We start from the raw sequence: 100,151 nt of genomic DNA on the forward strand, positions 1-100,151 counted from the left end.
TCTTTTGATTTTTCACATCATAAATCACCTGATCAGCTCCATTAAAACTGATAAAGGGACTATCCAATGATACGTCTTTAGTAAATGTTGTTATTTGTGAAATTTTATTAGTCACTATATTCTCACTTTTGAATTTTAGAAGATCATCAGTCTTTTGATTGCTACTTATCTGAGCGAGTAAAATGTGGGAGAATAAAGAAAATCCCAATATTATAGGGAATTTAAGTAGTTTTTTCATATTTATGCTTTTGATAAGATAAATATACAATAAAATTCAATGTCAAAATATACCCATTATAATCATACTCTATGAATATATATACTAGAGAATGCTGAAAAATTGACCACTTGAACCTTGATTAAAGTGAATAATAATACATGTGTAATGGGCTATATCCTTTTATTCAACTTGCTTGAATTCATTAATCTTTTATGCAACGAACACTTGCTCCATCGGTACGAGTATTAGCGGATGCATATGCAGCAGAGTTATTGAAAGACAAGGAATGAGCGTAATCATTACCACCAGGTATACTACTCCAATAATAGCCAGCATAACTACGATTATAAGGAGCTCCAATGTTACTAGACCGTTTGCCTCCAGCGGGAAGAAATAAGGATTTACCAAACCACTTACCTGCTCCATAATTATTGAAATCTTCAGCTTTAAATGAAAAAGTTCCTCCATTGTATTGAGGGTTAAGGTCCTTATTAGCAACTCCAGCCCATTCATTAGGAGTTGGAACTCTCCAATTTACCCCAAGTTCTAATTTGCATGGATCAGAAGAAGTCCAAGATCCATCTGGTTTAACATTATAGTGAGGAGGATTATTCATTTCAAAAAGAGCCCACCCTACAAAAGAATTAGAATAGAATTGGTCATTAACTTGATTTATATAACGTATATTAGGTGATGTTATTTCTGTATTAAATGCTCCCCATTGGTATTTTGCGCCATGTATTCCTGCATCAGGAGTGAAAGGATCTTTATTTGTGTCTGCTCCAAGATTATGACAAGCAAATTCTTTCCATACTCCAGCTGCTATATAAGCCCCACATTTCTCAATAACGTTGGGTCCCTTGATAGTACATGATTGTTTACTTATATTAATAACCATTGAAATTTCTGCACCAGAGGGTTTACCTGTTACATTATATACTATTTCTCCATTATCAATATCTAATACTCCTTCATTTCTACTAAAAGTTAGTCCTCCATTATTAAATATTTCAGCTGGATATTTTTTACCATTACCACCCGTATACGGTATTATCAAGACGCCATTATATACTGACCCATGCATTACACTTAAAGGAGAAAACATGGCATTATTGCAATTAAGTTTTAAAGTATTTATAGATTCTTGGTTTATTGAATCATTACTATTACATGATAATAATAATGAAATTGTTATTACATCTATTATTTTAGTTCTCATCATTAAAATTATTTCCTATTCTAACTCTCAACAAGCTTAGCAAAGCTATATACACCAGTCTTCTGAAAGGTCTAACATCTCCCGTATGATAAAATAATAGGCTTTGTTGTATGTTTCACTTGATAAAGCTTGCATTAACAGATCTCATTTCTTGATTTTTTATAAATACGACGTTTTTTGATGTTACTTTAGCTAATATACAGTCATTTTATGAATCCTACAATAAGGAGATTTCCAAGTTATAAATCATAAGCTCAAGTTACTAGTGCAATACTTTTATATGGTCACTTTTAACAAGATTATACAGTACACTTTAATTAATTAAATAGTAATAGAGTAGCTATTTTTTCCGTTATACTGTATACCTAGTGTAGTGTTAATATAATATATACTATCACAGAAATATTATATACAAAGCTAATTGGTTCTAAGATTTGTTTTCAGTTCGATTAAACTTTTCTTATAAGTTACTAAAAATCCCCAATAAAGAGACCAGAAGAAATAAGATAGAAAGAAGTTCCTCCAGCTCCACAAGAAAAGAGAATCACAATGATTCTCTTTTTTTCTTTTGTACCTGAGGTTGTACTGTGTTTTTCAGATACATTTTTGTTAATTTCTAATTCTGAGCAAATTTTAATAATCATCCGAATCTTAGAACTTATAAGCTACCATTATCCCGCCACGATAAGGTATCCATTCACCGCTTTTATTCCAGTTGTCAGCATCGTCATATCGTTCACGTGGAGATTTGGAACCATCCCAGCCATGATAAAAGCCTTGTGAATTTCCACCGCCCAGATACATATCAAGATTCCAATGGTCATTTATCTTTAACTGATATCCGACACTGGCACCAAGCATAACATTAAATCCTTTTTGATACAGACTGGTATTCCAGTAATTCCACTTCTGCATATCATAGACAGCCATACCCATATTAGCTCCGACATACCATTTTTCCATTGCTTTCGAGAAATAATAGCGGGTTTCCAGGTGCCCCATATAAATTTGTAAATGCCTTCCTGCAAAAGATTTCCATGGAGAAACGAACAAATCTGCTTGTCCTGTCCAATGCTGACTAAAAGCGTGCTCATAACCTATATTAATCATTCCTATAGGAGCAAAAAGTGCATTTCCCTTGATCTGATTTTTATATTCCTGGGCATATGCTGTATTGGCTATAGCTGCTAATATAAAAATGCTAAGTATTTTTTTCAATTTTAAATTTTTATGCAAAGGAGTGAAATTCCAATCTTTCTGACAATGGTGCAGGCTATTTCTAATGTAATTCTAATATGGTGCTTTATAAAAGAAAAGACTCAGGTTCCGAACCCGAGTCTTAATATTAAAATATAATCTGATTTTGTTCAAAAGATTCTATAAACCAAAATTTATAAAAATGCTGAAACGTGATTTTGCTTCAATATCTCCACCGGCAAGGCGGGTATAAGCAGGTAACATAAGCTCTGAACCCAGGCTCCATTTCTGATAAGAAACCTCAAAGCCGAGTTTCCCATATAATGCACTTCCGGCAGTATTGGGCATGTTTTCCCCAAATTGTTTGTTCCGGTCATAAACCTCACCCTGTAATCCTAGTTTACCTGATAGAATACTATTTTCATTGCGCCATAATCTGTAAAATCCGGTTACCGCATAATTCCACTGATTGCCAAACTGATAATGTTTTTTATTTTCAGTTTTAATGGTATAGTCCGTATTGATAAGCAGGGCAAACAGGCTTTTTTGATATTTGTAACTCAGTGCCATCTGATAATCCCAACTTCCGGTACCTAGCTGGAAACTAGGATTGACTCCGGTAATTCCCTTTTCATCGAATTTACCCAGAGGAATCTTTATTCCGATTCCCCCGTTCAGCTGGTGGTAAGAATCTTTTGACATCAGTATCTGGTATATTCCCATTACATTCGCATCACCTATTCCGCTGATTCTGACATCTCCCTGCATTGTTTTTTTGTTGTGGAAATGATAGGGAACACTTCCGTAAATACTGAGTTTTTGCGTTACAGGTATTTTTCCCCATAACTGAATTGTATTGAAATACTGATCCTGTGTTAGCTTATCTGTAAACAGGTTTTCTTTTGCGAGGTAATGCTGAGAAAAATATTTTATACCAACAAACTGAGGATTCAGTAGGGATTCAAAACCTGAAGAGCCATTTCCTGCAGCACATCCACAGGCATCACAATCATCATCCATCAATACAAAATGTTCATATCGGGGATTGGCAACCATAGCAATGCTGTCTTTGCCTGATTCAGCATAGACATTGGTAATACTTACCAACCCGATAAATATTAAAATTATCTTATTCATTTTGAGAGTTTATTTTATTCCGAAAACTTCGGATTTGTTATAAAGTTTTTATCGCTTAAAGTCTTTAAAAATGCAATAATGTATTGCTTTTCATCATTTGCCATAGGAATCCCGATGTGCCCGTTCTGTTTCAGAAGCGGGTCCAGATTAGGTTGATCTTCTACGTTATCCGAGTAAAAGTTCAATACTGCTTCCAGTGAATAAAACCTACCGTCGTGCATATAAGGTGCTGTGTATTCTATATTCCTGAGACTGGGAACCCGAAACTTCATATAATCGGCAATGTTAAGTGTTACTCTGTATCTTCCTTTATCATCGAACTGAGCATTGTAGTACATTCCTGTATTTCTGTAGCTTTCATCCGTAAACAATTCTCCTGAGTGACAAGAAGCACATTTCTGCTGAAATAATGAGAAGCCTTTTGATTCTTGCTGCGTAAAAGACACTTGCCCTTTTCGATACTGATCGTATTTGGAATCAGCAGAAATCATTGTTGCCATAAATTGGGACAAGGCTTTCAATACTCTTTCCCCTGTGATATTATCATCTCCGAATGCAGCTCTGAACATTTTTTTGTAATTAGAATCCGCACTTAGTTTTCCTGTTACTTCAGGCATAGAACTGTCCATCTCGAAATCTGTTGTTATAGGGACTAATGATCTTTCGTCCAGATTATGGCTTACACCATCCCAGGTATAATTCCTGAGAAAAGCCATATTCTGAATAGGTGGTGCATTTCTTATTCCCAATCTGTCGTCGATACCGTGACTAACGGTATGCCCGTGATGGGTAAAGGCATATTCCTGTATATGACAGAATCCGCAGGAGATTGTATTATTCCGGGAGAGTTTTCCTTCGTAGAAAAGCTTTTTGCCCAGTGCGACTCCGTTTACTGTAATAGGGTTTCCAAGAACATCAAAGGTCATTTTGGGAAATCCTTCCGGAACATTCAGTTGATATGCTTCGTCCTTATTGACAGAGAAGCCTTCATACTCATTTTTACAGGACATAAATGTCCATAAAACAAGAAACAAAAGAATCCGGAGAGGGGGAAATGACCCTCTTCCGAATTGTTGTAAAAGATTAATCATTATGAACATGGTCTACCCTGAACATTTTGGTTAGATTATTGGTAACGTTTACCAGATGCTGGTTAGATCCCATAGCCATCTCATTATCTTTATTCAGGTTTAAGCTGGCTTGTCCGCTCAGATACTGATTAAGATCTGCCAGAATATGTATGGAAGGTTTGATGTTTTTGGTAACCCTTGCTGTCATAGGCAGGTCCAAAGTAATTTCTCGATATAAATCAGCAGTGTTATTGGCAGAAGTATTTCCCATATTTCCGCAATGGTTCATAAACTTGGTATCCGGAGTTGCTGATCCGTAATTGCCTTCAAGTTTCGTGAAAATATATCCGGCAGCCCATGACCATGCCATTCCTGCGGTTTTTGCTTTTTGCCAGAAAATACCTTGCCCGTCCTGTCCCAGAAGGTAAGCCGACTGACTGATACCAAGTCCGAATCTGATTTTTTTATAGTTATTCCGTGGAATATCTGCCAGATCAATATAGACAATTCCTGCCTTGGCTTCAGCCTGATCTACGATAAAAGCGCCTTTATCGGGATTATTGTAATTGTATTTAAATTCTTTTCCACTTTCATCTATCAGCACAATATTGCTCACAATGTATTTCAGGGTAGTGAAATTATGCTTCTGTCCGCCAGATGAAGTCTGGGCTGTTTGGCCCAATACAATGTCTCCCAGATTATTAAAGCCGTTTTCAAATTTTATCTGCAGATTTCCGGGAGCGGTATCTTCCGTTTCTGTGCTGTCACTGTTTCTGCAGGAGGAGAGGATGAATAAGGTGATACCAATAAATAATAGTGATAAAAGTTTATAAATTTTCATTTGTTTTCGATTTTTAAAGTTTTCAGTTAATGCTATATAAAGCCATATGAGATGTATTCCGGCCTTTTATCCGGAATATATTGGAGAACCTTCGGGTGAAATTTCTCTTTAATATTTAAAAGCAAACATTAAAAAACGGGAGGTCTGAAAATGTGTTTCAGGAAGAGATAATGGTAATTCTCTTTGTAAATGTTTTTATCTCTAATCGTAAGTATATAATATCCTGTCTGAATTTCTGAGATTTCAACAGGAAGGCAGAGATCGGTTATTTTCTGACCCTGACTTTTTGTTTTTGAAGACTGAGCGTCATCCTGTGCATTTTTTGCCAGTTCTTTTTCCAAGTAACATTTACCATTGCAATGCAATTTTGGATTGTCTTTGTTTATACAAAGCTCTTCCGAAATATAATTATAGTTCACAGCATAGTCCAGTACCGGCATTAAGGGCTTAAAGACGAGATAAAAAATGAAAAATATGTTGAGAATAAGCTTCATCTATTCTATAATACGATTTTCTGTTCCGTTCAGGCAGAACAGTTTTTTTAGAAGATTTGAATAATAGATTCTAAGATTGTATATAACTATCCAGCAGAGAACGGTGTCCCTGAGGTTTCCATATCTGTTGTGTTATAAATACAAAGTGAGATACACTCTCTTCTTAAGAGAAAGAATAAAAATATGGGTGAATCAGATTAAAGGAGGATGAAAGACATCCGAGCAGGCTAAAAAATGATAAAATGAGCTATAGAATGAGCTAGGCTCAACTTGTTCTGTGAAGTATTTTGTGGGAAAGTTAAATGTAAAGATCTGATCTGTTAGAAAAACATCTGTAAAGCCAGAACTAATCTTTAGATTATTTTGTTTAGGTGCACTTTCAGAAGTCTTAGCCAATTCTTTTACCAGATAACATTTCCCGTTACAAAGCAGTTGAGGTTTGTTCTTGTTTTCACAAAGCTTTTCCGAAATATAGTCATAGTTTACTGCATAGTCTATCAATGGCAATACCGGACGTATTGTAAGCATCAATATTATAAATGTAGGCAGTATAAACTTCAATGAAACTATTTTGCTGCAAAAATAGGCAAATAACATTTATCAATACACAAACTGTGAAATGTCATATTTTTTAGGAAAGCTGAAGTTTACCCCTGTAGGAGGTGTTTGTATAAAAAATCAAAAATTATTTTCAGATAAATTTTAATGCGTCAAGTTTTGACGCCACGCCCATTTACATTTGCCTCATCAACATAACACAAGGGTTGATAAAATAAAAACACAAAAAAAATTAAATGAAAATATAATGCGACGAGTTTTGGCGCCACGGGCGCTGATCTTTGTCGGAGAATAGAAAACCACCAATTACAAATTATGAAACCAGAACCATTAACTACAAAAGAAGAGTTATCTCAGAATATTTCTCAGATACTCAATGAGCAGGAAAAAGCCGAACTGGATTTCGAATTTTACCTGAACGAATTGGAAGAATTCTTTATGAATGATTTCAAAGAAACAGAGATTCCCGAAGATGATCATCCAATATATTAAAACATGTATAACCCCTAAAAACACAAATTATGAAAGACCCGCCAATGATGATGTACTACCAAAAAAAATACAGTACAGAAATACAAAAAAAACAAAAGAACATTAACAATCCAATTTAAAAATTCACAATTATGACATCAAAAACAGAATTAAAAAGTTATTTCGAAAACGGGGATATCCCTAATCAGGAACAGTTTTGGGCATGGATGGACAGTTACTGGCATAAAGACGAAGCCATAGATCCAAATGCTGTGCAGTATACCAATTCACAACCCACAGTATATAAAGTAGGCGGAGTTCCAACAGGTACAACCTTTGAGAACATGCCAATTAAGCAAGTCTTAGACTATATTTTCTATGGTAAAGTAGATTTAACAAGTACCGAGATTAAATTTAAAATCAGAACAACTCAGGCTAATGAGAGAGTACCGGTTGCTATGCTAAGAACTGCTGCAGAGGTTGCACAGGCAAAAGTGAACTATGGCGACGGAAAAGAAGAAATGGTAGTAGTTCCAACTTATAATGGCTCAGAATCCTGGACAGATGGAGACGGAAATACCCATTATGTTGACACCGGAAATACATTCTATCATGTATATGAAACCGCGGGTGATTATGAAATTACGATCAACGCAGAGGCCAATGTAAGTTATGCAAGATTCTGTGAAGGACTTACCAGAAATTCTCAGGGTTATTTTGAACCCACAACCAATAATTATATTGTTGAACTATCCAAGTTCAAATCGAACTCTTTAACCAATCTGGATTATACCTTTGCAGGTCTATCGCAAGCTAATGTAACGGCAGACTTTAAGGTGGAAACCCCGGAAGTAACTACTATGTATTCTTCGTTCTATGGCTTTGGAGAAGGCCGAGAGTTTGAATCTTTCCCAGCGGATATGCTATCACAGATTACCAAACCAACAGGATTAGTAGGAACATTCTTTAGAGCAGGTCTTAAAAAGCTATTACCGGGATTCTTAGACAGTTTCTTCAATCTGGAAACAGTATTCGAATGTTTTAAAAATTCTAAACTGGGGAAAGGATATTATCAGGATGTTTATCCTTGGGATTACAGAGACAAGCATTCCATAGATCCTGCATATGACTTTATTCCGGTATCATTATTCTGGAAAAATCCTAAGCTGAAAGATGTATCTCACTGCTTCAACTATATTGGTGAAGGCTGGTTTGGAAACCTTACTTCAGGATACTTAGCTTATAATGTGGTAAGAAGAGAATTATTCTGGAATGGAAAATCCTTAGGCAATACCAAAGGAACTATTGAGAATGCATTCTATATGTTTGCGAAAAATAACAGAATCCTTTGTGAAGCCAATATCCTGAAATATGCTCCTGAGATGAAACATATCGGTGGTATGCTTACGCAGACCAACCAGGTTTCTCATGCAATCAGCTGGGGCGGAATGATCCCTATTGCGAAGAATGAAACGATTTCTATTCGCTCTTATGATGGTGGACAGCCTGTTGAAGTAGAAGGAAATGGCTTAACATACGATCTGAATGTGATGTTCCCGGAAGCAAGTTATCCGAAGATTCTTACGCTGAATGGTGCATTTACAGTAGCAGCAACTGCTGACACTTACGGCTTTAACCATCAGATAGATTATAATGGAAGTGCCAATCCCGTAGTCATAGATCAGAGTTTCAACGCAGCTGCATTCTTAGCCAAATTCCCAAATGCTACAGCCGGAAGTGTGGATAATTATGCTAAAACAATGCTTGGGCAGTCTGGTGGTTCGGAAGCTGATAAGTCCGATGGTCGAAATGGTGTATTCTTTATGCTGGATCAGGATACCAGAATCACAGATAAAGCTACGGTTCCTGCATTAGTCTTCAATAATGCGATTCCATACTAGTGAATCAATAAGTCAATGAGTCAATAGGTGAATTATCTATTACTTATTCCACATTGCTCATTGCTTATCGAATAGCATTAATTAATAAAAATTTAAAGATCCCTTAAAAATTGATCTGAAAAAGGTCAACAGGGAGAACTATGTCTAAAAATCAATAAATATTAATATTATGAACAACAATCAATCATCACAAACATTATTCAGATTTGTGAGCCAGAGAAATGCACAACTTATAGAATCAGAAGAGAAGATTACGTTTATTAATCGTTCAAAAGCTATAAAGAGTGTTTTCGATCAGGCAATTATCCAGTGGGCCAATCAGAAATCCCCGGGTGTTACAAAGCTCGATGCATTAACAGCTAAGGCAAAAGAACTAAAACAAACACAGCAAATTCAATTATTTACAAAAGCCGATGAGGTTGCAGTTGCAGCAGGTAGCTTTTATAAAGCAGGAAAGCAACTGGCTGTTGAAAGTAAAATCTCACCAGAATTAGAAGCTGAGCTGAAAGCCTACTTTAGTATAAACACTAATGGAGAAACAGAATTGATATCAACGGCTCCTCTTAACTTAGTCAATATCTGGGACAATTTTATTTATCAGGTTGTAACTCAGGAAAGTTTCTATGTTAAAGAAGCATTGTCACAGGTACTTAAAGCCTATAATTATATTAAAAATATTGTTCCAGAGGGAGTCAATAAAGAAGAGGTATTAAAGCAGGCTCTAGATGCAAAAGTAGTACTGTCGCCAGTACTTTTCCTGGATGAATATCCTGTGGAGCAGGATCATGCATTTCAGGTTAATGTAAGTAATATAGGGACAAGCTATATCTCTGCAAAAAATACGGTTAAAGCTGTTCCCGTTTCTTCAGAGAATATAGATCTTGTTAATGCCGATACAGCTCGAAAAGCAAATGCTTTAGCAGCTAATTACTACAAAGAGAATCTAAGAAGCCTTAAAAAAGATCTGGAGAAAGCGAAAAAAAGTTATGATGCGGGTTATCATAAAGCATATAAAGCTGCTTTAAAAGAACATCAGGCGACTTTGCAGAACTCTGACCGTTCATTACAGGCTTCGGTGCCTGAAAATTTCAGCTTTGAGTATGAGGCATCATCAACGGATGCATCTTTCCTTTCTACTAAGCTATCCGAGAGTTCCCTACAGGCATTGGCAATGCTTATAGATAATGGCGACTCTGTGGAAATATCTGCGATGGGTTTAAGGGAGTCTGATACTATCAATTCAGACTTAGGACTGGTATCAGAAGAGTATGAGAATTTGGACGGAATTATAGCTGTTGTAGATGAACAAATCCACAGTTATAATAAGCAAATTAATGATAATACAGTAGTTATACGAGAAGAATACACCAGCATTGGAGGGGTATTGGTTCCGGTTGCTGGTAATTTAGTTGCTAGTACTGGAGATACAAAAAGCTTTACGGCGACAACCGTAGCCAAAAGTAATACAGAGTGGTCCGTTTTATTAGAGCTTAGCGATAAAACATTATCTGTTATAAGTGCTAATTATCAGGCTTCTGTGGGAACTGTTCCTGTGTCAGATTCTTCGGCTGTGTTTGTACAGGATGGAATTTATAAACTATTTAGTAATAATTCTATTCCTGTCAATAATTCAGGAAGTAATGGATTTACTATTCAAGGTGAAGTAGTATTGTCAGATAATAAGGTGTATCAGCTGAATTTTACGATGATCATTAGTTCATATGGAGATAGAGATTATATAACAAATGCTTTCCCTTACACTGGTAGTGGAGGTCTGTACATTGTTGAAGAAACTCCGGAACAAAAAGTATATGAAGGAGAGGTTTGCGCATCTAATCATCCATCGGGACAAAATATCGTAGCAGTAAGTGCTTATTTAAAAATACCATCTACGACACTTGTTAACCTTGGTGAATATAGATTGATGAATGGAGGTAAGGTTGTGAAGTCAGGTCATGTTCAGGATTGGTATGTAACAGTCAATAATGTAATACAGCTGCATGATTTATTTGACAATACACTTACTCTAAATGAATTGCAACAATCAACCAAATTTGTTTTTGATACCTCTATTAGCGGAAAATTTCAGCAATTGGTTTTAGAAAATTTTAATACCCTGAAATGTGCTACAGGTATATTTAAAGATGCTCAGAAATCAAATGAAGATTCTGATGGACAAGTCTTTATTCCAAAAGGATTTGGAATCAGAAGACTGGGAATTGCAGATTACCTGAAAGTAGAACAGTCTACTCATGCCTATATTGAGGGAGAAGTAGCCAATATCGAAAATATTATGGCTCGGGAATATCGCGATAAATCTACCAGAAGGTTACGCAGAAGTGAAAATACAACAACGACTTCTAAAGAAACCGAACAGGAAAAGCTAACGGATACAACTACAGCGACCCGTTTTGAAATGCAAACGGAAATTGCCAGAATGTTACAGGAGTCCAATGATTCTTCAGTAAGTACATCTTCCGGATTTTCAAAATGGGGGGCGAATTTTAATATCGCATCGGCCTATGCCAATCACCGTTCCAAAGAAGAGAGTACCCGACAGGCAACTACCCAGGCACAGGATATTACACAACGAGCAATGGACAGGGTCGTGAGCAAGGTACGTGAAGAGCGTATTGAAAAAATTGTTGAAGAGTTTGAAGAAAACAATTCCCATGGTTTTGATAACCGTAAAGGCGATAAACATGTGGTAGGGGTTTACAGATGGGTAGATAAACTGATGAAAAATCAGATTTTTAACTACGGGAAACGGATGATGTTTGAATTTATGGTGCCACAACCATCCAATATTCATAATCTTGCCTCATCCTCTATCAAAACAGCCAGAGTGATCTCAAAACCTATAGATCCGAGAACCTATGAAGCCGATTTGGGTAAAAAGTTGGACAGCTACGAGAAAATCAATGCGACAACTATAAGTTTCTGGGGCTCTATGTATAGCGTAGATCTGATGAATTTATCGGAAGAAATCAGTATAGGTAAAGCCTTCTCTTTTGAAGTCATTGGAGACTCCAATGAAGATGCTGAATGGGATGAAATAAAATCTGAGAATGTCATGTTGCCAATTCCGGAAGGCTTTGAAGCCTATATGGCAAAAGTATATGCCTTCGGTCCAACGTATAAAGGAGAACAGGTAGTGGGTATCCACACTATTGTAGGGAATTATAAATTTGATACCTCTTCTAACTCTCAATATCAGAATATTGGAAGCTTTGTAGATGCCGTTCCTGTTTCTTATTCACAAATGGGCTATCATACGGGGAGTATTAATATCGATGTGAAATGTCGAATCACCAATTTAGGGAAAATAAAAGCTTACAATGCAATTATCGGAGCCTATGAAGAAGCTATGGTTATCTATAATCAGGCAATTGCTGAAGAAGAAGCCAGAGCTATAAATATTAAAGAAACGAATGCCAATTTCTACCGTCAGATTGAACAGGATGTATTGAAGCATAACTGCATAGCTTATATGGTAGATCCAAACTTACTGGGAACCAAACTTTTTGATGTGAACGAAAAAAGTTTAGAGACGTATGAAGTGATCAAGAAGAAGATATTGGACGATTATGCTGCTTTGGTTAAGTTTATGGAACAAGCTTTTGAGTGGGATATTATGTCATATAATTTCTACCCATACTTCTGGGGAAATAAGGCCGATTGGAAAACCCTTTATCAGTCCGAAAGTATAGATCCGTTATTCCGTTCTTTTTTACAAAGTGGTATGGCAAGAGTAGTTGCAACAGTACGTCCTGGCTTTGAAGATGCTGTACAGTTCTATATGTCTACAGGTAAGATATGGAGTGGCGGCGAAGTTCCAGTAATTGGAGACCCTTTATATCTGTCTATTGTAGATGAGATGCGTGAGCCAATGGGTGAGAAATATGGAAAAGCGTGGATTACCCGTATACCTACACCACTTACCATTCTTCAGGCGGAAAGCATAGGACTGAAAGTAGAACACGCTCTTCCGTTTACACAGGAAGATCCAAAAGATTTTGAAGATCCAAAAGCACTGATTACAGAAAGTAATTTCGAAAAGAATGATGCTACAATGCAGGCTCCTGAAAGTAAAATGGTAGGTAGTATGGAAATCAATAATGATTATCTCCAGCTGACCACCAAGGACGATCCTAAGCAGGTTGTTGCTCAACTATCACTGGATGATCTGAAAGAAGCTCTTCAATAAGCTTTATAATAACTATCAGAGAGGGCGGTGTACTGCCGCCCTTTTTTATTAACATCAAAAAACTGAAAAATGAATTATAAAGAATATTTAGAGGACTTTGACGAGAATAGTAAAAAAATACTACTGTCTTCTTTAGATGAAATTATTCCTGTTCAAAAATTACAGCAAAGGGATTATGGAAATCTTCGGGATGTTATGGTTGACAAGGTGAGACTTGGGGAAACGATCCGCGGCATGCAAAACGTAAGCCCGTTGGCAGAAATGAAGTTTTTCAATCAAACCGCAGACCAAATTTTCAGTAAGTATTTTCCAGATGGGAATGATGAAAGGAAAGGGAATACCAATATAATAGAAGATATTGGCATTACCATAAAAAATGGATACAAATTCAGCTCGTATAACTATTACTTTGACAATAATCATAACGGAATATATGGTGATCAGGGAGATACGATGGCTTTTCGTTTGCTGCTTTTCGTCTCGGATGATGGTAATAAAGTGAAAGAATGCTACGAAGTGGTAAAGCCTGCCGATGATGAAGTGATCCTGTTTTTGGAAAGTGATAAGGATACCTTTAGCCGGGATGCCCTCTATGGAAGAATGTCGGATAAGATCCGGAAACAGTTTACCGATAAAAACGGAAACCTGAAAAGTAACCTGTTTGACAATGAGATTATGAAGAGCGTACGAATGCATGCCGACATCAACCAGGAGGTTATAGCAGAGCTGATGAAAAACGGGTATATTGAGGATGAAATCATTACCAAAGGTTTTTTCATATTTCTGAGATATGTAATGATGGGCGTTTCAGCACCTGCAAAAGCATTAGGTTGGGTAATGAACAAAATTGGCGATGGGATAGATTTCTTAAAAATACCGGATAAGTTCTGGGATACAGAAAGCGAAGGTTATTATTTCCAGAAAGATACGCTAATTGAGAATCTCAGCATTCCTACAAATAAGCTCAATACACTCAAGAACCTGTTTACAGACAAGAAAGGCTTTAACCTTGCCGATATAACGCCACAATTGGTGGATGATATTATCCTTAAACAAATAGGGATAATAGAAGCATTCATTGGGAATTATAACAGCTATGTGAAAACGAAGATAGAAGGTGTTTTCAAAGACATAGAAAATCCGCATACCCAGCAGCAAACCGGGGACCTTGCAGAAAGAATTGCATTTGTCTGTGGCCTTTGGAACGGATTGGTAGATTTTGTATCCTCTATTTTTAAATTCCTGAGCAGTTTACTGGAAGCGCCTTTTGATGTCAGTAAAGATTTCCAGTATACATTAGAGCTGGTCGATAACTTTTTAGCATTACTAAACGATAAAAACTTATGGGAAAATATAGAAAACGCCGCTTCCGAAGCTGTGAAGAACATAATAGCCTATCTTAAAGAAAAAAATGCAGAGGATGTCAATTGGGTAAGGGTTTATTATATTACAGGATTTACCATATCCTTTATCGGCACCTTCTTTATTCCGATAGCCGATGTTGCGAAAATTTCAGAAGTGGGAAAAGTCGGTGAGATTTTAGTAAAAATAAATGAAGAGATTGGTAAAACTATTTCCCAATCTGCTAAATTTGTCAAGATTCAAACTGCTGAAGCTTACCAAAAAGCAGGTAAGGCTTTACAGGAGTTGCTGGAAATGTTTGCCAAGGGTGGCAGGAAACTACAGGATTTTGTAGAGAAACTTTGGAAAGAGATTGCAGAATGGTTATTGAAGAATAAGGAATTATTAAAATCAGCATATGATATTGCTGTTTTAGAAGGGTGGAAATTGTTATCCAATTTTTTTAAAACAGAAAAAATAATTAATGCTACAAATGGCGTAGAAATCATTTGCTTTAGTTTTAACAAGGCTTTAGTTCCAATAGATAAGATACTGATGTATGCCCGTGGAAGAGTACGAGGCTATGAAAATCTATCTAAGCTAGAAAAAGATTTTGTCGAACTCAAAAAATTAAAACAAACTCAAAGAAAAGTATTTGATAGTAATCCTGAGAATAATTTGAAATTAAAAAACATTCAGAAAGATATCGAAAATATTAACAAGTCGATAAATAATAAGAAAGGTCTTGAAAAAGCAGGATACTTTGATGATATTAATGGAAATAAAAAAGTCTTTGACTATGTTTTGGCAATAGCAAATAAAAATGCATCAAATATAAAACAGGGAGAATGGCTTATAGTTCCAATGAGAGGGCCAAAGGGTAATGTCACCACAATGACTCAATGGCAAAAATTAAGTAATGGAAAGTTATACTTAAAAACAATTAAAATATTTTAATATGGAAAATAAATATAGTAAATATACTGATGACATTTTAATTCAAATGATGGAGAACGGTCTTGATTTAGATGAAAATATGTTTGAAGTCTTAACAGAATTGGGAATTAGAAAGCATCCTAAAACAAAAGATTATTGTATAAGGTCATTATATCGTGATTTGGGATATGATGAATATTTTGTTTCCTCTGCTTTTTCAACACTTTATTCAATTGATGAAAACGAAGCTATTCTTTTTGCTAAAAATAATTATGAAAAATTTCATGGAAATGCATTAAAAACACTATTGTCAGAATTGTGGATAGATTCAAAAATATATAAAGAAAATCCAAAGAAAGTAGAGCTTGTCAAGTTGCTTAAACAATATTTAGTTACACTTCCAAAAGAGCAAATTATAGGTATTCAAGACGATTATAGTGAATTTATGAATGCGTATAAAAATATTTAAATCTAAAGCAGTCAAAGAGACTGCTTTTTTATTATCTACAAATCAAAAACACTAGGTCTTCGGGTAATAAACATATCTTTTATCCACAAAGTAAATGCAAGACCTAAATAGATAAGGAAGAATACACCCGATAGCGCGGATTTGTAATCCGTGCTTTATATATATCTGATGCTGTCGGATCTGGAAGGTCTGGAAGGAATATTAGACAAAATGAAAGAATACTTTGGAAATATTTCCCGTTATACTGTAGCTTTTTATGTGGGAGTAGTTGTCTTTGAAGTATTGATTAATATTCTTCTTCTCGTCTTCACAGAAGGGTCGGGAAATGTAGTAAAGGGAGCGACCTATATACAAAAAATAGGAAGCATGCTTAAAATTTTGGCAAGAGAAACTGTATCTGTGGTTACAATGGGAGTAACAGATTTACTGGCCTTTCTTACCAAATTTATTATTAGATTTGGAAAAGCATGCGCTAAAGGATTTAGGGGATTTTTGAAGTGGATAGAAGAACTCCTTACAGGGACCAAAAATGGAGCTAAAGTTGATGATTTAATAGGGGAAGTGTTTGAAATTGAAGGAGTTGTTGTTAAAGTAAAGAAAATAAATGCTTATTCTATTAGTGAATTAATAAAAATTCTTGAAAAATCGAATATACATAAATTTTATAATTATTCGGATTTTAGACTAATAACAGGAAAAGGACAAAGACTAGATATGACCTTACAGGATTTAGCAGGTTTCATAAAAACAGGAAATATTAAAGAAATAAGAACTGGGGAACTTCTAAATCAAATGGACAATTATATAAAAATTGTCCTTAAAAGAGGTTACCCTTTTGGTTTTAAAAGTTTGAAAGATTTTGAGAAATTTTATGAAGAAATTAGAAAAATAGTAATTTCAAAATTAGAAATTGAAAATTTTGAAATAATTATTCAGGGATCTTTAGTAAGAAAAATAAATCCAAAGGATATAGATGTGGGAATTTTAGTATCAGAAGATGTTTTTAATAAATTGATTAAAAGAGCATTTGGTAATCCATTGGAGGGAACTGCTAAGCATAGAGGAATGTTACATGCTTTAGAAGTTGGAAAAATAACGTCAAGTTATGCAAAGCTAAGTAAAGATAGAAGATTACTTGAAAAGATTTTTGGTGAAATAGATCTTTCTGTAATCTTAGAAAAAGGGATTTTTGACATAAAACCAAATTTAAAAAAATAAAAATATGAAAGATTGTTTAATTTATACAAATATAGAAGAAAATTCAAAATTATTTTCCCATGAAATACAAGATATAGTTAGTGAAAATGGGGAAACATTTTTGGAAAAAAACAGCGACTTTGATTTAAAAAAATCTAAAAATTTCCCTGATGGTTTCTTATATTTTAGAAGTATTTTGGAAATAAGTATTAAAGACGATTCAGATGAAATACTTATTATTAATAGTATTTTAAATCTTTTATGGAACAATAATATTTCAGCAATAGCATCTTGTGACTTTGAAGATAAACTAATACATAAAGGAGGATATAAAAATCAATCTATCCCCTTTTAATTATAAAATACAGTTATAATACCACTTTTGAAGAATAGTAAAAAGTGGTTTTTCTTTATTTAATCCATTAATTTTACCAAAGATGTGTTGGCAAAAGCCGTTGAGTTTTTTTCATTACTTACCCAATAACGTGGATTTGTAATCCGTGTTTTTTCATACCGTAAAATTATTATTTTAGCTCTGCCTGAAACTACTCGGGATTGGATAGAACGCTAGACATTGAAATTGTTTTATTGGATAATAGGATGAAGTCACAAATTAAAAATCCGTAAAATGGAGAGATTGAACAATATAATATAAGTAATGAAAAGAATTATCATTAGTTTAATAGTGTTTATGAGTATTGGCTGCTCGGAGTACAAAGAAAAAAAAGATACTCAGAGCACTATTGCAGATAACCAAAGTAAGAATATACAGAATGACGTTTCATGTCAAGTGAAAATTATTAGTGAAGGTCTCATTGAGATTATACTCGTAAACATATCGCAAAAAGAGACTTCTTTTAAATTTCCTGCTCTTTTTTTGCAAACTGGAAACGATGCTTCAGATACTAAAGATCAATTTGTTGACGAGTTTGTAATTAGTTGCAATAAAATAAAAGGTGCATCTATTAATGGAAATAAAATTATGATGGATAAAAACTGTACAGTATTTTTAAAAGAAAAGGAACAGTTAGAATGTTATTATAAAAATTCCGGTGCAAAAACGTGGGAAATATTATTTAACTCTTGAAAATAGTCCAAAGATTGAAAATAGAATATTTTACAGGTCAAATCCTTGTAGAAAAAGAGTTTGAAACAATTGAAGAACTCTTAAAATTTGTAAGGCAAGTTTTCCCGATAGAGGATTAATCCAATATTTCTAATAAAACCACTTTTATGTTCTTAAAAGTGGTTTTCCTTTTGGAAGGGCTTGAGCAAAGGATTTAAAGGTTTTATCAAATGGATAAAAGATCTTCTTACAGAGGTTAAAATGGTTCTAAAGCTGATTGAGGACGCTTCACTTTTACCATATGAAGCGGAGGTTTTGTTTAAATCGAATGTTACTTTTGTAGTGGAAAGTGTAAATAAGGGAGTAAGACATCTTTTGGATAAAAATAGAAGAGTAACAGAAATAATAATAAAAGAAAAATAATAATGACTAAGAAAGAAGAATTGCAAAAATTGCAAAAAAGAATGGCAGAAGTAAAGCCAATTGTATCCAAAAGTTTTTCAACAGATAAAGAATTGGACGATTACAAGAAAAAAAATCAAAAGATTTTTAATGAATATTATGAATTATTTGAACAAATCCCACGGTTAGAATATGAATTAAAGACTCCGGAAGAAAAAAAGGAGTATGATGAATATTTAAGAAAACTAAAATTAAAATCAGAGGGCAAACCTTTAATCTAAAAATAACGAGGCCACAGAAATGTGGTCTTTTTTGTTTCTCAAAAGGTTGTCTTCATTAAGGATTAAAAACTGCTGAAGCTTACCAAAAAGCCGGCAAGGCTTTACAGGAATTGCTGGAAATGTTTGCCAAGGGTGGCAAGAAACTACAGGATTTTGTAGAGAAACTCTGGAAAGAGATTGCAGAATGGTTATTGAAGAATAAGTATAAGGAGCTAGAAAAATATGGTAGAGCGCTTTTAGAAAGAACTGCAAAAACCTATGCGAAAAAATATCCTGATGGAAAACTTTATAAAATTCTGCAAGCAAAAGAAGCTTATAAACTGTATGGAAACCTTGGCAAAAAACTGGTACAGGAAGTAGATATTGCTTTTGAAAATATCGTAAAATTAAAAGGCTATAAACAGCAAAAGATGGTAAGTGGTATGCTTTATAAAGGAGATAAAACTCAAAAAGTATTTACTGCGGTCAATTTTACAAAAAATGAAATAAAATCAGGAAAATTAACTGAGTTTATTGAAAGTATGCATCCTGTTTTAAAGAAAAGGTATGAATTGCATTTGAATGAAATAACAAAAGGATTAAAGGCAACTTCTGAAATGATAGAAAGAGCGGGTATAGCTGCTTCGCATGGTGAAATAAGAGCAGTGAATGAGTTATTGTATTATTTGGAAAATACTGGTTTGAAAGTAACGGATGATATTTTCAAGGATATAATGGGATATAACCGATATTTAGTAAAAGAAGGTTCACAGCCACCTTGTGTACATTGTTTTTATTTGACAGATGGTGTGCAATATTTAAAACTATTAAAATAAAAAATATGAAAACATTAAGAGTGAAAGAAGAAGAGTTGGAATTTATCGACATAGACGGAGGAGGGACTCCAATTTATCATTATCAAGGGAAACCATTCACGGGAATGTTGTTAGAATATTACGATAATATTCTTTACAGAGAAATTGAATATATTAATGGTTACGAAGATGGTGTAGAAAGAGTCTTTTATGAAAATGGTAAAGTAAAAAATGAGTTTCAGTCAAAAGACAATAAACTTAATGGTATTTGTAAGGATTGGGATGAAGAAGGCAATCTTATCTCTACAACAGAATGGAAAGATGGAGTAAAAATCAAATAATTATTAAGCAGTCAGAGATGGCTGCTTTTTTCTTTTATTTTTGTCATACTACAAAATTCAACATCTTACTAAGAGAATAAAAATATGCCGGAACGTCTGGATACTTACACGAAAAAGATGAAAAAAACTAAAGAAGTGGAGATAATTATGAATTTATTAAAAGAAAAAATATTAGCTATAGATGTTCATTATAAAGAGAACTATGCTAAAACTGTTGGTGTATTATTTCGTTGGGATAGTGAATCCCCAATAGACATAAAATCGGTTAATATACCTGAAGTTGAAGAATATATTCCAGGACAGTTCTACAAAAGGGAATTGCCCTGTATTTTAAAATTATTAGAACAGATAGACGTAAAAACGTTAGATATAATAATAGTTGATGGCCATGTATATATAAATAATGAGCGGGAATTTGGTTTGGGCGGACATTTATATGAATCACTAAGAGAGACAATTCCTATAATAGGTGTTGCAAAAAAATCATTTTATAATACAGAAGAAGTTACACTACCTCTATATAGAGGAAAAAGTAAGAATCCTTTATTCATATCTTCTATTGGAATTAATACAGCTATTGCGATGAAAAAAGTAGAACAGATGAAAGGAAAATATAGAATACCAGATATTTTGAAAATCTTGGATACAAAAACGAAAGAGAACTAATTATGAAAAATAATGCAGCAATTAAAAATGAAATAAACTTTAAAAATTATGGATATAAAATATATGGAGCAGGTAGAAGACAATCCTGTATTAAAAGGGTTTAGGAACGAACCTATGACAATAACAGAAATTAGCAAATTAGAGTCTAAATTCAATCAGGGGAAAGAGTTTCCCAAGGCATTTAGGGAGTTCTTATTTTTGGCAGGGAATTTTAATTGCTACCATTTTGACGATTTGGGGGAAGGATTAGATCAACTGCAACAATATGCTAAGGAAGAATTAGAAATGGCGGGACAAAAAATCGATAGACCATTCTTTGTATTTACTCAATTGACTGGGTGTGAATATTTTGTATTTATTTATTTAGATGAAAACGAAGAGAATCCTAAAACTTATGTTTGCTCTCCCTATTATAAATCATCAAATGAAGAATTTATTAAATATAATGGATATAAATTTTCGGAGCTAGTTAACGAAAGTATAAGGAGAATTAAGAATAATATTTCTGCTTAGATTTAACCGCTTCGTATGAAGCGGTTTTTCTTTATTTTGAATCTTTAATTTTACAAAAATCTTTTAACAAGAGCCGTTGATTTTTTTTCATTACTTACCCAATAGTGCGGATTTGTAGTCCGTATTTTTTCATACCGTAAAATTATTATTTTAGCTCTGCATGAAACGATTCGGGATTAGAGAGTATGTTGGACATTGAAGTTGTTTTCGTAGAATAGGATGAAACCAAGGATTGCAAATCCGTAACATTGAGGCAGTGGTAAAGGAAAATGAAAAAATAGAAAATGAAAAAGTTCTTATTAATATTTTTAGGCGCTATTATTTTATTCTTAGCTTTTGGCTTTGTTGTATTTGATGCTTACAAGTCATCTATTTTAGTGAAGTTAAAACTACAAGATAGTCAGATTGAAAAAATATGGAATTCATTGTACCAGAAAAGTTCATCTCGTATTTTGACAATAGAAAACCTCGCAAATAACTCAAATTGTGATAAAGTTATCATTGATGGCATTATTGACAAAAATAAAACTAGTAGGAGTCTAAACCAGGTAGATGAATTATGGAATTTGGAATACGAAGTCAATAAGGCTTATTTAAATTTAGAGAAGTGTATTGAAGATCAACCCGATAGTAAAATTAAATTAAACCCTTTAAAGCTAAATGCAGAAGAATTAAATAAAATTGTTGATGAGTACAATTCTAATGTTTTAGATTTTAATAAATATTATTCAACCTTTCCAAACTTTGTGTTTGGTAGCAAAGAAGGAATTAGAAGGAAAAAGTTTTTTTATCTGAGATACGGAGAAAATAATGAAGATTATTATAATCAAAAAAAGAAAACAGATAAATGGATTGAAACGGGGGAATGAAACTTGATTATCTACAAATCAAAAACACTAGGTCTTCGGGTAATAAACATATCTTTTATCCACAAGGTAAATGCAAGGCCTAAATAGATAAGGAAGAATACGCCAGCTGTTGCAAAAGTAGAGTAGATAAAGAATACGCGGAGTTTGGACACAGGAATTCCCAGTTTGGCTCCCATACGGGTTAATACTCCAAACCATTGTCTTTCCATTTTATGTCTTATGTTGCTCAGCATTTTTCAGAATTTGAAATCCGATAGCGCAATTTAAGCATTTTTTTGCTTTACAGAAAGTTTTGTACTGATAGAGGAATGCCTGAGTCTGCAGGCTGTTCTGAAATTCTACACCCAATTTCTCCCATTGTTTTATAATATGGTTCTTCTCCGGAGGAATATTTCGGTAAGAATCTATAATATGTCTGACTTTAGATTCCGAGTTTAACTGTTGGAAAAAGTATTGAAGAGGCAGAATACAATTGATAAACAGTAAGTTGATAAATTCAGGGCTTAGTTTCTTTACAAAACTGATCTGAGCACTTTTCCCAAAACCAAAATGGTCCGTCCAGTATTCAGATGCAGAAAGAGAAGAAAGCAGAGTCCGGATATTCTGATAATCGGGAGTCTGTATTAGTATTGAAAATAAATTTTGCTGTTCCGCATATAGATTGGCCAGTTGCGAAAGTCTTATTGTAGGAAAATTAGCTGGCCGAAGGCGCGAAAACTTTGGAGAAAAACGAACGTTTAATAATGTAAACTTGGATTGTAGAAATCTGAATTCACGATTCCACAATTCCATTGTGCTATCTACAGGTTCTTCCAGCCAGCCGCACATTCCGTATAATAAGGCCTCCAATTGGGTTTTGTTCTGTCGAATCTTATTAATAATACCGAAATCTATAGCATAAGCCATCTGATGAAAGATACCGGCATTTACCTTTAACCCGAAAACATAAGCCAGTTGTTGAAAAAGCAAAGCTTCGAAATTGTTTTTATTTTGCTCCAGTATTCTGTTGTAGATAATAGTTTTAGCTTCCAGCTTTTGCAGGAGAACTTTTTCCTCATGTTTTGCAGGAATTTTCGAAGGTGTAAAAAGATGCTCACAGGGAATAAAGCTTTTCTCGGAGTAATTATCGAGAGGGGATTCATCAATGTAATCCTTTAGTATAAGCGTTGGTACATTTTTGTCCCGAAGTTCACTAATATCCATGTCATCTGTATAAACGACATGGAGAATTACATTGTTGTAAGCAATATCTCCGGAATGCCGGTGAAAATGCCAGTCTGAAGATTTTACATGGATCTCTATGCTGCCTGCGAGAGTTGTCCTGCCAATTTTAATTTTCGCAAATAGAAAATCCGGACCGGCATTCATGTTCCATTCACCAAAATCAAGGATTTCAATGCTTTCGCCGTCGGATGTATGGAAATTGGTATTACTGAATTTTTTGTAATACCAAATATGCTGTAAATATTTTTCATTCATTTTCAGTGTTTTATGAAAATGAATATACGTAAAATAAAATGAGTAAGTTTAATTTAATTAAAAGAGAGATTTTTGGGCGGAATATATTGTCTCTTTTTAATACTGCCTGCCTTCTTCAGCAATATTAAATCCTTTATCTCTTACTTTTCCCTGAATAGCTTTATCCCATAATATTCGGTTAGAATGATTAAAGTGGATAAAATGAATTTTCTTCTTTACTGCTGCAGGTTCTTTCTGAAATAAATCTTCTGTTTCTGTTATAAGCGGGTGTGGAACTTCCGAAACTGGTCTGTTGCCCATTTCATTCTGATCATAGAAAGTGGCATCCAAAAATGCAAAATCAACATTCTTTACTTCCTCAATAATGCTTTTATTCCACTTACTCCATTTATCGATATCTGGAATAAACAGGAAACGCTTTTTAGGTGTTAGCATCCTAAAACCTGCTGTTTCAGAATATTCATCCCGATGAGGTACGGTAAAAGCCTTTACTGTCAAAGAGTTGCCAATGCTTACTTCCTGATCGGCAGTTAAAGGAATAATCTCTATATTTTTCAGACTGACCAGCTGGCTCCATGGACCATTGTTTTCCAGAAAGCTTTTTAGTTTAGGCAATACATATACCTTGAGCTGCTTCGTATTTATGACCTCTTTGCCGAATTCCATCAATCCGGTATAGTGTCCGATATGCGCATGCGTAATAAATACACCCTCAGGCAAATAAGGGTATTCTTTATGTCTTTGCGAGAAGTCGTGTAATTGCTGCCTGATATCTGGTGTAGCATCGAAGAGCCACCATTTTTTCTGAACAGGATCTACCAAAGCCAGAGAAGACACATTCCTTCTTAATTCAGGATGCTCCCATGCCAGGTTACATCCCTCTTTATTACATCCCATATGCGGAAAGCCTCCGTCCTGTGCAACGCCCAATACTTCTATATATGCATCTGTATTTTGTGCATTGTATAACTGCGACCAGAAGCTGGCAGTTAACAGGCAAAGGGCAGAAAGAATATGCTTCATTGTGCTTCGTGTTTTTTTTAAGTTACTTTTATTAAAGCTTCTTTATATAATTCTTCATACAATGGAAGAATGTTAGCAATATCAAATTTTAAAGCATTATCCTTGGCATTAATTTTCATTTTTGCCAGAAGGGTTTCATCGGAAAATAATTTTTTAGTGTATTCCACCATGGCATCTACATCGCCAACGTCTGCAATAAATCCGGTTACTCCGTGTTTGTTTACTTCCGGTATTCCACCCGCATTACTACTGATTACCGGAGTTCCGGCTGCCATTGCTTCCAGAGCGGCAAGACCGAAGCTTTCCTGTTGTGACGGAAGCATAAATACATCCGCATAAGCCAGAATCTGATAAAGATCATTTACTTTACCCATTAATCTGATTTTGGAAATCAGCTCCGGATTGTTTTCAAGGAAGGTATTGATACGCTCCATTTCCGGACCTTCCCCGATAATAATAAGACGTGTAGGGATTTCTTCCTGTACTCTTTTAAAGGTTTCCAGGACATCCTGAATACGCTTAACCTCACGAAGGTTAGAAACGTGAATCATAATACGCTCATTGTCCTCTGCAAACTGAGATCTGCAACAGTTATTGAACGTTGTAAAAATCTCGTTGTCTATAAAGTTAGGAATTACCTGAATCTCCTTCTTGATATCGAAGTTGATGTAAGTATCCTTCATCAGGCTTTCTGATACAGAAGTTACAACGTCCGATTTGTTGATGGAAAATTCAACTGCCTTTTTATAGCTTGGATGCTGACCCACTAATGTAATATCGGTTCCGTGAAGTGTTGTGATAAGTGGTGTTTCTATACCGTCGTCCTTTAGCATTTGCTTGGCCATATAAGCTGCATAAGCATAAGGAATGGCATAATGGGCGTGAATAAGATCCAGTTTATATATTTTCACTACATGGTAAATGGTAGAAGAAAGAGCAATATCATAAGGCTGATATTTGAATAAAGGATAAATTTCTACATTTACTTTATGGAAATATATATTAGGCTTGGTCATATCCAGCCGCGCCGGCATACTGGAACTCATGAAGTGTACCTCATAACCTTTGTCGGCCAATAACATGCCGAGCTCTGTTGCAACAATCCCGCTTCCTCCGTAAGTGGGATAGCAAAGAATACCTATTTTCATTTTTCTATTCTCGTTTTTTTAAAGATCCTGTCCGTCTCCGTATTTCAGTTGATTGTTAATCAATACAGGAAGGCGTCCGTTTATTTTGGTTTGTCCTGTTAAAGCCTTAGCTGCGGCTTTTTGGGAATATTCATTGTTCTCGTATGAAACCAGTACTGTAGGAATATTTTGTATATCTACATCCATTAATGCATATGGACTTCCAAAGACATCTAATATTACTTTTGTATTTCCGGACAGCTTGTTTAAAACTGCTTTGCTGGCTGCAGAAATTTTGTAAGGTTTATAAGCTGTGGAATTGTCTTTGTGGAAACCTACTATAACCTTTGCACCGGAAGGAATACTGCTGATTTCGCTTGCCTTCTTTACAATAAAATTGATATTATTCCCCAATTCGCTGGCAAAAGTATTGTAAGACGCTTCTTCCAGAGGTACATAGTAGACTGTTTCATTCTTTTGCAGAGGCAAAAGCTTCTGATCGTTTTTCAGTAAAGTCAGCGCATTGGCATATAGCTTTTCTGAAAGCTGGGCATGACTCTCGTTGTTGAGGTCACTGTTAATATTATTAGTGCTTATTTTCTTGAAATTTGGAAGGCCTAAATAGTATTTGGTCAGTAGTATTTTCTTTACACTCTCTTCTATGCGGGATTGCGGTATTTCACCGTTATCGATAGCCTGCTGAATTAGTTTTTTTCCTTCGGATACGCCCTGCGAAAAAAGCATAATGTCATTTCCGGCAGCAAAAGCTTTTTTATCCAGTTCTCCGGCTTTATACCTGCTTGCTACAGCACCCATATTCAGAGCATCTGTAATAATAAGTCCTTTGTAACCGAATTTTTTCTTTAAAAGATCCGTAATAATAGAGTAGGAGACAGATGCCGGAACCCCAGATTTAGATTCCAGAGCAGGTACATATAAATGTGCGACCATGACACCACCCACATTTTTATCCATTAAGGCTTTAAAAGGAGCCAATTCGGTATTGTTTAATCTGTTGATATTGTGTTTTACAACCGGAAGATCCAGGTGGGAATCTTTGTCGGTATCTCCGTGTCCCGGAAAATGCTTAATCGCTGCTAAAACTCCGTTGTCCTGAAGCCCGTTGCTGTAGGCTAGTCCTTTGCGGATAACATTTTGTACATCCGAACCGAAAGAACGATTGCCTATAATAGGGTTAGAAGGGTTGGTATTAACATCTACAACCGGAGCAAAATCCCAGTTTACACCCATTCTTTTAGCATCGCTGGCAATTTTAGAAGCCATTTCATATACCAGTTTGTCATCCTGAATAGCACCTAATGTAATCGCCCAAGGAAATTTGTGTGCTGCAGCAATCCTTTGGTATAATCCCCATTCCGCATCCATTCCTATAAGAAGCGGAACTCGTGAGGATTCCTGAAACTCATTAACAAGATCTATTTCCTGAGCCGCATTATCCTGCATCAGGATAATACCCCCAATCTTTTCTTTATTAACCAGCTGGCGGACAAAATTGATGTGATTCTGGTCCTTGTTAGTATATAAAGCAGTTATAAATAGCTGTCCCAGTTTTTCATCCTGACTTAGAGAATTGTATGTTTTGTCAACCCACTGACGGGCTTTTTCCAGTTCCTGCTTATTGATATTTTTAGGCTGATATTGTGCAGAATATTCCGGAGATAGAAAAACGGATATCGTAAGTAAGGTATAAAAAAAGAATTTGTTCATATAACGTGAGTATATGAACAAATTTACAATATTTTATGCTAAAAAAAACGGATTACTTTTGCTCGTCCAGATAATGGCCAAAGTAAGTTTTCTTCACGTTGAGGTAGTCTTTGCTTTCTTGTGTAGCCTCCATTTGTAAAGGGATTCTGTCTACAAGTTTTATATCGCTTTCCTCCACCGCTTTTATCTTAAGAGGATTGTTGGTAATCAGATTGATAGATTTTATACCCAGAAGATCCAAGATCTCGATAGCAACACTAAAATCTCTGTCATCAGCCGGAAGTCCAAGCTGCAGATTGGCCTGTACTGTATCCAGACCTTTCTCCTGAAGAGCATAAGCTTTTAGCTTGTTGATAATACCTATATTACGACCTTCCTGACGAAGATAGATAATTACGCCACCGTGCTCATTCGTGTATCGCATTGCAGCATCTAACTGCTGCCCGCATTCACACTTCCTGGAGTGGAAAACTTCTCCCGTAATACACTCAGAATGGAATCTTACGTTTACGGTTTGGCTAAGGTCTGTATTGTTGGCTACGATTGCCATGTGAGGCATCCAGTCATTTTCGTTTTCAGCAAAAGCAATCATCCGGAATTGTCCGTATTCTGTAGGGACATTAGATTCCGCCTGTATTTTGATCATCTTGAATTACTTAAGGTATTCTAAAGAATTGATATTGGCTTTTATTCTCGTCAGATAACGGTCGATAAGCTCAATATCATCACGATTCATATATTTTTTTAGCGTCTGAAGGGTCTTATAAGAAGTAGCATAATCACGATAGGCCAATCTTTTCTGTTTAGAATTTCCTTCCGTGGTACCATAGATATAAGACTGAACAGCAGCCTTTAGTTTTTTAACTTCAGCATTTACTGCTGAGTTTTTAAATTTAGGAAATACCGTGATAAGATTAGATAAATCCGACACGTACTTTACCTTTTCAATACTGATTTCAGTTGAAGCTGCTTTGCTTTCGACATAGTGATTGTCGAAATTAGAAACTAAAGAACTGGGCATTTGGTCCTTATTCGAACGGGATACGTAGTTAAGTGTCTCAACAGAACATGAAACACTTAGTAAACCGATAAGTATAAAAAGACCAATGTTTTTTTTAGCCATTTTGCTGTTTTTTCTGATATAAGATCGGGTTCAAACTCTCATCATTATACATTTTCATCTGTTTGTAAGTTTTCATTTTAACCGATCCGCTACTTATATCAGTAAGCAACTGTTCTATGGCTGAAGATAAATCTATATGCTGTTCTTGTAGTACAGCTAGTTTTGCAGCGCATTTTTCGCGATGCTCCACGCTTGCAGTTTCTCTGTTAGCCTCCTGGTCCATGTGATAGATTTTCAATGCTAAAATTGATAACCTGTCAACGGCCCATGCTGGAGTTTCTGTATTCAGTTTTGCATCTGCTTTTGCCGGAACATCTTTATATTTTTCAAAAAAATAACTGTCTATGTATTCCACAAGATCAGTTCTTTTCTGATTAGAGGCATCTATTCTTCTTTTTATAAGAAGAGCTTCATCTGGAGAAATATTTTCATCGCGGATAATGTCTTCAAGATGCCACTGAACGGTATCGATCCAATTCTTTGAATACAAAAGCCGTTCCAAACTTCCTTCTGAGAATGGATTTTGCTCGGGTGCATCTACGTGATCCTGAATATGATACTGGATAATAGACTGATTGAAAATATCCCAGGCTGTTTTTGTCAGGGACATATCTTATGCTTGTTTGTTATCCTGGTTTTCAGGTTTTTTATCCTCTTCTTTTACCGCGTCTTTAAATTCTTTAATACCAGATCCCATACCACGCATTAATTCAGGGATTTTTTTACCTCCGAATAACAATAGAAGGATTACCAGTACAATAAGAACATGGGTAATAGATAGCTGTAATATGATTGCTAAATTGTTCATTTTTGGATTATTTATTTCTGCAAAGATACAATATAATTTAGTTCGAAATCCATCCAAGTGGATCAACCGGAGAGTTTCCGTTCCAGATCTGGAATTCAAGGGTATAAGTGCCATCCAGATCCAGTCCTACCTGTCCGATTGGAGTACCTGTAGAAACCTGTTGGTTCTGAGATACAGATACTGAACTTAGGTTGGAGTAGATCGTAAAGTAAGAACCGTGTCTTACCATTACGGTTTTGGAACCTCCGACATATAATATTTTGGTTACAACTCCAGGGAATACAGATTTTGCAACTGAACCTGCAGGTACAGATATCTTAATTCCGGAGTTTTCTTCCTGAATATTTTTGAATACAGGGTGAGGCTGGCGTCCGAATCGGTGTGTGATCTGTCCTCTTACAGGGAATGGCATATTACCTCTGTTATCTGCAAAATTAGATCCTGAGGTAGTAGTTGCACCATAATCTTTCATCACTTTATCTTCTGCTGCTTTCTTAGCATCATTATTTGATTTTGCCAGTCTTGCTTCTGCATCTCTTGCTGCTGCAGCTCTGTCCTCAGCAGCCTTAGCTCTTGCTGCTGCCTCGCGGGATTCTTTCTCAGCTGCTAATTTTTTAGCTGTTGCTCTTTCATTAGCCTCAGTTTTTGCCGCTTCATCAGCACGTCTTTTCTCGTCCGCTGCCTTTTTCGCTGCTAATTCAGCCGCTCTTCTTGCCTCAGCTTCAGCTGCCTTTCTTTCTCTTTCCAAAGCTTCAGCTTTAGCACGGTTTTCAGCTTCAATACGAGCTTTTTCTTTTTCGGCTGCAATTCGGGCTAAACGGCGTCTCTCTTCTTCCGCTTTTCTTTCAGCTTCGGCTTTAGCCTTAGCAATACGGATTTCTTCATTGATAATTCTTCTGATCTCACCTTCAAGCTTCTTAGATTCTACCTGTTTCTGGCGGATTTCAGCTGCAATTTTAGACTCATTTTGTTTAAACTCGGCTAAAAGAACTTCTTTTTGCTCTCTCTCAACATTAATCGTTTTAAGCTCCTTCTGCTGATTCAGCATCAGAATCTCTTTATCTTTTTTAGATTTTTCACGTAATGAGACAGTTGATTTTACCTGATTGGTTTTATCTGTAATTTCAGCTGCTTTTTTATCCTGAAAATCTGAATATTGTTTTAAATACTGAATTCTTCTAAGGGCTTCTCCTAAGTTTTTAGAAGAAAGAATAAAGGTTACCTTATTTTGGACACCCTTGTTTTTATAGGCTTTTACCAGGATGTCAGCATAGTTTTTTCTAAGAACACCTAATTCCCGGTTGTATTTGTTTATTTCCAGCTGACGTCTGTAAATGTCATCTTCTATGAAGCGCTTCTCCTTTTGGGTATTGGTGTACAGTTTTTCTCGTAAACCAATTTTCTGGTTCAGGTTCTGCAAATAAGCAACGGAAAGGCGGGATTCTTTTTGCGACTTTGCCAGATCAGCATTTAGAGTGGCAATTTGCTTTTTAAGATCAGCATTCTGTTGTTGGAGTTTTTCTTTTTGCTGCCCGAAAGCACCTAAGCTTATGATGGAAAATAGGAGAAAGTATAGCTTCTTTTGTGTCATTTAATCTCTTTCTTTGTATAGTTAGACGGCACAGAATACGGTGTATCCATCCTGGAAAAATCAAAGGTCGTATTTTCGATCAAAATTTGATCGGTTTTTTTATTTTTTATAATTATTTTAACATTCTTAGGGAAGTTTTCATTGTTGGCACTTACCCAGTCAGAATAATTAATCTCCAGCTGATTATCAGATTTGGCATCATTGATCTGTACCTTGTTTAGTCTGAATCCGGAATCATAATCTATACTTACATTATAAGAAGAAATTTTCCCGTCTACGGTAACCTCCTGCGGTTTTACTGACTTCAGATTATAACCCTGTGCGTTTGGAGTAAGGGTGAAATCTTTATTGTTTATAGGAACAAAAGTTCTCCCTGTTAGTAAGTTTTGGAGAGCCTGGTAATTGATAAAGTTTACACCCAAAAGATTGTTCAGATAGGTGAAGTCGGAATCAATATAGGTTCTGTTTATTTTTTCATAACCTTTAATACCTTCCGGAGTTGCTACTCCACGGGCACCTGTTAATCCTAAAAGAGCTGTAATGTTCGCCCATACTTTCTTGTTGTTTTCAATATAAAAAACAGCATTAAGCTGTGGAATGAATTTTCCATTTTCTATATTGATTTTACTGGAGATTTTTACAGCATCAAAAGCCGATGGCTGCTGGATGTGTGAAAAGAAAGAAGCATTGTCTTTTACAGACTCATGCGTGTTTTTAGGTGCAGTTTCTTTTGCGATATTTCTGGATGCACAAGAGGCCAGGGATGCTGCTACAAGAATATACAGAATTGGATTTTTCATGTTGAAGGTTTTAAAATTACCGGCGAAAATCAGACCAAAAAAATTAAGAATGTTAAAATATGCTAAACCAGAAAACTAGTTTTTAGCAACACCAGAACTTCCGAATCCTCCGACTCCACGCTCCGTCTCTTCAAGGCTTTCTACAGGGATCCATTCTGCTGTTTCATGCTTAGCAATTACCAACTGGGCAATACGGTCTCCGTCATTGATTGTAAATTCATCTTTAGATAAATTAGCCAGAATAACGCCAACTTCTCCACGGTAATCAGCATCAATTGTTCCCGGAGAGTTCAGGCAAGTAACCCCGTTTTTAAAAGCCAGTCCGCTTCTCGGTCTTACTTGAGCTTCATAACCTACCGGAAGTTCAATGAACAATCCTGTTGGGATAATTCTTCTTTCCAATGACTGTAGAGTAATAGGAGCTTCGATATTGGCATAAAGGTCCATTCCTGCTGATTGTGCGGTTTGATATTTTGGTAAATCGTGTTTAGATTTATTAATTACTTTTATTTTCATGTCTATGACTTTTTTATTTTTGAAAGGATCATTTTTTTCTCACTATAGAGTAAAATTCCGGCGAAAATTATAAATAAAAGGTTGCTTAACCAAAAATTATAATTGAAAACTTTTACTATTATAATACTGAACGCTCCCAGTAGAAACAGGAAGAAGCTCATTTTTTTTATTCTGTAAGGAATTGGGTAATACTTCTGACCTAAGAAATAAGAGAGAAGCATCATGACAAAATAAGCGGCAAATGTAACCCAGGCAGAGCCTATCATACTTCCCATATATTTTAGCACTACAATGTTGAATACAATATTGATAATAGCTCCTGTCCATGAGATAATAGTTCCCATCTGTGTGCGGTCTGTAACTTTGTACCATGTGGAAAAGTTATAGTAAATACCGAAGCAAAGATTGGCGATAACAATAATCGGAATAATGTCTATAGCAATCCAGTAGGTTTTGCTTGGGATAAAAATACTTTTCAGCCACGATATGTTAGCGATGATTCCCATAGCCACAGTAGCCGCAAAGAATGTGAAATATTCGGTAACATTTGCATAGGTTTTTTTAGCATCGCCTTTATCCATTTGTTTGAAGAAGAAAGGCTCAATCCCCATTCTGTATGCTGTAACGAAAAGTGTCATCAGTACGGCCAGTTTATAGCATCCTCCATAGGCACCGGCTTCATCTTTTGAAATGAATCTGATTTGAATGGATTTATCAAAATTTTCATTAACCATAAATGCCAGTCCTGCCAACATTAAAGGCCATGAATATTTTATCATTCTGTAAAACAGACTAGTAACGAATTGGAGACGTACTTTTGTTACAATAGGGAGTAATAATGCAAATCCTAAAATACTTGCTGCAAGATTACTGAAGAATGGATAATCCACAGGTTGATCCAATCCTATATTTCTTGAAAATGCTTCCGGAATCCAGAAGAATAAAGCTGCTGTAAAAATAGCCTGAAAGACAGACTGGACGATTCTGACAGCTGAATATTTTATAGGCATGTTATTGTAGCGGAGCCATGCAAATGGAATAACACAAAGGTTGTCGAAAAATGCAATTAAAGCAAACCATTTGATGTATTCCGGATTGTTATGATATCCCAGAGCATCGGCAATGGGTTGATTGAAAAGATAACAAAGTCCAAGAAATACGGTGGAGGTGAGGAATAAAAACCAGAACGAAGTATTGAAGGTTTTTTTCTCATTGTCCTTTTCTGCTGAAAATCTGAAATATGCCGTTTCAAACCCAAAAGAGAGTATGATATTCACAAAAGATATTAAAGCATAAAGGTTTGTGAATATAGCAAAGTCATCATTCTGAATTTTGTAGATCAGAATCGGATTTAGGATAAATAGTATAATTCTTGGTGCTATAGCACCTATTCCATAAATGACAGTTTGCCCTAAAAGTTTCTTGTACAAAGCTCAAAAATTTCCGCAAAGATAAAAATAGATTTTGATTTCTTATTTTTAGGATGAAGCCTTACATTTGTTGTGATCTAAAAAAAGTAAAAATGAAACAAACCTCCGCTGCGGTTTTCCTGTAGAAAGACTAAAGTGTTGGTAAGTTTTATCTGATAATTAAATAAATTACAACCAGATGAAAGTCCTGATAAAAAATGCCAGAATCGTCAATGAAAATCAAATTATTGAAAGCGACCTGCTAATTGAAAATGATATTATTTCCAAAATCTCAGTGAATATTCCGGAAGCAGAAGCGGAACGAGTAATAGATGCTGAAGGAAAATATTTGCTGCCAGGTATTATTGATGATCAGGTGCATTTCAGAGAACCGGGACTAACGCATAAAGGAAATATTGAGTCCGAAAGCCGCGCAGCTGTTGCCGGAGGGATTACCAGTTTCATAGATCAGCCGAATACGGTACCGAATGCCATTACGCAGGAATTACTGGAAGATAAATATAAAATTGCTGCAGAGAAAGCCTATGCCAACTATGGCTTTATGATGGGAGGAACTAATGATAATCTGGAGGAGCTTCTGAAAACGAATCCTAGAAATGTTCCGGGAATAAAATTATTTTTAGGCTCTTCTACAGGGAATATGCTGGTTGATAATCCTGAAACACTGGAGAATATTTTCAGCAATACTCAAATGCTAATTGCTGTACATTGCGAGGATGAAGCTACAATTAGAGCAAATACCCAAAAATATGTAGATGAGTATGGTGATGATATCCCGATGAAATTCCATCACCTGATTCGTAGTGAGGAGGCGTGTTATAAATCCTCATCCAAGGCTATTGAGTTGGCGAAAAAGACCGGAGCGAGACTGCATATTTTCCATTTATCAACAGCGAAAGAGACAGAATTATTCAGAAATGATATTCCGTTGAAAGATAAAAAAATTACAGCAGAAGTATGTGTACATCATCTTACTTTTACCAATGATGATTATGAAACAAAAGGCTCTCTGATCAAATGGAATCCGGCTGTAAAAACGCAGAAGGATAAAGATGGATTATGGGAAGCTTTGCTGGATGACCGTATAGATGTAATTGCTACGGACCATGCACCGCATACATTCGAAGAAAAGCAGAATGTGTATACAAAATGTCCGTCTGGCGGACCTTTAGTACAGCACTCATTAGTAGTAATGCTGGAGAATTATCATAACGGAAAAATCTCTTTGGAAAAAATTGTAGAAAAGATGTGTCATAATCCTGCCATACTCTTTAAAGTAGAAAAACGTGGTTATGTGAAAGAGGGTTACAAAGCCGACTTGGTATTGGTGGATTTGGAAGAAAGTTGGACAGTAGCTAAAGACAATCTTTTGTATCAATGTGGATGGAGCCCTTTGGAGGGCGCGAACTTCCACTCGAAAGTTACCCACACTTTTGTAAACGGGCAATTAGCTTTTGAAAACGGGAAAGTTACAGAAGGTAAGTTTGGTGAAAGATTGCTTTTTGAAGCATAAAAAAATATTGATTAGTAAATAAGCATGGCCGGAAATTTTTTCCGGCCATTTTTTTGTTTTCCTAACTACAAAAGTGAAAAAGCTTTTAGGACTAAACTAAGAACCTGCTTGAGCTTTATTAAATCTTTTATAGTTAGCTCATAAGTGTCAGGATGAGCTGAGTTTATCGTTAGCTTAGTCTATGGTGAGCCTGACGAACCCTTTTTTTCTGCTGAAAGCTATTTCTTTGGTTTATTGCTCATGTAGAAAACGATCTTTCCGCCATTCATAATATCTGAATGTTTTAGGGTGAAGCTTTTAATCTCTTTCCCGTTGAGAAGGATTTTTTGTACATAGACATTTTCGGGACTCTGATTAATGGCTTCAATTTCAAAATTCTTTCCGTTTTCCAATGTAAGAACGGCATTGTTTATAGCCGGACTTCCGATAGCATAATCTTCTGATCCGGGTGCTACAGGATAAAAACCTAGAGAACTTAGTATATACCAGGCGCTCATTTGACCGGTATCATCATTTCCACCTAATCCGTCGGGAGTGGACTTGTACTGCATTTCTAAGATATGACGTACCTGCTTTTGAGTTTTCCACGGCTGTCCGGTCCAATTATAGAAATAGGCAACATGATGTGCCGGTTCATTACCATGAACATAGCCGCCTATAATCCCTTCACGTGTTATATCTTCGGTATCTGCAAAAAACTCATCCGGAAGATGCATGGAAAATAGCTTGTCCAATTTGGAGGCAAATTTTTGTTTTCCACCCATTTGCTGGATTAATCCTTCCGGGTTATGAGGAACAAAAAAGCTATAGTTCCAGGAATTGCCTTCTATAAAGCCTTGTCCGTGCGTACTCAGCAGGTCAAATTCTTTTTTAAAGCTGCCGTCTGCCAAACGGGGGCGCATAAAGCCTGTAGTCTTATCAAAGTTATTTCTCCAGTTTTCAGAACGCTTTATAAACTGATTGTAGATTTCAGTCTCACCCAGGTGTTTTGCCAGTTGAGCAATTGCCCAGTCATCATAAGCATATTCTAATGTATTGGAAACTGAAGTTCCGTTTTTTTCTGCCGGGATATAGCCTTTGTCTATATAATCTCCAATTCCTTCGTAATTACGTTTGTTTGCAGTTGCTACACATGCCATAAGGGCTGCTTTTGCATCACCGGTATAATTTCCTTTTATAATGGCATCGGCCACAACACTTACACTGTGATAACCACTCATGCACCAATTTTCATTGGCATAATGCGACCATATTGGGAGCATTTTTAGAGATGACTGCTCATAATGTGCCATCATCGATTTTACCATATCAGCATTTCTCTTAGGCTGAATAATATTGAAATATGGATGCAGTGCTCTGTAGGTATCCCATAGAGAGAAAGTAGTGTAATTAGTAAAACCTTCTGCTTTATGGATATTCTGATCAAGACCTTTGTATTCCCCGTTAATATCCATATAAATAGTCGGATTGATAAAAGTGTGATACATGGCTGTATAGAAATTGACTTTTTGGTCTTCCGTACCTTTTATTACGATTTTATTCAATTCTTTATTCCAGTCTTCCTGAGCTTTGGCTTTAACCTGTTCAAAAGATAAACTGCCTGTCTCTTTTTCCAGATTTTCCATTGCATTTGCCTGACTTACTGGCGATATAGCAAATTGTACTTCTATAGCCTCATTTTCCTGAGTGTCGAAATCAAAATACATGCGTATTTGCTTACCTGCAATTTCCGGAAAGTTTTTATTCTGATCGAATTTTCTCCAAAAGCCGTTATATACTCTTTTGCCATCATAATTTTTTTGTCCATAAGACTTGAAAGGCTTAGAGAATTTCATAGCAAAATAAACTGTTCGGGTGCGTGCCCAGCCATTGGTTTGGCGATAACCTGTAATTGTCTTATCGTCGCTTACACGAACATAGGTCCATACATTTTTATCATTATAGTTATAAATTCCGGCCATAAGATCCAGAATAATATGTGCCTGATCGGATTTTGGAAAAGTATAACGATGTACACCTACTCTTGTCGTTGCAGTTAGTTCAGCCAGAATATTATAATCCTGAAGCTTTACTTTATAGTAACCCGCTTCAGATATCTCATCGTTATGAGAGAAGCGCGAACGATAACCACTTTCAGGGTTTGATGCCGTTCCGGGGTTTAGTTTTAGTTGTCCGGTTGTTGGCATAATGAGGAAATCTCCTAAATCAGAATGTCCTGTCCCGCTGAAGTGCGTGTGACTGAATCCCGTAATCGTTTTATCTTCATACCGGTAACCTGCACAGTATTTATAAACATCACCATTGTATTTTCCATTAAGTTCATAGGATATAGTATCTGTTTCCGGGCTTAGTTGTACTGCTCCAAACGGAACCGTAGCGCCGGGAAAAGTATGCCCCATTTTTTCGGTGCCAATTAATGGATGGACATAAGGAGTAAGTTTTTGTAATTGTTGTGCACTGATGCAGAAATAAGTCAGAAAAGACAGAAGGAATGTAAATTTAGTTTTTCGCACTGGTTAATGATTTTCAATACATAAAAGTAAATAAAACTCCCGAAGTATTATTTATAACATGGTGTTAAAATAATCCGGGTATATTTTCCCTTTGAATAATTTAGTATTTTTAACCAAAAAGAAAAGAACATGAGTACATATACACAGTCAATGCTGAAAGATGATGCATTGAAAGATAAGGTTATTATAGTAACAGGAGGCGGAAGTGGTTTGGGAAAGGCTATGACAAAATATTTTCTTCAACTGGGAGCAAAGGTTGTCATAACATCCAGAAATCTGGAAAAACTTCAGAGTACCGCTAAAGAATTAGAAGCAGAAACCGGCGGAACAGTATTTTGCGTTTCCTGCGATGTCCGGAACTGGGATGAGGTAGAAGCAATGAAAGAAGCTACACTGAAAGAATTCGGAAAGATTGATGTCTTATTGAATAATGCGGCGGGGAATTTTATTTCTCCAACCGAAAGGTTAACGCATTCTGCATTTGATTCTGTTCTGGATATTGTACTGAAAGGAACTAAAAACTGTACGCTTTCTGTCGGAAAACATTGGATAGATTCAAAAACACCGGGTACTGTTCTGAATATTGTAACAACATATTCGTGGACAGGATCTGCTTATGTGGTACCATCTGCATGTGCAAAAGCAGGTGTTTTGGCTATGACGAGAAGTCTTGCTGTAGAATGGGCAAAATATGGAATTCGTTTCAATGCAATTGCTCCGGGGCCATTCCCTACAAAGGGAGCATGGGAAAGATTATTGCCGGGAGATCTTGTAGAGAAATTTGATATGACCAAAAAAGTTCCGCTAAGAAGAGTAGGAGACCATCAGGAATTAGCAAATCTTGCAGCTTATCTGGTTTCCGATTTCTCAGCATATATTAACGGGGAAGTTGTTACAATAGATGGAGGTGAGTGGTTGCAGGGAGCTGGTGAGTTCAATATGCTCGAAGCTATTCCACAGGAAATGTGGGATCAGCTGGAAGCAATGATAAAAGCAAAAAAATCGAGCTAACCTTTTCGGGTTAGAAAAAATAAAATCGGGATTGTAAAATCCCGATTTTTTTATGAAGCCGTGTTATATTTTTTTAAGATCTTAAACCTGCTCTAGGCCCGTTAGATGCTGTAGTTGCCTGCATACGTGCTTTTTGGTTTGCAGAGAACATGTAAAGTGAAGCATCGTTAGAGTAGTCCATATAGTTCATAAACATTAATGAACGTTTTACACCACCACATGTTCCGTATTTTGGATATACAGGATCTCCAGTGCTTGCACTTGGTTGTACCGGAGTATCATCACAGTAGTCAGTAGCACATCCGGAACCGTCACCCCAGATATGTCTTAGGTTAAGATAATGTCCGATTTCGTGTGTCGCAGTTCTTCCAAGGTTGAATGGAGCGCTGGCACCAGTTTTACCTACGTATCTGCGGCCTAGTACAACACCGTCATTCCATAAACCAGCAGATTCCGGGAATGTAGCGTAACCCAAGATTTCTCCACCTGAAGAAGGCATTGTGTTTACAACCCAAAAATTAAGATTTTTAGAAGGATCGGTTGCGTCAATACCACCTGTAGATGCTTTTTTCATTGCATCATTGGTATAGCTCCAACTTGTTTTAGAGTTTTGTTTTCTGTTAACAGCAGCTAATTTGAATTTTACTTTTACATCACCTGCTTTCACGGGAACGAATTCTGTTGGAACTTTGCTAATATCCGAATTTGTACCTGAATAGTCTTTATTCAGAATATCAATTTGCTCCTGTAAAATAGCGTCAGAAAGATTATCTGCCGCAGTATTATAAATAACATTGAAAACTACAGGTATTTCAACTGTTCCATCCGGAAGGACAGCCATGCCTCCAAGCTGTCTGCTTGTGCTGGCCTGTTTTTCGAAATTTGCTGACATAGCTTCGATGCTGTTATAACGACGAAGTGCACTAGCATCTGTTTGTAGCAAGTTTTGTCTGATTTCTTCTGACGGACAAAGTCTTGCGGTTGCATCTGTAGATGCGTTAAGAGTTGTTTGGTTCTGAGAGTTTGCCGGCATCTCAGTTTCAGGGTCATTTTTACAGGAAGCAAGCATAACTAGTGCTGTCATTCCTAAGAATAATTTCTTCATAATAAAATTTGATTGATTTAGTCTAGCGAATATATAGAAATTTCAATACAATGTCATAAAAAATGTTATTTACTGTATAATTGTTTTAAAATATCAATGTATGTGTGTAGATTATTTATACTATTCTTTGTTTTTATGGTATTATTGTATTTCTTGATAAAAATAAATTTGAACATAAATTATCTGAAATTTAACAGAAAAAAAGTAGATAAATTATCTGATATTTTTTTTCAATCGCTTTTACATTTCTAAATAGCTAAAAAATATCGGTTATGAATAAATAGCGATACACAGACATTTTACATGTAGTTAAGGGTCTGATTAAATTTCTTATAGTTGATACTCTTCGACAGGCTCAGAGTGACATTGCTCATTCGAAATATCTTTTTTTTCTAGAGATGTCAGGCTGAGCTAAGTTTATAGAGAGCCTGATGAACTATCGAAGCCTAACTTTTTGATAAAAATTTAAATAAGCTCTAAAAATGTTAGTAAGTTTATTTTGAACAAGTTTGTTTATTTTTGATAACCATAAAAACTTAATAACCAATATGAAATATCTTTTAACTGTACTCGTTTTCGTGCTGAATATTTGCCAGCTGTGTTTGGCTCAGGATTTTAAATCTGTGAATAATCTTGCACAAAGGCAATTTCCCTGGCTTGCTGGTAGGTTAGTTCTAAAGTCTATTCCAAAAGAAAAGGATGCAGATGTTTTTACCTTAATAACCCGAAATAATCAATTATATATTTCTGCATCGTCAGCCAGCGCAGCATCCAGAGGACTGGATTGGTATGTGAAGCATTATGCGCATCAGGGTATTTCTCACTTTGGAAATAATATCCGGAATATAAATAAGCTTCCGGTAGTTAGTCCTTTACTGAAAAAGACTTCTTTGGTTCCGTATCGTTATGCCCTGAATTATTGTACCATTAACTATTCTTTCAGCTTTTATACCTGGGAGGATTGGGAAAAGGAATTGGACTGGATGGCTCTGAATGGAGTCAATATAATGCTGGCACCTGTGGGGACAGAGTTGGTTTGGTATAATACCTTACTAAAGCTAGGCTATACAGATGCCGAAGCAAAAGTTTTTATTCCGGGTCCGGCCTTCACGGCATGGTGGCTTATGGGGAATCTTGAAGGTTGGGGCGGTCCTGTAAGTATGGGTATGATGAAGCAGCAAGCCGAACTTCAGAGAAAGATACTGAAAAGAATGAAAGAATTGGGAATCGAACCTGTATTACAAGGATTCTATGGTATGGTTCCACACGATCTGAAGAATAAAATAAACGAGGCGAAAGTAATAGAGCAGGGGAAGTGGGCTGGAGGATTTCAGCGTCCCGGGATTTTAGACCCTACAACCAAACTGTTTTCTAAAATTGCAGATACCTATTATACTGAAATGAAAAACCTGTATGGAGAAGATATTCATTATTTCGGAGGGGAGCCATTTCATGAAGGAGGAAAAACCAATGGACTGGATCTGAGAAATGTAGCGGAAAGTATTCAGTCCTCTATGCAGAAAAACTACCCTAACAGTACTTGGGTTCTGCAAGGTTGGCAGCAAAATCCATCAGATGGTTTGTTAGCGGGACTGAAAAAAGAAAATATACTTATTATTGAGCTCTTTGGAGAAAATACAGCTAATTGGGAAAAGAGAAAAGGATATGGCGGAGCCAGTTTTATCTGGTCTAATGTGAGTAATTTCGGAGAGAAAAACGGATTGTATGGCAAATTACAGCGTTTTCTGGATGAGGTTTTCAGAGCTAAAGAAAGTGTCTATGGTGCAAATTTGAAAGGAATCGGAATTATCCCTGAAGGTATTTTTAATAATCCTGTAGCATACGATCTTATGCTGGATATAGCATGGTATAATGAGAAGCCTGCCCTCGACCAATGGCTTACTGAATATACCAAATATAGATATGGGAAAGAAAATAAGGATGTAATACAGGCGTGGAAAGAATTTGCACAGACCATCTATAGCAGTCCCGATGTTTATCAGGAAGGTCCTTCGGAAAGTATTTACTGTGCAAGGCCTTCTCTGAATGTTAATCCGGTATCTTCATGGGGTACACGCAAGCGGAATTATGACCAAAGCCGATTTAAAGAAGCTGTGAAGGTCTTTGTAAAGGCCGACGCTGATTTTAAAGATTCGGAAACTTACCAGACAGATAAAACAGATTTTTTGCGACAGGTATGGGCTAATAAAGGAGATACTGTTTATGATGAGCTGATAAAAGCGATTAATGAAAAAAGGACCACAGAAATTCAGAAATCAGGAAATCAGTTTCTGGAGATGATTTCTACTCAGGATATACTTTTGGGAAATAATGTGCATTTTACTTTAAACAGGTGGCTGAAAGAGGCGGAAAGCTTCGGGAAAAAGCTTCCGGATGCTCAAAATGTAATGTTTAATGCCAAGTCCCAGCTTACTTATTGGGGACCGGATAATAATCCTAAAACAGATCTGAGAGATTATGCTCATAAAGAATGGAATGGCCTATTGAGTTCCTTATACTACAATAGGTGGAAAGTATTTATAGAACAGGCTCAATCAGGTATAATTACAGATCCTGCAGTTTTTTATAATATGGAGGTTGAATGGTCTAAAGGAAAAAACATATATACTCCGGATAAAATAAGTACATCCCAGATGAAATTATTACAGGAGAAAATTCTGAAATAAGGAATTAATGGTTTTTATATTTTATTTAATTCTTTTTAAAATTTGTTGTAACAGAATAACTTCCATAATTTTAGAGGAAAATTAATATATGAAAATAAATATTGTTAAGATCTTTACAATTTCAGCGTATTTCTTAGCTGTATCAAACCTGAGTGCTCAACAAGCTTCTAATTATGATTATAAAGAGGCTTTTAAAGAGCCTTTCTATACCTATAATGGTAATGAGTTTCGTTCAGCAAGTGGCCAGCCGGGCACAAGATATTGGCAAAACCACGCTAACTATGTTTTAAATATAACTTTAGATGATGCTCAGAATCTTTTTACAGGAAGTGCTGAGGTTCAGTATACCAATAACAGTCCGGATGAATTGAAATTTATTTGGTTTCAGCTCGATCAGAATTTATTCAAAAAAGAATCCCGCGGAAGTGCAATGATTCCGCTTAACAATTCAAGATATGGTTCAAGTAACTCAGATTTTGAAGGCGGTTATACTATAAAGTCTGTAAAAGTAGATGGTAAAGAAGTAAAATATACCATTACAGATACCAGAATGCAGGTAGACTTACCTAAAGAACTTAAATCTAACGGAGGTTCTGTAAAGGTTAAGATCGATTATTCTTTTGTTTCTCCGGAAGATGGGGCAGACAGAATGGGCTATCTGAAAACAAAGAATGGCAAGATTTATACAATGGCACAATGGTATCCGCGTGTTGAGGTATATGATGATATTAAAGGCTGGAATACAGTTCCATATTTAGGACCTTCAGAGTTTTATCTGGAATATGGGGATTTTGATGTTAGCATCACGGCACCAAATAATTTTTATGTTGTTGCTTCCGGAGAACTGCAGAATCCCAAAGATGTATATTCCTCCCAGCAGCTGAAAAAATGGGACGATGCCAAAAACAGTGAAAAAGCTGTAGTAATTCGTTCGGCTTCAGAGGTAGGAGAAAATGCGGCTAAGAGCGGAAATAAAACCTGGAAATTTAAGATGAAACAAAGCCGTGACTTTGCTTTTGCAGCATCCCCGGCATTTATTTTAGATGCGGCAAGAATTAATCTTCCTTCTGGTAAAAAGTCACTGGCTATTTCTGCGTATCCGGTGGAAAGCGACGGACAGGGAGCATGGAGCAGGTCTACAGAATACACAAAAGCTTCTATCGAACATTATTCTAAGCAATGGTTCGAATATCCTTATCCAAATGCAGTGAATGTTGCTGGTATAACAAACGGTATGGAATATCCGGGGATTGTGTTCTGTAAATACACATCTAAGGGTGCCGGACTATGGGGTGTAACTGACCATGAATTTGGACATACATGGTTCCCGATGATTGTAGGATCTAATGAAAGAAAGCATGCTTGGATGGATGAGGGGTTCAATACATTTATCAATGGTATTTCTACAGAGGCTTTCAATAATGGAGAATACTATAGAAAAGGTTCTTCACGCGGTATGACGGGATATCTGTTCAGTGATAAACTGGAGCCTGTAGATACACCACCGGATGCTATGAGAGAATCCAGTATTGGTGCTTTAGCTTATTATAAGCCAGGGACAGCACTCAAGATTTTACGTAATAATGTTATTGGCAAAGAGAGATTTGATAAAGCTTTCAGGGAATATATTAACCGTTGGGCTTACAAACACCCGGTTCCGGACGATTTCTTCCGTACTATAGAGAATGTAGCGGGAGAAGACTTAGGTTGGTTCTGGAGAAGCTGGATTCAAAATAACTGGAAACTGGATCAGGCGATCTCAAGTGTTAAATATGTTGATAATAGCTATACTAAAGGTGCTGTAATAACTATCCAGAATCTGGAGAAAATACCAATGCCTGTAGATTTGAGAATTCAGTTTAAAGACGGAAGCCAGCAGGATATGTCTTTACCTGTAGAGATCTGGAGAAGAAATTCAGAATGGACATTTAAAGTTCCGACGACAAAAGAAATACAGACTGTGATTATTGATCCGGATGGAAACTTCCCGGACATCAATCCTTCTAATAATGTTTGGAAGGGGTAAGTCAGTAAAGAATCAACAGAATTAAAGATTTACGAAAGAGAGATAAATGAAGAATATTTTTTTAGGTTTAGCGCTTGGATTCTCCTTGTCAGTTTTTGGGCAGGAGCTAAAAGTAATGAGTTTCAATATACGGATGTCTACAGATTCGGATAAAGATAATTCGTGGAAGAATCGTAAAGATGAAGCCTTGCAACTTATGGATTATTATCATCCTGCAATTTTAGGGGTTCAGGAAGCCTTACCGGAACAGATGAAGGATATTAAAAATGGATTGGCTGGCTATGATTATATAGGTGTTGGCCGTGATGATGGTAAAGATAAAGGCGAGTTTTCTGCAATTTTTTATGATACTCAAAAACTTAAAAAACTTCAGGGAAGTACTTTCTGGTTATCGGAAACTCCGGACAAGCCTTCTAAAGGTTGGGATGCTGCACTAAACAGAATATGTACCTATGCACTGTTTCAGGATCTGAAAACCCAAAAGAAATTCTGGGCTTTCAATCTGCATTTTGATCATATCGGAAACGAGGCCAGAAAACAGTCTTCAAGATTGATTCTGAAGAAAATGAAAGAGCTGAATAAGGAAAATTATCCTGTGGTACTTTCCGGAGACTTTAACCTTACAGAAGAAACAGAACCACTGAAGATTATTGCTGGTGAAATGAAAGACTCTTTTTACAATAGCGAAAAAAAGCAATATGGCCCGAAAGGAACATTTCAGGACTTTAATATAAATGTTCCGGCCAAAGACCGGATCGATTATATTTTTGTAAAGGGCTTCAGAGTTTTATCACAAAGGCATATCAATGACAGAAGAGAAAATCTGCTTTATCCCTCAGATCACTTTCCGGTACTTGCGGAATTAAAGTTTGAAAAATAAAAGAAACGCTGCCATTGGCAGCGTTTTTTATAAAATAGAATTTGTGTTTAACATTGATTTAAGCGTAAAGGAACACATTCATTGTTTGAATTGCAGCAGGTTCTGGCCGGGCAAACTTTATCATCGATAATGTGTCCGTCATCATCTGCTATAATCATGCAAACCTGATAGCCTGGTGTTGGACCAGATCCTCCAATAATTTCCTTTAATACACTCCTTTTTAATGGATTTAATAATTTTTCTTTCATATCCGAAATATTAAATACACATATACTTTCTTGGGTCTCTGCAAATATTGCCGGTACTGCAGCATAGTCCCCTAGGACAAGACATATCTTCCTGGCATTCTGTAATGGCAGCTCCACCGCTAATTTGCTTTAAACTTTTTCTTACTAATTTTTTCATGATGGGTTTATTTTAGATTATTCAATGGGTGTTGGCCAGCATTCTGATTGTGCACATCCAAGGCTAAATTCGGTGCATGTGGTTCCTGGAACGCAATTGGTCTGTACATTGCCGAACATATCTGTAATCGTTGTACATCTGCAGTCTTTTTTACCTCCTAAAATTGTTTTTAAAGAGCTTCTTATTAACTTTTTCATAATAGGTTGTTTTTAGATTATTCGATTGGAGCTGGTTGACATTCTTGTTGAAAACATGCAATACTTATTTGTGTACAAGTGTCGGTAACACAATCTCCACTTGTTGATCCGTCAGGGTAAGTAAATCTGATGCATCTGCAATCTAGCTTACCTCCTAAAATTGTTTTTAAGGAATTTCTTACTAACTTTTTCATGATAGGTTAATTTTAGATTATTCGATTGGTGTTGGCCAGCAGTCTCTTTGTCCACAATGAAAACTTATTTGTGTACAGAATTCGGTTGCACAGTTATCACCACTTGTTGAACCGTCTTGATAAATAACTCTTTGGCAATAGCAGTCTAATTTTCCTCCTGAAATAGCTTTCAGTGAATTTCTTTTTAATTTTTTCATAATTAAATATTTGGTTGTTATTTGATGAAATGCTAATATAGTAAAAATATGATATTTATCATGTTTATGTGTTTAAAGTTTTTATTGTTAAGTGTTTAATAGATAAAAGATTACGCCGCAAGCAATGCCTGCGGCGTAATCCGATAAATAAAATATGATATATGAAAAAATGTTTTTTTACTGGTCGGTTGGTCTGAATACCAATCCGCTTTCTTCGAAGTAGTCTAATGTAATTCTGTCGCCGTCATTAACATTTCCTGCAAGGATCTCTTTGGAAAGTTTATTCAATACCTCCTGCTGGATTACTCTTTTTAAAGGTCTTGCACCGAATGCAGGATCATAGCCTTTGTTCATTAAGTAATCAACCGCATCCTGAGTTGCTGTCATAATGATATTGCGTTTTGCTAACATTTCATTGAATCCTCTTAACTGATATTGTACAATTTTTCCGATCTCTTTTTTGCTTAAAGGCTGGAATAATACTACTTCATCAATTCTGTTCAGGAATTCCGGACGAAGACTTTGTTTTAGAAGATCAAAAACTTCATCTTTTGTTTTCTCAATGACCTCTTCGTGATTTTCATCAGTAAGGTTTTCAAAATTCTCCTGAATCAGATGAGATCCAAGGTTGGAAGTCATAATGATAATTGAGTTTTTGAAGTTTACCACACGTCCTTTATTATCTGTTAAACGCCCGTCATCTAGCACCTGTAATAAGGTGTTGAAAACATCCGGATGCGCTTTTTCAATTTCATCCAAAAGAACAACAGAATAAGGTCTTCTTCTTACAGCTTCCGTTAATTGTCCGCCTTCATCATAACCTACATACCCCGGAGGCGCTCCTACTAATCTGGAAACACTATGACGTTCCTGATATTCACTCATATCGATTCTGGTCATATTGTTTTCATCATCGAAAAGGAATTCAGCTAAAGCTTTTGCAAGTTCCGTTTTACCAACACCAGTCGTTCCCAGGAATAAGAATGAGCCAATAGGTTTTTTCTCATCACTCAGCCCGGCACGATTTCTTCTGATAGCGTCTGCAACAGCCTGAATAGCTTCTTCCTGTCCAACAACTCTTTTATGGAGTTCATCTTCCAGATGAAGTAACTTTTCTCTTTCGGATTGGATTAGCTTGGTTACAGGTATACCTGTCCATTTAGCAATAACTTCCGAAATATTTTCTGCAGTAACTTCTTCTTTTATCAGTTCGTTCTGATGGTTTTGCATTTCAAGCTCTACTTTGCTTAGCTCTTCTTCTTTTTCACGAAGTTTTCCGTATTGGATCTCAGCTACTTTTGCATAATCACCTGTTCTGGAAGCTCTTTCAGCTTCTAATTTCAGTGATTCAATATCTTTTTTGATCTGAGTTAAGTCCTCAGATTTCTGTTTTTCTTTTAGCCATTTAGCATTTATTGTATTACGCTCTTCATTTATTCTGGACAAATCTTCTTTCAGATGATCTATTTTTACCTGATTTCCTTCTCTGGAAATAGCCGCCAGTTCAATTTCCATCTGCATTATTTTCCGATCCAGAACGTCTAATTCTTCCGGCTTGGAATTGATTTCCATTCTTAGTTTGGCAGAAGCTTCATCAATAAGGTCAATAGCCTTATCCGGTAAGAAACGGTCGGAGATATATCTTTGCGACATTTCTACTGCAGCAATAATAGCTTCATCTTTTATTCTCACCTTGTGGTGGGCTTCATACTTGTCTTTGATACCACGAAGAATAGAAATTGCAGATTCAGTATCCGGTTCTTCCACCATTACCTTCTGGAAACGGCGCTCCAAAGCTTTATCTTTTTCGAAGTATTTCTGATATTCACTCAGTGTAGTTGCGCCTATAGCTCTAAGCTCTCCTCTTGCCAATGCAGGCTTTAAGATATTAGCCGCATCCATTGCGCCTTCTCCGCCACCTGCTCCTACAAGGGTATGGATCTCGTCAATGAAAAGGATAATTTGTCCGTCAGATTTTATAACTTCATTTACAACAGACTTTAAACGTTCTTCAAATTCACCTTTGTATTTTGCTCCGGCAATTAACGCCCCCATATCCAATGAATATAAAGTTTTATCCATCAGATTTTCCGGTACATCTCCAGAGATTATTCTGTGTGCTATACCTTCAGCAATTGCTGTTTTACCTACACCAGGTTCTCCAATCAGGATCGGGTTGTTTTTGGTTCTTCTTGATAAGATCTGAAGAACCCTTCTTATTTCTTCATCACGTCCGATAACCGGATCTAATTTGCCTTCAGCAGCTAATTCATTAAAATTCTTAGCGTATTTGTTTAATGATTGATAGGTTTCTTCTGAACTTGCAGAAGTCGCTTTACTGCCTTTTCTAAGTTCATTAATTGCTCCTTCCAATAGTTTGCGGGTAACCCCCATATCTTTTAGCATTTGAGAAACCGGTGAATTGGTTTCAATTAATGCTAACCATAGATGTTCGATGGTTACGAACTCATCGCCCATTTTCTTTGCAATATTAGGAGCATCCAACAAAACTTTGTTAGCTGTTTGGGAAAGATAAATATTTCCGCCCTGTACTTTTGGAAGGCTTTCTATGCTTTCACGGTTTCTTTCCCTTACTAAAGCAGCGTCTGCTTCAGATTTTTTTAAAAGGAAAGGTGATATATTTTCATCTACCTGAAAAATGCCTTCAAGTAAATGTTGAGGTTCAATACTTTGGTTGCCAAATTCCATAGCTGTCTGTTGCGCAGCCTGAATGGCTTCTTGTGATTTTACAGTATATTGGTTTAAATTCATATTTGATATTTTTTGTAATTTTTTAAGCTTTCTAAGTTTTGAAATTTGAGATTTGGCTCTCCCGAATCATTTCAGCTAGGTCTGAAGTTTTAATCCGTATTATACCAAATCTCAGATTTCGGTTTAATCATTTAATTCTGGTGTTTTGTACTCAAAATGTGTTCTATTTTGATTTATTCCTAAAATTAGGACAAATTTTCCGGTTGTAAATTTCGAAAATGTTAATTTTGAGCCAAATTTTCCGAATTTGTGATGGAATTAATTTTATTATATGCCATAAAATTTGTTATTTACAAACCAGAAATAAAATGATGAAAACACAAAACTTAGTTTTTGAAGAAATACGAGAATTAATTCTTTTTAAAGATCTGGATAGGGCTGTAAAAAGAATTATAGATCTTACCCTGGATACCGAAAATCTCCGATTTTATAATGATACAAACAGTTTTTTGGACTGGTTGGATTCAAAACCTTCTGAAGAAGTAATTATAGAAAAGCTAAATGTTTTACTGCAAAAGCTTCATGAAGAATTATCCGGAAAACCTGTTACAGAACCTCAAACCGTAATCTCCGTAAAGGGACTTACTAAGAAATACGGGGCAGGATTTACGCTGGGACCTATTGATCTGGAGGTAAAATCCGGGGAGATTATAGGACTGGTAGGAGAAAATGGAAATGGTAAAACAACATTACTGCGAAGCCTATGCGGAGATCTGAAGCCGACTTCTGGTAGTATTAAATATAACTTTCTGTGTAAGGACGATTATGATCTGAGAACAAAACTGGTTTATATTCCGCAGAGAACAGATACCTGGAGAGGAAGTATGTATGAGAATCTTGTTTTTACAGCAGCTAATTATGGTTATAAACCTGAAGAAAACAAGGTTGTAGTAGATTTGATTATTACAAGGCTGGGGTTACGGCCTTTCCGGAAGCACTCATGGAACAGCCTTTCTTCCGGCTATAAAATGAGATTTGAATTGGCAAGAATGCTGTTGAGAAAGCCTAAAATTCTTTTGATTGATGAGCCTTTGGCTAACCTTGATATTCTTGCACAGCAAACCATTCTGGATGACTTCCGGAATATTGCAGGCTCACCTTATCGCCCTATTGCAATAGTACTGAGCTCCCAGCAATTATATGAAGTTGAAAAAACTTCTCAACAGGTTGTGTTCCTTAAAAATGGATCTCAAAGAAATCTGAAGTCTCAGGAGGCTGAAGAAGTACAGTTTATTGTTGAATTTGAAACTGACGATACATTGAGTAATCTGAAAGAAAAGTTATCTTCCATCTCTTTAGTTTCATTAGAGCAAAACGGAGGAACATTTGTAGCACATTTTCCGATGCATACTACAGTAGAAATCTTCCTTGAAACTGTATTGAAAGAAAATATTCAACTGGTATACTTCCGTAATATTACCCATTCAACCCGTCGTTTCTTCATTAAATAAAAGCCATGTTAGATAAAATACAAACTAAACTACTGTTAAAATATCCACTATTGTGGAATACGAAATTGATTCCGATGCTTATATTGGGCGTTGTAATCAATGCTATTTATTTTTTAATAGGCTATATGACAGGAACCGTAGATTTTACGGAAATCTATCAGTATAGTGATGATGTAACATTTTTTACTTTTTCTATAATTATTTCCATTCTGGCACTTATTGTATGGCTGGTATTCTATTTTAGAAATAATAGTTTTAAAGCTTTTTATCCAAAAAGTAATAATGCCTTATTCTACGAATGGATTCACACTTTCATTATAGTCTTATCACTCTCTTCTTTTTATTTCTTTTTCCAATGGGGAAAAGTAAGTCATCAGAGATCTTATTATAGCTATCAGGATATTGTTACGAAAGGAAATCTGATTACTCAGATGGATTATTTTATCGATGCTCCGTTTGCTGAAGGAGAACTGGATTCATTACAAATGGGTTTGCAAAAAGATGGTACCCGTATTAAAGAAAATGGTTACTTCTATAAAGATTCAGTTACAATCCTGGGGAAGAAATATCACAAAAATGCATTAATCAACAGAGAAGTTCAGGATAGGTATTATGATAAATTTACATCCATAAATCCGGAACCAAATGATGCCATTATGAAAAAAAATCTGGCAGACAGAAATGAAGCGGAGATCAAAAAGAAGTTTCAGAATTATTTTGCGCTGGTAAAATCGGTGAAGTTAAAAACCAATCTTACACCGGAACGCTTACTTGCTCTCAACTATCATCCGGAAAGTGGCTATATGGATTATCAGCTTATCAATCCCATGTATCCGAGAGATATGGAGTCTGCTGTAAGAAATGCCACCGGTGAGAAAAGCTATTCTAATTTTTATGTTGAGCAGGCTTTACTGAAAAGTAACTTTGCAACTTTAAAAGAGGCACACAGCAGGCCTATTATAGAAAAAGAGTTGGTTATTTTTATTTTCTATTTTTCACTCGTACTATCATTTCTGATTTTTGCTTTCAGAACTACATCAGGAAGAAGTTGGCTTATAGCATTAGTCTCTTTGGGAATATTGAATATTGTTTACGGACTGTTTAATGCCATTACAGGAGGAGAAACTTATATGATCATGATGCTGCTCACTTTTGGAGTTATTGTAGCCTATCTGTGTTCAGTATTTATTAATAGTAAAGTGAAAGCACATTCAGGGATATTTGTTTGCATGTTCTTATTTACTTTTATGTGGTTTGTTCCGGCTTTTTGCTTTTTAGCAGATCAGAAAGATTGGTTTGAAATAGATAAAACAGCAATGTTTGGTTATAATTTTATATTGGTAGTAATCTCCTTTTTCTTCCTTTCGAAATACATAAAAAGGTGGAGAGCATTGCCCGAACAATAGTTAGTTAGTATTTTTGCAAAAAAACTAATCAATGCAGCTGAAAAAAAAGCAAATTGAAATACTAGAAGTAGCCATAGAACTTTTCAAAGAAAAAGGTTATGTTGGCGCATCTATGCGTGATCTGGCTGCCAGTCTTAATATAAAGGCAGCCTCACTTTACGCACATATTCGTTCAAAAGATGAATTACTGGAATGGATATGCTTTAGCATTGCAGGAAGATTTTTCGAAGGACTAAATGAAGTAAAGAATGCAAAACTTCCGGCTAAAGAACGTTTGAATCTATTTATTGAAAAACATATTTCTATTGTCCTGGAAAATCCGGATGTTACCCACATTTATTCTAACGAGTGGAAGCATTTGGAAGAGAGGCTTTCTGAGTTTGTAGAACTCCGGAAGCAATATCAAAGAGAAGTGGAAAAACTTATAACGGAAATTTATCAGGAAGAAAACTGGGAGCTTAAATCTCCGACATTTACCACTAAATTTATTCTTCATACACTAAATAATTCCTATTTCTGGTTCAAAAGAAATATAGAATCTACATCCGAAATTACCGATGAAATCAGGGATAAAATACTTTATGGTCTTCTGGGGAATTTAAAAACATGATGGAAGTCATAAAAAATTTGTCAGAACGAAAATTCTTTTTATTTTTACAACTAACGAATGTTAGTTAGATTATGTATTTTTCAGTTGAACATTTAGAATTAGACCAATTGCGGAAACTTCAGTCAGACAGATTGAAGAACCTTGTTAGTTACCTTGGGGAGAGATCTGAATTTTATAAACGAAAATTTAGTGAATCCGGATTATTCCCTCAGGATATAAAGTCAATTGAAGATATTTCAAAACTTCCTATAACTTATAAACAAGATTTAAGAGATAGTTATCCATTCGGATTATTTACTGTTCCCAAAAGCCAATTACAGAGGATTCATTGCTCAAGCGGAACAACAGGCAAACCAACTGTTGTAGGCTACACAAAAGAAGATGTGGATCTTTTTAGTGAGGTAGTTGCCAGGTCACTGAATGCTGCGGGAGCAAAACGGGGAATGCTGCTGCATAATGCCTACGGTTACGGAATTTTTACTGGAGGTTTAGGGCTGCATTATGGTGCCGAAAAACTGGGGATGAGTGTTCTTCCTATTTCAGGCGGAATGACAGTAAGACAGGTGGATCTGATTATGGATTTTAAACCTGAAGTCATTTGCTGTTCACCATCTTATGCGCTTACAATTGCAGATGAATTAGCTAACAGAGGAATTCCTGCAGAAGATATAAGCTTGAAGTATGCTGTACTAGGTTCTGAACCCTGGACAGAAATTATCAGAGGTCATATTGAAAAAAGACTGGGTCTCCACGCAACTAATATTTATGGGTTAAGCGAAATTATAGGTCCCGGAGTTTCTATGGAAGATTGGGAGGAAAAAGGAGGCTCTTATATCTGGGAAGATCATTTTTATCCTGAAATATTGGATCCTGTAACGAAGCTGCCTGTTCCGTACGGTGAAGAGGGAGTTTTGGTCATTACGACTTTAACCAAAAAAGCAATGCCGCTTTTGCGCTACTGGACCAATGATATTACAAGTCTCTATTACGATACCAGTGCAAAACGGACAATGGTGAAGATGAAACCTATAGTAGGAAGGGCCGACGATATGCTGATTGTAAGAGGTGTGAATGTATACCCAAGCCAGATAGAAGATGCATTTTCTGGTATCAAGGGAGTTGTTCCCAATTATTATCTTACACCCATTGAAAAAGAACATATGTGTGTAGCCCTTGAAGTAGATGTAGAAATAAATGATGAACTAATCAGGGCACAACAATTTGAAATAAACAGTAACGACTATACCAACTTTATCCACAATTTTGCTGAAAGTGTGGAAGGGGAAATAAAAAGAAGGGTAGGAATAACAACAAAAGTAAAAATCCATGCACAGGATTCACTCCCAAAATGTGAAGGTGGAAAAATAAACAGAATACTTAAGAGAAAATGAACTCATTTTATAAATTAAAAACCGTAAAGGTTCAGAAGGATACACAGGATGCGGTGAATGTAGCGGTTGAAATTCCGGAGGAACTGAAAGATAAATTCAGGTTCAGGCAGGGACAATATCTTAACTTCAGGATGATGATCGATGGTAATGAGGAGCGCCGTTCTTATTCCATTTGTAACGCTCCTAGCGAGAAAGGGAATATATTGGAAGTGTTGGTAAAGCTTTTAGAAGGCGGTAAAGTTTCAGGATATTTCAACGAGCATCTTCATATGGATGAAATGCTGGAAGTGATGCCACCAATGGGCGGGTTTAATACAACCTATCACCCCAGCAATACCAAAACCTATATTGGTCTGGCAGCAGGAAGCGGAATAAGTCCTGTATTGTCCAATCTTAAGGAAAGTCTTTATCAGGAACCTAATAGTAATGCTTATTTGTTTTACAGCAACAGAAGCATGGCTCATGTGATGAAGAAAGCTGAACTGGATAAATTAGAAAAAGACTTTGGCGGAAGATTGAAAGTAATCTATTTGGTAAGCAGAGAGAAACATGAAGATCCGGTTTTTGAAGGAAGAATATCGGCTGAAAAACTAGAGCAGCTTTTTGAAAGATATTCTGATATTAATGTTCCGGAGGCTACATATTTTATTTGTGGTCCTGCTGATATGATTAAAGGTATTTCTGACTATCTGAAAAAGGAAAAGAAAGTTCCTGCAATTCAGGTTTTGTATGAATACTTCACCGCACCGGATGAAGAGAATTCGGAGGAAATGAGTGAAGAGTTTAAAGCTATTGCTAATCTGGAAAGCATGGTAACGGTAATTATTGATGATGATGAATATTCTTTCCACCTTAACTCGAAAAAAGAAAGCATTCTGGATAAGGCTTTGAAAGAGCAACTGCCAGTACCGTTTGCCTGTAAAGGAGGTGTATGCTGTACCTGCAAGGCCCAGGTATTGGAAGGTGAAGTTTTTATGGAAAAGAACTTTGCATTGACAGAAGATGAGGTAGAAAGAGGATTTGTACTGACATGCCAGTGTCATCCCACTACCAACGTATTGATGCTGAATTACGACGTTTAAATTTATATTGATTATAAATAATGATTTTTGGCGGTTAAAAACTGTTAATTGTACTTGAAAACCAGTGGTTTATTGTTAAATTGGTAAAGAAGTATAATCGCTAAATTTAAAAGTCATGACTAACTGGAAATTCGCAAAAGCATTAGATGAAAATGAAGAATATAAAATTAATGGACTGAACATCTGGAGCTTTTACTGGAACTGTGTTAATAAAAAAGTGGAAGTAAAAGGACCTTATGAAGGACATGTTTACTATTTCAAGGAATATGTGATTGAGGATAAAGGTAAAAAAGTAAATTTTGTGGCCGGAGAATTTTCCAACTCTAAGGTAGGAATCTACCTGAAAGATGATTTAAGTGATGGCCATTTATAACTAATTGCCAACATAATACTAATTAGTGCCATTGTGTTAAAAATATAGATACAGAAGGGTAATTTTTATAAACACAAAGACACAAATTATATTTTAAATAAATACGCTTTTTAAGACACAAGAAAATCAAAGATTTTCAAAATTCAAAATATATGACAGAGAATGAATTGTCGAGAATTGTATTTGATTTAGGCCTGAAAATCCATAAAAAATTAGGAGCAGGTTTATTCGAAAGTGTCTATGAAGAATGTATGTATTATGAACTTAAAAATTTTGGGTTAGAAGTTGAAAAGCAAAAGTATCTGCCAATTGTTTATGAAACTCTCATTATAGAAAATGCTTTCAGGGTTGATTTAATAGTTGAGAATAAATTGATTCTGGAGATAAAAACTGTAGATTTTATAAATGATATTCATAAGGCTCAGATTTTAACCTACTTAAAAATGACAGGATTAAAATTAGGATTACTGCTGAATTTTAGGACAGATGTTTTTAAAGATGGTGTTAAGAGAGTTATAAACGGGAAGATATCTTAGTATAAATATATTGCGAAGCAATCAGTGCCTTAAAAACATTAGTAAGGATAAAAGATTAATTAGTGCCATTGTGTTAAAAAATATAAATAATGGATTTAGAAAAGTTTGTACAATACGTACATGAAGAAAATAAAGTAGAACCAAAAGATATAATGCCTGATGATTACAGGAAGTTACTGGTTCGTCAGATTTCTCAGCATGCACATTCCGAGATTGTGGGAATGCTTCCGGAAGCCAACTGGATCTCCAGAGCACCATCATTGAGAAGGAAAATGGCATTACTGGCAAAAGTTCAGGATGAGGCAGGGCATGGCTTATATCTTTATGCAGCTACGGAAACATTGGGGAACGGAACTATAAGATCCGACAGGGATGCTACATATGATGATATGTTGTCCGGGAAGGCAAAGTATTCCAGTATCTTTAATTATCCTACACTAAGCTGGGCAGATATAGGTGCGATAGGCTGGCTTGTAGACGGAGCAGCGATTATGAACCAGGTAATGCTGATGGGTAATTCTTATGGGCCGTATTCCAGAGCAATGGTAAGAATCTGCAAAGAAGAATCTTTTCACCAAAGACAAGGTTATGAAATCCTAATGGCACTTTGTCGTGGAACAAAGCAGCAGAAAGAAATGGCTCAGGCAGCATTAAACCGTTTCTGGTGGCCTGCATTAATGATGTTTGGTCCAAATGATGAACATTCTCCAAACTCTAAATTATCAATGAATTACAGAGTAAAACGTGAGAGTAATGACAGTCTTCGTCAGAGATTTATAGATGTTACCGTTCCGCAGGCCGAATTTTTAGGGCTAACCATTCCGGATAAAGATTTAAAATGGAATGAAGAAAAAGGGCACTACGACTTTGGAGAGCTTCCATGGAACGAATTTATGGAAGTATTAAAAGGTAATGGACCTTGTAATAAAAAGAGATTACAGACTAAAGTAAAAGCTCAACAGGAAAACCTTTGGGTAAAAGAAGCAGCTGCAGCTTTTGCCGAAAAACAACAAGAAGAAGTAATAAAATAATGTAACAATATACCAATGTAAAAATGTAACAATCAATTGTCATTCTGAGCATAAACTGAAGGTTTACGAACGTAGTTCATGAAGAATATCATTGGTAAATTGGTACATTGATACATTGTTAAATTAATTTGACTATGGCAAATTTAGATATGTGGGAAGTTTTTATTCAGACAAAACCGGGCTTATCCCACAAGCATGCAGGAACAGTACAGGCACCCACAGCAGAGATGGCATTACAAAATGCCAGAGATGTTTATACAAGAAGAAAAGAAGGAACCTGTGTATGGGTAGTGCCGAGTAAATATATAGTAAGCTCCGAAGGAGTAGATCAGGAAGCATTCTTTGATCCTGCGGATGATAAGCTATACCGCCATCCGACTTTCTATGAAATCCCTAATGATGTAAAAAATATGTAAATTATAGAAGTGAGAAGTTAGATTATAGAATTTAGTCTGATTTCTAACCTCTAGTTTCTAAATTCTATACAATGAATCCATTATATAACTACTTATTAAAACTGGCAGATGATAGCTTTATCATGGGGCAGAGGCTTGCAGAATGGTGTGGTGAAGGACCATACTTGGAAGAAGATATTGCTTTAACCAATATTGCTTTGGATGAATTAGGGCAGGCCAATAATTTTTACCAGTATGCATCACGTCTGAGTGATGATGGAAAAAGTGAAGATGATATAGCTTTCCTGAGATATGAACATGAATATGTAAATGCACATTGGACGGAGCTACCTAACGAGGACTATGCACAAACTATTCTTAAAGTATATGTTTTTTCTATCTATCAGAAATTGATGTACGAGGCTTTATCCACATCAGCAGATGAAGAACTGTCTGCGGTTGCACAGAAATCTCTGAAGGAGGTTAGATATCACTATACCCATACTTCTTCATGGATGCGGATTTTTGCTCAGGGAACAGAAGAAAGCCGCAAGCGCCTTATAAATGCTATTGAGAATATTTGGGAATATACCAAAGGCTTATTTGCACATGTAGAAGGGGAAGAAGATTTGATCGCTTTAAATATAGCTCCAAATACAGATGAACTTTACCAACAATTTATAGCAATTACAAAAAAGGACTTCCAGGATTTCGGGTTAGAATATCCGGAGAATCCTTTTATGCAGCTTAAATCCAGAACAGGATACCATACAGAATACTTTGGCTATATCCTTTGTGAATTACAATATATGCAAAGAGCCTATCCTAGTTGTACATGGTAAAGGACAATGAAGGTATTTCTGAAAATAATTATATTTTTTCTGATAGTATATTTAGTGCTATGTGCAGCAGCGTACTATTATCAGGAGAAAATAATATTTCATCCGGAAAAACTGCCAGAGAACTATACTTATAATTTCGAAGGCAATGCAGAAGAAATACCGATTGTAACAAAAGACAATAAAAAGCTAAGCTCTGTATTATTCAGAGTTCCGGACTCCAAAGGTGTTATTTTTTACCTTCATGGCAATGGTGGCTCAATAAAAGGCTGGGGCGAAGTAGCTAAACTTTATAACAGTATGAATTATGATGTTTTCATATTGGATTACAGAGGCTATGGGAAAAGTGAAGGAAGCATAGAAAGTAAAGATCAGCTATTTTCGGATGTAGAAGTAGCATATAAAGAAATAGAAAAAAGGTATCCTGAAAATAAAATTATTATCCTGGGATATTCTGTAGGAACCGGATTAGCAGCAAAACTAGCTTCGGTTAGTAATGCTCGTTTATTAATCTTGCAGGCACCCTACTATAGTCTGAGGGATGAGATGAAACAACAGTTTTCGTTCCTTCCCGGATTTTTACTAAAATATAATTTTGAAACCTATCAATATCTGAAAACTGTGAAATCTCCGGTTATTATATTTCATGGTAATGCAGATGAGGTAATTAATTATAATGCTTCTTTGAGGCTGAAAAATAATTTCAAAAAAGGAGATAGCCTGATTGTATTGAATAATCAGGGACATAATGGAATGACAGATAATGGGGATTATCAAAAAGCAATGGCAAAAGTCCTTGACTTTGATAAAAAATAAGAAAATGAATGAACTTTTAGACATATTAAAAACAATTCCAGATCCTGAAATTCCGGTAATCGATATTGTGGAACTGGGTATTGTAAGAGAAGCAAAGATGCTTGGTGTAAGTACTTGTGAAGTAACTATTACACCTACTTATTCTGCCTGTCCGGCTATGTTCACTATTGAAGAAGATATTACCAAGGTAATGAAGGAGAACGGCTGGGATGCAAAAGTGGTAACCAAAATGTTCCCAATCTGGACGACTGATTGGTTAACTGATGAAGCCAGAGAGAAATTAAGAGCCTACGGAATTACACCTCCTGAAAGAGGAGCAGACGAACATCATATCGGAAAACCTAAGAAATGTCCACGTTGTGGATCTATGCATACCAAACAGATCAGCAGATTTGGATCTACTTTGTGTAAAGCATCTTATCAATGTTTAGATTGTCTGGAACCCTTTGATTATTTTAAATGCCATTGATACAAATTAATGTAACAATGTGGCAATGTAACAGTTTATCAATATAGAAACGTAACAATGAATCAGTTTACTAATAGAATTTACGGATATGCGGAGCATAGCAATGTTATTGTCAGATTGCTGTAGTATTAGATTGTTACATTAATTTAGATTGTTATATTGGTACACTAAAAAAATATTTTATGGAATATACTCAAATTGATATTGAATCAAAATTAGAAGGAAAACTAAAAATAGCTTATCTCAACCAACCTGAAAGTTATAATTCACTTAACAAAAAAATGTTGAGTGAAATTCGCCATTTTATGGAAGAATGTGATAAAGACGAAAAGGTGCGATGTATTGCTGTTTCCGGAAGAGGAAAAGCTTTTTGTTCCGGTCAGAATCTTAAGGAAGCTTTGGCTTTGGGCAAAGATGCTGAGGAAGAGAGAATCATACAGCGTATGGTTATCGACTACTATAATCCAATGGTGAAATCTATTGTAAAAAATTCAAAGCCTGTTATTGCATTGGTTAATGGCCCTGCGGTAGGAGCAGGTGCTATGCTGGGGCTTATCTGTGATTTTACACTGGCTACAGAAAGTTCTTATTTTTCACAGGCATTTGTGAATATCGGACTGATTCCGGATACTGCAGGAACTTATTATTTGCCAAAACTATTGGGCAGACAGTTGGCCAGCTATTTAGCATTTACCGGAAAGAAACTTTCATCGGCCGAAGCGAAACAGTTGGGATTAATAGCTGATGTCTTCAAAGATGAAGAGTTTGAGGCAAAAGCGGGTGAAGTTTTAGCTCAGATATCTAATCTGCCGACAAAAGCAATTGGTTTAACCAAAAAAGCTTTTAATAATTCTTATACCAATACATTGAGTGAGCAGTTGGATTTGGAAGGCATTTACCAACAAGATGCTGCTGAAACTGAAGACTTCAAAGAAGGTGTAAGAGCATTTTTAGAGAAAAGACAACCGGATTATAAAGGAAAATAAAATATACAGAACTATGTAAAATGTACAGCGCATAAAAGTACATTTTACATAGTACATTTTACATGATATAAAATGAAAAATATAGGAGTAATCGGCTCAGGAACAATGGGGATTGGGATAGCTCAGGTAGCGTCGGCCAACGGATGTAACGTGTTTTTGTTTGATGCAAATTCTTTGCAAACCGAAAAAGCATTACAAAACCTGAAACAAACATTGACGAAGCTTGCTGAGAAACAAAAGATATCAGTTGAAGAATCTGAACAAATTTTCAGCAGAATCAAATTTTGTACAAGGCTGCAAGAGCTAAAAGATGCCGATTTAGTTATTGAAGCCATTATTGAAAACAAAGAGATTAAAACCAAAGTGTTTTCAGAGCTGGAGGATTATGTATCCGATACTTGTATAATTGGCTCCAATACATCTTCTATTTCAATTACTTCATTATCGTCCGAGCTGAAAAGACCAGAGCGTTTTATTGGTATTCATTTTTTCAACCCTGCACCTTTGATGCCTTTGGTAGAGATTATCCCTGGATTACTCACGGATGAACAATTACCACAGAAAGTTTACGATTTAATGAAATCCTGGAACAAAGTTCCGGTAATTGCGAAGGATATTCCCGGCTTTATTGTCAACAGAATTGCGCGCCCTTACTATGGTGAGGCATTAAGGATTGTTGAAGAAAATATAGCAACACCACAACAGGTAGATGATGCTATGACCAGTCTGGGTAATTTTAGAATGGGACCTTTTGAACTGATGGATCTTATCGGAATCGATGTAAACTTTGCCGTGACAACAACCGTTTATAAGGATTATTTCTACGATCCTAAATATAAACCTTCCTTACTACAACAACGTATGGCAGAAGCCAAGCTTTTGGGGAGAAAAACAAATCGGGGATTTTATGACTATCGGGAAGGAGCTGTAAAGTCTGTCGCTCATAGGGATGATGCATTATATCAAAAGATTTTTATAAGAATTATTTCTATGCTGGTTAATGAGGCTGTGGAGGCCAAAAGACTAGGTATTGCCAATGACGAAGATATAGAACTGGCAATGCAGAAAGGTGTAAATTACCCTAAAGGCTTACTAAGCTGGGGACAGGAAATTGGTTATAAAACCATTTCCGAAACACTTCAAAACCTCCATGACGAATACCAGGAGGAACGCTACAGACAAAGCCCTTTACTTAATAAAATATAAAAGTAATTAAGAGTATAATAAACATATGTCATGCTGAGCGTAGTCGAAGCATCTATTGTTAAATTAAATAAATAATGAAGCCAGAACAAATTGCAGATTATATGCTCAGTCAGGATGAATTCTCCAAATGGATGGGAATAAAACTGATAGAGGTTAAAGAAAATTATTGTTTAATAGAAATGCCAGTCAGAAAAGAAATGCTGAATGGATTAAAAACTGTTCATGGTGGAGTAACTTTTGCTTTTGCTGATTCAGCTTTAGCTTTTTCTTCCAACAATTCCGGAGATGCAGCAGTAGCACTGAATTGTGTGATAAATTTTACAACTGCCGGAAGAGAAGGTGATATTTTTCGTGCGGAAAGCAAGTTGGTGAATGAAACCAGAAAGACTGCAGTTTATGATATCAATATCACAAATCAGGAACAAAAATTAGTAGCAAAATTCACAGGAACAGTTTATAAAATTGGAAAAAAAGTAACTGAATTATAAAGATGTTGAGTGGCATGAATTTGAAAATGTGATACTTTAATTTTCAAATTAGCCTATTCTCAAATTTTCAAATTAGTATTATGAACAACGTATACATCATAGATTATATAAGAACTCCTGTTTCAAAGCTGCAAGGAGGTTTATCTGAAGTAAGGGCAGATGATTTAGCCGCAATAGTTATTAAGGAAATAATGGAGAGAAACCCGGAAGTTCCCGTAGATGAAATTGAAGATGTTATTTTCGGATGTGCTAATCAGGCCGGAGAAGATAACCGTAATGTAGCAAGGATGGCTCTTTTATTAGCTGGCCTTCCATACAAAATAGGAGGAGAGACAGTGAACAGGCTTTGTGCCTCAGGAATGTCCGCTGTTGCCAATGCTTTCCGGGCTATTGCTGCAGGTGAGGGAGAAATTTATATTGCAGGCGGTGTAGAGCACATGACGCGCTCTCCTTATGTAATGTCTAAACCAAGTGCTGCATATGGACGGGATAGCCAGATGTATGATACAACTTTCGGATGGCGGTTTGTAAATCCTAAAATGAAAGAAATGTATGGTGTAGACGGAATGGGGGAAACTGCAGAAAATCTGGCTGATCTGCATAATATCAGCAGAGAAGACCAGGATCAATTTGCATTGTGGTCACAACAAAAAGCTACTAAAGCACAAGATAGCGGAAGGCTGGCTGAAGAAATGGTAAGAGTAGAAATTCCACAAAGAAAAGGAGATCCTGTAGTATTTGATAAAGACGAATTTATTAAGCCTACAACAACTATAGAAGTATTGGCAAAGCTTCGTCCTGCTTTCAGAAAAGAAGGTAGTGTAACAGCCGGAAATGCTTCCGGAATGAATGACGGTGCTGCTGCTCTTATCTTGGCAAGCGAAGAAGCTGTAAAAAAATATGGTTTAAAACCAAAAGCAAAAATACTAGGATCTGCTGTAGCCGGAGTAGAGCCCCGAATTATGGGAATAGGTCCGGTAGAAGCAACCCAGAAGCTGTTAAAAAGACTAAACCTTTCTTTGGAGGATATCGATATTATTGAATTAAATGAAGCATTTGCCGCACAAGCACTTGCCGTAACCAGAAGCTTAGGTTTAGAGGACAATGATCAGAGAGTTAATCCAAACGGGGGAGCCATTGCAATAGGACATCCGCTTGGAGTATCAGGAGCCAGAATTATTGGATCTGCAGCTCTGGAATTACAGAAACAAAATAAAAAATATGCGTTGTGTACACTTTGTATCGGTGTTGGACAAGGCTATGCAATGGTAATTGAAAAAGTATAATATTTTCAATAATGTAACAATATAACAATGTAACAGTTTCCAATAGAATATATACTCTTTCAATAAGGCAGGATATTTATTGTTACATTGATAAACTGATACATTGCTAAATTAAATTTTTAATAAAAATTTTATGAACATTTACTCCTATCATGGTATTCGTCCCATTATAAAACCTTCTGCCTATGTCCATCCTCAGGCAGTAATTATTGGGAATGTAGAGATTGGTGAAGAAGTGTATATCGGTCCCAATGCTGTTATCCGCGGTGATTGGGGAAAGATTATTATAAAAGACGGAGCCAATGTTCAGGAAAACTGTACGCTTCATGTATTCCCAAATATTGAAACCATTTTGGAAGAATCAGCACATATAGGACATGGCGCGATTATCCATTCCGGACATATCGGTAGGAATTGTCTTGTAGGAATGAATGCGGTAGTAATGGATAAGGCTGTAATTGGCGATGAATGTATTATTGGAGCGCTAGCTTTTGTTCCGGCTAATTTTAAATGTGAGCCCAGAAAGCTGATCGTAGGGAGTCCCGCAAAAATTATACGTGATGTTTCTGACGAAATGATTCACTGGAAAACCGAAGGGACAAAACTCTATCAGGAATTGGCAAGAGAAGGAAAAGATGCTATTGTTCCTTGTGAACCTTTTACAGAATTTACAGAGCAAGTCCCTACAAAAGTAGTAGACTACAGCATCTGGGCTGATTTGAAATAAAGTAGTAAATTTAAACCTTATAGGTTTTCAAAACCTATGAGGTTTGGAATAATATTTAAGATTAAGAGAATGAAAAATCTGGAAAGTTTTGATTTTGGTCATATCTATCATGTATATAGTCATGCTAATGGTAAAGATTTGATATTTAAAGAAGAATCCAATTATCATTATTTTCTGGAAAAGCTTTCTAAATATATTACTCCGATTGCTGATATTTATGTATACTGCCTTCTCCCTAATCATTTTCATTTGCTTTTAAGATTTAAAGATAAGAATGGAAGTAGTAAAGATGCTCATCAAACATTAATGAAACCGTTTAGTAATATGCTTAATGCCTATGCAAAAGCATTTAATAAAAAATATAATAGAAGAGGCTCTTTATTCCTAGACTTTCTTAAACGTAAGAGAGTTGATAATGAGAATTATTTGCTAAAGCTTGTGCATTATATTCATAATAACCCTATAAATCATGGGTTGGTTAACTTAATAGAGAACTGGAATTATTCTTCTTACAGATCTTATTTAGATTTATCAAAAAGTAGTAAGTTGAAACGAAATGATATTTTACAATACTTTGACTCGACTGATGATTTTGTTGTTTTTCATAAAAGTATTGTAGAATATGACTTCTTAGAAATGTAAAAATAAAGATTTAATAAGTATGAATTTAAACCTCATAGGTTTTCAAAACCTATGAGGTTTGATAAAGTTTAAAACATAAAATAATTATAGCCTAAAATGCAGAATTTCCTGAAAAAATATTGGTATGTCGTTCTGATTGTATTGAGTGCACTCCACTTTTTAGGATATTTCATAATAAAAGCTATGATTGGTATCTCAGATGCATTAGAGCATGTGGATTCCGATACAATAGAAAGACGCCTCAAATCAAAAGATTTTTTTTATACAATTCTTCTTGATTCAATCTTTATTCTGGATTTTGCACTAATACTCTTTCTTGTATATCTGGGGGGTAAAAAAGTCTTACAATTGATCTTAAAAAAATAAACATCAAATAGTAAAGTATTCTTTAATATGGAAAAACTTAAAAATTATATATGCGGACAATGGACAGAGGGAACAGGTAACGGAATTCCGCTTTACAATGCTGTTACAGGAGAGCAGGTTGCTATTTCAGATACAGAAGGACTAAACTTCGAACAAGCTCTCGACTATGGAAGAACAATAGGTTATAAAAACCTGTCTTCTATGACATTTTATGATCGTGGGGAAATGCTGAAAAAAGTAGCATTATATCTTCTGGAGCGTAAGAAAAAATACTACGAATTATCATATAAAACCGGAGCTACTCATGTAGACTCCTGGGTAGATATAGAAGGTGGATTTGGAACATTCTTTACCTACTCCGGATTAGCAAAAAGAATGCTGCCTAATACTCCGTTTTGGGTAGATGGTGATACGCAGAAGATTTCAGCTAACGGAACACACTTGGGAACACATATTCTAACTTCAAGCGAAGGTGTTTCTGTACAGATTAATGCCTATAATTTCCCGGTATGGGGAATGTTGGAAAAGTTATCCACATCTTTACTGGCAGGTGTACCAAGTATTGTAAAACCAGCAACTCCCGGCTCTTATCTTACAAATGTTGTTTTTCAGGATATGATAGAAAGTGGTTTGCTTCCCGAAGGAGCTGTCCAGTTGGTTTGTGGAGAACCCGGAAATATTCTGGATTATGTACAGGATGGAGATTCTGTTTTATTCACCGGATCTGCTAATACCGGAAGAAAACTAAAATCTTTACCTTCAGTTGCCGGAAATGCTGTCCGTTTTAATATGGAAGCAGATTCTCTGAACTGTTCAATTTTGGGGTTGGATGCCAGGCCGGGAACTCCTGAATTCGATTTGTTTATTAAAGAGGTCCGTAATGAAATGACAACCAAGGCAGGGCAGAAATGTACTGCTATCCGCAGGATTATCGTACCTGAACATTTAATTGGTGATGTTCAGAGTGCTCTTTCCAAAGCATTGGATCAGACAAAAATAGGAAATCCTCTAAACAGAGAAACCCGAATGGGATCTCTGGTAGGAAAACAACAATATGAAGAGGTTCTGAGAAAAGTAAATCTGCTGAAAGCCGAAACAGAACTTGTATATGATGGGAAACATGAGCTGGTAGATGCCGATTATGAACATGGTGCATTTATGAGTCCTAAATTATTCCTGAATGATAAACCTTTTGAAAAAAATATATCTCATGATATAGAAGCTTTTGGCCCTGTTTCTACTTTAATGCCATATAAAGATGCAGAAGAGGCTGCCGCTTTAGCAAAAAGAGGAAAAGGAAGTTTAGTTGGTTCTATTGTTTCTTACGATGATAAATTCGTTGCTGAAACTTCCTGGAAGATGGCTTCCCAACATGGACGTATATATGTATTGAACAGAGATAATGCTAAAGAGAGTACGGGACATGGCTCACCCCTTCCGACACTGATGCATGGAGGCCCGGGAAGAGCTGGTGGTGGAGAAGAAATGGGTGGACTAAGCGGACTTCACTTCTTCCTGCAAAAAACGGCTATTCAGGGGTCACCGGATATTCTGACAGCTATCACAAAAATTTATCAACAAGGAGCAGAGAAAAAATACTCAGATAAACATCCTTTCCGTAAATATTTCGAGGAGGTAGAAATTGGAGACTCATTGGAAACAGCTGGAAGAACAGTAACTGAAGCAGATATTGTAAACTTCTCTAACGTTTCATGGGATCACTTCTATGCGCATACTGATGCTACCAGCCTTAACGGAACAATTTTCGACAAGACTGTAGCTCATGGCTATTTTATCCTTTCAGCAGCAGCCGGGTTATTTGTTTCCGGTAAAAAAGGACCTGTAATTGCAAATTACGGATTAGAGAATTGTGCTTTCTTTAAGCCTGTATATGCAGGAGATACCATCACGGTATACCTGACTGCAAAAGAGAGAATCAACAGAGGTGTAAAAGGTCGAAACATACCTAGTGGTGTGGTAAAGTGGCTGGTTGAGGTGGTAAACCAAAGAGAAGAAGTAGTTTGCGTGGCAACAATTCTGACATTGGTAGCTAAAAGATCTCCTTTTATTGATCTGAACGTAAGAGATATCAAAAAAATATTAAATGGTTTAACGGAAAGCTCAAAACCTGAATGGGGTAAAATGTCTCCACAGGAAATGCTGGAGCATCTGGAAACTACCGTTAACTATGGTATGGGAAGACCTGAAGCAGAAAAGTATTATACACCTGATGAACACCTTGAAAAGTATCAGGATTCCTTATACAATCACAGAAAAATGCCAAAAGAATTTCCGGCGCCATTCCTTCCACAGGACGGAAGCTTACCGGAATTGAAACATAAAAACCTGGAGGCTGCAAAAGAAGCTTTCCTTAATGCAATTCAGGAATTCTTGATCTATTACAGAGAGAATCCACAGGCAGAGCATATCCATTTTGTATTTGGTAAAATCAATAAAGAAATGTGGGAGCTAATGCACAGAAAGCATTTCACTCATCACTTCGAACAGTTCGGATTAATATAGTACAGAGATCATGCTGAGCATGGTCAAAGTATTGGTAAATTAATATATTTGGAGAGTGAAGAATACTTTTGCAGATAAAGTCATAGATTTTAATAAGACCCTTCGATATTCGGGAAAACTACCGGAAGGATTTAATGTACTGAATCCTTATCTGGACAATCCTGAAACGATGGTTGTGATGCAAAAGTTTTATCATAAATATTATAATGATTCAAACCAGCGCAGATTTATAATTGGGATCAATCCCAGTAGACATGGTGCAGGGGTAACAGGAGTTCCTTTTACTGATACCAAACGGTTGAATAGTGAATGTGGTATTGAAATGAAATCAGTGCATACCCATGAGGTTTCATCTGTCTTTATGTATGATATGATCAATGCTTTTGGTGGAGTTGAGAAATTCTATAAAGAATTTTATATCAACTCTCCTTTTCCTTTGGCTATTGTAAGAAATACAAAAAACGGTTGGCTGAATGCTAATTATTATGATGATAAACAGCTTTTTGAGGATGTAAAAAGCTTTATGATAGCTTCTCTGAAACAGCATATAAGTCTGGGACTGGATACTTCTGAAGTTTTTGTATTAGGGAAAAAGAATGCAGACTTTATCCACAAGCTAAACAAAGAAGAAAAGTTATTTGATAAAATCAATGTTCTGGAACATCCTCGTTATATCCAGCAATACAAATCAAAAGAGAAAGAAATATATATAGATAAGTATATTGTAGCCTTTTCTGAAAAATAATCTGATGAATGGTAGATATGAAAGAATTTCCGGAAGGAATATTATTCAGATATAGTTGGCGTAAGTATCAAAAACAATTTTTAGATAATCTTCAGGATTATCTTTCGGACAATCACCTTCATATTGTTGCTCCACCTGGTTCTGGAAAAACAGTTCTTGGATTAGAGATTATGCTCCGTATTAATAATCCTACTTTGATTGTAGCTCCTACTTTAGCTATAAGAAACCAATGGGCACAGCGCTTCGGAGAGCTTTTCCTTCAGAGTGACACACTTCCGGAGTGGATTTCTTTTGATTTGAATAAACCTGCTTTTGTAACCCTGGCTACTTATCAGGGAATTCATTCAGTAATAAAAAGAGATGCCGAAAGTAAAACCGTTGAGAAGAAATTAAACAATGATTCTTTTTTGAAGTTAATTAAAAAGTTGAAAATTGGAACTCTTATTCTGGATGAGGCACACCATCTGAAAAATGCATGGTGGCAAAGTATTATTACGATAAAAGATCAACTGAATCCTATAGTAGTTGCACTCACTGCTACCCAGCCTTTTGATGTTTCAGAAAGTGAATGGCAGAATTACATAGAATTAAATGGTTCTGTAGATGCAGAAATTTCTGTTCCGGAGCTTATGTTGGAAGGTGACCTTTGCCCTCATCAGGATCTTATATATTTTACACTCCCGACTTTAGAAGAAAAGCTGTCCATAGATCAGATTTATCAATATGCAGACAACCTGTATAAAGAAATAAAGCAAGATGGTGTAATTATCGAGGCTATTGTTAATCATTATATTTATAAAGATCCGGAAAAACACCTGGAATGGATTTATGATAATGTATCTTCATATACTTCGGGGCTCATCTTTATGAATGCAATAGGGATTAAAATAGCTGATATTCATTTTCAAATTATTGGTGATGAGCAAAAATATATTCCCGAGTTTGATTTCTTCTGGTTGGAAGAGTTACTGGAGTTTTACTTATTTACAGATGATATACATTTTAAAAAGTATGAGGATTCCAGGCAAGCTATAGAAAACAGATTAAAAAGAAATAGCATTTTAAAAAATAAGACTATTAGTTTCTTTCAGAACGAAAAATTAGAACATATTCTAAATGCAGGTTCTGGAAAATTAGAAGCTATTAGAAATATTACAATTAGTGAGAGTGAGAATTTTGGAAATGATTTACGCATGGTAATTCTCACTGATTTTATAAGAAAAGAATTTATTGCTAATGATATTGAACCAACTCCTAGTCCTGATAAAATGGGGGTGGTTCCTATTTTTGAAATATTAAAAAATGACCCTTTAGTTGGAAAAGATATTGGTGTTCTTACCGGTTCTCTTGTTATTCTACCTAGAGAATTGGCTAATCAGCTTGTAAAAGATTTCCCCGACAAAGATGTTTCCTTATCAGAAATGAAATCTGATGGCAATTTCGTGCAGATTTATCCAAAAGATAATAATCAAAGTTTTCTTGTGGAAATAGTAACACACTTTTTTCAGGAAGGGAGAATAAATATTCTAATCGGAACAAAATCATTACTGGGAGAAGGTTGGGATGCTCCCAAAATTAATAGTCTTATTGTTGCAAGTTTTGTTAGTAGCTATGTATTAAGCAATCAGATACGAGGGCGGGCGATAAGAACAGATAAAGATAATCCTGAAAAAGTAAGTAATATCTGGCACCTGATCTGTTTTAACGAGAGAGATCCTGAAGGCGGAATGGATTATCAGAAAATGGTAAAACGCTTCAAAACCTTTGTAGGTGTTTCTAATAGAGAAAATGAGCAAATTGAAAATAATATTGAACGTCTCAATATTAAGACAATTGAGAAGATATCAGAAATAAAGGAGATTAATAAAGAAATGATTTCTTTAGCACGCAGAAAGAATGAACTTAAAGATAAATGGAACAGAGCATTAAAAAAAGGCGATCATCTTGTAGAAGAAATACAAATTGAATCTCAAGATCCGGATAAATGGCAGGAAAAGAAATTTAAAAGCCTTAGTAAAAGTATTGGCCACTTTATGGGAATGTTAATATCTTCTGTACTTATGTTCTGGGCGGAATTTCTAGGAGGTATTATAAAATCTTTAAAGTCCTTTCAGACATTAGAAGGTGCATATTTATTTATATTTTTATTCGGAATTGCAGGCTTTCTAACTTATGGAGGAATGTTCTATCGGTCATTAATGCAGTATCTCAGGTATAAGAATATTTCTAAAAATCTGGAAAAAATAGCCAGAGCTATATTGTCTTCATTAATCAGTGAAAGAGCTATAAGAACATCAAATGAAAAACTTAAAATTGTTGTTTCTTCAGATGAAAGGGGAAATAGTATTTGCCACTTAGAAGGAGGAAGCTATAGTGAAGCCTCAATATTTATATTAACTTTACAAGAGCTTCTGTCAAAGATTGATAATCCCAGGTATTTATTAAAGACCAAAGGAATTCTTTTTTTGAAAAATAGTATTAACTATTATCCGGTTCCTGATATTTTTGGAAGAAATAAAAAAAGTGCAGAACTATTTGCCAGAAATTGGATTGAAGAATCAGGAGCAGCCAGCTTGGTGTTTACAAGAACAATAGAAGGCAGGAAGCTGTTATTAACTTTGCGATTTAAAGCATTAGTCAGAAAAAATAAACATATAGAGCATATCCATAAATGGATAAGATAATCCAATAACAAAAATTATGAACGAATTCGTAATATCAGAAATTAAAAACAATATCGCAGAAATTACTTTTGGAACACCAAAAAGCAATTCATTACCTGGTGCTATTTTGGAAAAACTAGCTCAGACTATTTTAGAAGAAGGTGTAAAGAAGGAAGTAAAAGCAATCCTTATAAAAAGTGCCGGAGAAAAAGCTTTTTGTGCAGGAGCTAGTTTCGACGAGCTTCTAGCCATTGATGAACTTGATACTTCTAAGAAGTTCTTTGGAGGTTTCGCTAAAGTATTGAATGCCATGAGAAATTGTGGGAAAATAATTGCTGTAAGAGTACAGGGAAAAACAACCGGCGGTGGAGTAGGAATTGCCTGTGGAGCAGATTATTGCTTTGCAACCAAAGATGCAGCCCTTGCTCTTACTGAAATCAACCTGGGAATAGGACCTTTTGTAATAGGACCTTATGTAGAAAGAAAAATCGGAAAATCACAATTTTCGGCAATGGCAATAGATGCAGAGTTTAGATCTGCAGAATGGGCAGAGCAGCATAATATTTACCATTCAGTATCTGAAAATATTGCTGAAATGGATGCAAAGCTCGATGATTTTCTTCAGAAGCTTTCCACCAGAAGTGATGAAGCATTAGCATTGATTAAGAAAGTTTCCTGGGAAGGAACAGACTATTTTAATATGCTGATGCCAGACAGAATTCACATGAGTGCTAGCCTCATTTTAGAGGATTCAGCTAAAAAGAATATTGAGGCAATTAAAGAACACCTGAGAGCAAAATAAATAAAAGAGCGATTATAAAACATAATCGCTCTTTTATATTACTAAGCTTTTAAAAGATTTATAGAAACTGTTGCCAGATCCGAGTCAGGAAACTTTCTCGAAAATTCCGGGCTAATACTTAATCCTGTTTCTGTACATACTTTTCTGAAAACATCAACTTCAAGAATGTACTGATCCGAGAATCCATGAGTAGTTTCGTAAGCTGTTGCAGCAGTCTTGCCCAGATTATTTTGGGTAAGTTCTGGATTCAGGGAATGGAGTTCGATTATGAGTAATCCATTTTTCTTAATATAAGGAAGCCAGAGCTCCAGATGTTCCTTCAGACTTTCCTCTACAATATTGTTAGTGAGTCTTTCTCCGCGAAAGGCAAATGCTCCGGTTGAAGTACTTATTCTTTCCGGGTTTTTATTTTCCGGAGTTTTCCATACACGGTTATGGTCCAGGAAGGTTCTAATGTTCAATAAATCTGAAAGTTCAATTTCATAACTTTCTCTAAGGTCCTCCGCCAGCTTTTCGGGGTTTCCGATATCACCCCAGATAACCTTCGCCCAAATATCATTGTTGATGAGGTTAGCACGGGTCGCTTTCAGTGCTGCCGGATTATAATCTGCGCCTACTAAAAAAAGAGGATGTTCTTCCAACATTTTTCCACGCAAGGTTTGTCTCTCTATTGTTTCGAAAATATGCTGAATAAAGGCACCATTACCACAGCCCATATCTAATATACCTTTGGGCTGTAAATGAATAGGCTGATTGAAAACCTGAATAATAAAATCATTGGCTACCTTAAAATAGTTAGAATGTGCACCACCGCTTCCCCATACATTCATAGCACGATCAACATGTATCTCATCATCACCTTCTGCTATTTCCCGTATTTTGTGTGCATCCCCAAATAATAACTCATCCAACTTGTTCAGCATCGGCAGATAAGAGACAGTTACTCCATATGAGGCAGCCCGTTTGGCATAATAAACACCCATTTCTGTAAATTTATAATTGCTTCCGTTTTTTCTGAACCATCCCAAATGAGTAAGGAAGTCCAGAATAACCTCAAAGTTTTCTGCTTTTTTATGAAATTCGGCTGCCTGAAAGGACGTTTCCATAAAATACTTATGAAACATACCAGTCATACCAAGATATACAATTACAGGGCCTATAATACAGCCTTCAATATGTTTTAATATTTGCTCCTGAATAGCTTTCTCCTCAGGATTATCAGAAATTTCAAGATCAAAGTTACTCTTCATAGCTGCTGCAAGAAGACTAAATTCTTCTATAAATGAAGTTTCCAAAATCTGATTTCTAATATCTGTAGACTTTTTCAGAAAGGGAATAATTTTGTTATACAAAAAGGAGAATTTCTTTAATAGCAAGGTACTGCTGTTTGCTGTAACAGAAACTGTATTTTTGTTATTATCTATATTATAAATGATAAATCCTTGTGAGCCCAAGGTATGTAAAGCAACATTCAGATAACCTTCATTAGCTTTAAATTGTTCTGTAAGATCGGAAAGATTAATTGTTTCTTTTTCTAATATATGGTCGATGATACCTTTCTTGTTTAGTGATACGGCTACAGGAGCAGTAACAATACCATCTAAATGTCTGAAGATGGATGATCTTAGAATTTCCTTATTCATTCTGTGTTGTTTAGCTTCCTAAAGTTAATAATTTGAGAAATTGTTTTGACAGAATGAAAGAAAATTTAAAAATTATTTTGATGGTTAAAAATAAATTATAACTTTGTATTTCAAAGTTCTTTATATGGATCAAAATTATCATAAAGATTTGTCTCATATCCGGCATATGATGGAACGTTCTACACGTTTTCTGTCACTTAGTGGTATGTCCGGGATAGTAGCCGGAGTTATTGCTTTATTGGGAGCGGCTTATGCCTATAATTATTTAGGTGCTACCAGATTCGATTATGAAGGAAGAAGCCTGCATACAGTAGAAGATAAGGTTACCCATCTTATTATTGTTGCATTGATTGTATTAGTGTCTGCAATAGTTTTCGGAGGATTATTTACCTGGAGAAATATTAAAAAGTCCAATCAGCCTTTCTGGACTGCAGCGACTAAAAAGCTATTGTTCAATTTTTGTGTCCCTTTAGCCTTGGGCGGGATATTCTGTATAGGCCTTGTTGCTCAGCAGTATTATATATTAATCGCGCCAATGATGTTGTTTGTATATGGAGCAGCTTTATTCTGTGCTGAAAAATATACTTTGGATGTTGTTAGGTTTTTAGGAATTTCCGAAATGATATTAGGAATTATAGCAATATTTTTCCCGGGACATGGATTACTTTTTTGGGCCTTGGGATTTGGAGTTTTGCACATTGTATATGGTATACTCATGTATAAGAAATAAGATTTTCTTCAATAAAAAGTAAAATGTAAAAGAGCGGAATTTTTTTTATCCTTATTTTTGCGGCCATTCTCTGTAGAAGCAGTTTGCCAATGGTTTTTCAGATATAGGGGTAACTAATGAAAATACAATACTAAAAGGCTAATCAAAAAATAGGATCTTGTACGACTATTTTGGAATTAATGGAATAAAATTAAAATGATTAAAGTAAATCAGCTCAATAAAGAATTTGAAAGTCGGGTGAGATTGGGGATAATGTCTGTTCTCATGGTAAACGACTGGGTTGACTTTACAGAAATGAAGGGGCTACTGGAAGTTACAGACGGTAACCTGGCAAGCCATAGTACAGCACTTGAGAAAGCCGGATATATTGAAATAAAGAAAGAATTTGTCGGAAAGAAGCCAAAGACATCTTATAGAGTTACAAATTCCGGAAGACATGCTTTTTCAGAACATCTTAATGCGTTGGAAAAATTACTGGGCAGATAAAGCTATATTTTTTTGAAAATTAACTTTGAATTACAAAGTACTTTATAAAAAATACAAATGAATAGAAAAACATTTATTAAACGTTTACTTCAGGTATCTGCTATTGGTGCATTGCCTGTATTGTATTCCTGGCAGATAGAGCCTTTTTGGGTAGAGTTTGTCCGGAGAGATTTGCCAATAAAGAATCTGCCAGATTATCTGAAAGGAAAAATACTGATGCAAATATCGGATATGCATGTCGGAAACCGTTTTGACTGGAATTTTCTGATTGAGGTTTTTCAGGAGGCTAGAGCTTTCAATCCTGATTTTGTAGTATACACAGGCGATTATGTAAGTTGGGAAAACGAAATACAGTATACACAACTTCATGAAGTGATGAAACATGCTGTATTAGGGAATATTGCAACTTTAGGAATACTGGGGAACCATGATTACGGATTCAACTGGAGTGAGCCTGATGTAGCTATGAACATTTGTGATATTATGAAAAATTCAGGAATCCGAATGTTGAACAATGCACAAGCAGAAGTTTCAGGTCTGAATTTTATAGGTTTTGAAGATTTATGGTCTCCAAATTTTAATCCTCTTCATGTAATGAAAGATTATGATAAGACAAAAGCGAATCTGGTTTTGTGCCATAACCCTGATGTATGTGACCTCGATGTATGGAATGGCTATAAAGGATGGATTCTCAGTGGACATACACATGGTGGTCAATGTCGGATACCGGGAGTTATTACACCAGTTCTGCCGGTCAGAAATAAAAAATACATTTCCGGAGAAATCGATTTGCAGGATGGCAGGATGTTATACATCAACCGGGCAATAGGACATTCCCGTCAGGTTCGTTTTATGGTACGTCCAGAGATTACTGTTTTTACACTTACTCAGGCTTAAACTAAAGTATTATGGAAAATCGAAATATCATAGTTATTGGAAGGCTTGTCTTTGGAGTGTCATTCCTGTCAGGGAATATCTGCCTCTTCGGATACCTGTTTACAAAAAACTATGTGTTTGCTTCAAGCGGATATTTACTCTTGATTTATGCTTCAATATTCAATTTATTAATAGTTCTTGGCTTACTTATTTACGGACTTCTTAGTGAAACGAAACGCAAAGCTTGCTTAAAATCGATTCTAATTCTTTCAATCAATATTCCTATTGCTGCTTTTTATGCATTAATAGGCATCAATCTTATGTAATCAAAACTATAAATTATGAAAAAAATACGTGTTCAATTTTTACTGTTCGTGTACCAACATACCCAAAAGCTTTACAGAAAATATTTTAAAAAGAAAAAAAGGCAGTGGCAGTTTACAGAAGAGCAATTACTGCTCTTTGAAAAAGATTCTCTGGGGCGAAAACTGGGAGAATTCTATCAACAATATGGTTTCACCATGATTTCTAAAATGGAGAATCACGATGTACACCATCTTATTACCGGTTGCGGAACCAACTTTGAAGATGAAATTGCCATGCAGTATCTTCTTTTAGGCAATGGAAAACTCAATGCACATCTTCTTGCAGCTATATTTCTGGGAACACTTTTCCTGCCGGAATATTTAAAAATGTATCTCCATGCATATCAAAAAGGAAAAAGAATGAAAGCCTTTTTCAACTGGGATTTCGAGAGTCTGTTATGGCAGAATTTTGAACATTTAAAAGACTTTATCTACCAAAAACAAACACCTGTATTTTATTAAACTACCTGATTATGAAAACACATCATCTTATATTACTTACCACTTTTCTTTTTGTCACTTTATTTTATAATGAAAATATGGGGCTAAACCTGGGTGTTTTGGGAATTATTTGTGCAGTACTTACACTTATCAATACCCCGCAACGCAACAAAACCCGTCTGTTTTTTATACTTTTTAGTACAACCATACTCTCATCTGTTGCATTTACATGGTATGGAGATTTTCCTTCCTTTCTGGCATTGACAAGCTCGTTGATTCTTCTTTCATTCCGGAGTAAAAGCAGAAAACTGAAAACACTTTTTATATTACCTGTTTTTATTGCTAATTTTTTTACATTTCTGTGTCGTTTTTTCAACTTTGATAAATGGCTTCCTGAAAGAAATTCTTCTGGTACATGGCAGAAGTTATTAGCTATTATTCTAATCCCTGCATTTTTTGTTTTTATATTTTTTGTGGTGTATACCTATGGAAGTGATCAGTTTGCAAATCTTTTTACCAATATCAATTGGGATATTAATTTCTGGCAATTATTCTGCCTGAGTGTATTAGGGTTCTTTCTGGCCTTTAATTACTGGAATTTCGTAGTAGAAAGACTGATTTACAAGCAACATACTATTCTGGATAATGATTTTAATGATGTGGAAAAGATTTTGAAACCTACCTATTCAGACCTGGGTCTGGATGCTGAGCGAATGAGTGGAGTTGTGACATTTCTTTTACTCAATATCCTGCTTGTTTTCTTTATTGTGAGCTATAATTACGAGCAGTTTTATGAGACTCCTAAAACACCAGGACAGCTTTCCGAAGAAACCCATGAAAGGGTAGGAGCTGTAATTCTCTCCATTATCATGGTGATACTTGTGATTATGTTTTACTTTAAATCAGCCTTCAATTTTGATCCAAAAGCCAAATTGATGCAGCTGTTGGCAAAAGTTTGGATTGCCCTGAACACTGTTTTATTGTTTTCGGCTATGATGAAGAATACCGAATATATTGTCAATTACGGACTCACGTACAAACGTCTTGGAGTTTATGCCTTTCTTATATTGGCTACGATAGGTTTGGTAGTAACATTCGTTAAGATACACAAGAAGAAAACCAATGCATTCCTTTTCAATACAATGTTCTGGTTTTTTTATGCTGCAGTTTTGGTAATCAGCTTTGTTAATTGGGGTGGTATTGTTACCAGAGAAAATATAAAGCGTAAAGACTTTTCTGCTGATTATCACCAGAATTCTGTTAACTTTAATGAATCTTATTTATTAAAATATGCAGAGATTTCTCATAATAACCTGCTAAGATCTGACGTTTTAGATAAAGTAAATAAAGAACAGAAGAAAACCTTCCTTTCCAGATTACTTTATTATGAAACCATTAATACCAAATAATATGAAAAAGATAGTCGTTTCCTTCTTGCCTCTTGTATTAATAATGGCGGCTTGTTCGAAGAATCCTAATAAAATAACTACTCAGAAACAAGATTCTTCTGCTGTGAGTATAAGTAAAACTGATACTATAAAACAGAATCATAATCAGGATCGACAGGTTACCGGAAATACCATTATCCGTGAAGTAGATGCGCAAACATTTCCAGTAAAATTTGAAGATGAGTTTACGAATGAAGATCAGAAACTGATCATTCATTTGAAAAATGCGGGAAATATGAAGATTACCGGGAAGATTATTTCCGAATCAGGAAATCAGAATATCCGGTTCAATAATGTTGAACTTAATGATCAGAGCATTGACGGACCTTTTGGACAGGACATTGAATACAATCTAAACCAGAAAGGGGACTACAGTCTTATCATAGGAAAAAGTCTGATGGCAGATGGCAGTCAGAAAGGAAAGTTCAGTGTACAACTAAAATAAAAAATGACCAGAGAAACCTGGTCATTTTTTATGCGTTATATCTTTTTTAAAACTTGAACTAATAAGGCTTTGGGTTCTTTTGTGGTTAAAAAAAACTGAATTTATAGTTTTGTTTTCGAATCCATAACAATAGTAACCGGTCCATCGTTGGTTAAAGAAATCTTCATATCAGCACCAAAGATTCCACTCTCCGTTTTTAATCCGCTTTTTGCTATTTCTTCTTTAAAATATTCAAAAAGGGGAATTGCTTTATCTGGTTTAGCAGCTTTGATAAAAGAAGGGCGATTCCCCTTTTTGTAATCAGCAATAAGAGTGAATTGGCTAATACATAAAAGTTCTCCTTTTATATCCAGAATAGAAAGGTTTAGCTTGCCTTCTTCATCTCCGAAAACCCGAAGATTTAGTATCTTTTGTACAAGCCAGTCTGCATCTTGTTTCTCATCACTTTCATCAATTCCGATTAAAAGCATAAAACCTTTTCCTATTTTGCCAACAGATTGGTTTTCTACCACCACTTCAGACTCAGAAACTCTTTGAATAACTACTTTCATGGCATAAATATAGAAAATATTAGTCTTTTTTTAGGTTTCGTTGAGAGGAGTTTAATTTTTTAAGGAAAAAAATTAAATGAACGTTTTTAATTAATTGATAATTAGTATTTTGCAATTAAATGCTATATATTTCTTTTTATTGAAAATAAATTATATATTTGCTAAAATTAATCAAGACATGTGTATCCGGCAAAGGTCGGATATTTTATTTATACTAACCTAAAATATTGTATTATGAGTTATGTAACCAAAGAAGGTTTAGAAAAAATGAAGACTGAACTAGAGCAGTTGGAGACCATTGAAAGACCAAAAATTACACAACAGATTGCAGAAGCTCGCGATAAAGGTGATTTATCTGAAAACGCAGAATACGATGCAGCTAAAGAAGCCCAAGGAATGCTGGAAATGAGAATTTCCAAGCTAAAAGATACTATTGCTACTTCAAAAGTAATTGATGAAAGTCAGTTAGATACTTCTAAAGTATCCATCTTATGTACAGTGAAGCTTAAAAATAATGGAACTAAACAAATGCAGACTTTTACTTTAGTACCAGACAATGAGAGTGACCTGAAGTCAGGTAAAATTTCAGTAAATACACCTATTGCTAAAGGACTGTTAGGTAAAGTTGTTGGTGAAACAGCAGAAATTACTTTACCAAACGGAAACAAATTATCGTTTGAAGTATTAGAAATTAGCTTAAACTAAATAGTAGAATTATGAGCAGCATTTTCACCAAAATAGTTAACGGAGAAATCCCTGCATACAAAATAATGGAGGACGAAAAGCATTTAGCTTTTCTGGATGTAATGCCTTTAGTGGAAGGACATACGTTAGTAATCCCTAAAAAAGAGGTTGATCTTATTTTCGATCTGGATTCAGAAGAATTTAAAGAGCTTTTCAGTTTTGCACAAAAAGTAGCCAAAAAAGTAGGTGCTGCAATTCCGTGTAAAAGAGTAGGAGTGGCTGTTATAGGTTTGGAAGTACCACATGCTCATATTCATTTAGTGCCGCTTCAGCATTTACATGATATCGATTTCTCCAGAGAGCGATTGAAATTATCACCTGAAGAATATCAAAAAATTCAAGAAAAAATTGCAAATGCTTAGATTTTTCTAAGCATTTTTGCATCATAAAATCAAAATAAATTTAGATGAATCCTAACCAATGTTCTTTTTGCGGAAGAAAAAGAGAGGAAGTTGAAATATTAGTGTCAGGTAATAGTGGTTATATCTGTAATAACTGTATAGAACAGGCTCATGCAATGATTGCTGGTTCTGGGAAAAACTCACTTAGCCCTGCAGATTACGATATAGATGATCTGAAAAAGCCAAGAGAAATCAAAGAATTTCTGGATGACTATGTTATAGGTCAGGATCAGGCAAAGAAACAATTATCCATTGCGGTATACAATCATTATAAAAGATTGATGCATGCCGGAAATGCTGACAGAGAAGTAGAATTGGAAAAATCTAATATACTGATGGTTGGTGAAACCGGAACAGGTAAAACATTATTGGCAAAGACGATTGCAAAAGAACTTAATGTACCTTTTTGTATTGTAGATGCTACAATTCTTACCGAAGCAGGTTATGTTGGGGAAGATGTGGAGAGTATTCTTTCCAGACTTTTAATGGTAGCTGATTATGACGTGGAAAGAGCCGAGAGAGGAATTGTTTTTGTAGACGAAATAGACAAAATTGCAAGAAAGTCTGATAATCCTAGTATTACCAGAGACGTTTCCGGAGAAGGTGTTCAGCAGGGATTGTTGAAACTTCTGGAAGGAAGTATTGTAAATGTACCACCACAAGGAGGAAGAAAACACCCGGATCAGAAATACATTCAGGTAAATACTCAAAATATACTGTTTATCGCAGGTGGTGCTTTTGATGGTATTAAAGAAATCATTGAAAGAAGGCTAAATAAGCAGGCAATAGGTTTTAGCAGCGAGAAAATCAATAAAAAGGATGATGAGGAATATATCCTGGAAAATATTAATGCTATTGACCTTAGAAGCTTTGGACTAATTCCTGAACTTTTAGGACGTTTCCCTATCATTACTCACCTTGATAAGCTGACAAAAGATACGATGATCCGTATTATGAAAGAACCTAAAAATTCGATTGTTAATCAGTTTATAGAGTTATTCAGAATGGATAATGTTAAGCTTGAATTTACAGACGAAGCTATCGAGGCTATCGTTGAAGCTACAATGGAAAAAGGATTAGGTGCCAGAGGTTTGAGAGGAACCACAGAAAAGGTTCTGGAAGATTATATGTACAATATCGATCAGACTTCCGAAGTTATCCTTACAAAAGAAGATATAGAAGGTAAACTGAAATAAGTATATCTGAAAAAAAACTTAATACGTTGTAAAACCTACAGAAATGTAGGTTTTTTTTATAACTTTAGGTCATGAAAAAGAATTTCTTAACGATAGCACTATTAGGGCTTTTTTCGATGACATCGGCTCAGTTTACTGTTCAGGTGGGAGTCCCTTCAGATTTTAAAACGGATAACGCGTTTCTATACTCCTATAATGGTTCCAAAGAGGTTATAGCAGCTAGTGGAACAAAATCTGCTAACGGATGGGATTTTAAGGTAGATACGCCTTATTCCGGTCTGATGAAGGTGTACTTTCCGGATGCTAATACGGCCTTCATGCTAATTTCTGAGAACGGAAATGTTTCAGTGAAGACAGCACTGACAAATAATAAAATTTCGAATGTAGAATTTTCCGATAATGCCAATAAGCTATTCGCAGATTATCAGGGAATAGCAAAAAAGAAAGAGCAGATCCTTCCGGTACTGCTTCAGATGCAAAATTTCTACGAGCCAAATTCAGAATTTGGAATGGCTATGAAAAAGGAGATATCCAAACTTTCCGCATACAAAGACGGAGATATGGGACAGTATCCTTTTTTAAAGTACTATACTCAAAATCTTCAGAAATATGTAGACGGAAATCAGGCATTGAAACAGGAAGATTATATAAAGTTTATCAATAATTCTCCGGAATATCTTGAATCTTCAGCACAAATCAGACAAGTGCTTTACAATTACCTTTCATATTCCAAGAAAGAAACCATTAATAATGATGTTGCAAAGCTGCTAAAAACTGTAGATGTAGAATCTCCAAGAGGGCAGATGGTATTATCTGAACTTATAGATTTCTTCGACGTCTATGGAATGGAGGAACTAAAGAATAAATATCTTACAGAGGCTAAAGCACTAAAATGTACGATTTCAGATCGTTTAACAGCTACTATTAAGTCCAATGAGAATGTAATGCTGGGCAAAGTAATGCCGGATTACAAATTCACTAATCCATTAAATACTACAGCGAAGTCTTTACACGATGTAAAAGCAAAGAAAAAGCTTATTATGTTCTGGTCTTCTACGTGTTCTCACTGCGAAGCAGAATTACCTAAAATTATCGAAAATTATAAGGCATTGCAGGCAAACGGAGTTCAGGTTATCGGATTATCTTTAGATTCTGATCCAACTTCTTATAATAACAGGGTAAAATCTCTTCCCTGGATTAATGATAGTGAGCTGAAAGGCTGGAGCAGCAGTGTTTCAGAGCTTTACAACGTTCACGCAACGCCAACATATTTCCTTTTGGACGCAGGAAATAAAATTATCGCTAAACCAAATAACTTTTCTGAAGCTTTATCTTTAATAAAAGTGAAATAAATTTTGGTGAGTTGTAAATATTTTCTATATTTGCACCACCAAAACGGCGAGGTAGCTCAGGTGGTTAGAGCGTTGGATTCATAACCCAAAGGTCACGGGTTCAAGTCCCGTCTTCGCTACAAAGTCTTCGGAAGACAAAAGATACATCGCGGGGTGGAGCAGTAGGTAGCTCGTCGGGCTCATAACCCGAAGGTCGCACGTTCGAGTCGTGTCCCCGCTACTAAAAGGAGAATCAGAATTATCTGATTCTCTTTTTTTATGTCCAAAAAGTGGATCTATTTACTATTATGGGTAGTTTATAGATATAAACTTACCCATATAGCCGTCTAATCGATTTTATTTATAGCTTTTATAGGAATAAAAATGTTTTTTTATTTTAAAATACTTGTTTATATCTGAAATTTTTGTACTTTTACATCGCTTTAATCGGGTATCCTATTGCCCACGAAGCAATAAATTTTTTTTCATCATTTGTGTTTTTGGGATTGCATCTATTGGTGCAATCCTTTTTCTTTATGATGATCTAATAATAAGTAAATGAAATAGTTATAAGTAACGCTTCCATCTTGTCTGTTGCTTTTTAGAAAAAGGTTGTTGGTAAAAGAGAAAAAATCCTGAGTCTTTCCTTCATGATCTTTATAGAATTTTTTTTCAGTCTTATAATCACTCATTAACTCTTTTGGGAGATTTTCCAGAAAGGTTTTACTGTATTTCAGGTCTTTTTTAGATATATTGAATAATATTGTCTTTAAAGCATACCAATAGGCACTGTATTTTAGCTCATAACTGGAAGAATTTTCTCCTATAATAAAAGCTATAAAGTTAGCTTCCTCCTCTCTGGCAAAGCCTATCTGATGTGCTGTTTCATGAGAGAGTGTAAACGGAGTATAAGTAGGTGGTAGTTCCGGATTGTACTGCGACTCGGAGCTGAAAGGATTGTAATAGCCCAGAATACCTGTATAGCTCATAACGCTTTTATAAAGGCTTGGCTTCAGCGAAATATCAATGCTGCTGCCTTTTCCGTATGTATGAGCAATTATTTGCTGCTGTGCCTTTATTTCTGCTTCCAAAGCTGTCTGAGATTTTATCTGAAAAGATTCTGAAAGATTAGCTTTACGAAGTATAATGCATTGCTGAAGGTAATATTCTGCAAGAGGTTTTAGTTTTTCGGTGTCAATTGCCTGTATTTTGTCTCTGCTTAATAATGGCTTCTGAAAATATAACATTCCCCATAAACACTGGTATACGAAGTATAAAATATTGATACTAACCAGTAAGGTTAATAGGGTTCTTTTTCTGCTTTTTTTTCTGATGGATAAGATAACTAAGGCAATCAAAAAGATGCTTAGAAACAGATAAAACACATCCCCTGCAGAAAACGGAATATGCTTAATAATTCCTACCCGGATTTTTTGAGTTGCAGAAAATAATTTTTCAAAAAACAGTACACCCTTCTCCGTCTTCGACAGCAGAAAGAATATAAAAAATTGGGCAAGCCAAAGGCCTGCCCAAAATCTTTTCTTATATATCAGCTTATTCTTAGTGTCCACCACCTGCAGCTGTTTTTTCAAGATCAATACCCTGACTCTTCAGGATTCCTTTTACCTTAATTGCATAGAAGATTAGGTATAGGAAACATACTACATCTACGATATAGCTTAAATGTATACCTATTGAATCTGCAAGGTAACCTTGTAGTGGAGCAATTAGCCCTCCACCCATAATCATCATGATAAGGAAGTTAGATCCTTCATTAGTATGCTTACCAAGTCCTGCGATTGCCAAGGCAAAAATACAAGGCCAAAGCGTACTACAAAATAATCCTACACTTGTATAAGCATATACAGATACCATTCCAGAAGAAAGCATACCGATAACTAATGCTGTGATTCCCATGAAAGAGAAGATCATTAGCATCCTTGCCGGATTACCTTTAGAAAGGATATCTGCAATAATCATAACAAGGATAATAGCAGGATAAACTTTGAAAGGAGTCAGATCATGCTGGGCAATAGCATTTACGGTAAGGAAAACACCAAAAGCTAAATAAGGTGCAATGAATTTTGCAATTTTCAGTGTCATTCCCTGTAGGTTAAATGCTCCTACAGCACCACTCCAACGCCCGATCATCATACTTGCCCAGTATAGAGATATAAACGGGGCAACATCTTTTGTATGGAAACCTAGCTCTTTTTCCATGTATGCAGGAAGATTACTTGCTGTTGCAACTTCTACACCTACATATAGGAATATAGCAACCATCCCCAATACTAATTGTGGGTATTTTAGTACAGAAGAACGAGGTTGTTGTATTTCATTAGCTTCTTCTACCTCATGTGTTTCAGTAACACTTGGAAGAGAAGAGAATTTCAGGAATATAGCAGCTAAAACAAAGGCTGCACCCAATACAAGATAAGGGATTTTAACACTTTCAATATCCGCATTTTCATTTGCAGCGGCTGCAGATCCGAAGATGGCAAAAGCAACAACTAAAGGTCCGATAGTAGTACCAAAGTTATTGATACCTCCGGCCATTGTCAGACGCTGAGAACCTGTCTGTGCAGGCCCTATGGCAATTGCTAACGGGTTGGCTACCGTTTGCTGTAAAGAGAACCCTAATCCTACTACGAAAAGTGCTGTAATCATCAATGGGAATGAATGTGCATTTGCTGCAGGGATAAAGATTAAAGATCCCGCTGCAGATATTAAAAGGCCCAAGATAAGACCATTTTTATATCCCATTTTGTTTAATACATCGTATTTTAAAATTTTCGAAACAGCTAAGTATAATAATGTTCCGACCGTATAAGCTATATAGTAGGCAGATGCTACAAGTTGGCTTTGGAAATTAGTGAGGTCAAATGCCTTTTTGAAAACGGGGATCAGAATATCATTACTGGCTGCGACAAAGCCCCAAAAGAAAAAAACCACGATGAGCGACGCAAATTGTCCCCAATTGGTTTTATTACGGTAATCGAACATATTTATTAGTTTTTATTAAAATTTAGTTAACACAAATATAGATTATTTATTTATACAAATGCTTTTGTACATTAATTCAAACGCATTTTTTTTCATTTCTTCCTTACTTTCATTGGGTTGTAATATATCATTTAAGATTACTTTTACTTTTCCGGGATAACCTTTTCCGCTATCAAACGGAAACATTTCCTTCAGTCCTATAAAAGTATATACAGCAATTGGAAAGTGATGTTTGGATGATAAGGTAAATGCTCCGTCTTTAAATTCATTCAATACAATAGATGTATCATCCGGAACTCCGCCTTCAGGGTAGATTACAATATTTTGTCCATCATTCATTCTTTGGGCACATCTGCGGTATACATCCGTTCGGCTTTTCATGCTTTTGCGGTCTACCATTACACATACCCTTTTATATATAGTACCGAATATGGGAATCTTCACCAACTCCTTTTTTCCAACGAAACATATAGGATGCTTAGGATGTAAGATGCACATTAGCATAATATCCATAATAGAAGTATGGTTGGATACAAATACATATTTTTTTTCCGGATCTATAACTTTTCCTGTTGGCGAAGTCAATTCATACCGGAATCCCATACCGTAAAAAAGAATAATACACCAGATGCGCATGAAAAAATAGCACGCTCTGAAAGTTTTTGGGCTAAAAGAAAGTGGATATACTAAAAGCCCGCAAAGTATAGTGGCAATAATAACAATAATAAGAAACCAGATTCGCCAGAGATAATTAAGAAACTTTGTCATTACTATTATTTTCAGCCGTTAAAGATAACCCTCTTTTTAATACTAAAATTAAGTACAGAAATAATGACAATTGCCAAAGCCTTGCTGAAGATAATCGGACTTAGTACATAAACGCCCAGATCGATAGGATCGTGGAAAAGATTGTTAAAAAGAAGGTTGAATACAATAAGGCTTAGTATTGTTGAAATAAACGAAACCACCATAAAGTATGTAAACTCTTTTTTCTTGGAGTGCTTGCCTCTTTCGAACACAAACCAAATGCTCAGAAAATAATTGAAAATAATAGCACAGGTTGTGGAAAGAATATTACTAAGCGGATAAGAAATTCCGTGCCATTTAGTTTCAGCCGGAATATATTCAGGAATATAATAACTGAAGACTTTCATAAGCCCAATCTCTACGATAGCGCTCAGTCCACCCGCAATAATGAAAAATAGTATTTGCTTTTGTTTAATTATAAATGCAACCATTAAAAAATGAAATTGTGCAAATGTAAGGCTTAATGTTAAAATGTAATAAGTGTATGTTAAAATTGATTGACGAATGAAAAATATTTCTACATTTAACTATACGCAACCCAAAATAGCAAACAGATGAAAACTTCCGTTAATTCAGATAAATTCATGAAATACCAGGATAAAATCCGGGAATTGGAGGATCAAAGCCCCCGATTTAAACAGGTTTTTGCAGAATATGAAATTTTTTCAAGAGAATTATGGAATTTGGAAACCAGTGATGACGGCGAACCAGTTCCCGATGATTTTCTGGACGCTCTACATTTACAAATGTCTTATTTGGAGGACGAAATAAAGGACTGGTTACAATACAGAGAAGATTCTGATACAGAAGTCGTATAATTTTTTTAATTTAGCGTCTTAAAAATTTTATACATGATAGCAATTGTAGACGGTGGCTCTACTAAATGCGACTGGGTGATTCTTAAAGCTTCGGGAGAAGAAGTCCTGAGAACAACAACTAAAGGATTCAATCCCAATAATACAGCAGCGCATTTAATTCCTGTAGAAATCAACAAAAATGAAGACCTTGAAAAGATAAAAGATGACATTAAATATGTGTTTTTTTATGGTTCAGGTTGTGGTGTAGAAGAGAATTGTATCATTGTACAGGAACAACTTCAGGTAGTTTTTACAAAAGCAGATATTCTTGTTAAAGAAGACCTTTTAGGAGCAGCCTATGCTGTTTACAGAGGAAAGCCTACAATGGTTTGTATTCTAGGAACTGGTTCCAACTCATGTTACTTCAACGGAAAAGATATTAAAGTAGAATTACCTTCATTAGGATTCCTTCTTGGGGATGATGGTGCGGGAAGCTCTATGGGAAAACGTATTGTGAAGAACTTCTTCATGAAAAAATTACCACCATCGCTAGAACGCGAGTTTATAAAAGAATATCCTGAACTAAACATAGAGTTGCTTCTGCAGAAAATGTATCATGAAAATACTATGGTAAATGCATACTTTGCAGAGTTTAATAAGTTTGTAGCTAAATGGAAAGAACATCCGTTTATCCAGAATCTTATTTATGAAGAATTCAAAAACTATGTAGAGTTCCAGCTTTTGCCTTATGGTGAAGTAAAAGATGCTGAAATTAGTTTTATCGGTTCCATTGCTTATGTATATGGAGATATCCTGAAAACTGTTACAGCTCAATATAATCTGAATTTTGGAATAATTGTGCAACGTCCGATCGTTAACCTGGTACAATACCATGTGGATCACATCTTTCCAACTTTAAAATAATAAAAAAAGAATTAATGAATCAACGAGATCAAGAAAGATTGAAGCAGGCGGCTCTCGACTATCATAAGGCCGAACCGAAAGGCAAAATCGAAGTAATACCATCCAAACCCCACGCGTCACAAAGAGATTTGTCGTTGGCGTATTCACCTGGTGTAGCAGAACCATGTATGGAAATTCACCATGATGTTTCCAAAGCATACGACTATACAGGTAAAGGAAACCTGGTTGCTGTTATTTCTAATGGTACTGCTGTATTAGGACTTGGTGATATTGGAGCAGAGGCTTCAAAACCAGTAATGGAAGGAAAAGGGCTTTTGTTCAAAATATTTGCAGACATCAACGTTTTCGATATCGAGATCAATGAAAAAGATCCTGAGAAATTCATCCAGGTAGTTAAGGCAATTGCACCAACTTTCGGAGGTATTAATCTTGAAGATATTAAAGCACCGGAAGCATTTGAAATCGAAAGGAGACTAAAGGAAGAATTAAACATTCCTTTAATGCACGATGATCAGCACGGTACTGCGATTATCTCTGCAGCGGCTTTACTAAATGCTTTAGAAATTGCTGATAAAAAAATTGAAGAAGTAAAAGTTGTGGTAAACGGAGCAGGAGCAGCAGCTATTGCTTGTACCAAACTTTATATTGAAATGGGACTTAGAAAGGAAAATGTTCTAATGTGTGACTCCAAAGGAGTAATCAATCACAAGAGAACAAATCTTACTCCTGAAAAATTAGATTTCATCGTAGAAACAGATATCGAAACATTAGAAGATGCTGTAAAAGGATCTGATGTTTTCATCGGTCTTTCTAAAGGAAATGTAATGTCTCCGGAGATGTTGCTTTCTATGAAAGAAAATCCAATTGTTTTTGCTTTGGCTAATCCAACTCCTGAAATCGATTATAACCTGGCGCAGGAAACTCGTAAGGATGTTATCATGGCAACCGGAAGAAGTGATTTTCCTAATCAGGTAAACAACGTATTAGGGTTCCCTTATATTTTCCGTGGTGCATTAGATGTACAGGCTACAGCAATTAACGAAGCGATGAAAATTGCTGCAGTTTATGCAATTGCAGAAATTGCTAAGAAAACTGTGCCGGAAATGGTGGTGTTAGCTTACAATGCTAAGAGCCTTAGCTTTGGTAGAGAATATTTTATTCCAAAGCCGTTTGATAACAGATTGCTAACAGATGTTTCTATTGCTGTTGCAAAAGCAGCTATGGAAAGTGGTGTAGCAGCTAAACCTATTGAAGACTTCGAAGCTTATGAAAATAGTCTGATCGACAGAATGAATAAGGACGAGAAGCTTCTGAGAATGATGCAGAATCGTGCTAAATCCAATCCGAAGAGAGTTACTCTAGGAAATGCTGAAGAATATAATGTACTAAAAGCAGCTCAGATTCTTGCTGAAGAAGGTATTGCCAAGCCAATTCTTTTAGGTGATAAAACACTTATTGAAGAAGCTAAAAAGAAATTCGGTATCGATATAGACCTTCCAATTGTAGATCCTAATGCAGATGATCAGGAAGATAACAGAAAAAAATACAGAGAAACACTTTGGAATCTTCGTAACAGAAAAGGTATTAATGAGTACAAAGCAAAGAGATTTGTAAGAAACAGAGACTATTTCGGTCCGTTAATGCTTCGTCATGGAGATACTGATGCTCTTGTTGTTGGGTTCTCTAAAAACTATTCTACAGTATTAAAGCCTGTTTTAGAGGTAATAGATAAAGATCATGGTGTAAGCAAAGTTTCAGCTATGATGATGATTCTTGCAAACAAGAAACAATACTTCTTTGCAGATACATCTATTATACAGGACCCTACTTCCGAAGATCTTGTAAATATTGCAAGAATGCTGGATCATACAGTGAGATCATTGGCAATAGAGCCAAGAATTGCGATGTTATCTTTTGAAAACTTCTCAGGATACTCTGAAACTTCTAAAAAAGTAGCAAAAGCAGTACAGATTCTTCATGAGAAATATCCAAAAATGGTTGTTGATGGAGAAATTCAGCCTGACTTTGCGATGAACAGTGATCATTTAAGCGATTACCCATTCTCTAAATTAGGTGAAACTCCGGCAAACTGTTTTGTTTTCCCTAATCTGGAATCTGCAAACCTTTCATACAAAATCATCAGAGGTATGAAGGTTTCTCAGACAATCGGGCCAATCTTAATGGGATTGAACAAACCTGTTCATATTGTACAGATGCGCTCAAGTGTAGATGAGATTGTTAATCTTGCTACAATTGCTGTGTTGGATGCACAGATCAAAGAAAAAAGAGAAAGCAAATAATCTGAATATATTTGTATAAAAGCATCTTTCCATTGGAAAGATGCTTTTTGTTTTCAGGATAATAACTTTATATTTATAAAAATTTTTGAACAAAGATGATTAATTTTCTAAGAGGGAAAGTGCACGAGCTTACACCTACATATGCTATTCTGGATATTAATGGTATTGGTTACTATGTAGGAATCAGCCTGCAGACTTCACAGAAACTCTTACAAGGGAATGAGGCTTTCCTTTATACCCAACAAATTTTCAGAGAGGATGCTCAGTTGCTTTTTGGTTTCAGTACACTTACCGAAAAAGAAGTTTTCAATTTGCTAATCAGTGTAAATGGAGTGGGAGCCGTCTCAGCTTTAATTTTACTTTCATCTCTTGAGATTCCTGATATTGCCAGTGCTGTACTGAATAATCAAAGTGTTGTTCTGCAAAAAGTAAAAGGAATTGGTGCTAAAACAGCAGAAAGAATTATTGTTGATCTGAGAGATAAAATGTTGAAATATAGTGATGTGAATGAAGCATCTCTGAATAATACTGTAGACAATAAGATAAAAGAAGAGGCCCTTTCGGCATTGGAAGTTCTGGGTATCTCCCGTAAAATGTCTGAAAAGATAGCAGATAAAATAATAAAAGCCGATCCGGAGATCAATGTTGAAACACTTGTAAAACAAATACTGAAAAGTATTTAATACATTGTAAATGTTCTATATCCATAATCTGCCAGCGTAACTCCTTTAAAATTTAGCGGATTATGGTGTTGTAAATTTTGCAACATGCATTTTTTGAATTAAATTTGACAAATAATAAAAATTAAAATGAATATTCCTTCAGAATTAAAGTACACTAAAGACCACGAGTGGGTAAAAATTGATGGCAATGTTGCTGTTATCGGTATTACAGATTTTGCACAAGGCGAATTAGGAGATATCGTTTTTGTTGATGTAGATTCAGTAGATGATGATCTTGCTTCAGGTGAGGTTTTCGGATCTGTTGAGGCTGTAAAAACTGTTTCCGATCTTTACTTGCCTATCGCTGGAAAAGTAATCGAATTCAATGCTGAATTAGAAGACGCTCCGGAATTAGTAAATCAGGATCCATACGGAAAAGGATGGGTTATTAAAGTTGAGATAGCTGCTGATGCCGATACTTCAGAATTACTTTCTGCTGAGGATTATCAGAATATAATTGGATAAGATATCTAAAATATCCCGTAAGATTTTGCCCATTTATTGGGCATTTCTTACTTATTTACTACTTAGACCGGGTTCCGAAGAAAGCGAACATTGGTTTATGTTCCCTTATTTTGATAAGGTAGCACACATGGGAGTATTTGCCGGATTAGGATTTTTACTAAGTTTCTCATTCCCAAAACTAAAATTCTTTACTTATATCCAAATCATGCTATGCTTTGCATTTCTTACTGAAATTCTTCAGGATGAAATGCGATTGGGTCGGGCAATGGAAGGATTAGATGTTGTTGCCGATACAACAGGTGCTTTAATAGGCTATCTGGCTTACCTATTCCTGTTCAAGAAACTACAAAACTTACAGAATCCTGTTAAGAAATAAGCTTAACATCCGGTTAAGTTTTTAATATCAATTTTTTTTGTCCCAGATATTACGACTGAAAACAATCTGCTTTCAGTTCTTTGCGTGTTTGAAATATTGATTTTTCATTTGAATTATGTTCACGACCCTGATCAAGATAGCGTTCCTCCGGAACGCTGTGAATATTTATAATTATAATCTATAGAGATAAAGCTCCTGATGGAGCTTATCATTAGTTATGATGAACTACTATAATATGAGAAATCTGAAAGATGCTCCGGAGGAGCCTGATCTGTGTAAAAAAGATGTATCAAAAAGTAAGTATTCCGGAGGAATACTATCTCATAACAGTAATATTTTATCCATCTCCTCCAGGATTTGTACCTGATTCAGACAAACATCGTCTTTAACGATTTATTAAATTGATGAATTTTTAATAAAAATCTATAAAATATAGTCTTTTATATTCACAATAGTTTCAGACAATATTCATTTCTACGTGAATTTAGAATCTGATTTTCAATATACTACTACTGACGCCTTATCCATAATTAGTTTTTATTTATAAATACGCATACTATATTATTCTGGCTTATTTATTGTGTAATTGTTAATTAATTCACTTGTTTTGTGTCAATGATTTATCAAATCTAACAAGTGTTCGTGAAAATTAAAATTCAAAATTTCTGAAAAAATATTTGGTTATTCCAAAAAACCTCCTACCTTTGTCCCAACAAAACCTAAAAATAAATCTTACTTAAATAATTAAACACTCGTGGCGAGATTAGTCATTAATATTATTGTCATTATTATTCAGAACAAAAGTTTTGGATCGGGGCGATATGTGTTTAAGTAAGTAGGTATAACTTATAAAAGCAAAAGCGGCTTTCTCGATTCAAGAGGAAGCCGCTTTTTTTATGGATAAAATCGAATAACAAAAGCGAACAAAAAATTAAATAATAAGTAAGTAATGGAACTAAACAAATATTCAAAGACAATTACACAAGATCCAACACAGCCGGCAGCACAAGCTCAGTTATATGCTTTGGGCTTAACAGATGATGATTTAAGAAAGGCACAAGTCGGGATTGTAAGTATGGGATATGACGGGAATCCGTGTAATATGCATTTGAATGGTTTATCACAACATGTGAAATACGGCGTATGGGAGAATGATCTGGTCGGATTGATTTTCAATACAATTGGTGTAAGCGACGGGATGAGTAATGGTACAGACGGAATGCGTTATTCATTGGTAAGCAGAGATGTTATCGCGGATTCTATTGAAACAGTTTGTGGTGCGCAGTACTATGATGCTGTAATTACAGTGCCGGGATGTGATAAAAATATGCCAGGTTCTATTATTGCTATGGGAAGATTGAATCGCCCGTCCATTATGGTTTATGGTGGAACAATTGCTCCGGGGCATTACAAAGGACAGGATCTGAATATCGTTTCTGCATTCGAAGCTTTGGGACAGAAAATTGCTGGCCAGCTGGATGAAGAAGATTTCAAAGGAATTGTGAAAAATAGTTGTCCGGGAGCTGGAGCATGTGGAGGAATGTACACCGCAAATACAATGGCATCTGCAATTGAAGCAATGGGAATGAGCCTTCCATATTCCAGTAGTAATCCTGCACTAAGTGATGAAAAGAAGAAAGAATGTGAAGCCGCAGGTAAATATATCAAGATCCTGATGGAAAGAGATATCAAGCCAAGCGATATTATGACACGTAAAGCTTTCGAAAATGCAATTACCGTGATTATGGTTCTGGGCGGAAGTACAAATGCTGTACTACACTTTTTGGCAATGGCCAAAAGTGTGGGAGTTCCTCTTACTCAGGATGATTTCCAGAAAATTAGTGACAGAGTTCCTGTATTGGCAGATTTTAAACCTAGTGGTAAATACCTAATGGAAGATCTGCATAAAAAAGGTGGAGTACCGGCAGTAATGAAATATTTGCTGAAAGAAGGACTTATAGACGGAAGTTGTCTTACAGTTACCGGAAAAACAATTGCTGAGAATCTTGAAGATGTTCCGGATCTGAATTTTGAAGAACAGGATATTATTTATCCGCTTGAAAATCCTTTAAAGAAAACAGGACACCTGCAAATCTTATACGGAAATCTTGCAGAAAAAGGAAGTGTTGCTAAAATCAGTGGCAAAGAAGGAGAAAAATTTGAAGGCCCTGCAAGGGTTTTCGATGGAGAGAAAAAACTAATAGAAGGGATTTCTTCTGGAAAAGTGAAAAGCGGAGATGTGGTGGTCATTAAAAATGAAGGACCGAAAGGGGCACCGGGAATGCCGGAAATGCTAAAGCCGACATCAGCTATTATTGGTGCAGGATTAGGAAAGTCTGTTGCACTGATCACTGACGGAAGATTTAGCGGCGGTACTCATGGATTTGTCGTCGGACATGTTACACCGGAAGCTTTTGATGGCGGCCTGATCGGATTAGTGGAAGATAATGATATTATTGAAATTGATGCTGTGAACAATAGCCTTACACTAAAAGTTTCTGATGAGGAAATTGCACAAAGAAGAGCAAACTGGCAGCAGCCAAAACTAAAAGTGACCAGCGGAGTGCTTTATAAATATGCTAAACTGGTAAAAGATGCATCGCAGGGATGTGTAACAGACGAAGATTAATCACGGACGATTCAAAAATACAACTATGGAAACGACTCAGATACAAAATAAAACAATACAAACAGAAAGTAAAAACTTATTTAAAGAAGGAGATACAATTTCCGGTTCTCAGGCTCTATTGGATGCATTAGTTGCTGAAGGTGTACATACTATTTTTGGTTATCCCGGAGGAGCAATTATGCCAATCTATGATGCATTGTACGACTTTCAGGATACGCTAAAGCATATTTTAGTACGTCATGAGCAAGGCGGGATTCATGCAGCGCAGGGATATGCCCGTACGAGTGGAGAAGTGGGTGTTGCGTTTGCAACTAGCGGTCCGGGTGCAACCAATTTAGTAACCGGATTGGCTGATGCTCAGATAGATTCAACACCACTTGTATGTATTACCGGGCAAGTATTTGCACATCTTTTAGGAACAGATGCATTTCAGGAAACTGATGTAATCAATGTAACTATGCCAGTTACCAAGTGGAATTATCAGGTAACTGATGCTACACAGCTGCCAGCGGTTTTAGCAAAAGCATTCTTTATCGCGCGTTCCGGAAGACCAGGACCTGTACTAATAGATATTACAAAAAATGCCCAATTGCAACAATTTGAATATCCGGGCTATACGAAGTGTGATCATTTACGCAGTTATCGTCCGAAGCCAATTGTAAGAAATGAGTATATCGAGAGGGCCGCTGAAATTATTAATGAGGCTAAAAAGCCATTTGTAATCTTTGGACAGGGAGTCATTCTTGGAAAAGCAGAAAAAGACTTTCTCAATTTTATTGAAAAAGGCAATTTTCCGGCTGCATGGACTATTATGGGGGAGAGTGCAATTCCTACTGATCATCCGTTAGGAGTTGGTATGTTGGGAATGCATGGTAATTACGGACCAAATGTTTTAACAAACGAATGTGATGTTTTAATTGCTATAGGCATGCGTTTCGACGACCGTGTAACAGGACGATTGGACAAATATGCGAAACAGGCACAGGTGATTCATCTGGATATAGATCCTGCCGAAGTAGATAAAAATGTAAAAACTACCGTTCCGGTTTGGGGCGATTGTAAAGAAACTTTACCTCTTCTTACTAAGCTTATAAAAAGTAATGATCATAGCGAATGGCTTGCTGAATTCAGAAAGTATGAAGCTGAAGAAGAAAAGCAATGCATACAACCGGAAAAAAATCCTGAAGGAGAAGTATTATCCATGGCAGAAGTTCTGGAAGCTCTGAATGAACTTACCAATGGAGATGCTGTTATTGTAACAGATGTTGGTCAGCACCAGATGGTAGCTTGCCGCTATGCAAAGTTTAATCAAACTCGTTCTAATATTACTTCGGGTGGCTTAGGAACAATGGGATTTGGACTTCCTGCAGCTATCGGTGCTAAATATGGAGCTCCTGACAGAACTGTAGTAGCTATTGCAGGAGACGGTGGTTTTCAGATGACTTTACAGGAACTGGGTACTATTATGCAATATGATATAGATGTTAAAATATTGATTCTGAATAATGAATTCCTTGGGATGGTGAGACAATGGCAAGAGCTATTTAATGACCGTAGATATTCATCTGTAAATATTACAAGTCCAAACTTTGTAGCATTAGCCGGAGCTTATGGAATTCAAGGTAATTCTGTTAAAGTTCGTGCTGATCTGAAGGCAGCATTGAAAACGATGCTGGAGCATAAAGGTTCTTATTTACTAGAAGTAATGGTAGGAAAAGAAAATAATGTATTTCCAATGGTTCCGCAAGGATGTAGTGTAGCAGAGATCAGATTGAAATAATCTTTGTTTTCAATGAGAGTTTAACAATAAAGATCAAAAAAAATGAAACAACAATATACAATCACCGTTTATGCCGAAGATCAGATAGGCTTATTAGCCCGTATCACAATCATATTTTCCAGAAGAAAAATCAATATAGACAGCCTTAATACATCAGCTTCTGAAATTCCCGGAATTCACCGTTTCACTATTTTAATTGATGAGACCGAAGAAGTGGTACGTAAACTATGCCGCCAGATTGAAAAACAAGTAGAAGTATTGAAGGCATATTATGATACAGACCAGGAAATTGTATGGCAGGAAATGGCATTGTTCAAGGTTCCGACTAAACAGGTTACTGAAAAAATGGTAGTAGAACGACTGTTACGTGAGTACGGAGCGCGGGTTCTGGCGATCAGAGAAGATTTTACTGTTTTCGAAACGACCGGACACAAGGAAGAAACGGAAAAGCTAATTAAAGTTTTTGAAAACTATGGTCTCATAGAATTTGTTCGCAGTGCACGCATTGCAATCATTAAAAAAAGCGAAGGTTTTCACAAAAAAATTAAAGAATTTGAGGCAAAAGAACCTGGCGAAGAAGTTCAGGAAAATGAATTCTTAAATGAAAACGAGAAGGTTTTCACAATGTAATTAAACAACTATAAATAATATAAAACATTAAAAATTAATAAAAATGGCAACAATTAATTTCGGAGGAGTAGAAGAAAAGGTAGTAACAAGAGAAGAGTTTCCTTTAGAAAAAGCAAGAGAGGTACTTAGTCATGAAACGGTAGCTGTTATCGGTTATGGAGTACAAGGGCCTGGGCAGGCACTAAACCAAAAAGACAATGGTGTTAATGTTATCGTTGGACAGCGTAAAAATTCTAAAAGTTGGGATAAAGCTGTTGCAGACGGGTTTGTTCCTGGGGAAACATTATTCGAAATCGAAGAAGCACTAGAGAAAGGTACTATTATCTGCTATTTATTAAGCGATGCTGCACAAATAGAGTTGTGGCCAACAGTACAAAAGAATTTAACACCAGGTAAAGCATTATATTTCTCCCACGGTTTCGGAATTACTTTCAATGAGCAAACAGGAATTGTTCCTCCAAAAGATGTAGATGTGTTCTTAGTAGCACCTAAAGGTTCGGGAACGTCATTGCGTCGTATGTTCCTTCAGGGAAGAGGGCTTAACAGTTCTTATGCAATCTATCAGGATGCTACAGGTAAAGCTAAAGACCGCGTAGTAGCATTAGGTATTGCTGTAGGTAGTGGTTATTTGTTTGAAACAGATTTCAGAAAAGAAGTTTTCTCCGATCTTACAGGAGAAAGAGGGACGTTAATGGGAGCTATCCAGGGGATTTTTGCTGCGCAATACGAAGTGCTAAGAGCCAATGGACATTCTCCTTCAGAAGCATTTAATGAAACTGTTGAAGAACTAACACAGTCTTTAATGCCATTAGTAGCAGAAAATGGTATGGACTGGATGTATGCAAACTGTTCTACAACTGCTCAAAGAGGTGCTTTAGACTGGTGGAAGAAATTCAGAGATGCAAGCAAGCCTGTATTCGAAGAGCTATATGAAAGTGTGGCAACCGGAAAAGAATCTCAGCGTTCTATTGACAGTAACTCACAAACGGACTACCGTGAGAAGCTAAATCAGGAATTAGCGGATCTTCAGCAAAGCGAAATGTGGCAGGCAGGTAAGGCTGTTCGTAGCCTTCGCCCGGAAAACCAGAATGTATAATTATCAATAAATAATAAGATCCCTCTCCTGTAATGGGAGAGGGATTGTTTTATAATGAAACTTTATACATATATATAAGGTATACCTTATATATATGTATAACAAAAATGAAACTTAAGTTTAAGTATATATAATGATGATGAATTTAAATTTTTCAGAAGCAGCACAACGAGTCAAAGATGTTGTGATCCATACCCCCCTTCAGCTTAATCTGAATCTTTCGAAGAAATACAATTGTAATGTTTATCTGAAAAGAGAAGATCTTCAGGTTGTACGCTCCTATAAATTAAGAGGAGCCTATAATATGATGAAATCTTTATCTGCGGATGAGCTGAAAAAAGGAGTTGTATGTGCCAGTGCAGGAAATCATGCGCAGGGGGTTGCTTATAGCTGTAACAGAATGGGAGTGAAAGGAGTGATATTTATGCCAAGTATTACACCAAAACAGAAAATTGACCAGACCAGAATGTTTGGAGATTCCAATATCGAGATTATTCTGACTGGTGATACTTTTGATGATTGTGCAGCAGCAGCTAAAATTTACACTGAAGAGAAAGGAATGGTATTTATTCCGCCTTTTGATCATGAACGAATTATCGAAGGGCAGGGGACTGTAGGTGTAGAATTGTATGAAGATCTGAAAAATATAGATTATATTATTGTTCCAAACGGAGGCGGAGGTTTGTGTGCCGGCATAAGTACATTGGTGAAATCCGTAAGTCCGGAGACAAAAGTTATAGGAGTTGAACCAGAAGGTGCTCCATCCATGACTTTAGCGCTGAAAGAAAAACAGCCGAAAGAAGTTCCTTCAATAGATAGATTTGTAGATGGGGCAGCCGTAAAGAAAGTCGGAGAGCTTACCTATAATATATGCAGCCAGAATCTGGATGATATGTTATTGGTTCCTGAAGGGAAAGTGTGCACTACTATTTTACAGCTATATAATAAGGATGCAATTGTAGTTGAGCCTGCCGGAGCACTTTCGGTAGCCGTACTTGATCAGCTTAAAGAGGAAATAAAAGGTAAAAATGTAGTTTGTATAATTAGTGGCAGCAATAATGATATCGACAGAATGCAGGAAATAAAAGAGCGTTCCTTATTATATGAAGGATTGAAACACTACTTTGTTTTGGAATTTCCTCAGCGTCCTGGTGCCTTAAAAGAATTTGTTACCAATATTATGGGAGAGAATAATGACATTACCTACTTTCAGTTTTCTAAAAAGAATAATAAAGAAAGTGGCCCTGCGGTAATAGGTATTGAGGTAGAAGCCCCTGAAGACTTTGAAAATCTGAAAAAAAGGATGGATCAGAATATGTTGAAATATACCTATCTTAATAATGATCAGCTGCTGTTTAATAACCTTATTGGGTAGTTAGCTCATTGTGGATAACTGGGGATAACTTTGTAAACCTTTGTATATAGCTTGTTTGAGTATATAAGATATACACATTTGGTCTAAACCAATCAATTTGATTTGTTTTTTATAGAGTAGTTGCCCTATCTTTGTAGTCACCTTTTTAATCAAGGTAAGCGCAGAGATCATAAACAAATAAGGATACTAAAAACTTTTTCAAAAAAGTCTTTGTCGTTCTAAAAAGTTTTTCTACTTTTGCAGTCCTAAACAATGAGAGTTGTGAGGGGAGCAGGAGATAATTGAGACGAAAAAATCGATTAAAATTTTTTAGAAAAAAGATTTGGTCATGTTAATAAAATTTATTAGTTTTGCCCACGCAAAAATGGTTAATAAAAGGACTGTTGTAGCGGAGTAGAGGTAATGAAGATGACTGAAAAAACCTTCAAAAAAAGTTTTGTAA

At 35.8% G+C, this 100,151-nt stretch carries 97 protein-coding genes, 2 tRNA genes and 1 pseudogene (1 of these 100 only partly in view); 65 read left to right on the plus strand and 35 right to left on the minus strand.

The features are described from left to right. The 8 genes from ATE49_RS07325 to ATE49_RS07360 form a co-directional block, all read right to left on the minus strand. Nucleotides 1-238, minus strand: partial view of a hypothetical protein gene (locus ATE49_RS07325; protein WP_065081643.1) — the 5' portion only. It extends 119 nt beyond the left edge of the window; 238 of the gene's 357 nt are visible here — the first part of the coding sequence; its start codon is at nucleotides 236-238; the stop codon falls past the left edge of the window. A gap of 184 nt (nucleotides 239-422) precedes the next feature. After that, on the minus strand, nucleotides 423-1,442 hold the full coding sequence (locus ATE49_RS07330; protein WP_081278428.1) for a fibrobacter succinogenes major paralogous domain-containing protein: 1,020 nt from the start codon (nucleotides 1,440-1,442) through the stop codon (nucleotides 423-425). 648 nt (nucleotides 1,443-2,090) lie between these two features. Further along, complete coding sequence (locus ATE49_RS07335; protein ID WP_058877733.1) at nucleotides 2,091-2,657, minus strand: DUF3575 domain-containing protein; 567 nt, start codon at nucleotides 2,655-2,657, stop codon at nucleotides 2,091-2,093. Between the two features lie 159 nt (nucleotides 2,658-2,816). After that, nucleotides 2,817-3,773, minus strand: coding sequence for a transporter family protein (locus ATE49_RS07340; RefSeq protein ID WP_065081645.1), 957 nt, complete (start codon nucleotides 3,771-3,773; stop codon nucleotides 2,817-2,819). 14 nt (nucleotides 3,774-3,787) lie between these two features. Further along, on the minus strand, nucleotides 3,788-4,873 hold the full coding sequence (locus ATE49_RS07345; RefSeq protein WP_078796088.1) for a cytochrome-c peroxidase: 1,086 nt from the start codon (nucleotides 4,871-4,873) through the stop codon (nucleotides 3,788-3,790). After that, nucleotides 4,857-5,684 carry an MbnP family protein gene (locus tag ATE49_RS07350; RefSeq protein ID WP_065081647.1) on the minus strand — a complete coding sequence of 276 codons (828 nt, stop codon included), beginning with the start codon at nucleotides 5,682-5,684 and terminating at the stop codon, nucleotides 4,857-4,859. Before ATE49_RS07350 ends, ATE49_RS07345 begins: the two co-directional genes overlap by 17 nt. Nucleotides 5,685-5,812: 128 nt before the next feature. Further along, nucleotides 5,813-6,124 (minus strand): hypothetical protein, encoded by a 312-nt coding sequence (locus ATE49_RS07355; RefSeq protein WP_260255859.1) that lies wholly within the window; start codon nucleotides 6,122-6,124, stop codon nucleotides 5,813-5,815. A gap of 246 nt (nucleotides 6,125-6,370) precedes the next feature. Beyond that, nucleotides 6,371-6,739 (minus strand): hypothetical protein, encoded by a 369-nt coding sequence (locus ATE49_RS07360; RefSeq protein ID WP_065081649.1) that lies wholly within the window; start codon nucleotides 6,737-6,739, stop codon nucleotides 6,371-6,373. A 312-nt stretch (nucleotides 6,740-7,051) separates the two neighbouring features. Here ATE49_RS07360 and ATE49_RS20330 point away from each other — a divergent pair, with 312 nt between their 5' ends. The 5 genes from ATE49_RS20330 (at nucleotide 7,052) to ATE49_RS07380 (ending at nucleotide 16,061) form a co-directional block, all read left to right on the plus strand. Beyond that, nucleotides 7,052-7,228, plus strand: a complete 177-nt coding sequence (locus ATE49_RS20330) for a hypothetical protein (protein WP_169817114.1) — start codon at nucleotides 7,052-7,054, stop codon at nucleotides 7,226-7,228. A gap of 131 nt (nucleotides 7,229-7,359) precedes the next feature. Next, complete coding sequence (locus ATE49_RS07365) at nucleotides 7,360-9,108, plus strand: PKD domain-containing protein (RefSeq protein ID WP_065081650.1); 1,749 nt, start codon at nucleotides 7,360-7,362, stop codon at nucleotides 9,106-9,108. Nucleotides 9,109-9,277: 169 nt separating this feature from the next. Beyond that, nucleotides 9,278-13,315, plus strand: coding sequence for a hypothetical protein (locus tag ATE49_RS07370; RefSeq protein ID WP_065081651.1), 4,038 nt, complete (start codon nucleotides 9,278-9,280; stop codon nucleotides 13,313-13,315). Between the two features lie 69 nt (nucleotides 13,316-13,384). Next, nucleotides 13,385-15,613, plus strand: coding sequence for a hypothetical protein (locus ATE49_RS07375; RefSeq protein ID WP_260255861.1), 2,229 nt, complete (start codon nucleotides 13,385-13,387; stop codon nucleotides 15,611-15,613). A gap of 1 nt (nucleotide 15,614) precedes the next feature. After that, the gene (locus ATE49_RS07380; RefSeq protein ID WP_065081652.1) at nucleotides 15,615-16,061 is read left to right on the plus strand and encodes a hypothetical protein; all 447 of its coding nucleotides are present in this window, start codon (nucleotides 15,615-15,617) and stop codon (nucleotides 16,059-16,061) included. A gap of 35 nt (nucleotides 16,062-16,096) precedes the next feature. Here ATE49_RS07380 and ATE49_RS20545 read toward each other — a convergent pair. Further along, nucleotides 16,097-16,198 (minus strand): annotated as a pseudogene (locus tag ATE49_RS20545) (PspC family transcriptional regulator); the annotation flags it as partial. Nucleotides 16,199-16,271: 73 nt separating this feature from the next. Here ATE49_RS20545 and ATE49_RS07385 point away from each other — a divergent pair. From ATE49_RS07385 to ATE49_RS07430, 10 genes are all read left to right on the plus strand, one after another. Continuing rightward, nucleotides 16,272-17,279, plus strand: coding sequence for a hypothetical protein (locus ATE49_RS07385; protein ID WP_143349669.1), 1,008 nt, complete (start codon nucleotides 16,272-16,274; stop codon nucleotides 17,277-17,279). A 4-nt stretch (nucleotides 17,280-17,283) separates the two neighbouring features. Continuing rightward, nucleotides 17,284-17,613, plus strand: coding sequence for a hypothetical protein (locus ATE49_RS07390; protein WP_052114757.1), 330 nt, complete (start codon nucleotides 17,284-17,286; stop codon nucleotides 17,611-17,613). A 303-nt stretch (nucleotides 17,614-17,916) separates the two neighbouring features. Beyond that, a complete protein-coding gene (locus ATE49_RS07395) occupies nucleotides 17,917-18,345 on the plus strand; it encodes a hypothetical protein (RefSeq protein WP_090346973.1) in 429 nt (142 codons plus the stop codon). Between the two features lie 180 nt (nucleotides 18,346-18,525). After that, a complete protein-coding gene (locus tag ATE49_RS07400; protein WP_065081655.1) occupies nucleotides 18,526-18,747 on the plus strand; it encodes a hypothetical protein in 222 nt (73 codons plus the stop codon). A 2-nt stretch (nucleotides 18,748-18,749) separates the two neighbouring features. Continuing rightward, the gene (locus tag ATE49_RS07405) at nucleotides 18,750-19,007 is read left to right on the plus strand and encodes a hypothetical protein (protein ID WP_065081656.1); all 258 of its coding nucleotides are present in this window, start codon (nucleotides 18,750-18,752) and stop codon (nucleotides 19,005-19,007) included. Between the two features lie 191 nt (nucleotides 19,008-19,198). Continuing rightward, on the plus strand, nucleotides 19,199-19,822 hold the full coding sequence (locus ATE49_RS07410; RefSeq protein WP_143349668.1) for a hypothetical protein: 624 nt from the start codon (nucleotides 19,199-19,201) through the stop codon (nucleotides 19,820-19,822). 5 nt (nucleotides 19,823-19,827) lie between these two features. Continuing rightward, complete coding sequence (locus ATE49_RS07415) at nucleotides 19,828-20,142, plus strand: toxin-antitoxin system YwqK family antitoxin (protein ID WP_065081658.1); 315 nt, start codon at nucleotides 19,828-19,830, stop codon at nucleotides 20,140-20,142. An 84-nt stretch (nucleotides 20,143-20,226) separates the two neighbouring features. Continuing rightward, nucleotides 20,227-20,808 (plus strand): endonuclease V, encoded by a 582-nt coding sequence (locus tag ATE49_RS07420; protein ID WP_311316257.1) that lies wholly within the window; start codon nucleotides 20,227-20,229, stop codon nucleotides 20,806-20,808. Nucleotides 20,809-20,856: 48 nt separating this feature from the next. After that, a complete protein-coding gene (locus ATE49_RS07425) occupies nucleotides 20,857-21,321 on the plus strand; it encodes a hypothetical protein (protein ID WP_065081659.1) in 465 nt (154 codons plus the stop codon). Between the two features lie 284 nt (nucleotides 21,322-21,605). Beyond that, a complete protein-coding gene (locus tag ATE49_RS07430; RefSeq protein ID WP_065081660.1) occupies nucleotides 21,606-22,190 on the plus strand; it encodes a hypothetical protein in 585 nt (194 codons plus the stop codon). Between the two features lie 11 nt (nucleotides 22,191-22,201). Here the strand turns inward: ATE49_RS07430 and ATE49_RS07435 are convergent, their stop codons facing one another. The 13 genes from ATE49_RS07435 to ATE49_RS07495 all read right to left on the minus strand — a co-directional run bounded on the left by ATE49_RS07435 (nucleotide 22,202) and on the right by ATE49_RS07495 (nucleotide 33,815). Beyond that, nucleotides 22,202-22,423 (minus strand): PspC family transcriptional regulator, encoded by a 222-nt coding sequence (locus tag ATE49_RS07435; protein ID WP_021347045.1) that lies wholly within the window; start codon nucleotides 22,421-22,423, stop codon nucleotides 22,202-22,204. Continuing rightward, the gene (locus ATE49_RS07440; RefSeq protein ID WP_065081661.1) at nucleotides 22,401-23,669 is read right to left on the minus strand and encodes a DUF2851 family protein; all 1,269 of its coding nucleotides are present in this window, start codon (nucleotides 23,667-23,669) and stop codon (nucleotides 22,401-22,403) included. Before ATE49_RS07440 ends, ATE49_RS07435 begins: the two co-directional genes overlap by 23 nt. 96 nt (nucleotides 23,670-23,765) lie before the next feature. Further along, complete coding sequence (locus tag ATE49_RS07445; protein ID WP_065081662.1) at nucleotides 23,766-24,692, minus strand: MBL fold metallo-hydrolase; 927 nt, start codon at nucleotides 24,690-24,692, stop codon at nucleotides 23,766-23,768. Between the two features lie 17 nt (nucleotides 24,693-24,709). Further along, the gene (gene bshA, locus ATE49_RS07450) at nucleotides 24,710-25,840 is read right to left on the minus strand and encodes an N-acetyl-alpha-D-glucosaminyl L-malate synthase BshA (RefSeq protein WP_034870681.1); all 1,131 of its coding nucleotides are present in this window, start codon (nucleotides 25,838-25,840) and stop codon (nucleotides 24,710-24,712) included. An 18-nt stretch (nucleotides 25,841-25,858) separates the two neighbouring features. Next, a complete protein-coding gene (locus tag ATE49_RS07455; RefSeq protein WP_065081663.1) occupies nucleotides 25,859-27,547 on the minus strand; it encodes a glycoside hydrolase family 3 protein in 1,689 nt (562 codons plus the stop codon). Between the two features lie 52 nt (nucleotides 27,548-27,599). Beyond that, the gene (gene ribA, locus ATE49_RS07460; protein WP_034870683.1) at nucleotides 27,600-28,193 is read right to left on the minus strand and encodes a GTP cyclohydrolase II; all 594 of its coding nucleotides are present in this window, start codon (nucleotides 28,191-28,193) and stop codon (nucleotides 27,600-27,602) included. Between the two features lie 6 nt (nucleotides 28,194-28,199). Continuing rightward, nucleotides 28,200-28,670, minus strand: coding sequence for a hypothetical protein (locus tag ATE49_RS07465; RefSeq protein WP_009089115.1), 471 nt, complete (start codon nucleotides 28,668-28,670; stop codon nucleotides 28,200-28,202). Further along, on the minus strand, nucleotides 28,663-29,280 hold the full coding sequence (locus ATE49_RS07470) for a DUF4254 domain-containing protein (protein ID WP_059156481.1): 618 nt from the start codon (nucleotides 29,278-29,280) through the stop codon (nucleotides 28,663-28,665). Before ATE49_RS07470 ends, ATE49_RS07465 begins: the two co-directional genes overlap by 8 nt. 3 nt (nucleotides 29,281-29,283) lie before the next feature. Beyond that, complete coding sequence (locus ATE49_RS07475; protein WP_009089111.1) at nucleotides 29,284-29,478, minus strand: twin-arginine translocase TatA/TatE family subunit; 195 nt, start codon at nucleotides 29,476-29,478, stop codon at nucleotides 29,284-29,286. A gap of 37 nt (nucleotides 29,479-29,515) precedes the next feature. Then, nucleotides 29,516-31,069, minus strand: coding sequence for a murein hydrolase activator EnvC family protein (locus ATE49_RS07480; protein ID WP_059156480.1), 1,554 nt, complete (start codon nucleotides 31,067-31,069; stop codon nucleotides 29,516-29,518). Further along, on the minus strand, nucleotides 31,066-31,869 hold the full coding sequence (locus ATE49_RS07485) for a DUF4292 domain-containing protein (protein ID WP_065081664.1): 804 nt from the start codon (nucleotides 31,867-31,869) through the stop codon (nucleotides 31,066-31,068). The genes ATE49_RS07480 and ATE49_RS07485 overlap by 4 nt, the downstream gene beginning before the upstream one ends. 75 nt (nucleotides 31,870-31,944) lie before the next feature. Further along, a complete protein-coding gene (gene dut / locus ATE49_RS07490) occupies nucleotides 31,945-32,385 on the minus strand; it encodes a dUTP diphosphatase (RefSeq protein ID WP_065081665.1) in 441 nt (146 codons plus the stop codon). Between the two features lie 2 nt (nucleotides 32,386-32,387). After that, nucleotides 32,388-33,815, minus strand: a complete 1,428-nt coding sequence (locus tag ATE49_RS07495; protein ID WP_065081666.1) for an oligosaccharide flippase family protein — start codon at nucleotides 33,813-33,815, stop codon at nucleotides 32,388-32,390. Between the two features lie 178 nt (nucleotides 33,816-33,993). On the opposite strand from ATE49_RS07495, the gene ATE49_RS07500 reads away from it, so the two are divergent. Continuing rightward, a complete protein-coding gene (locus tag ATE49_RS07500) occupies nucleotides 33,994-35,328 on the plus strand; it encodes a dihydroorotase (RefSeq protein WP_065081667.1) in 1,335 nt (444 codons plus the stop codon). Between the two features lie 218 nt (nucleotides 35,329-35,546). Here ATE49_RS07500 and ATE49_RS07505 read toward each other — a convergent pair whose 3' ends face one another. Then, nucleotides 35,547-37,841 (minus strand): GH92 family glycosyl hydrolase, encoded by a 2,295-nt coding sequence (locus tag ATE49_RS07505; protein WP_409360056.1) that lies wholly within the window; start codon nucleotides 37,839-37,841, stop codon nucleotides 35,547-35,549. A gap of 129 nt (nucleotides 37,842-37,970) precedes the next feature. Here ATE49_RS07505 and ATE49_RS07510 point away from each other — a divergent pair, with 129 nt between their 5' ends. Continuing rightward, nucleotides 37,971-38,852, plus strand: coding sequence for an SDR family oxidoreductase (locus ATE49_RS07510; protein WP_059156477.1), 882 nt, complete (start codon nucleotides 37,971-37,973; stop codon nucleotides 38,850-38,852). 73 nt (nucleotides 38,853-38,925) lie between these two features. Here ATE49_RS07510 and ATE49_RS07515 read toward each other — a convergent pair whose 3' ends face one another. Beyond that, complete coding sequence (locus ATE49_RS07515) at nucleotides 38,926-39,957, minus strand: zinc metalloprotease (RefSeq protein ID WP_065081668.1); 1,032 nt, start codon at nucleotides 39,955-39,957, stop codon at nucleotides 38,926-38,928. A 548-nt stretch (nucleotides 39,958-40,505) separates the two neighbouring features. Between ATE49_RS07515 and ATE49_RS07520 the strand changes: the two genes are divergently transcribed. The 3 genes from ATE49_RS07520 to ATE49_RS07530 all read left to right on the plus strand — a co-directional run bounded on the left by ATE49_RS07520 (nucleotide 40,506) and on the right by ATE49_RS07530 (nucleotide 45,550). Next, nucleotides 40,506-42,644, plus strand: a complete 2,139-nt coding sequence (locus ATE49_RS07520) for an alpha-N-acetylglucosaminidase (protein ID WP_065081669.1) — start codon at nucleotides 40,506-40,508, stop codon at nucleotides 42,642-42,644. A gap of 88 nt (nucleotides 42,645-42,732) precedes the next feature. Further along, the gene (locus tag ATE49_RS07525; RefSeq protein WP_065081670.1) at nucleotides 42,733-44,670 is read left to right on the plus strand and encodes a M1 family metallopeptidase; all 1,938 of its coding nucleotides are present in this window, start codon (nucleotides 42,733-42,735) and stop codon (nucleotides 44,668-44,670) included. A 46-nt stretch (nucleotides 44,671-44,716) separates the two neighbouring features. Then, nucleotides 44,717-45,550 (plus strand): endonuclease/exonuclease/phosphatase family protein, encoded by an 834-nt coding sequence (locus ATE49_RS07530; protein ID WP_065081671.1) that lies wholly within the window; start codon nucleotides 44,717-44,719, stop codon nucleotides 45,548-45,550. Nucleotides 45,551-45,597: 47 nt separating this feature from the next. Here ATE49_RS07530 and ATE49_RS20550 read toward each other — a convergent pair whose 3' ends face one another. The 5 genes from ATE49_RS20550 to clpB form a co-directional block, all read right to left on the minus strand. Continuing rightward, on the minus strand, nucleotides 45,598-45,798 hold the full coding sequence (locus ATE49_RS20550; RefSeq protein WP_234108087.1) for a hypothetical protein: 201 nt from the start codon (nucleotides 45,796-45,798) through the stop codon (nucleotides 45,598-45,600). 10 nt (nucleotides 45,799-45,808) lie between these two features. Next, entirely contained in the window at nucleotides 45,809-45,955 is a 147-nt protein-coding gene (locus ATE49_RS20555) for a hypothetical protein (RefSeq protein WP_234108086.1), read from the minus strand. Nucleotides 45,956-45,972: 17 nt separating this feature from the next. Further along, nucleotides 45,973-46,152: a hypothetical protein gene (locus ATE49_RS20000; RefSeq protein ID WP_078674701.1), complete on the minus strand. Its 180-nt coding sequence runs from the start codon at nucleotides 46,150-46,152 to the stop codon at nucleotides 45,973-45,975. Nucleotides 46,153-46,363: 211 nt separating this feature from the next. Continuing rightward, entirely contained in the window at nucleotides 46,364-46,543 is a 180-nt protein-coding gene (locus ATE49_RS07540; protein ID WP_059156471.1) for a hypothetical protein, read from the minus strand. 177 nt (nucleotides 46,544-46,720) lie between these two features. Beyond that, a complete protein-coding gene (clpB, locus tag ATE49_RS07545) occupies nucleotides 46,721-49,315 on the minus strand; it encodes an ATP-dependent chaperone ClpB (protein WP_059156470.1) in 2,595 nt (864 codons plus the stop codon). 308 nt (nucleotides 49,316-49,623) lie between these two features. Here clpB and ATE49_RS07550 point away from each other — a divergent pair, with 308 nt between their 5' ends. The 22 genes from ATE49_RS07550 (at nucleotide 49,624) to ATE49_RS07660 (ending at nucleotide 72,148) form a co-directional block, all read left to right on the plus strand. After that, the gene (locus ATE49_RS07550) at nucleotides 49,624-50,766 is read left to right on the plus strand and encodes an ABC transporter ATP-binding protein (RefSeq protein ID WP_081278429.1); all 1,143 of its coding nucleotides are present in this window, start codon (nucleotides 49,624-49,626) and stop codon (nucleotides 50,764-50,766) included. A 5-nt stretch (nucleotides 50,767-50,771) separates the two neighbouring features. After that, a complete protein-coding gene (locus ATE49_RS07555) occupies nucleotides 50,772-52,172 on the plus strand; it encodes a hypothetical protein (protein WP_065081673.1) in 1,401 nt (466 codons plus the stop codon). 31 nt (nucleotides 52,173-52,203) lie between these two features. After that, nucleotides 52,204-52,782 carry a TetR/AcrR family transcriptional regulator gene (locus ATE49_RS07560; RefSeq protein WP_059156467.1) on the plus strand — a complete coding sequence of 193 codons (579 nt, stop codon included), beginning with the start codon at nucleotides 52,204-52,206 and terminating at the stop codon, nucleotides 52,780-52,782. Between the two features lie 71 nt (nucleotides 52,783-52,853). Then, entirely contained in the window at nucleotides 52,854-54,173 is a 1,320-nt protein-coding gene (locus ATE49_RS07565; protein ID WP_065081674.1) for a phenylacetate--CoA ligase family protein, read from the plus strand. Further along, entirely contained in the window at nucleotides 54,170-55,255 is a 1,086-nt protein-coding gene (locus tag ATE49_RS07570) for a 2Fe-2S iron-sulfur cluster-binding protein (RefSeq protein WP_059346013.1), read from the plus strand. Before ATE49_RS07565 ends, ATE49_RS07570 begins: the two co-directional genes overlap by 4 nt. 115 nt (nucleotides 55,256-55,370) lie before the next feature. Continuing rightward, nucleotides 55,371-55,628: a hypothetical protein gene (locus ATE49_RS07575; protein ID WP_034870702.1), complete on the plus strand. Its 258-nt coding sequence runs from the start codon at nucleotides 55,371-55,373 to the stop codon at nucleotides 55,626-55,628. Between the two features lie 152 nt (nucleotides 55,629-55,780). Beyond that, nucleotides 55,781-56,164 carry a GxxExxY protein gene (locus ATE49_RS07580; protein WP_065081675.1) on the plus strand — a complete coding sequence of 128 codons (384 nt, stop codon included), beginning with the start codon at nucleotides 55,781-55,783 and terminating at the stop codon, nucleotides 56,162-56,164. 89 nt (nucleotides 56,165-56,253) lie between these two features. Beyond that, entirely contained in the window at nucleotides 56,254-57,195 is a 942-nt protein-coding gene (gene paaA, locus ATE49_RS07585; RefSeq protein WP_065081676.1) for a 1,2-phenylacetyl-CoA epoxidase subunit PaaA, read from the plus strand. 134 nt (nucleotides 57,196-57,329) lie between these two features. Next, nucleotides 57,330-57,611: a 1,2-phenylacetyl-CoA epoxidase subunit PaaB gene (paaB, locus tag ATE49_RS07590; protein ID WP_034870705.1), complete on the plus strand. Its 282-nt coding sequence runs from the start codon at nucleotides 57,330-57,332 to the stop codon at nucleotides 57,609-57,611. A gap of 71 nt (nucleotides 57,612-57,682) precedes the next feature. Continuing rightward, nucleotides 57,683-58,432: a 1,2-phenylacetyl-CoA epoxidase subunit PaaC gene (gene paaC, locus ATE49_RS07595; protein ID WP_065081677.1), complete on the plus strand. Its 750-nt coding sequence runs from the start codon at nucleotides 57,683-57,685 to the stop codon at nucleotides 58,430-58,432. A 54-nt stretch (nucleotides 58,433-58,486) separates the two neighbouring features. Beyond that, the gene (locus ATE49_RS07600) at nucleotides 58,487-59,245 is read left to right on the plus strand and encodes an alpha/beta hydrolase (RefSeq protein WP_260255889.1); all 759 of its coding nucleotides are present in this window, start codon (nucleotides 58,487-58,489) and stop codon (nucleotides 59,243-59,245) included. A gap of 4 nt (nucleotides 59,246-59,249) precedes the next feature. After that, nucleotides 59,250-59,714 carry a 1,2-phenylacetyl-CoA epoxidase subunit PaaD gene (gene paaD / locus ATE49_RS07605; protein ID WP_065081679.1) on the plus strand — a complete coding sequence of 155 codons (465 nt, stop codon included), beginning with the start codon at nucleotides 59,250-59,252 and terminating at the stop codon, nucleotides 59,712-59,714. Between the two features lie 182 nt (nucleotides 59,715-59,896). Further along, nucleotides 59,897-60,700 carry an enoyl-CoA hydratase/isomerase family protein gene (locus ATE49_RS07610; RefSeq protein WP_059156461.1) on the plus strand — a complete coding sequence of 268 codons (804 nt, stop codon included), beginning with the start codon at nucleotides 59,897-59,899 and terminating at the stop codon, nucleotides 60,698-60,700. A 72-nt stretch (nucleotides 60,701-60,772) separates the two neighbouring features. Beyond that, nucleotides 60,773-61,906 carry a 3-hydroxyacyl-CoA dehydrogenase NAD-binding domain-containing protein gene (locus tag ATE49_RS07615; RefSeq protein WP_065081680.1) on the plus strand — a complete coding sequence of 378 codons (1,134 nt, stop codon included), beginning with the start codon at nucleotides 60,773-60,775 and terminating at the stop codon, nucleotides 61,904-61,906. 74 nt (nucleotides 61,907-61,980) lie between these two features. Then, nucleotides 61,981-62,394, plus strand: coding sequence for a hotdog fold thioesterase (locus ATE49_RS07620; RefSeq protein ID WP_065081681.1), 414 nt, complete (start codon nucleotides 61,981-61,983; stop codon nucleotides 62,392-62,394). Nucleotides 62,395-62,474: 80 nt separating this feature from the next. Further along, complete coding sequence (gene pcaF, locus ATE49_RS07625; RefSeq protein WP_065081682.1) at nucleotides 62,475-63,680, plus strand: 3-oxoadipyl-CoA thiolase; 1,206 nt, start codon at nucleotides 62,475-62,477, stop codon at nucleotides 63,678-63,680. A gap of 133 nt (nucleotides 63,681-63,813) precedes the next feature. Further along, nucleotides 63,814-64,407: an acyltransferase gene (locus ATE49_RS07630; RefSeq protein WP_034870715.1), complete on the plus strand. Its 594-nt coding sequence runs from the start codon at nucleotides 63,814-63,816 to the stop codon at nucleotides 64,405-64,407. 36 nt (nucleotides 64,408-64,443) lie between these two features. Continuing rightward, nucleotides 64,444-65,049, plus strand: a complete 606-nt coding sequence (locus ATE49_RS07635) for a transposase (RefSeq protein WP_260255922.1) — start codon at nucleotides 64,444-64,446, stop codon at nucleotides 65,047-65,049. A gap of 393 nt (nucleotides 65,050-65,442) precedes the next feature. Then, complete coding sequence (gene paaZ / locus ATE49_RS07645) at nucleotides 65,443-67,938, plus strand: phenylacetic acid degradation bifunctional protein PaaZ (protein ID WP_065081684.1); 2,496 nt, start codon at nucleotides 65,443-65,445, stop codon at nucleotides 67,936-67,938. 55 nt (nucleotides 67,939-67,993) lie between these two features. Then, complete coding sequence (locus ATE49_RS07650) at nucleotides 67,994-68,683, plus strand: SMUG2 DNA glycosylase family protein (protein ID WP_065081685.1); 690 nt, start codon at nucleotides 67,994-67,996, stop codon at nucleotides 68,681-68,683. Nucleotides 68,684-68,691: 8 nt separating this feature from the next. Next, nucleotides 68,692-71,367: a DEAD/DEAH box helicase family protein gene (locus ATE49_RS07655; protein ID WP_081278430.1), complete on the plus strand. Its 2,676-nt coding sequence runs from the start codon at nucleotides 68,692-68,694 to the stop codon at nucleotides 71,365-71,367. 16 nt (nucleotides 71,368-71,383) lie between these two features. Continuing rightward, on the plus strand, nucleotides 71,384-72,148 hold the full coding sequence (locus ATE49_RS07660) for an enoyl-CoA hydratase/isomerase family protein (protein WP_065081686.1): 765 nt from the start codon (nucleotides 71,384-71,386) through the stop codon (nucleotides 72,146-72,148). A 41-nt stretch (nucleotides 72,149-72,189) separates the two neighbouring features. On the opposite strand, the gene ATE49_RS07665 is transcribed toward ATE49_RS07660, so the two are convergent. Next, entirely contained in the window at nucleotides 72,190-73,791 is a 1,602-nt protein-coding gene (locus ATE49_RS07665; protein WP_065081687.1) for a class I SAM-dependent methyltransferase, read from the minus strand. Between the two features lie 124 nt (nucleotides 73,792-73,915). Here ATE49_RS07665 and ATE49_RS07670 point away from each other — a divergent pair, with 124 nt between their 5' ends. The 6 genes from ATE49_RS07670 (at nucleotide 73,916) to ATE49_RS07695 (ending at nucleotide 78,582) form a co-directional block, all read left to right on the plus strand. Next, entirely contained in the window at nucleotides 73,916-74,521 is a 606-nt protein-coding gene (locus tag ATE49_RS07670) for a hypothetical protein (protein WP_065081688.1), read from the plus strand. Nucleotides 74,522-74,716: 195 nt separating this feature from the next. Then, nucleotides 74,717-75,007 carry a winged helix-turn-helix domain-containing protein gene (locus ATE49_RS07675; protein WP_065081689.1) on the plus strand — a complete coding sequence of 97 codons (291 nt, stop codon included), beginning with the start codon at nucleotides 74,717-74,719 and terminating at the stop codon, nucleotides 75,005-75,007. A gap of 57 nt (nucleotides 75,008-75,064) precedes the next feature. Next, nucleotides 75,065-75,904, plus strand: a complete 840-nt coding sequence (locus ATE49_RS07680; RefSeq protein ID WP_065081690.1) for a metallophosphoesterase — start codon at nucleotides 75,065-75,067, stop codon at nucleotides 75,902-75,904. A 320-nt stretch (nucleotides 75,905-76,224) separates the two neighbouring features. Beyond that, the gene (locus tag ATE49_RS07685) at nucleotides 76,225-76,710 is read left to right on the plus strand and encodes a Coq4 family protein (protein WP_065081691.1); all 486 of its coding nucleotides are present in this window, start codon (nucleotides 76,225-76,227) and stop codon (nucleotides 76,708-76,710) included. An 11-nt stretch (nucleotides 76,711-76,721) separates the two neighbouring features. Continuing rightward, entirely contained in the window at nucleotides 76,722-78,098 is a 1,377-nt protein-coding gene (locus ATE49_RS07690) for a DUF4153 domain-containing protein (protein WP_065081692.1), read from the plus strand. Between the two features lies 1 nt (nucleotide 78,099). Then, nucleotides 78,100-78,582, plus strand: a complete 483-nt coding sequence (locus ATE49_RS07695; RefSeq protein ID WP_065081710.1) for a hypothetical protein — start codon at nucleotides 78,100-78,102, stop codon at nucleotides 78,580-78,582. 101 nt (nucleotides 78,583-78,683) lie between these two features. Here ATE49_RS07695 and dtd read toward each other — a convergent pair whose 3' ends face one another. Further along, the gene (dtd, locus tag ATE49_RS07700) at nucleotides 78,684-79,133 is read right to left on the minus strand and encodes a D-aminoacyl-tRNA deacylase (RefSeq protein WP_065081693.1); all 450 of its coding nucleotides are present in this window, start codon (nucleotides 79,131-79,133) and stop codon (nucleotides 78,684-78,686) included. A gap of 234 nt (nucleotides 79,134-79,367) precedes the next feature. Here dtd and greA point away from each other — a divergent pair, with 234 nt between their 5' ends. The 6 genes from greA to ATE49_RS07730 all read left to right on the plus strand — a co-directional run bounded on the left by greA (nucleotide 79,368) and on the right by ATE49_RS07730 (nucleotide 83,046). Further along, a complete protein-coding gene (gene greA / locus ATE49_RS07705) occupies nucleotides 79,368-79,838 on the plus strand; it encodes a transcription elongation factor GreA (RefSeq protein ID WP_059156443.1) in 471 nt (156 codons plus the stop codon). Between the two features lie 11 nt (nucleotides 79,839-79,849). Further along, a complete protein-coding gene (locus ATE49_RS07710) occupies nucleotides 79,850-80,239 on the plus strand; it encodes an HIT family protein (RefSeq protein ID WP_045183472.1) in 390 nt (129 codons plus the stop codon). Nucleotides 80,240-80,283: 44 nt separating this feature from the next. Continuing rightward, nucleotides 80,284-81,474: an ATP-dependent Clp protease ATP-binding subunit ClpX gene (gene clpX / locus ATE49_RS07715; protein WP_059346035.1), complete on the plus strand. Its 1,191-nt coding sequence runs from the start codon at nucleotides 80,284-80,286 to the stop codon at nucleotides 81,472-81,474. A 71-nt stretch (nucleotides 81,475-81,545) separates the two neighbouring features. Continuing rightward, nucleotides 81,546-82,826: a TlpA family protein disulfide reductase gene (locus ATE49_RS07720; protein ID WP_065081694.1), complete on the plus strand. Its 1,281-nt coding sequence runs from the start codon at nucleotides 81,546-81,548 to the stop codon at nucleotides 82,824-82,826. A gap of 45 nt (nucleotides 82,827-82,871) precedes the next feature. Next, a tRNA-Met gene (locus ATE49_RS07725) sits at nucleotides 82,872-82,945 on the plus strand. 28 nt (nucleotides 82,946-82,973) lie between these two features. Continuing rightward, nucleotides 82,974-83,046 (plus strand) — tRNA-Met (locus ATE49_RS07730). A gap of 271 nt (nucleotides 83,047-83,317) precedes the next feature. Here the strand turns inward: ATE49_RS07730 and ATE49_RS07735 are convergent. From ATE49_RS07735 to ATE49_RS07750, 4 genes are read right to left on the minus strand one after another with little or no spacing between them, the layout of a single operon-like run. Continuing rightward, nucleotides 83,318-84,376, minus strand: a complete 1,059-nt coding sequence (locus tag ATE49_RS07735) for a DUF3810 domain-containing protein (RefSeq protein ID WP_065081711.1) — start codon at nucleotides 84,374-84,376, stop codon at nucleotides 83,318-83,320. Next, complete coding sequence (locus tag ATE49_RS07740; RefSeq protein WP_059156440.1) at nucleotides 84,366-85,808, minus strand: MFS transporter; 1,443 nt, start codon at nucleotides 85,806-85,808, stop codon at nucleotides 84,366-84,368. The genes ATE49_RS07735 and ATE49_RS07740 overlap by 11 nt, the downstream gene beginning before the upstream one ends. A 42-nt stretch (nucleotides 85,809-85,850) precedes the next feature. Beyond that, a complete protein-coding gene (locus ATE49_RS07745; protein WP_065081695.1) occupies nucleotides 85,851-86,576 on the minus strand; it encodes a lysophospholipid acyltransferase family protein in 726 nt (241 codons plus the stop codon). 11 nt (nucleotides 86,577-86,587) lie between these two features. Further along, the gene (locus ATE49_RS07750; protein WP_034870737.1) at nucleotides 86,588-87,046 is read right to left on the minus strand and encodes a GtrA family protein; all 459 of its coding nucleotides are present in this window, start codon (nucleotides 87,044-87,046) and stop codon (nucleotides 86,588-86,590) included. A gap of 123 nt (nucleotides 87,047-87,169) precedes the next feature. On the opposite strand from ATE49_RS07750, the gene ATE49_RS07755 reads away from it, so the two are divergent. The 11 genes from ATE49_RS07755 to ilvA all read left to right on the plus strand — a co-directional run bounded on the left by ATE49_RS07755 (nucleotide 87,170) and on the right by ilvA (nucleotide 99,709). Then, entirely contained in the window at nucleotides 87,170-87,433 is a 264-nt protein-coding gene (locus ATE49_RS07755) for a hypothetical protein (protein WP_021347001.1), read from the plus strand. Nucleotides 87,434-87,466: 33 nt separating this feature from the next. Beyond that, the gene (locus ATE49_RS07760; protein WP_065081696.1) at nucleotides 87,467-88,336 is read left to right on the plus strand and encodes a BadF/BadG/BcrA/BcrD ATPase family protein; all 870 of its coding nucleotides are present in this window, start codon (nucleotides 87,467-87,469) and stop codon (nucleotides 88,334-88,336) included. A 14-nt stretch (nucleotides 88,337-88,350) separates the two neighbouring features. Further along, nucleotides 88,351-90,636, plus strand: a complete 2,286-nt coding sequence (locus tag ATE49_RS07765) for an NADP-dependent malic enzyme (protein WP_065081697.1) — start codon at nucleotides 88,351-88,353, stop codon at nucleotides 90,634-90,636. A gap of 95 nt (nucleotides 90,637-90,731) precedes the next feature. Further along, nucleotides 90,732-91,319, plus strand: a complete 588-nt coding sequence (gene ruvA / locus ATE49_RS07770; RefSeq protein ID WP_065081698.1) for a Holliday junction branch migration protein RuvA — start codon at nucleotides 90,732-90,734, stop codon at nucleotides 91,317-91,319. A 126-nt stretch (nucleotides 91,320-91,445) separates the two neighbouring features. Then, nucleotides 91,446-91,823, plus strand: a complete 378-nt coding sequence (gcvH, locus tag ATE49_RS07775; RefSeq protein WP_034870741.1) for a glycine cleavage system protein GcvH — start codon at nucleotides 91,446-91,448, stop codon at nucleotides 91,821-91,823. Beyond that, nucleotides 91,816-92,199, plus strand: coding sequence for a VanZ family protein (locus ATE49_RS07780; RefSeq protein WP_081278432.1), 384 nt, complete (start codon nucleotides 91,816-91,818; stop codon nucleotides 92,197-92,199). The genes gcvH and ATE49_RS07780 overlap by 8 nt, the downstream gene beginning before the upstream one ends. Nucleotides 92,200-93,148: 949 nt before the next feature. Next, the gene (gene ilvD / locus ATE49_RS07785) at nucleotides 93,149-94,828 is read left to right on the plus strand and encodes a dihydroxy-acid dehydratase (RefSeq protein WP_059346039.1); all 1,680 of its coding nucleotides are present in this window, start codon (nucleotides 93,149-93,151) and stop codon (nucleotides 94,826-94,828) included. A gap of 25 nt (nucleotides 94,829-94,853) precedes the next feature. Further along, nucleotides 94,854-96,608 (plus strand): biosynthetic-type acetolactate synthase large subunit, encoded by a 1,755-nt coding sequence (gene ilvB, locus ATE49_RS07790; RefSeq protein ID WP_065081699.1) that lies wholly within the window; start codon nucleotides 94,854-94,856, stop codon nucleotides 96,606-96,608. A gap of 42 nt (nucleotides 96,609-96,650) precedes the next feature. After that, the gene (gene ilvN / locus ATE49_RS07795; protein ID WP_021346995.1) at nucleotides 96,651-97,238 is read left to right on the plus strand and encodes an acetolactate synthase small subunit; all 588 of its coding nucleotides are present in this window, start codon (nucleotides 96,651-96,653) and stop codon (nucleotides 97,236-97,238) included. Between the two features lie 43 nt (nucleotides 97,239-97,281). Then, nucleotides 97,282-98,334, plus strand: a complete 1,053-nt coding sequence (ilvC, locus tag ATE49_RS07800) for a ketol-acid reductoisomerase (protein WP_034870744.1) — start codon at nucleotides 97,282-97,284, stop codon at nucleotides 98,332-98,334. Nucleotides 98,335-98,467: 133 nt separating this feature from the next. Continuing rightward, a complete protein-coding gene (gene ilvA / locus ATE49_RS07805) occupies nucleotides 98,468-99,709 on the plus strand; it encodes a threonine ammonia-lyase IlvA (protein WP_059156431.1) in 1,242 nt (413 codons plus the stop codon). The last annotated feature ends 442 nt before the right edge of the window (nucleotides 99,710-100,151 follow it).

This window comes from Elizabethkingia miricola, from assembly GCF_001675285.1.
Classification (GTDB): Bacteria; Bacteroidota; Bacteroidia; order Flavobacteriales; family Weeksellaceae; genus Elizabethkingia; species Elizabethkingia miricola.

Excerpts from the sequence above, each read along its gene's own strand:
- ATE49_RS07330 (WP_081278428.1), bottom strand. The coding sequence starts at position 1,442 with ATGATGAGAACTAAAATAATAGATGTAATAACAATTTCATTATTATTA.
- ATE49_RS07430 (WP_065081660.1), top strand. The coding sequence starts at position 21,606 with ATGAAAAAGTTCTTATTAATATTTTTAGGCGCTATTATTTTATTCTTA.
- ATE49_RS07745 (WP_065081695.1), bottom strand. The coding sequence starts at position 86,576 with ATGACAAAGTTTCTTAATTATCTCTGGCGAATCTGGTTTCTTATTATT.
- ATE49_RS07365 (WP_065081650.1), top strand. The coding sequence starts at position 7,360 with ATGACATCAAAAACAGAATTAAAAAGTTATTTCGAAAACGGGGATATC.
- ATE49_RS07765 (WP_065081697.1), top strand. The coding sequence starts at position 88,351 with ATGAATCAACGAGATCAAGAAAGATTGAAGCAGGCGGCTCTCGACTAT.
- ATE49_RS20550 (WP_234108087.1), bottom strand. The coding sequence starts at position 45,798 with ATGAAAGAAAAATTATTAAATCCATTAAAAAGGAGTGTATTAAAGGAA.
- ATE49_RS07580 (WP_065081675.1), top strand. The coding sequence starts at position 55,781 with ATGACAGAGAATGAATTGTCGAGAATTGTATTTGATTTAGGCCTGAAA.
- ilvA (WP_059156431.1), top strand. The coding sequence starts at position 98,468 with ATGATGATGAATTTAAATTTTTCAGAAGCAGCACAACGAGTCAAAGAT.
- ATE49_RS07425 (WP_065081659.1), top strand. The coding sequence starts at position 20,857 with ATGGATATAAAATATATGGAGCAGGTAGAAGACAATCCTGTATTAAAA.
- ATE49_RS07515 (WP_065081668.1), bottom strand. The coding sequence starts at position 39,957 with ATGAAGAAATTATTCTTAGGAATGACAGCACTAGTTATGCTTGCTTCC.
- bshA (WP_034870681.1), bottom strand. The coding sequence starts at position 25,840 with ATGAAAATAGGTATTCTTTGCTATCCCACTTACGGAGGAAGCGGGATT.
- paaA (WP_065081676.1), top strand. The coding sequence starts at position 56,254 with ATGGATTTAGAAAAGTTTGTACAATACGTACATGAAGAAAATAAAGTA.
- clpB (WP_059156470.1), bottom strand. The coding sequence starts at position 49,315 with ATGAATTTAAACCAATATACTGTAAAATCACAAGAAGCCATTCAGGCT.
- ATE49_RS07475 (WP_009089111.1), bottom strand. The coding sequence starts at position 29,478 with ATGAACAATTTAGCAATCATATTACAGCTATCTATTACCCATGTTCTT.
- ATE49_RS07670 (WP_065081688.1), top strand. The coding sequence starts at position 73,916 with ATGGATCAAAATTATCATAAAGATTTGTCTCATATCCGGCATATGATG.
- ATE49_RS07565 (WP_065081674.1), top strand. The coding sequence starts at position 52,854 with ATGTATTTTTCAGTTGAACATTTAGAATTAGACCAATTGCGGAAACTT.
- ATE49_RS07620 (WP_065081681.1), top strand. The coding sequence starts at position 61,981 with ATGAAGCCAGAACAAATTGCAGATTATATGCTCAGTCAGGATGAATTC.
- ATE49_RS07555 (WP_065081673.1), top strand. The coding sequence starts at position 50,772 with ATGTTAGATAAAATACAAACTAAACTACTGTTAAAATATCCACTATTG.
- ATE49_RS07380 (WP_065081652.1), top strand. The coding sequence starts at position 15,615 with ATGGAAAATAAATATAGTAAATATACTGATGACATTTTAATTCAAATG.
- ATE49_RS07355 (WP_260255859.1), bottom strand. The coding sequence starts at position 6,124 with ATGCCGGTACTGGACTATGCTGTGAACTATAATTATATTTCGGAAGAG.
- ATE49_RS07445 (WP_065081662.1), bottom strand. The coding sequence starts at position 24,692 with ATGAAGCATATTCTTTCTGCCCTTTGCCTGTTAACTGCCAGCTTCTGG.
- ATE49_RS07465 (WP_009089115.1), bottom strand. The coding sequence starts at position 28,670 with ATGGCTAAAAAAAACATTGGTCTTTTTATACTTATCGGTTTACTAAGT.
- ATE49_RS07390 (WP_052114757.1), top strand. The coding sequence starts at position 17,284 with ATGAAAGATTGTTTAATTTATACAAATATAGAAGAAAATTCAAAATTA.
- ATE49_RS07720 (WP_065081694.1), top strand. The coding sequence starts at position 81,546 with ATGAAAAAGAATTTCTTAACGATAGCACTATTAGGGCTTTTTTCGATG.
- ATE49_RS07615 (WP_065081680.1), top strand. The coding sequence starts at position 60,773 with ATGAAAAATATAGGAGTAATCGGCTCAGGAACAATGGGGATTGGGATA.
- ATE49_RS07710 (WP_045183472.1), top strand. The coding sequence starts at position 79,850 with ATGAGCAGCATTTTCACCAAAATAGTTAACGGAGAAATCCCTGCATAC.
- ATE49_RS07520 (WP_065081669.1), top strand. The coding sequence starts at position 40,506 with ATGAAATATCTTTTAACTGTACTCGTTTTCGTGCTGAATATTTGCCAG.
- ATE49_RS07405 (WP_065081656.1), top strand. The coding sequence starts at position 18,750 with ATGACTAAGAAAGAAGAATTGCAAAAATTGCAAAAAAGAATGGCAGAA.
- paaC (WP_065081677.1), top strand. The coding sequence starts at position 57,683 with ATGAATCCATTATATAACTACTTATTAAAACTGGCAGATGATAGCTTT.
- dut (WP_065081665.1), bottom strand. The coding sequence starts at position 32,385 with ATGAAAATAAAAGTAATTAATAAATCTAAACACGATTTACCAAAATAT.
- ilvC (WP_034870744.1), top strand. The coding sequence starts at position 97,282 with ATGGCAACAATTAATTTCGGAGGAGTAGAAGAAAAGGTAGTAACAAGA.
- ATE49_RS07420 (WP_311316257.1), top strand. The coding sequence starts at position 20,227 with ATGCCGGAACGTCTGGATACTTACACGAAAAAGATGAAAAAAACTAAA.
- ATE49_RS07415 (WP_065081658.1), top strand. The coding sequence starts at position 19,828 with ATGAAAACATTAAGAGTGAAAGAAGAAGAGTTGGAATTTATCGACATA.
- ilvN (WP_021346995.1), top strand. The coding sequence starts at position 96,651 with ATGAAACAACAATATACAATCACCGTTTATGCCGAAGATCAGATAGGC.
- pcaF (WP_065081682.1), top strand. The coding sequence starts at position 62,475 with ATGAACAACGTATACATCATAGATTATATAAGAACTCCTGTTTCAAAG.
- ATE49_RS07635 (WP_260255922.1), top strand. The coding sequence starts at position 64,444 with ATGAGGTTTGGAATAATATTTAAGATTAAGAGAATGAAAAATCTGGAA.
- ATE49_RS07560 (WP_059156467.1), top strand. The coding sequence starts at position 52,204 with ATGCAGCTGAAAAAAAAGCAAATTGAAATACTAGAAGTAGCCATAGAA.
- ATE49_RS20330 (WP_169817114.1), top strand. The coding sequence starts at position 7,052 with ATGAAACCAGAACCATTAACTACAAAAGAAGAGTTATCTCAGAATATT.
- ATE49_RS07655 (WP_081278430.1), top strand. The coding sequence starts at position 68,692 with ATGGTAGATATGAAAGAATTTCCGGAAGGAATATTATTCAGATATAGT.
- ATE49_RS07485 (WP_065081664.1), bottom strand. The coding sequence starts at position 31,869 with ATGAAAAATCCAATTCTGTATATTCTTGTAGCAGCATCCCTGGCCTCT.
- ATE49_RS07340 (WP_065081645.1), bottom strand. The coding sequence starts at position 3,773 with ATGAATAAGATAATTTTAATATTTATCGGGTTGGTAAGTATTACCAAT.
- greA (WP_059156443.1), top strand. The coding sequence starts at position 79,368 with ATGAGTTATGTAACCAAAGAAGGTTTAGAAAAAATGAAGACTGAACTA.
- ATE49_RS07685 (WP_065081691.1), top strand. The coding sequence starts at position 76,225 with ATGAAAAAAATACGTGTTCAATTTTTACTGTTCGTGTACCAACATACC.
- ATE49_RS07455 (WP_065081663.1), bottom strand. The coding sequence starts at position 27,547 with ATGAACAAATTCTTTTTTTATACCTTACTTACGATATCCGTTTTTCTA.
- ATE49_RS07570 (WP_059346013.1), top strand. The coding sequence starts at position 54,170 with ATGAACTCATTTTATAAATTAAAAACCGTAAAGGTTCAGAAGGATACA.
- ilvB (WP_065081699.1), top strand. The coding sequence starts at position 94,854 with ATGGAAACGACTCAGATACAAAATAAAACAATACAAACAGAAAGTAAA.
- ATE49_RS07440 (WP_065081661.1), bottom strand. The coding sequence starts at position 23,669 with ATGAATGAAAAATATTTACAGCATATTTGGTATTACAAAAAATTCAGT.
- ATE49_RS07385 (WP_143349669.1), top strand. The coding sequence starts at position 16,272 with ATGAAAGAATACTTTGGAAATATTTCCCGTTATACTGTAGCTTTTTAT.
- gcvH (WP_034870741.1), top strand. The coding sequence starts at position 91,446 with ATGAATATTCCTTCAGAATTAAAGTACACTAAAGACCACGAGTGGGTA.
- ATE49_RS07695 (WP_065081710.1), top strand. The coding sequence starts at position 78,100 with ATGAAAAAGATAGTCGTTTCCTTCTTGCCTCTTGTATTAATAATGGCG.
- ATE49_RS07345 (WP_078796088.1), bottom strand. The coding sequence starts at position 4,873 with ATGTTCATAATGATTAATCTTTTACAACAATTCGGAAGAGGGTCATTT.
- paaZ (WP_065081684.1), top strand. The coding sequence starts at position 65,443 with ATGGAAAAACTTAAAAATTATATATGCGGACAATGGACAGAGGGAACA.
- ruvA (WP_065081698.1), top strand. The coding sequence starts at position 90,732 with ATGATTAATTTTCTAAGAGGGAAAGTGCACGAGCTTACACCTACATAT.
- ATE49_RS20000 (WP_078674701.1), bottom strand. The coding sequence starts at position 46,152 with ATGAAAAAGTTAATAAGAAGCTCTTTAAAAACAATTTTAGGAGGTAAA.
- ATE49_RS07525 (WP_065081670.1), top strand. The coding sequence starts at position 42,733 with ATGAAAATAAATATTGTTAAGATCTTTACAATTTCAGCGTATTTCTTA.
- ATE49_RS07350 (WP_065081647.1), bottom strand. The coding sequence starts at position 5,684 with ATGAAAATTTATAAACTTTTATCACTATTATTTATTGGTATCACCTTA.
- ATE49_RS07480 (WP_059156480.1), bottom strand. The coding sequence starts at position 31,069 with ATGACACAAAAGAAGCTATACTTTCTCCTATTTTCCATCATAAGCTTA.
- ATE49_RS07665 (WP_065081687.1), bottom strand. The coding sequence starts at position 73,791 with ATGAATAAGGAAATTCTAAGATCATCCATCTTCAGACATTTAGATGGT.
- ATE49_RS07435 (WP_021347045.1), bottom strand. The coding sequence starts at position 22,423 with ATGCTGAGCAACATAAGACATAAAATGGAAAGACAATGGTTTGGAGTA.
- ATE49_RS07540 (WP_059156471.1), bottom strand. The coding sequence starts at position 46,543 with ATGAAAAAATTAAAAAGAAATTCACTGAAAGCTATTTCAGGAGGAAAA.
- ATE49_RS07750 (WP_034870737.1), bottom strand. The coding sequence starts at position 87,046 with ATGGTTGCATTTATAATTAAACAAAAGCAAATACTATTTTTCATTATT.
- ATE49_RS07630 (WP_034870715.1), top strand. The coding sequence starts at position 63,814 with ATGAACATTTACTCCTATCATGGTATTCGTCCCATTATAAAACCTTCT.
- paaB (WP_034870705.1), top strand. The coding sequence starts at position 57,330 with ATGGCAAATTTAGATATGTGGGAAGTTTTTATTCAGACAAAACCGGGC.
- ATE49_RS07660 (WP_065081686.1), top strand. The coding sequence starts at position 71,384 with ATGAACGAATTCGTAATATCAGAAATTAAAAACAATATCGCAGAAATT.
- dtd (WP_065081693.1), bottom strand. The coding sequence starts at position 79,133 with ATGAAAGTAGTTATTCAAAGAGTTTCTGAGTCTGAAGTGGTGGTAGAA.
- ATE49_RS07755 (WP_021347001.1), top strand. The coding sequence starts at position 87,170 with ATGAAAACTTCCGTTAATTCAGATAAATTCATGAAATACCAGGATAAA.
- ATE49_RS07675 (WP_065081689.1), top strand. The coding sequence starts at position 74,717 with ATGATTAAAGTAAATCAGCTCAATAAAGAATTTGAAAGTCGGGTGAGA.
- ATE49_RS07375 (WP_260255861.1), top strand. The coding sequence starts at position 13,385 with ATGAATTATAAAGAATATTTAGAGGACTTTGACGAGAATAGTAAAAAA.
- ATE49_RS07690 (WP_065081692.1), top strand. The coding sequence starts at position 76,722 with ATGAAAACACATCATCTTATATTACTTACCACTTTTCTTTTTGTCACT.
- ATE49_RS07575 (WP_034870702.1), top strand. The coding sequence starts at position 55,371 with ATGACTAACTGGAAATTCGCAAAAGCATTAGATGAAAATGAAGAATAT.
- ATE49_RS07550 (WP_081278429.1), top strand. The coding sequence starts at position 49,624 with ATGATGAAAACACAAAACTTAGTTTTTGAAGAAATACGAGAATTAATT.
- ATE49_RS07760 (WP_065081696.1), top strand. The coding sequence starts at position 87,467 with ATGATAGCAATTGTAGACGGTGGCTCTACTAAATGCGACTGGGTGATT.
- ATE49_RS20555 (WP_234108086.1), bottom strand. The coding sequence starts at position 45,955 with ATGAAAAAATTAGTAAGAAAAAGTTTAAAGCAAATTAGCGGTGGAGCT.
- ATE49_RS07370 (WP_065081651.1), top strand. The coding sequence starts at position 9,278 with ATGAACAACAATCAATCATCACAAACATTATTCAGATTTGTGAGCCAG.
- ATE49_RS07500 (WP_065081667.1), top strand. The coding sequence starts at position 33,994 with ATGAAAGTCCTGATAAAAAATGCCAGAATCGTCAATGAAAATCAAATT.
- ATE49_RS07470 (WP_059156481.1), bottom strand. The coding sequence starts at position 29,280 with ATGTCCCTGACAAAAACAGCCTGGGATATTTTCAATCAGTCTATTATC.
- ATE49_RS07680 (WP_065081690.1), top strand. The coding sequence starts at position 75,065 with ATGAATAGAAAAACATTTATTAAACGTTTACTTCAGGTATCTGCTATT.
- clpX (WP_059346035.1), top strand. The coding sequence starts at position 80,284 with ATGAATCCTAACCAATGTTCTTTTTGCGGAAGAAAAAGAGAGGAAGTT.
- paaD (WP_065081679.1), top strand. The coding sequence starts at position 59,250 with ATGAATGAACTTTTAGACATATTAAAAACAATTCCAGATCCTGAAATT.
- ATE49_RS07530 (WP_065081671.1), top strand. The coding sequence starts at position 44,717 with ATGAAGAATATTTTTTTAGGTTTAGCGCTTGGATTCTCCTTGTCAGTT.
- ATE49_RS07610 (WP_059156461.1), top strand. The coding sequence starts at position 59,897 with ATGGAATATACTCAAATTGATATTGAATCAAAATTAGAAGGAAAACTA.
- ATE49_RS07395 (WP_090346973.1), top strand. The coding sequence starts at position 17,917 with ATGAAAAGAATTATCATTAGTTTAATAGTGTTTATGAGTATTGGCTGC.
- ilvD (WP_059346039.1), top strand. The coding sequence starts at position 93,149 with ATGGAACTAAACAAATATTCAAAGACAATTACACAAGATCCAACACAG.
- ribA (WP_034870683.1), bottom strand. The coding sequence starts at position 28,193 with ATGATCAAAATACAGGCGGAATCTAATGTCCCTACAGAATACGGACAA.
- ATE49_RS07740 (WP_059156440.1), bottom strand. The coding sequence starts at position 85,808 with ATGTTCGATTACCGTAATAAAACCAATTGGGGACAATTTGCGTCGCTC.
- ATE49_RS07510 (WP_059156477.1), top strand. The coding sequence starts at position 37,971 with ATGAGTACATATACACAGTCAATGCTGAAAGATGATGCATTGAAAGAT.